The organism is Streptomyces paludis (genome assembly GCF_003344965.1).
Classification (GTDB): domain Bacteria; phylum Actinomycetota; class Actinomycetes; order Streptomycetales; family Streptomycetaceae; genus Streptomyces; species Streptomyces paludis.
Genome location: NZ_CP031194.1, coordinates 6,707,564 through 6,822,906 on the forward strand (window position 1 = coordinate 6,707,564; position 115,343 = coordinate 6,822,906).

The 115,343-nt window shown below is 72.5% G+C and carries 96 protein-coding genes and 1 tRNA gene (2 of these 97 running past the window's edge); 59 read left to right on the top strand and 38 right to left on the bottom strand.

The features are described from left to right. The 5 genes from DVK44_RS29740 to DVK44_RS29760 all read right to left on the bottom strand — a co-directional run. On the bottom strand, positions 1-428 hold the start of the coding sequence (locus tag DVK44_RS29740) for an HpcH/HpaI aldolase/citrate lyase family protein (RefSeq protein WP_228447420.1). It extends 583 nt beyond the left edge of the window; only the first 428 of its 1,011 coding nucleotides appear in the window; the start codon lies at positions 426-428; the stop codon falls past the left edge of the window. Next, on the bottom strand, positions 425-2,479 hold the full coding sequence (locus DVK44_RS29745; protein ID WP_408055369.1) for a protein meaA: 2,055 nt from the start codon (positions 2,477-2,479) through the stop codon (positions 425-427). The genes DVK44_RS29740 and DVK44_RS29745 overlap by 4 nt, the downstream gene beginning before the upstream one ends. Position 2,480: 1 nt before the next feature. Further along, positions 2,481-3,818, bottom strand: coding sequence for a crotonyl-CoA carboxylase/reductase (gene ccrA, locus DVK44_RS29750; RefSeq protein WP_114663725.1), 1,338 nt, complete (start codon positions 3,816-3,818; stop codon positions 2,481-2,483). 358 nt (positions 3,819-4,176) lie between these two features. Continuing rightward, complete coding sequence (locus tag DVK44_RS29755) at positions 4,177-4,992, bottom strand: TetR family transcriptional regulator (protein ID WP_181957559.1); 816 nt, start codon at positions 4,990-4,992, stop codon at positions 4,177-4,179. 166 nt (positions 4,993-5,158) lie between these two features. Continuing rightward, entirely contained in the window at positions 5,159-7,006 is a 1,848-nt protein-coding gene (locus DVK44_RS29760; protein WP_114663727.1) for a 3-hydroxyacyl-CoA dehydrogenase family protein, read from the bottom strand. Between the two features lie 366 nt (positions 7,007-7,372). Here DVK44_RS29760 and DVK44_RS29765 point away from each other — a divergent pair, with 366 nt between their 5' ends. Beyond that, positions 7,373-7,951, top strand: coding sequence for a HEAT repeat domain-containing protein (locus DVK44_RS29765; RefSeq protein ID WP_114665524.1), 579 nt, complete (start codon positions 7,373-7,375; stop codon positions 7,949-7,951). 17 nt (positions 7,952-7,968) lie between these two features. Here the strand turns inward: DVK44_RS29765 and DVK44_RS29770 are convergent, their stop codons facing one another. The 5 genes from DVK44_RS29770 to DVK44_RS29785 form a co-directional block, all read right to left on the bottom strand. After that, positions 7,969-8,841: an ABC transporter permease gene (locus DVK44_RS29770; protein ID WP_114663728.1), complete on the bottom strand. Its 873-nt coding sequence runs from the start codon at positions 8,839-8,841 to the stop codon at positions 7,969-7,971. Next, positions 8,838-9,938 carry an ABC transporter ATP-binding protein gene (locus DVK44_RS29775; protein ID WP_114665525.1) on the bottom strand — a complete coding sequence of 367 codons (1,101 nt, stop codon included), beginning with the start codon at positions 9,936-9,938 and terminating at the stop codon, positions 8,838-8,840. The genes DVK44_RS29770 and DVK44_RS29775 overlap by 4 nt, the downstream gene beginning before the upstream one ends. A gap of 284 nt (positions 9,939-10,222) precedes the next feature. Further along, positions 10,223-10,375 carry a VenA family class IV lanthipeptide gene (locus DVK44_RS36850; RefSeq protein ID WP_181957560.1) on the bottom strand — a complete coding sequence of 51 codons (153 nt, stop codon included), beginning with the start codon at positions 10,373-10,375 and terminating at the stop codon, positions 10,223-10,225. Between the two features lie 46 nt (positions 10,376-10,421). Next, positions 10,422-13,130, bottom strand: coding sequence for a class IV lanthionine synthetase LanL (gene lanL, locus DVK44_RS29780; RefSeq protein ID WP_114663729.1), 2,709 nt, complete (start codon positions 13,128-13,130; stop codon positions 10,422-10,424). Between the two features lie 222 nt (positions 13,131-13,352). After that, positions 13,353-14,405 carry an Rv2578c family radical SAM protein gene (locus DVK44_RS29785; RefSeq protein ID WP_114663730.1) on the bottom strand — a complete coding sequence of 351 codons (1,053 nt, stop codon included), beginning with the start codon at positions 14,403-14,405 and terminating at the stop codon, positions 13,353-13,355. Between the two features lie 140 nt (positions 14,406-14,545). Here DVK44_RS29785 and DVK44_RS29790 point away from each other — a divergent pair, with 140 nt between their 5' ends. The 9 genes from DVK44_RS29790 to DVK44_RS29830 all read left to right on the top strand — a co-directional run bounded on the left by DVK44_RS29790 (position 14,546) and on the right by DVK44_RS29830 (position 27,204). Further along, the gene (locus DVK44_RS29790) at positions 14,546-15,025 is read left to right on the top strand and encodes an SRPBCC family protein (protein ID WP_114663731.1); all 480 of its coding nucleotides are present in this window, start codon (positions 14,546-14,548) and stop codon (positions 15,023-15,025) included. 287 nt (positions 15,026-15,312) lie between these two features. Further along, positions 15,313-17,799 carry an MFS transporter gene (locus DVK44_RS29795; RefSeq protein ID WP_408055370.1) on the top strand — a complete coding sequence of 829 codons (2,487 nt, stop codon included), beginning with the start codon at positions 15,313-15,315 and terminating at the stop codon, positions 17,797-17,799. Positions 17,800-17,934: 135 nt separating this feature from the next. Further along, entirely contained in the window at positions 17,935-20,436 is a 2,502-nt protein-coding gene (locus tag DVK44_RS29800) for an ATP-binding SpoIIE family protein phosphatase (protein ID WP_114663732.1), read from the top strand. Positions 20,437-20,530: 94 nt separating this feature from the next. Then, positions 20,531-21,250: a class I SAM-dependent methyltransferase gene (locus tag DVK44_RS29805; RefSeq protein WP_114663733.1), complete on the top strand. Its 720-nt coding sequence runs from the start codon at positions 20,531-20,533 to the stop codon at positions 21,248-21,250. Between the two features lie 172 nt (positions 21,251-21,422). Further along, positions 21,423-22,256: a M55 family metallopeptidase gene (locus DVK44_RS29810; RefSeq protein WP_114663734.1), complete on the top strand. Its 834-nt coding sequence runs from the start codon at positions 21,423-21,425 to the stop codon at positions 22,254-22,256. Continuing rightward, a complete protein-coding gene (locus DVK44_RS29815; protein WP_114663735.1) occupies positions 22,249-23,625 on the top strand; it encodes a M20/M25/M40 family metallo-hydrolase in 1,377 nt (458 codons plus the stop codon). The genes DVK44_RS29810 and DVK44_RS29815 overlap by 8 nt, the downstream gene beginning before the upstream one ends. A gap of 19 nt (positions 23,626-23,644) precedes the next feature. Continuing rightward, positions 23,645-25,663: a S9 family peptidase gene (locus tag DVK44_RS29820; protein ID WP_114663736.1), complete on the top strand. Its 2,019-nt coding sequence runs from the start codon at positions 23,645-23,647 to the stop codon at positions 25,661-25,663. After that, complete coding sequence (locus DVK44_RS29825; RefSeq protein ID WP_114663737.1) at positions 25,660-26,610, top strand: S66 peptidase family protein; 951 nt, start codon at positions 25,660-25,662, stop codon at positions 26,608-26,610. Before DVK44_RS29820 ends, DVK44_RS29825 begins: the two co-directional genes overlap by 4 nt. Before the next feature lie 51 nt (positions 26,611-26,661). After that, a complete protein-coding gene (locus DVK44_RS29830) occupies positions 26,662-27,204 on the top strand; it encodes a GNAT family N-acetyltransferase (protein WP_114663738.1) in 543 nt (180 codons plus the stop codon). A gap of 50 nt (positions 27,205-27,254) precedes the next feature. Here DVK44_RS29830 and DVK44_RS29835 read toward each other — a convergent pair whose 3' ends face one another. Next, positions 27,255-27,590 carry a DUF6204 family protein gene (locus DVK44_RS29835; protein ID WP_114663739.1) on the bottom strand — a complete coding sequence of 112 codons (336 nt, stop codon included), beginning with the start codon at positions 27,588-27,590 and terminating at the stop codon, positions 27,255-27,257. Positions 27,591-27,657: 67 nt separating this feature from the next. On the opposite strand from DVK44_RS29835, the gene DVK44_RS29840 reads away from it, so the two are divergent. Beyond that, on the top strand, positions 27,658-28,551 hold the full coding sequence (locus DVK44_RS29840) for an arginase family protein (RefSeq protein ID WP_114663740.1): 894 nt from the start codon (positions 27,658-27,660) through the stop codon (positions 28,549-28,551). Between the two features lie 79 nt (positions 28,552-28,630). Here the strand turns inward: DVK44_RS29840 and DVK44_RS29845 are convergent, their stop codons facing one another. From DVK44_RS29845 to DVK44_RS29855, 3 genes are all read right to left on the bottom strand, one after another. Further along, positions 28,631-28,990 carry a VOC family protein gene (locus DVK44_RS29845; protein WP_114663741.1) on the bottom strand — a complete coding sequence of 120 codons (360 nt, stop codon included), beginning with the start codon at positions 28,988-28,990 and terminating at the stop codon, positions 28,631-28,633. 84 nt (positions 28,991-29,074) lie between these two features. Continuing rightward, positions 29,075-29,890, bottom strand: a complete 816-nt coding sequence (locus tag DVK44_RS29850) for a class I SAM-dependent methyltransferase (protein WP_114663742.1) — start codon at positions 29,888-29,890, stop codon at positions 29,075-29,077. A gap of 41 nt (positions 29,891-29,931) precedes the next feature. Beyond that, positions 29,932-30,798: an EamA family transporter gene (locus DVK44_RS29855; protein ID WP_114665527.1), complete on the bottom strand. Its 867-nt coding sequence runs from the start codon at positions 30,796-30,798 to the stop codon at positions 29,932-29,934. 164 nt (positions 30,799-30,962) lie between these two features. Here DVK44_RS29855 and DVK44_RS29860 point away from each other — a divergent pair, with 164 nt between their 5' ends. Continuing rightward, on the top strand, positions 30,963-31,871 hold the full coding sequence (locus DVK44_RS29860) for a LysR family transcriptional regulator (RefSeq protein ID WP_228447421.1): 909 nt from the start codon (positions 30,963-30,965) through the stop codon (positions 31,869-31,871). Between the two features lie 33 nt (positions 31,872-31,904). On the opposite strand, the gene DVK44_RS29865 is transcribed toward DVK44_RS29860, so the two are convergent. Continuing rightward, a complete protein-coding gene (locus tag DVK44_RS29865) occupies positions 31,905-33,368 on the bottom strand; it encodes a bifunctional phosphatase PAP2/diacylglycerol kinase family protein (RefSeq protein ID WP_114663744.1) in 1,464 nt (487 codons plus the stop codon). Between the two features lie 163 nt (positions 33,369-33,531). Here DVK44_RS29865 and DVK44_RS29870 point away from each other — a divergent pair, with 163 nt between their 5' ends. Then, positions 33,532-34,743 carry an aminotransferase class I/II-fold pyridoxal phosphate-dependent enzyme gene (locus DVK44_RS29870; RefSeq protein ID WP_114663745.1) on the top strand — a complete coding sequence of 404 codons (1,212 nt, stop codon included), beginning with the start codon at positions 33,532-33,534 and terminating at the stop codon, positions 34,741-34,743. A 562-nt stretch (positions 34,744-35,305) separates the two neighbouring features. On the opposite strand, the gene DVK44_RS29875 is transcribed toward DVK44_RS29870, so the two are convergent. Both DVK44_RS29875 and DVK44_RS29880 read right to left on the bottom strand, forming a co-directional pair. Further along, positions 35,306-35,965, bottom strand: a complete 660-nt coding sequence (locus tag DVK44_RS29875) for a DedA family protein (protein WP_228447422.1) — start codon at positions 35,963-35,965, stop codon at positions 35,306-35,308. After that, on the bottom strand, positions 35,962-36,759 hold the full coding sequence (locus DVK44_RS29880) for an MBL fold metallo-hydrolase (protein WP_114663746.1): 798 nt from the start codon (positions 36,757-36,759) through the stop codon (positions 35,962-35,964). Before DVK44_RS29880 ends, DVK44_RS29875 begins: the two co-directional genes overlap by 4 nt. 282 nt (positions 36,760-37,041) lie before the next feature. Between DVK44_RS29880 and DVK44_RS29885 the strand changes: the two genes are divergently transcribed. The 4 genes from DVK44_RS29885 to DVK44_RS29900 all read left to right on the top strand — a co-directional run bounded on the left by DVK44_RS29885 (position 37,042) and on the right by DVK44_RS29900 (position 40,744). Beyond that, positions 37,042-37,461, top strand: a complete 420-nt coding sequence (locus tag DVK44_RS29885) for a hypothetical protein (RefSeq protein WP_114663747.1) — start codon at positions 37,042-37,044, stop codon at positions 37,459-37,461. Positions 37,462-37,645: 184 nt separating this feature from the next. Next, complete coding sequence (locus DVK44_RS29890) at positions 37,646-39,874, top strand: phage holin family protein (protein WP_114665529.1); 2,229 nt, start codon at positions 37,646-37,648, stop codon at positions 39,872-39,874. 90 nt (positions 39,875-39,964) lie between these two features. Continuing rightward, positions 39,965-40,363 carry a hypothetical protein gene (locus DVK44_RS29895; protein ID WP_114663748.1) on the top strand — a complete coding sequence of 133 codons (399 nt, stop codon included), beginning with the start codon at positions 39,965-39,967 and terminating at the stop codon, positions 40,361-40,363. Positions 40,364-40,483: 120 nt separating this feature from the next. Continuing rightward, complete coding sequence (locus DVK44_RS29900; RefSeq protein WP_114663749.1) at positions 40,484-40,744, top strand: hypothetical protein; 261 nt, start codon at positions 40,484-40,486, stop codon at positions 40,742-40,744. 10 nt (positions 40,745-40,754) lie between these two features. Here the strand turns inward: DVK44_RS29900 and DVK44_RS29905 are convergent, their stop codons facing one another. Next, positions 40,755-41,774, bottom strand: a complete 1,020-nt coding sequence (locus DVK44_RS29905) for a LacI family DNA-binding transcriptional regulator (RefSeq protein ID WP_114665530.1) — start codon at positions 41,772-41,774, stop codon at positions 40,755-40,757. A gap of 330 nt (positions 41,775-42,104) precedes the next feature. Here DVK44_RS29905 and DVK44_RS29910 point away from each other — a divergent pair, with 330 nt between their 5' ends. From DVK44_RS29910 to DVK44_RS29930, 5 genes are all read left to right on the top strand, one after another. Further along, positions 42,105-43,397, top strand: a complete 1,293-nt coding sequence (locus tag DVK44_RS29910) for an ABC transporter substrate-binding protein (RefSeq protein WP_114663750.1) — start codon at positions 42,105-42,107, stop codon at positions 43,395-43,397. 18 nt (positions 43,398-43,415) lie between these two features. Next, positions 43,416-44,438, top strand: coding sequence for a carbohydrate ABC transporter permease (locus DVK44_RS29915; RefSeq protein WP_114663751.1), 1,023 nt, complete (start codon positions 43,416-43,418; stop codon positions 44,436-44,438). Continuing rightward, entirely contained in the window at positions 44,435-45,295 is an 861-nt protein-coding gene (locus DVK44_RS29920) for a carbohydrate ABC transporter permease (RefSeq protein WP_114663752.1), read from the top strand. The genes DVK44_RS29915 and DVK44_RS29920 overlap by 4 nt, the downstream gene beginning before the upstream one ends. 68 nt (positions 45,296-45,363) lie before the next feature. Next, the gene (locus DVK44_RS29925) at positions 45,364-46,641 is read left to right on the top strand and encodes a glycoside hydrolase 5 family protein (protein WP_114663753.1); all 1,278 of its coding nucleotides are present in this window, start codon (positions 45,364-45,366) and stop codon (positions 46,639-46,641) included. Positions 46,642-46,713: 72 nt separating this feature from the next. After that, positions 46,714-49,734: an alpha-mannosidase gene (locus DVK44_RS29930; protein ID WP_114663754.1), complete on the top strand. Its 3,021-nt coding sequence runs from the start codon at positions 46,714-46,716 to the stop codon at positions 49,732-49,734. A gap of 85 nt (positions 49,735-49,819) precedes the next feature. On the opposite strand, the gene DVK44_RS29935 is transcribed toward DVK44_RS29930, so the two are convergent. Continuing rightward, positions 49,820-50,710: an RNA polymerase sigma factor SigF gene (locus DVK44_RS29935; RefSeq protein ID WP_114663755.1), complete on the bottom strand. Its 891-nt coding sequence runs from the start codon at positions 50,708-50,710 to the stop codon at positions 49,820-49,822. 147 nt (positions 50,711-50,857) lie between these two features. Here DVK44_RS29935 and DVK44_RS29940 point away from each other — a divergent pair, with 147 nt between their 5' ends. Beyond that, entirely contained in the window at positions 50,858-51,166 is a 309-nt protein-coding gene (locus DVK44_RS29940) for a 4a-hydroxytetrahydrobiopterin dehydratase (RefSeq protein WP_114665531.1), read from the top strand. A gap of 92 nt (positions 51,167-51,258) precedes the next feature. Here DVK44_RS29940 and DVK44_RS29945 read toward each other — a convergent pair whose 3' ends face one another. The 5 genes from DVK44_RS29945 to DVK44_RS29965 all read right to left on the bottom strand — a co-directional run bounded on the left by DVK44_RS29945 (position 51,259) and on the right by DVK44_RS29965 (position 58,184). Then, positions 51,259-52,089, bottom strand: coding sequence for an aldo/keto reductase (locus DVK44_RS29945; RefSeq protein WP_114663756.1), 831 nt, complete (start codon positions 52,087-52,089; stop codon positions 51,259-51,261). A gap of 108 nt (positions 52,090-52,197) precedes the next feature. After that, on the bottom strand, positions 52,198-53,997 hold the full coding sequence (locus DVK44_RS29950; protein WP_408055417.1) for an AMP-dependent synthetase/ligase: 1,800 nt from the start codon (positions 53,995-53,997) through the stop codon (positions 52,198-52,200). 157 nt (positions 53,998-54,154) lie between these two features. Beyond that, entirely contained in the window at positions 54,155-55,885 is a 1,731-nt protein-coding gene (locus tag DVK44_RS29955) for an NRAMP family divalent metal transporter (RefSeq protein ID WP_114663758.1), read from the bottom strand. After that, positions 55,882-57,174: a magnesium transporter MgtE N-terminal domain-containing protein gene (locus DVK44_RS29960; RefSeq protein WP_114665532.1), complete on the bottom strand. Its 1,293-nt coding sequence runs from the start codon at positions 57,172-57,174 to the stop codon at positions 55,882-55,884. Before DVK44_RS29960 ends, DVK44_RS29955 begins: the two co-directional genes overlap by 4 nt. 104 nt (positions 57,175-57,278) lie before the next feature. Beyond that, complete coding sequence (locus DVK44_RS29965) at positions 57,279-58,184, bottom strand: LysR substrate-binding domain-containing protein (protein WP_114663759.1); 906 nt, start codon at positions 58,182-58,184, stop codon at positions 57,279-57,281. Positions 58,185-58,354: 170 nt separating this feature from the next. On the opposite strand from DVK44_RS29965, the gene DVK44_RS29970 reads away from it, so the two are divergent. Further along, positions 58,355-59,452 (top strand): bile acid:sodium symporter family protein, encoded by a 1,098-nt coding sequence (locus tag DVK44_RS29970; protein ID WP_114663760.1) that lies wholly within the window; start codon positions 58,355-58,357, stop codon positions 59,450-59,452. Positions 59,453-59,484: 32 nt separating this feature from the next. Here DVK44_RS29970 and fdhD read toward each other — a convergent pair whose 3' ends face one another. Further along, a complete protein-coding gene (gene fdhD, locus DVK44_RS29975; RefSeq protein ID WP_114663761.1) occupies positions 59,485-60,324 on the bottom strand; it encodes a formate dehydrogenase accessory sulfurtransferase FdhD in 840 nt (279 codons plus the stop codon). Between the two features lie 474 nt (positions 60,325-60,798). Between fdhD and DVK44_RS29980 the strand changes: the two genes are divergently transcribed. From DVK44_RS29980 to DVK44_RS30080, 22 genes are all read left to right on the top strand, one after another. Beyond that, positions 60,799-61,491, top strand: coding sequence for an ATP-binding cassette domain-containing protein (locus DVK44_RS29980; RefSeq protein WP_228447424.1), 693 nt, complete (start codon positions 60,799-60,801; stop codon positions 61,489-61,491). Then, a complete protein-coding gene (locus tag DVK44_RS29985) occupies positions 61,491-62,783 on the top strand; it encodes an ABC transporter permease (RefSeq protein WP_114663763.1) in 1,293 nt (430 codons plus the stop codon). The genes DVK44_RS29980 and DVK44_RS29985 overlap by 1 nt, the downstream gene beginning before the upstream one ends. Positions 62,784-62,901: 118 nt before the next feature. After that, entirely contained in the window at positions 62,902-63,528 is a 627-nt protein-coding gene (locus DVK44_RS29990; RefSeq protein WP_114663764.1) for a hypothetical protein, read from the top strand. 153 nt (positions 63,529-63,681) lie between these two features. Then, positions 63,682-65,052, top strand: a complete 1,371-nt coding sequence (locus tag DVK44_RS29995; RefSeq protein ID WP_114663765.1) for an OFA family MFS transporter — start codon at positions 63,682-63,684, stop codon at positions 65,050-65,052. Beyond that, a complete protein-coding gene (locus DVK44_RS38040) occupies positions 65,015-65,161 on the top strand; it encodes an MFS transporter small subunit (RefSeq protein ID WP_456243362.1) in 147 nt (48 codons plus the stop codon). The genes DVK44_RS29995 and DVK44_RS38040 overlap by 38 nt, the downstream gene beginning before the upstream one ends. A 112-nt stretch (positions 65,162-65,273) precedes the next feature. Further along, on the top strand, positions 65,274-66,221 hold the full coding sequence (locus DVK44_RS30000) for a beta-ketoacyl-ACP synthase III (protein WP_114663766.1): 948 nt from the start codon (positions 65,274-65,276) through the stop codon (positions 66,219-66,221). A 260-nt stretch (positions 66,222-66,481) separates the two neighbouring features. Then, positions 66,482-67,663 carry an ROK family transcriptional regulator gene (locus tag DVK44_RS30005; protein ID WP_114663767.1) on the top strand — a complete coding sequence of 394 codons (1,182 nt, stop codon included), beginning with the start codon at positions 66,482-66,484 and terminating at the stop codon, positions 67,661-67,663. 401 nt (positions 67,664-68,064) lie between these two features. After that, on the top strand, positions 68,065-69,621 hold the full coding sequence (locus DVK44_RS30010; RefSeq protein ID WP_114663768.1) for a sugar ABC transporter ATP-binding protein: 1,557 nt from the start codon (positions 68,065-68,067) through the stop codon (positions 69,619-69,621). After that, positions 69,618-70,727 carry an ABC transporter permease gene (locus DVK44_RS30015; RefSeq protein WP_228447425.1) on the top strand — a complete coding sequence of 370 codons (1,110 nt, stop codon included), beginning with the start codon at positions 69,618-69,620 and terminating at the stop codon, positions 70,725-70,727. The genes DVK44_RS30010 and DVK44_RS30015 overlap by 4 nt, the downstream gene beginning before the upstream one ends. Before the next feature lie 56 nt (positions 70,728-70,783). Continuing rightward, positions 70,784-71,824 carry a substrate-binding domain-containing protein gene (locus tag DVK44_RS30020; protein ID WP_114663769.1) on the top strand — a complete coding sequence of 347 codons (1,041 nt, stop codon included), beginning with the start codon at positions 70,784-70,786 and terminating at the stop codon, positions 71,822-71,824. A gap of 130 nt (positions 71,825-71,954) precedes the next feature. Continuing rightward, a complete protein-coding gene (locus DVK44_RS30025; protein WP_114665534.1) occupies positions 71,955-73,121 on the top strand; it encodes a Gfo/Idh/MocA family protein in 1,167 nt (388 codons plus the stop codon). A gap of 32 nt (positions 73,122-73,153) precedes the next feature. Continuing rightward, positions 73,154-74,158: a sugar phosphate isomerase/epimerase family protein gene (locus DVK44_RS30030; RefSeq protein ID WP_114663770.1), complete on the top strand. Its 1,005-nt coding sequence runs from the start codon at positions 73,154-73,156 to the stop codon at positions 74,156-74,158. 239 nt (positions 74,159-74,397) lie between these two features. Further along, entirely contained in the window at positions 74,398-78,093 is a 3,696-nt protein-coding gene (locus tag DVK44_RS30035; RefSeq protein WP_114663771.1) for a ThuA domain-containing protein, read from the top strand. Between the two features lie 223 nt (positions 78,094-78,316). Beyond that, positions 78,317-79,459, top strand: coding sequence for an inositol-3-phosphate synthase (locus tag DVK44_RS30040; RefSeq protein WP_228447427.1), 1,143 nt, complete (start codon positions 78,317-78,319; stop codon positions 79,457-79,459). Continuing rightward, positions 79,456-80,463, top strand: coding sequence for an SCO3242 family prenyltransferase (locus tag DVK44_RS30045; RefSeq protein WP_114663773.1), 1,008 nt, complete (start codon positions 79,456-79,458; stop codon positions 80,461-80,463). The genes DVK44_RS30040 and DVK44_RS30045 overlap by 4 nt, the downstream gene beginning before the upstream one ends. Next, a complete protein-coding gene (locus DVK44_RS30050; protein ID WP_114663774.1) occupies positions 80,460-81,305 on the top strand; it encodes a sugar phosphate isomerase/epimerase family protein in 846 nt (281 codons plus the stop codon). The genes DVK44_RS30045 and DVK44_RS30050 overlap by 4 nt, the downstream gene beginning before the upstream one ends. Further along, positions 81,302-81,928 carry an EboA domain-containing protein gene (locus DVK44_RS30055; RefSeq protein ID WP_114663775.1) on the top strand — a complete coding sequence of 209 codons (627 nt, stop codon included), beginning with the start codon at positions 81,302-81,304 and terminating at the stop codon, positions 81,926-81,928. The genes DVK44_RS30050 and DVK44_RS30055 overlap by 4 nt, the downstream gene beginning before the upstream one ends. Then, positions 81,928-82,776: a TatD family hydrolase gene (locus DVK44_RS30060; RefSeq protein WP_114663776.1), complete on the top strand. Its 849-nt coding sequence runs from the start codon at positions 81,928-81,930 to the stop codon at positions 82,774-82,776. The genes DVK44_RS30055 and DVK44_RS30060 overlap by 1 nt, the downstream gene beginning before the upstream one ends. Positions 82,777-82,780: 4 nt before the next feature. Further along, on the top strand, positions 82,781-83,950 hold the full coding sequence (eboE, locus tag DVK44_RS30065; RefSeq protein WP_114663777.1) for a metabolite traffic protein EboE: 1,170 nt from the start codon (positions 82,781-82,783) through the stop codon (positions 83,948-83,950). Then, a complete protein-coding gene (locus DVK44_RS30070) occupies positions 83,947-85,365 on the top strand; it encodes a nucleotide pyrophosphatase/phosphodiesterase family protein (RefSeq protein WP_114663778.1) in 1,419 nt (472 codons plus the stop codon). The genes eboE and DVK44_RS30070 overlap by 4 nt, the downstream gene beginning before the upstream one ends. A gap of 13 nt (positions 85,366-85,378) precedes the next feature. Next, positions 85,379-86,440 carry a sugar phosphate isomerase/epimerase family protein gene (locus DVK44_RS30075; protein ID WP_114663779.1) on the top strand — a complete coding sequence of 354 codons (1,062 nt, stop codon included), beginning with the start codon at positions 85,379-85,381 and terminating at the stop codon, positions 86,438-86,440. Between the two features lie 222 nt (positions 86,441-86,662). Then, positions 86,663-86,750 (top strand) — tRNA-Leu (locus DVK44_RS30080). Between the two features lie 118 nt (positions 86,751-86,868). On the opposite strand, the gene DVK44_RS30085 is transcribed toward DVK44_RS30080, so the two are convergent. Continuing rightward, a complete protein-coding gene (locus tag DVK44_RS30085) occupies positions 86,869-87,696 on the bottom strand; it encodes an SDR family oxidoreductase (protein ID WP_114663780.1) in 828 nt (275 codons plus the stop codon). A 78-nt stretch (positions 87,697-87,774) separates the two neighbouring features. On the opposite strand from DVK44_RS30085, the gene DVK44_RS30090 reads away from it, so the two are divergent. Continuing rightward, a complete protein-coding gene (locus DVK44_RS30090; RefSeq protein ID WP_114663781.1) occupies positions 87,775-88,392 on the top strand; it encodes a TetR/AcrR family transcriptional regulator in 618 nt (205 codons plus the stop codon). A gap of 107 nt (positions 88,393-88,499) precedes the next feature. Here the strand turns inward: DVK44_RS30090 and DVK44_RS30095 are convergent, their stop codons facing one another. The 3 genes from DVK44_RS30095 to DVK44_RS30105 all read right to left on the bottom strand — a co-directional run bounded on the left by DVK44_RS30095 (position 88,500) and on the right by DVK44_RS30105 (position 90,669). Then, positions 88,500-89,318 (bottom strand): SDR family NAD(P)-dependent oxidoreductase, encoded by an 819-nt coding sequence (locus DVK44_RS30095; RefSeq protein WP_114663782.1) that lies wholly within the window; start codon positions 89,316-89,318, stop codon positions 88,500-88,502. 86 nt (positions 89,319-89,404) lie between these two features. After that, the gene (locus DVK44_RS30100) at positions 89,405-90,070 is read right to left on the bottom strand and encodes an SDR family NAD(P)-dependent oxidoreductase (protein ID WP_114663783.1); all 666 of its coding nucleotides are present in this window, start codon (positions 90,068-90,070) and stop codon (positions 89,405-89,407) included. A gap of 47 nt (positions 90,071-90,117) precedes the next feature. Beyond that, positions 90,118-90,669 (bottom strand): MarR family winged helix-turn-helix transcriptional regulator, encoded by a 552-nt coding sequence (locus DVK44_RS30105; RefSeq protein WP_114663784.1) that lies wholly within the window; start codon positions 90,667-90,669, stop codon positions 90,118-90,120. Positions 90,670-90,880: 211 nt separating this feature from the next. On the opposite strand from DVK44_RS30105, the gene DVK44_RS30110 reads away from it, so the two are divergent. The 5 genes from DVK44_RS30110 (at position 90,881) to DVK44_RS30130 (ending at position 97,204) form a co-directional block, all read left to right on the top strand. Further along, on the top strand, positions 90,881-92,287 hold the full coding sequence (locus tag DVK44_RS30110) for a ferredoxin reductase family protein (protein WP_114663785.1): 1,407 nt from the start codon (positions 90,881-90,883) through the stop codon (positions 92,285-92,287). Between the two features lie 11 nt (positions 92,288-92,298). After that, positions 92,299-92,748 carry an FMN-binding protein gene (locus tag DVK44_RS30115; protein ID WP_114663786.1) on the top strand — a complete coding sequence of 150 codons (450 nt, stop codon included), beginning with the start codon at positions 92,299-92,301 and terminating at the stop codon, positions 92,746-92,748. A gap of 112 nt (positions 92,749-92,860) precedes the next feature. Next, positions 92,861-93,613, top strand: a complete 753-nt coding sequence (locus DVK44_RS30120; protein ID WP_114663787.1) for an FAD:protein FMN transferase — start codon at positions 92,861-92,863, stop codon at positions 93,611-93,613. 86 nt (positions 93,614-93,699) lie between these two features. Further along, positions 93,700-95,856 carry an ATP-binding protein gene (locus DVK44_RS30125; RefSeq protein WP_114663788.1) on the top strand — a complete coding sequence of 719 codons (2,157 nt, stop codon included), beginning with the start codon at positions 93,700-93,702 and terminating at the stop codon, positions 95,854-95,856. A gap of 145 nt (positions 95,857-96,001) precedes the next feature. Then, positions 96,002-97,204, top strand: a complete 1,203-nt coding sequence (locus tag DVK44_RS30130; protein ID WP_114663789.1) for a cytochrome P450 — start codon at positions 96,002-96,004, stop codon at positions 97,202-97,204. A gap of 39 nt (positions 97,205-97,243) precedes the next feature. Here the strand turns inward: DVK44_RS30130 and DVK44_RS30135 are convergent, their stop codons facing one another. From DVK44_RS30135 to DVK44_RS30145, 3 genes are all read right to left on the bottom strand, one after another. After that, entirely contained in the window at positions 97,244-98,059 is an 816-nt protein-coding gene (locus tag DVK44_RS30135) for an MIP/aquaporin family protein (protein ID WP_114663790.1), read from the bottom strand. A 169-nt stretch (positions 98,060-98,228) separates the two neighbouring features. Further along, positions 98,229-98,474 (bottom strand): hypothetical protein, encoded by a 246-nt coding sequence (locus DVK44_RS30140; RefSeq protein ID WP_114663791.1) that lies wholly within the window; start codon positions 98,472-98,474, stop codon positions 98,229-98,231. Positions 98,475-98,484: 10 nt separating this feature from the next. Further along, on the bottom strand, positions 98,485-99,687 hold the full coding sequence (locus DVK44_RS30145) for an FAD-dependent monooxygenase (RefSeq protein WP_181957562.1): 1,203 nt from the start codon (positions 99,685-99,687) through the stop codon (positions 98,485-98,487). Positions 99,688-99,889: 202 nt separating this feature from the next. On the opposite strand from DVK44_RS30145, the gene DVK44_RS30150 reads away from it, so the two are divergent. Further along, a complete protein-coding gene (locus DVK44_RS30150; RefSeq protein ID WP_228447428.1) occupies positions 99,890-101,329 on the top strand; it encodes a hypothetical protein in 1,440 nt (479 codons plus the stop codon). Positions 101,330-101,442: 113 nt separating this feature from the next. Here DVK44_RS30150 and DVK44_RS30155 read toward each other — a convergent pair whose 3' ends face one another. Next, complete coding sequence (locus tag DVK44_RS30155) at positions 101,443-101,985, bottom strand: PH domain-containing protein (protein ID WP_114663793.1); 543 nt, start codon at positions 101,983-101,985, stop codon at positions 101,443-101,445. Between the two features lie 157 nt (positions 101,986-102,142). Between DVK44_RS30155 and DVK44_RS30160 the strand changes: the two genes are divergently transcribed. The 3 genes from DVK44_RS30160 to DVK44_RS30170 all read left to right on the top strand — a co-directional run bounded on the left by DVK44_RS30160 (position 102,143) and on the right by DVK44_RS30170 (position 105,076). Further along, the gene (locus DVK44_RS30160) at positions 102,143-103,678 is read left to right on the top strand and encodes an alkaline phosphatase (RefSeq protein ID WP_114663794.1); all 1,536 of its coding nucleotides are present in this window, start codon (positions 102,143-102,145) and stop codon (positions 103,676-103,678) included. 103 nt (positions 103,679-103,781) lie between these two features. Next, positions 103,782-104,351: a hypothetical protein gene (locus DVK44_RS30165; protein ID WP_114663795.1), complete on the top strand. Its 570-nt coding sequence runs from the start codon at positions 103,782-103,784 to the stop codon at positions 104,349-104,351. 95 nt (positions 104,352-104,446) lie between these two features. Beyond that, a complete protein-coding gene (locus DVK44_RS30170; protein WP_114663796.1) occupies positions 104,447-105,076 on the top strand; it encodes a superoxide dismutase family protein in 630 nt (209 codons plus the stop codon). A 31-nt stretch (positions 105,077-105,107) separates the two neighbouring features. Here the strand turns inward: DVK44_RS30170 and ligD are convergent, their stop codons facing one another. The 3 genes from ligD to DVK44_RS30185 all read right to left on the bottom strand — a co-directional run bounded on the left by ligD (position 105,108) and on the right by DVK44_RS30185 (position 106,724). Then, the gene (gene ligD, locus DVK44_RS30175; protein ID WP_114665536.1) at positions 105,108-106,061 is read right to left on the bottom strand and encodes a non-homologous end-joining DNA ligase; all 954 of its coding nucleotides are present in this window, start codon (positions 106,059-106,061) and stop codon (positions 105,108-105,110) included. 35 nt (positions 106,062-106,096) lie between these two features. Next, positions 106,097-106,360: a DUF6296 family protein gene (locus DVK44_RS30180; RefSeq protein ID WP_114663797.1), complete on the bottom strand. Its 264-nt coding sequence runs from the start codon at positions 106,358-106,360 to the stop codon at positions 106,097-106,099. A gap of 148 nt (positions 106,361-106,508) precedes the next feature. Next, on the bottom strand, positions 106,509-106,724 hold the full coding sequence (locus DVK44_RS30185; RefSeq protein ID WP_114663798.1) for an antitoxin: 216 nt from the start codon (positions 106,722-106,724) through the stop codon (positions 106,509-106,511). A gap of 126 nt (positions 106,725-106,850) precedes the next feature. Here DVK44_RS30185 and DVK44_RS30190 point away from each other — a divergent pair, with 126 nt between their 5' ends. The 3 genes from DVK44_RS30190 (at position 106,851) to DVK44_RS37415 (ending at position 112,157) form a co-directional block, all read left to right on the top strand. Next, positions 106,851-107,423: a DinB family protein gene (locus tag DVK44_RS30190; RefSeq protein WP_408055371.1), complete on the top strand. Its 573-nt coding sequence runs from the start codon at positions 106,851-106,853 to the stop codon at positions 107,421-107,423. A 35-nt stretch (positions 107,424-107,458) separates the two neighbouring features. After that, a complete protein-coding gene (locus tag DVK44_RS30195; protein WP_114663800.1) occupies positions 107,459-107,821 on the top strand; it encodes a hypothetical protein in 363 nt (120 codons plus the stop codon). A gap of 82 nt (positions 107,822-107,903) precedes the next feature. Beyond that, positions 107,904-112,157 carry a hypothetical protein gene (locus DVK44_RS37415; RefSeq protein WP_228447429.1) on the top strand — a complete coding sequence of 1,418 codons (4,254 nt, stop codon included), beginning with the start codon at positions 107,904-107,906 and terminating at the stop codon, positions 112,155-112,157. Positions 112,158-112,170: 13 nt separating this feature from the next. On the opposite strand, the gene DVK44_RS30205 is transcribed toward DVK44_RS37415, so the two are convergent. Together DVK44_RS30205 and DVK44_RS30210 are read right to left on the bottom strand one after the other, a co-directional pair. Further along, on the bottom strand, positions 112,171-114,594 hold the full coding sequence (locus tag DVK44_RS30205) for a beta-galactosidase (RefSeq protein WP_114663801.1): 2,424 nt from the start codon (positions 114,592-114,594) through the stop codon (positions 112,171-112,173). A 97-nt stretch (positions 114,595-114,691) separates the two neighbouring features. After that, positions 114,692-115,343, bottom strand: the 3' portion of a protein-coding gene (locus DVK44_RS30210) for a class II fructose-bisphosphate aldolase (RefSeq protein ID WP_114663802.1). Its footprint extends 212 nt past the window's final position; the window shows 652 of its 864 coding nt (coding positions 213-864); the start codon falls outside the window, past its right edge; it ends in the stop codon at positions 114,692-114,694.

The following is a 115,343-nucleotide window of genomic DNA, read 5'->3' on the forward strand; positions in this document are numbered from 1 at the left end:
TCGAAGCCCATCGTCTTCTCGATCTGGGTGAGCAGCAGATCGAGGGCGACGATCTGCTGGGCGTCCTGGACCTTCGGCAGCATCACACAGTCCAGGTTCTGCCCCGCGCCCTCCACGACCGTGATCACATCGCGGTACGTCCAGTGCGTCGTCCAGTCGTTGACCCGGACGACCCGGATCTTCCCCGTCCAGTCGCCCTTGTTGAGCGCGTCCACGATGCTGTGCCGGGCCCCCTCCTTGGCCAGCGGCGCGCACGCGTCCTCCAGATCGAGGAAGACCTGATCGGCCGGCAGCCCCTGGGCCTTCTCCAGGAAGCGCGGGTTCGAGCCCGGCACGGCGAGGCAGGAGCGGCGCGGACGGGACCGGCGGTCGCGGGTCCCGGGGGCGGTCCCGGGTGCGGGCGTGCCTGCGGGTGTGGGGGCAGTCATACGGAGACCTCCAGAGGTTCGAGTCTGTTCGCGGTACGGATCTCGTCGACGATACGGCCGATGATCGTCGTGATCCCGAAGTCCTTCGGGGTGAAGACGGCGGCCACGCCGGCCGCCCGCAGCGCCCGCGCGTCGGCGTTCGGGATGATCCCGCCGACGATCACCGGCAGATCGCCCGCGCCGGCCTCGCGCAGCCGGCCGAGCACATCGGGCACCAGCGCGGCGTGCGAGCCCGACAGGATCGACAGCCCCACACAGTGCACGTCCTCGGCGACCGCGGCGGCCACGATCTGCTCCGGGGTGAGCCTGATGCCCTGGTAGACCACCTCGAAACCGGCGTCCCTCGCCCGTACGGCGATCTGCTCGGCGCCGTTGGAGTGGCCGTCCAGGCCCGGCTTGCCGACCAGCAGCCGCAGCCGTCCCACCCGCAGCTCCTCGGCGGTACGGGCGGCCTTCGCCCGCACGGCGGCCAGCGGTGTACCGGCCTCGGCCGTCACGGCGAGCGGCGCGCCGCCGACCCCGGTGGGCGCGCGGAACTCGCCGAACACCTCGCGCAGCGCCGAGGACCACTCGCCCGTCGTCACCCCGGCCCGCGCGCACTCCACCGTGGCGGCCATCAGATTGTCGGTGCTCGCCGCGGCCGTCCGCAGCGCGGCCAGCGCGGCGGCGGCGCGGGCCCCGTCGCGCGCCTCCCGCCAGGCCACCAGGGCGGCCACCACCCGGGCCTCGTTCGCCGGGTCGACCGTCATGACCGCGCCGTCGAGATCGGCGGTCAGCGGACTGGGCTCGGTCGACTCGTAACAGTTGACGCCGACGATCCGCTCCTCGCCCGACTCGATCCGCGCCCGCCGCTCGGCGTGCGCGGCCACCAGCCGCGACTTGAGATAGCCGGATTCGACGGCGGCCAGCGCGCCGCCCATCTCCTCGATCCGGCCGATCTCCTCGAACGCCTCGCCGACCAGGCCGGCCACCTTCTCCTCCACGACCCGCGAGCCGTCGAAGAGATCGCCGTACTCCAGCAGATCGCTCTCGTCCGCCAGCACCTGCTGGATCCGCAGCGACCACTGCTGGTCCCACGGCCGCGGCAGCCCCAGCGCCTCGTTCCACGCGGGCAGCTGTACGGCGCGGGCGCGGGCGTCCCGGGAGAGCGTCACGGCGAGCATCTCCAGCACGATCCGCTGGACGTTGTTCTCCGGCTGCGCCTCGGTCAGACCCAGCGAGTTGACCTGGACCCCGTAGCGGAAGCGGCGGTGCCCGGCGTCCTCGATCCCGTACCGCTCCCGGGTGATCCGGTCCCAGACCCGGGAGAAGGCCCGCATCTTGCACATCTCCTCGACGAACCGCACCCCGGCGTTGACGAAGAACGAGATCCGCCCGACCACCTCGCCCCGGCGCTCGACGGGGATCCGCCCGGACGCGAACACCGCGTCCAGCACGGCGATCGCCGTGGACATCGCGTACGCGATCTCCTGGACCGGCGTCGCGCCGGCCTCCTGGAGGTGGTAGCTACAGATGTTGATCGGGTTCCACTTGGGCAGGTGGTGCACGGTGTAGGTGATCATGTCGGTGGTCAGCCGCAGGCTCGGCACGGGCGGGAAGACATGGGTCCCGCGCGACAGGTACTCCTTGACGATGTCGTTCTGTGTCGTCCCCCGCAGCAGCGCGGGATCGGCGCCCTGCTCCTCCGCGACCACCTGATAGAGCGCCAGCAGCCACATCGCGGTGGCGTTGATGGTCATCGAGGTGTTGGTGCGCTCCAGCGGGATGTCCCGGAAGAGCCGGCGCATGTCGCCGAGATGGGACACCGGCACCCCGACCCGGCCGACCTCGCCGCGGGCCAGGACGTGGTCCGGGTCGTAACCGGTCTGGGTCGGCAGGTCGAAGGCGACGGAGAGACCGGTCTGCCCCTTCGCGAGATTGCGCCGGTACAGCGCGTTGGACGCCTCGGCGGTCGAGTGGCCCGCGTAGGTCCGCATGAGCCAGGGCCGGTCCTTGGCACGCGGTGCCTGACGGTCCGTCAAATCGGGCCGTGTGGTGTCGGGCTGCGTCATGTCAGGCGTCCCGGAAGAGGTTGATGGCGTCCAGATGCCGGGCCCGCAGCGCCTCGTCCCGTACGCCCAGACCCTCGCGCGGGGCCAGGGCCAGCACCCCGACCTTGCCCTGGTGCAGATTGCGGTGGACGTCGTACGCCGCCCGGCCGGTCTCCTCCAGCGGGTACACCTTCGACAGGGTCGGGTGGATCTTCCCCTTGGCGACCAGCCGGTTGGCCTCCCACGCCTCGCGGTAGTTGGCGAAGTGGGAGCCGACGATTCGCTTGAGCGACATCCACAGATAGCGGTTGTCGTACTCGTGGGTGTAGCCGGAGGTGGAGGCGCAGGTGACGACCGTGCCGCCCTTGCGGGTGACATAGACGGAGGCGCCGAAGGTCTCGCGGCCCGGGTGCTCGAAGACGATGTCCACGTCCTCGCCGCCGGTCAGCTCCCGGATCCGCTTGCCGAAGCGCTTCCACTCGCGCGGGTCCTGATTCCGCTCGTCCCGCCAGAAGCGGTACTCCTCGGCGGTCCGGTCGATGATCGCCTCGGCGCCCATCCGCCGGCAGATCTCCGCCTTCCGCTCGCTGGAGACCACACAGACCGGGTTGGCGCCGCCGGCCAGCGCGTACTGGGTGGCGTACGAACCGAGTCCGCCGCTGGCGCCCCAGATCAGCACGTTGTCGCCCTGCTTTAGGCACGCGCCGTTGCGGGACACCAGCTGGCGGTAGGCCGTCGAGTTGACCAGCCCGGGCGCCGCGGCCTCCTCCCAGCTCAAGTGCTTGGGCTTGGGCATCAGTTGATTGGACTTCACCAGCGCGAGTTCCGCGAGGCCGCCGAAGTTGGTCTCGAAGCCCCAGATCCGCTGCTCGGGGTCGAGCATGGTGTCGTTGTGACCGTCGGACGACTCCAGTTCGACGGAGAGGCAGTGCGCCACGACCTCGTCCCCCGGCCGCCAGGCGTTGACCCCCGGCCCGGTGCGCAGCACGACCCCGGAGAGGTCGGAGCCGATCACGTGGTACGGCAGATCATGACGCCGGGCCAGCTCGCTGAGCCTGCCGTAGCGCTCCAGGAACCCGAAGGTCGGCACCGGTTCGAAGAGCGCGGTCCAGACGGAGTTGTAATTCACCGAGCTGGCCATGACGGCCACCAGGGCCTCGCCCGGACCGAGCGCCGGGACGGGCACCTCGTCGAGATGGAGCGAGGCGCGGGGATCCTTCTCCCGGGTGGGGAGGCCCGCGAACATCTCGGTCTCGTCCTTGTGCACGGTCACCGCGCGGTACGAACCGGGCAGCGGGAGTGCGGCGAAGTCGGCGGACGTGCTGTCCGGCGACTGGATCGCGTCCAGGATTTCCTTCACGGTGGGGCCTCCGGCCAAGCTGAGGGTACGTCGGGGAACCGGCGCGGAGCGGCGCCGGGCGGGGGTGGAGGTGTGCCGTCGGTTCGGCGGGTGGTGCGGGAGCAGCGGCGCGGGTGGCGCGGTGCGGTGCGAGGTGTGCGTGGTGCGCTGTGCTGCGCGAGAGCCTGTGACGCAGGCGTCCGGGGCACGAGCGGGACGGCTCGGGGAGCGGCCGGACAACATCAACGTATGGCACGCCGTGACAGGTGGCAAGGCACCCGGTGCCAAAATTTTCTCTCAGTTGTCACCACCGGGGCACGCATGAGCGCGCCCCGGCATGGTGAGGGGAGGTGCGTGGAGGCGGAGGAACGCGGAGGTGCTACGCGTTGTTCTTGAGCGCCTGCTTGATCGTGCGCATGACCTCGTCCAGCGGGGCGTCCGTGTGCGCCACCGCCACCAGGACGTCCCCGCTGGTACGCGCCGTGGCCGCCGGCCTGGCCGGCGCCCCGCCCGCGGTCCGGCCCGCGCCGATACCGCTGCCGAAGGTCTCGCGGACGATCGCGAAGGCGTGGTCGAGCTGCGCCTCCACATCGCCCTGGCCGCCGGCGCGCAGCCAGCGGCGCAGGACATGGTTGTGCGCGGTGACGACGGCGGACGCGGCCACCTCCGCCATCAGCGGGTCGTCATTGCCGTCGGTGTGGTCGCGCTCGTCGAAGTGGCCCAGCAGATAGCGCGTGAACAGCCGCTCGTAGCGGGCCACGGAGGCGATCTCGGCCTGGCGCAGGGTGGGCACCTCGCGGGTCAGCTTGTAGCGCGCGACCGAGACGGCGGGGGAGGCCGCGTACATCCGCATGACCTCCTTGATGCCCCGGCAGACCGTGTCCAGCGGCTGTTCGTGCGCGGGGGCCGCGTTGAGCACGTCCTCCGCCCGGACGAGTGTGTCGTCGTGGTCCGGGAAGATCGCCTCTTCCTTGGAGCGGAAGTGCCGGAAGAAGGTCCGGCGCGCGACCCCGGCCGCGGCGGCGATCTCGTCTACGGTCGTCGCCTCGTACCCCTTGGTCGCGAATAGCTCCATGGCAGCGGCCGCCAGCTCGCGGCGCATCTTGAGGCGCTGGGCGGCGGCACGGGTGCCGGCGGCGCTCTCGGGCACGTCGGACTTGCTGCTGGTACGGGCGGACCTGGCGGGCTGGGACATGAGGTGAACGTACTGCATCGGCGCAGGAGAGCGCGCCCGCGGGGGAGACCGGCGGGGCCGGTGACGGGGGTCGGCGCCGGACACCGCGCCGGGCCCGGCGCCGGGCCCCGTGTCAGGTCCGGCGCCGGGTCCGGCACTTGGTTCCGCGTCCGGTTCCGCGCCGGGCTCAGGAGCGGCGGGCGTGGGCACGGAAGCCGCGGCCCGTCTTGCGGCCGAGGCAGCCCGCCGCGACCAGATGCTCCAGCAGCGGCGCGGGCGCCAGCCCCGGATCGCGGAACTCGCGGTGCAGCGCGCGCTCGATGGCCAGCGAGACATCGAGGCCGACCGCGTCGAGCAGCTCGAAGGGGCCCATCGGATAGCCGCCGCCCAGCTTCATCGCGGCGTCGATGTCGTCCGGGGTCGCGTAGTGCTCACCGACCATCTTGATCGCGTTGTTGAGGTACGGGAAGAGCAGCGCGTTGACGATGAACCCGGCGCGGTCGCCGCAGTCCACGGCGTGCTTGCCCAGGGTCGCGGTCACCCCGCGGACCGTGGCATGGACATCGTCCGAGGTCAGGACCGTACGGACCACCTCCACCAGCCGCATCGCCGGCGCCGGGTTGAAGAAGTGCATCCCGATCACGTCCTGCGGGCGGGTGGTCGCGCGGGCGCAGGCGATCACCGGGAGCGAGGAGGTCGTGGTGGCCAGCACCGCGCCCGGCGGGCAGACCTTGTCGAGCGCGCCGAACACCTCCCGCTTGACCTCCAGATCCTCGGCCACCGCCTCGACGGCGAGATCGACCCCGCCGAACGCGTCGAGCGACCCCGCCGGGGCGATCCGCGCCAGCGCGCCGTCCCGTACCCCGGCGGACAGCCGCCCCTTCGTCACCGCGCGGGCCAGGGAGGCGGCGATCCGCTCCTTGGCCGCCGCGGCCTTCTCCGGCGTACGGGCGGCGAGCACCACGTCGTACCCGGCGCCCGCGAAGACCTCGGCGATCCCGCGCGCCATCGTCCCCGAGCCCACGACACCGACGGTGGTGACGGGCCGTCCGGGGACCGGCGGCCACGGTGCGGCGGCGGAGGTGAGCGACGGGGTGAGCGCGTCCGGCACGGGGACGCCGCCGCCGGGCTCCTCGTACGTGTAGAAGCCGCGCCCGGACTTCCGGCCGGTCAGCCCGGCGTCGCTGAGCTGCCCGAGGACCGGTGCGGGCGCGTGCAGCCGGTCGTGCGAGGCCGCGTACATGGCGTTCAGTACGGTACGGGCGGTGTCGATGCCGATCAGGTCGAGCAGCGCCAGCGGCCCCATCGGCAGCCCGCAGCCCAGCCGCATCGCCGCGTCGATGTCCTCGCGGGAGGCGTACTTGGCCTCGTACATCGCGGCGGCCTGGTTGAGATAGCCGAAGAGCAGCCCGTCCGCGACGAAGCCGGGCCGGTCGCCGACCGCCACCGGTTCCTTGCCGAGCGCGCGGGCGAGCGCGGTGACGGATTCGACGGCGCGCTCCGAGGTGAGCACGGACGACACCACCTCGACCAGCCGCATCGCGGGCGCGGGATGGAAGAAGTGCAGGCCGAGCACGCGTTCCGGATGGGCCGATTCGGCGGCCAGCCGGGTCACGGAGAGCGCGTTCGTGCCGGTCGCGAAGATGGCCGAGGGGCTGATGATGCCGTCGAGCGCGCCCAGGACCCGCTGCTTGGCCGCGAAGTCCTCCGGCACCACCTCGATCACCAGCCGGGCGGGGGCGGCGGCGTCGAGGTCGGTGTGGGCGCGGAAGCGGGCGAGGACCGCCCGCCGTTCTTCCGCACCGAGCCGCCCGCGCGCCACGGCCCGCGCGGTGGACTCTTCGAGCGCGCGCACGCAACGGCGGGCGGCGGCGCCGTCGATGTCGACGCCGATCACCTCGTGGCCCGCGCGGGTGAGGACTTCGGCGATGCCGGTGCCCATGGTGCCGAGGCCGATGACGGCGACGGGGGAGAGCGGGATGTCCGTCCCGGAAGAACGGGGAGAGCTGGGAGAGGCGTCCGTGCGGATGTCCATCGGGGGACTCCAGGGGATGAGTGACGGCTGAGGGCGCGCGCGAACGGCGGCGCGGAAGAAGGAAGTTGCCGAGCTGCGAGGCTGTGCGGCGACAGGCCGGCGGACCCTGTCCCGGGGTCGCGCCGTACAGATGCGTGCCGCTGAACCGACAGCGGCGGGGTGCTCGCGGCGGCTGCGTCACCAGGCCGTCGGAGCAGTGCGGTGCGTTGTGATGCGGGTGTGGTGCGGTGCGTTGTGGTGCCACGCGGAGGTTATCCGCTCATCTGAAGTTAACCGACGGGTAACGAGCGCACCAGAGGGCGGGCGGGACCAAATCGGTGTGCCGTGCGTCACGGCCGTCCGGACGGCGTCGGTACGCTGGCCCGTATGGATGAGGACTTACGCGCGCTCGCGGACCGGGTGCGGGGCGAGGCGCGGGGCCGGTCCGACGGCCCGGCGGTGTGCGAGGCACTGCTGGCCACGGAGGACGGCGAGGAGCTGGCCCGAGTCCTCACCGCGCCCCAACAGCCGCTGTGGGCACGGGAGATCGCCGCGTTCCGGCTCGGCTGCGCGGGAGACCGGCGGGCGTTCGAGGCGCTGGTCCTGCTCCTCAACCACCGCGACCCCGAACGCTGCGTCAGCGCCTCGTACGCCCTGGCCCGGCTGGGCGACCCGCGCACGCCCCGGGCCGCCGCCGCCCTCGCGACCAACGCCCTGCGCACGGCCTACGCGCTGCATCCCGTACGCCTCCTCGCCGAACTCCGCGCCCCCGAGTCCGTACCGGCGCTGACCGCGACGCTACGGCGCCTGCTGGCCCCCGGCGACCCGCACTGGCGGGTGGCGCTCGCCTGCGTCGAGGGCCTGGGCCGCCTGGCCGACCCCCGCGCCCGCGCCGCCCTGGAAGCGGCCCGCGCGCACCCACGGCTGAACGCCGCAGCCGAAGCGGCCCTCGCCCGTCTCCCGTAGGGCGACGAACAGGGCCGTTACTCCAGGCGTTTGAAGCGGTGGCCGGCCCACAGCACGGCGAGCGCGCCGGTGATCAGGAGCAGCGCGGCTTCGAGGAGGAGGGGTGGCTGCCGGCCCGCCCACTCGATCCCGCCGACGGCGGCCTGGTCCGGTGCCCGCAGGGCGATCCCGCGACGGAGCAGGTCCACCCCGTACGCCAGCGGATTGACATCGGCCAGGATCCGGGCCCAGCCGGGAAGCGCCTGGAGCGGGAAGAAGCCGCCGGAGAGGAACAGGACGGGCATCATCACCACACCGAGCAGGGTGTGGAACGTCTCGGCCCTGCGGAGGCTCACGGCCAGGGCCAGGGCGAGCGCGGTGACGGTGAAGGAGACGAGGAGTACGCCGGCGAGGAGCAGGCCCAGGAGGAGTGGGTCGTAGGGCAGACCGACCAGCCCGGCCAGGCTGATCATGACGGCGCCCTGGACCGCGGCGACCAGGGTGCCTCCGGCGCAGCTGCCCAGCAGCAGGGCGGCGCGGCTGACCGGTGCCATCAGGAGTTCGCGCAGATAGCCGCTCTGCCGGTCGGTGATCAGCCGGATGCCGGCCAGGGTGCCCGGTGTCTGCACCGTCATCATCAGCATGCCGGGGAAGAGGAAGGTCTGGTAGCCGACGCCCAGGGAGGCTTGGGGGATGAGGGCGGCGAGGCCGCCGCCGAGGATGAGGAGATACAGCACGGGGTGCAGCAGCATCAGCGCGGTGTGGGAGCGCTGGCCGGCCAGCCGGAGCAGATCGCGGTGGACCAGGGCGCGCACCGCCCGCAGTTCGTGGCGCAGCCGGGTCGGCCGTTCCGTCCCGGTGGGACCGGAGGGGCCGGTGGCGGTGGGGGCGTGGTCCCGGAGTGTGGTCATGGGCCGTCGCCCGATTCGGCCGTGGTGCCGGGTGGGGTGGGAGCGGTGGGTCTCCGGTCGGTGTGCGGGGTGTGGATGCTGCGTCCGGTGTGGTGGAAGAAGACGTCGTCGAGGGTGGGCGGGGTCGCGGAGGCGGCGTGCACGGCGATGCCGTGGCCTTCCAGGGCCGCGCACAGGCGGGGAATCCAGGAGCTGCCGTCGGGCAGCCGCAGGCTGATGCCGTCGACGGTGGCGGTGACGGGGCAGTCCGGCGGCACAGCGCGGCCGACGATCCGCCGGGCCGCCGTGTCGTCACTGGTGCGCAGCACGACCCGGTCGTCCCCGATCGCGGCCTTCAGCGCGTGGGGGGAGCCCTGCGCGACCAGACGGCCGTGGTCGATGATGCCGATGCGGCCGCAGTTCTCCGCCTCGTCCAGGTAGTGGGTGGTGACGAAGAGGGTGCTGCCGTGCCGGGCGCGCTGGTCGTGCAGGTGTTCCCAGATCTGGGCGCGGGCGTGCGGGTCCAGGCCGGTGGTGGGCTCGTCGAGGAACAGGACGCCGGGGGAGTGCAGGAGCTGGCGGGCGATCTCCAGGCGGCGGCGCATGCCGCCCGACAGGGTGCGTACGGGGGAGCGCCGCCGGTCGGTCAGCCCGGCCGTCTCCAGGACGGACATGGCCCGTTGACGGGCGTACCGGCCGCTCATCCCGTAGAGACGGGCGTGGATGTGGAGATTCTGCGCGACCGTCAGATCGGGGTCGAGAGCGCTGTGCTGGAACAGGATGCCGACCTGTCGCCGTACCTGATGGGGCTGGGTGAGCACATCGGCTCCCGCCACCGTGGCGCGGCCGGCGGTGGGGCGGGCCAGGGCGCACAGCAGGGCGATGGTGGTGGACTTCCCGGCGCCGTTGGGGCCGAGGAAGGCGAAGGTCTCGCCCCGTCGCACGTCGAGGTCCAGCCCGTGGACGGCGTGGATGACGGTGCCGTCCGGGCCGGGATAGCTCTTGACCAGCCCGCGCGTGCTGATGGCGTACCCGGGGCCGGGCGGAGGGTGCGCGGCGGGCGGACCGGTGGGGGCGGTGGCTGTGCGGGCGAGGTTGTCGGCACGTCTGGTCGGCACGTCGGGCAGCCTCACTGATCGGGGACGGGAGCGGGGTGGGGTTTGGCGCTCTGGTTGGTGGCCGTCCCGGGACGGCCACCAACCAGAGGCTGGTATCGGTCCGCTGGTGCCGCGAGGGCACTAGTGCCCCTCCCGGCAAGCTTTGCCCCGTCGCGCCGCCCAGCACGCACGCTCGCCGCGTTGGCCAAAAGCCCAGGTAGCTCCGCTACCAGAACTTCCGGCCGCCTTACGATCGCACGCACCGGACGACGCTCCTTTCGGGGCAAACATTGCCGGTCGCGGCACTAGCAGCTGATGCCGATACAGATGGTGTTGAGCAGGGTCAGCAGCCCGGTGCACTGGCACGTGGCGGCGAACGGCGCTCCGTCGAAGCCGACCGGGTCGGTCTCCGGCAGGGCGTGGAGCTGGGCGAGCAGTTCGAGATCCTGGTTCTCCATGGTCTTCCTTCCTTCTCTGAAGGTGCGGCGGCAGGCTTTCTGCCGCTCAGCCCGGCAGCCGGATCATCCAGTGCCGGGAGTCGGTGTGGCGCAGCCGCAGGAGGAACGCCAGGATTCCGGCGGATCCGTCGCTCCAGCTGGTCGAGAGGTCCCCGTACTCGTTGGGGAAGAGCGTGTGGCCGTTGCGGTGCGTCGCTTCGGCGAGGACGAGACGGGCCAGCTCGTCGGCCTGCGCCCGGTACAGCGGATCGTCCGTGATGTCGGCCATGTCGAGCAGGAAGTCACCGTTGCCCGCCAGCCCGTGACACTGGGAGAGCGGGGCGCGGGAGGCCCGTTCCATGACGGACCGGGTGCTGAGCCGGGCGAGGTCACCGAACCTGCGGTCACCGGTGATCTGCCACAGCCGGGCCAGGAAGGTGCCGATGCCCGCCGCGCCGTGGCACCAGTACGGGGCCGTGGGCGTGTCCGTGGCGTGGGCGGGCCACTGGGCCGCCCCGCCCACGAGGACCGCGTCCGCGACCAGTTGCTCGCCGATCTCCACGGCCAGCGCCATGTGCTCGGCGCGGTGCGAGACGAGCGCGGCGGAGAGCAGGAAGCAGCCGATGCCGGACGTCCCGTGGGCGAAGCCGAGGTAGCGCTTGCCGGGCTCTCCGGACAGGGCGTCCGCGGGCACGGGCCAGCCCGCTCCGGACACCTCGCGCTGTACGGCGGCGGTCAGCCGGTCGGCCGCGTCGGTGGCCAGCCCGGCGAAGCGCGGGTCGCCCGTACGGTGCCACAGGTGGAGGGCGGCCGTGCCGCTGCCCGCAGTGCCGTGGGTGATGTCGTGGTGGAGCGTGGACTCCTGCGGAGCCAGGGCCAGGGCCAGCGCGTGGTCGACGAGTGTCCGGTCGCCGATGGCGTGCCCGGCGTCGTACAGCGCCCATGCGGTGCCCCGGCCGCCGAAGTGCAGCCCGGGGCGGGTGGCACGGATGGCGGAGCGGTGCGTGGTCCAGTGGCCCGCGCGGGAGATGACCTCGGGCAGCCGGGGATCCTCGGTGAGCCGGTAGTACCGCGTCAGTACGGCCAGGACACCGGCCGATCCCTGCTGCACGGTGCACGGGCCGGTCTCCCCGGCGGTGGTCGACACCGGCCACAGCCGCCGGTCGTCCTCCGGGGTCATCGACTCGATGAGGTGGTCCACAACCCCGGCGATCGCGTCGGTGAGTCCGGCCACCTCCTCGCGGGTCCCGGGGGTCCGCGCGACCTGGGGGCGGGAGCCGGGCCGTGCCCGGTCGGCCGTACGGAGGGTCTCCCGCGCCCGGTCCGGGGTCCAGCGCTCGGCGGGATCGTCCCTCATCAGTCCGAGGATCATGTCCGCCACGCCGTCGGGCAGACGGAGAAGCCCGGCACCGGCGGCGAGCCAGGCCGCGAGCCGTTGCTCGGTGGCGGTGGCGCCGGCGGCGGTGCCGGTGGCGGTCTCCTCGGGCAGCAGGTTCGGTACCTTCCCGGCCAGGACGAAGCACGCCGTCGCGCCGAGGCTGTAGTAGTCGGCCGTCACCGAGACGGGTGCGTCGGCCATCCGTTCGGGGGCGCTGAAGCCCGGCGTTCCCACCCGGGTCGGCGGGGCGGCGCCGTCGTCGGTGACGGCGAGTTCCAGGTCGATGAGGCGTAGTTCACCGTCCGGGCGGACCATGACATTGCCGGGGGTGAAGTCCCGCAGGACACAGCCGTGGGAGTGGGCCGCCGCGACCAGGTCCACCAGACGCCCGACCTGGGCCAGGGCGTCGGCGCGGTAGCACTCGGCCCCGACGTCGCGGAAGTGCTCGGCGACCCAGGTGCGCAGGGTGATGCCCGGGACCTCGCTCTGGGCCAGGAACAGATGGCGGCCGTGCTCGAAGAGCGCGAGCGCCTCGGGAGCCAGTCCCGTGCCCTGGAGCCGCCCCAGTGTCCGGGCCTCGGCACGCAGCCAGTCGCGCACATCGCGGCCGGTGGCGTCGCCCTCCACGTGCGGCCGGGTCTCCTTGATCACCACGGGGTCGCCCGTGCGCAGGTCGGTCCCCCGGTAGACGCCGCCCTTGTTGGTGTGCCGGATCGCCTCCCGTACCGCGAAACGGCCGCCGATCACCACCGGGCCGCCCGCCGTGTCCGCCGGGCGCGGCGGGAGGGGCACCGCGGCGGGGAACGGGCTGACCGCCCACGCGGGCGGGGAGTAGCGGCCGGTGCGCTCGTCCTCCACGGGATTGCCGTCGGGGTCCGCCATGTACCAGACCAGCAGGCCGTCGTCCGACAGCCGCTGTCTGCCGACGAAGGCGCCGTAGCGGTAGTGGACCAGGCTGTGCGCGGCGTAGGGCTGGTCGGACAGGATCCGCGGGCCGGCCAGCCCGGCCGTGGCGCGGTGCAGCTCTTGGGCGAGCCGGGCGGCGTCGGCGTCGGAACGCGGGTATACGGTGAGGAACTTGCCCGAGCTTCCCCGGGGCGTGGCACGGGAGTTGAGCGCGCTCACCTGGTCGAGGGAGCGGGCGAACTTGAACGCCGACCCGTCCCGCAGCAGGACCTCCAGCGCCTTCGTGAGGACCGCCGGGGCGGAGGCGGTCGTCGCCGACAGATGCAGTTTCCAGCCCTGTTCGCGGCGGGTCCCCGAGCGCGGTGCGACCCGGCACCACGTGTCGTCCGCGTCGGCCGTCCAGAGCCCGTCCGTGCCCGTGGCGCGCAGGGCCAGGCGGAGAATGCCCTCCAGCCCGGCTTCGGTCTCGACCTCGGTCGCCTCGTTCGTCATGGTGTCCTCCCAGCAGTGGGAACCGCTGGTCGGGATGTGCCCATGTCACGTGAGCGGCCACCGTGGATCCGCCGGAATCACTGGAACCAGCGAGCGCACGGTGGTGCGCCGCCCCGTACAGCGGCGCCCGGCGCGTGGACGGCGCACGAGGTGGCTTACCGCGGCGGCCGGTGCTCGTCGGTGCTCGGGCGGCGGGCGCGGCGGGATGCGCGGCGGGATGCGTCACAGCAGCGTGAGCTGGGTGGCCTCCGGTGGCGGCTCCGGGGCCGGGGGCACCACCGGAGGTGGTGCGATGTGGCGCGCCTCGCCCCGGCGGCCCGGGCCGATGCCGTACTCGGTGGCCAGTTCGTGCACCTGGCGCGTGATGCGGCGCTGGTAGGACGTCGGCGCGTACGACCCGTCCGCGTACAGCCGCTCGTAACGGTTAACCAGCCCGGGGTGGTGGCGCCCCAGCCACGCCATGAACCACTCGCGCGCCCCGGGCCGCAGATGCAGTGCCAGCGGGGTCACGGAGGTGGCGCCGGCGGCGGCTATCGACCGTACCGTCGAGCGCAGTTGCGCCGGGTCGTCGCTCAGGAAGGGGATGACCGGAGCCATCAGCACCGCGCATCCGATCCCGGCGGCGGTCAGGGCGCGTACGACATCGAGACGGCGCTCCGGGGAGGGCGTGCCCGGTTCGACCGTGCGCCACAGCTCCTGGTCGGTGAAGCCGACCGAGACCGAGATGCCCACGTCCGTGACGGCGGCGGCCTCGCGCAGGGCCGGCAGATCGCGCAGGATCAGCGTGCCCTTGGTGAGGATGGAGAACGGGTTGGCCCGCTCGCGCAGGGCCTCGATGATCCCCGGCATCAGCCGGTAGCGCCCCTCCGCCCGCTGGTAGCAGTCGACGTTCGTGCCCATGGCGATGTGCGCGCCGTGCCACCGGGGCGAGGCCAGGTGCCGCCGTACCAGCTCCGGGGCGTTGATCTTCACCACGATCTGCGAGTCGAAGCCGAGACCGGTGTCGAGATCCAGATAGCCGTGGGTGCTGCGGGCGAAACAGTAGACACACGCGTGTGTGCAGCCCCGGTACGGGTTCACCGTCCATTCGAACGGCATCCGTGAGGCGCCCGGGACCCGGTTCACGATCGAACGGGCGCGCACCTCGTGGAACGTGATGCCGCGGAATTCGGGCGTGTCAAAGGTGCGGGTGGTGACCGCGTCCGTACGGAAGAGCGCGATGTCCCCGGGCGGACCGTTCGTCGAGGCGTTCTCGACCAGATTGTCCCAGCGCATGGGGCACCTCCTCGGTGGCAGTGACCAAAGAATAGAACATTTGTTCCCATGATCGCCGGGGCCCGGATTTGGGCGGGCGGACCGGAGGGTGGTTGGGTGACCGCGAGCCCACCGAAACACCGAGTGCTGGAGGAAGAGCCATGGCGCAGGTCGAGGCCACGACGGAGCGAGTCATCGCGGCGGACGCGGAGACGGTGTTCGACGCTCTGGCGGACTACGAGAACACCCGCGCGAAGCTTCTGCCGGGGCAGTTCAGCGAGTACGAGGTGCGCGAGGGCGGCGACGGTGAGGGCACCCTCGTCCACTGGAGGCTCCAGGCCACCAGCAAGCGCGTCCGTGACTGCCTGCTGGAGGTGTCCGAGCCGACCGAGGGGCAGCTGGTCGAGAAGGACCGCAATTCCTCAATGGTGACCACCTGGACCGTCACCCCGGCCGGTGAGGGGCGTTCGAAGGCCGTCGTCACGACGGTCTGGGACGGCGCGAGCGGCGTCGGCGGCTTCTTCGAACGGACCTTCGCGCCCAAGGGGCTCGGCCGGATCTACGACGAGGTGCTGGCGAAGCTCGCCGCTCAGGCCGAGGCGGGCGCCGGGGCCGGCTCCGGCGCGGGATCTCAGGCGTAACGCACGCTCGTTGGAGCCCGCTGGGCACCCGCGTGGTGCCTGCGTGGCACGGCTCCTCGTACAGATCGTTGCCGGAGTCACCGATTCGGGTGGTCTTCCCCGCGGTGCGGTAGTGCGCCCCCCGCGCGACCCGCCGCGGGAAAGCCCCTGATGAGCGCCTCGGCGCGCTCTTTCCCGCTCAACTTCCCCCCGTCACACTCCCCTTAGGGGGAGGGATTCCCGCTTGCTCCCGCTTGGCGCGCGATGCGAACAATGACGCCGCGCAGGTGCGACGAGGGGAGCAGTACGTGGGCGGGACCACTCTGGTGAAGGGCGTCGGGGGCGCCGAGGGGGGCGTCGAAGCGGATGCCGGTGACGGCTCCGGGGCGGTCGCGGCGCCGCTGATCCCCGCCTCCGTCCACGACGGAACACCGCCCCCGGCCGCGCCGCCGGGCGTTCCCGCGCCGCTCGGTCCCCGGCAGGTACGGCTGGTCTTCGTCGGGCTGATGCTCGCCCTGCTGCTCGCCGCGCTGGAACAGATGATCGTGGCGACGGCCCTGCCGAAGATCGTCGGCGAACTCCACGGCCTGGACCGGATGTCCTGGGCGATCACCGCGTATCTGCTCACCGCCACCGTCGGGCTGCCGCTCTACGGCAAGCTCGGTGACCTCTTCGGCCGCAAGGGCGTCTTCCAGTTCGCCATCGTCGTCTTCGTCCTCGGCTCCGCGCTGGCCGGCTGGTCGCGCACGATGGACCAGCTGATCGCCTTCCGCGCCCTCCAGGGCGTCGGCGCGGGCGGCCTCATGATCGGTGTGCAGGCGATCATCGCGGACATCGTGCCGCCCCGGGAGCGCGGTCGCTACATGGGGCTCATCGGCGGGGCGTTCGGTGTCGCCTCGGTGGCCGGGCCGCTGCTCGGCGGGTTCTTCACCGACCATGTCTCCTGGCGCTGGTGCTTCTACTTCAACGTGCCCTTCGGGCTGCTCACGCTCGCCGTCGTCAGCGTCGTGCTCAAGATCCCCAAGCCCGCGGTCCGCGCGCGGTTCGATGTCCTCGGCGCGCTGCTGCTGGCCGCCGCGTCGACCTGTCTGGTCCTGCTGACCAGCTGGGGCGGTACGGAGTACGCCTGGGGCTCCCGCGTCATCCTGGGGCTCGCGGCGGGCGCGGCCGGCAGCGCGCTGCTCTTCCTGGCCGTCGAGCGCCGCGCCGCCGAACCGATCATTCCGCTCCGGCTCTTCCGCGACCGGGTCTTCGTCGTGTGCGGGCTGACCGGCGCGGTCGTCGGGGTGGCGCTCTTCGGCGCGGCCAGCTATCTGCCGACCTTCCTCCAGATGGTCGACGGGGCCGGCGCCACCGAGTCAGGGCTGCTGATGCTCCCGATGATGGGCGGCATCGTGATCGCTTCCGTCGCCTCCGGCCGGCTGATCACCCGTACCGGCCGCTACAAGATCTACCCGGTGGCCGGCAGCGCCTTCTCGGTGCTCGGCATGTGGCTGCTGTCCCGGCTGGACGCCGGCACCTCCCGGCTCGAATGCGGGATCGCGCAGGCGGTCCTCGGCTTCGGGATGGGGCTGGTGATGCCGGTGATCGTCCTCGCCGTGCAGAACGCCGTACCGCCGTCCGACCTCGGCGCGGCCACCAGCGCCAACAACTACTTCCGGCAGATCGGCGGCAGCGTCGGCGCCGCCGTCTTCGGCACGCTCTTCGCCAACCGGCTCGCCGACGCGCTGGCCGACCGTATCCCCGCCGGCGGCGGTCTCCCCGGCGCCGGGTCCCTCACCCCGCAGGCGGTCCACGCGCTGCCGCCCGCCGTCCGCGAGGGCTACGTACAGGCGTACGCGGACGCCATGCCGCGGATCTTCCTCTATCTCGTGCCGGTGCTCGTGCTCGGCCTGTTGATCACCTTCTTCCTCAAGGAGCTACCGCTGGTGTCCCAGAACGCCCCCGCCGCCGAGTCCGGCGCGCTCCCCGCCCCGCGCGGCGCCGTCCCCGAGCCCCGGCCGGTGCCCGTCGCCCTGCCGCCCGGTCCGCCCGCGCCGGGGGTGGCCGTCTGCGGCACCGTCCAGCACCACGACGGCACGGTCGTGCCGCGGGCCGCGCTCACCCTCATCGATGTCCAGGGCCGGCAGATCGGGCGCGGTGCGAGCGGCGGCGACGGGCGGTACGCGCTGAGCGTCCCGGGCGCCGGGTCGTATGTGATGATCGCGGCGGCCGGCGGGCACCAGCCACAGGCCGTCACCGTGACCGTCGGTGAACGGCCCGTCGAACTGGATGTCGTACTGGGCGGCGCGGGGCGCCTCGCCGGGTCCGTACGCACCGCCGACGGCGCGCCCGTACGGGACGCGGCCGTGACGCTCACCGATGTACGCGGGGACGTCGTGGCGTCCACCCGCAGCGGCCGGGAGGGCGGTTACGTGATCTCCGAGCTGGTGGCCGGGGAGTACACCCTCGCGGCCAGCGCGCCCGCCTACCGGCCCGCCGCGCTGCCCGTCAGCGTGCAGGCGTCGCGCGAGACCCGGCAGGACATCGAACTGGCCGGCGGCGCCGTGCTGCGCGGCACCGTACGCGCAGGTGGGGACCGTCCCGTCGAGGACGCGCGGGTCACTCTGCTCGACGCGGCGGGCAATGTGGTGGACACCCTCACCACCGGTCCCGACGGCACCTTCCGCTTTGTCGATCTCTCCTCCGGCGAGTACACGGTGATCGCCGCGGGATACCCGCCGGTCGCCACCGTGCTCCGGATGGCGGGCGGCGGACGCACCGAGCGCGATCTCCAGCTGGGACATGAGGACTGACTGGATTTCAGTCAATTATGGGGTTGTGCGCGGGCGCACAACCTATTGGTTCAATGCCCGGCGGATCGCGTCCCGGGGGCCGTACCGTGGAGGCGGAGCCGCTGGTACCGGCGGCAGGGAAGGAGCCTTCCACCCATGGACAGTGGCACTCCGTCAGGGCCGCAGGAACCGCGGGAGCGGTTCGCCGCGGCCGGACGGATCCCGCTCGCCGTGGTCGTCGTGGACGGTGACGGCCTGGTGTCGCACTGGTCGTCCGGCGCGCGACGGCTCTTCGGGCCCGCCCGGGAGGACGCGGTCGGCCGGTACGCCGGCGATCTGATGCCGGTCGCCGGCGCCCTCGCCGACGAGGAGCGCGGCGTGGCCCACGGGATGTACGACCCGGACGACGAGCTGGGGCCCGGGCTGCACGCCCGCGGCTCGTACCCGACCGCCGGGGTGGCGAAGGTCTCGGACCCCGGCCGCGAGCGGCTCGAAGTGCTCTGGTGGGCCTACCCGCTGGTCGGCCCGGGGCCCGGCCGCCATCTCGTACTGGCGGCGGACGCCGCGCAGTTCAGGCCCGGCAGTGATCCGGACGGCCCGGACGGTACGGGGGCCGCTCATGGCGACCGTACGGAGGACGGCTCCGAGGCCGGGCGGGTCCTGCGGATCACCCCGGGCTTCGCCCTGCACACCGAGTTCCCGGACGCCGATGTGCTCGCCGGGCGGCTGCCGGACATCCTGCCGAACATGGGCCCCGCCGAGTCCACCCGTATCATCGCGCAGGTCCTCGAACTGGGCTATCCCGTCCTGGAGTTCAGCCACCACGACCGGGTCCCCGTCACCCCCGACTGGGGCGTGCCGCGCCGCTCGCCGGGAGCGTACGGCACCACCGGCGCCCCGGCCGGCGACGGCACACCGCGGCGCCGGACCGCCCCCAGGCCGCAGCTCGACCTCGAATACGGCGCGGTGCGCGAGCGGCTGGAGTTCCTCAACGAGGTCAGCGGCCGGATCGGCTCCTCCCTCGATCTGGCCCGCACGATCCGCGAGGTCACCAGCGCCGCCGTGCCGCGCTTCACCGACTTCGCCGGCACCCATCTGCGCGCCGCCGTCCTCGCCGGCGAGGGGTTCCCGGACGGTCCGCCGGACGTGACGACCATCTGGCACCGGGTCTGGGTCGAGCACAACGACGAGCCGGGCCGCTGGGACGACACGGTCCCGGTCGGCGAGGCCATCGCCTTCCCCGAACACACCCCGTTCTTCCAGTGCATGGTGACCGGCGAGCCCGTGCTGATCCCCCGGATCAGCGAGGAGGCGGGCAACCGGATCTCGGGACAGTTCGAGAAGCGCGATCTGCGCCCCCTCATCAACCACCGCTCCATGCTGCTCGTCCCGCTCAAGGCGCGCGATGTGGTGCTCGGCTTCATGGTGCTGATGCGGCGGCCGGAGCGCGAGCCGTTCGACGACATGGACCGTACGACCGGCGCCGAACTCGCCGCCCGCGCCGGGCTCGTGCTCGACAACGCCCGCATGTACACGTATCAGGAGAATGTCGCCGAGACCCTCCAGGACAGCATGCTGCCGCAGGTCCCGGCGCGTATGGCGGGCTGTGACATCGCCACCCGCTATCTGCCGGGCACCCGGCTCGGCCGGATCGGCGGCGACTGGTTCGACGCGGTGAAGCTGCCCGGCTCGCGCACCGCGCTGGTCGTCGGGGACGTGATGGGCCACGGCCTCAACTCGGCCGCGATGATGGGCCAGCTGCGCACCGCCGTCCAGACCATGGCGACCATGGAGATGCCGCCCGCGCAGCTTCTGCGCAACCTCGACGACCTGGCGCAGCGGCTCGGTGAGCAGTACCTCGCCACCTGCCTCTACGCGGTGTACGACCCGATCAGGTCCCAGGTCCAGATCGCCAACGCCGGGCATATCCCGCCCGTGCTCGTCCGCGCCGAGGACGGGCGCGCCGAGGTCCTCGATGTGCCGACCGGCGCCCCGATCGGCGTCGGCGGGGTGGCTTTCGAGACCGCGACCGTACGGGTGCGGCCCGGCGACCGGCTCGTGCTGTGCACCGACGGCCTGGTCGAGGTGCGCGGCGCGGACATCGGCGACGGACTCGCCGCCCTCTGCGAGTCCGCCGCGCACCCGGCCGCCTCCATGGACCACGCCTGCGACACCATCATCCGCGCGCTCAACACCCGCGACGGGCGCAAGGACGATGTGGCGCTGCTGATGGCCCGCCTCGGCGGTATCCCCGACGACGACATCGCCGTGTACGAACTCGCCACCGACCCGCGCGAGGTCGGCAGGGCCCGCCGGCTGGTGCGCGAGCGGCTGCTCGACTGGGGGCTGCCGGACGCGGTGGACACCGCCGAACTGCTGGTCAGCGAGCTGGTCACCAATGCCGTACGGCATGCGCGGGCCGACCGGGTCGGGCTGCGGCTGGTCCGTACGGACGCCCTGGTGTGCGAGGTCACCGACGACGAACCGGCCCCCGCGACGCTGCTCGCCGCGGGCCGTTACGACGAGTCCGGGCGCGGTCTGCGCGTGGTGAGCGGTCTCGCCAAGGAGTGGGGCAGCAGCAGTTCGGCGCACGGAAAGACGGTCTGGTTCGAGCAGGCGCTCACCCACAAGGCCGCCAACCCGCCGCGCGGAAGGTGACGGACGGCCCCGACCCCTTGCCTCCCCGCCACCCGGACGGTAGTCCGGTCGGCAGTGCCCCGCCGACGGCGGGCCGGACCCGGGGAGTGTCCAGATGGATGTGTCACAGCGTTACCGCGCGTCGTGGGAAGGCTACTGGCGGGAGACCTCCGACGCCCCCGGAGAGGCCATATGGGACGCCGATCCGTCGCTCTGCGCCGTACCCCACAGCGAACTAATGCTCCCGTACGCCGATGCCACCCTCCCGGTCGCCGATCTCGGCTGCGGCAACGGCACCCAGACCCGCTATCTCGCCACCCGCTTCGCCCGCGCGGTCGGGGTGGACCTCTCGCACGCGGCGATCGGCCACGCGCGCCGCGCGGACCCGGCGGGGGCGGCGGAGTTCGAGCAGCTCGACCTGGTCGACGGCGTGGCGGTCCGGGCGCTGCGCGACCGGCTCGGCGACACCAACGTCTATATGCGGGCGGTCATCCACCAGAGCGAACCGCAGGACCGGGCCGCCGTCGCCGAGGCCGTCGCCACCCTCCTCGGCGCGCGCGGCCGGGCCTTCGTCGCGGAGCTGACCAGCGCGTCGAAGGCCGTGCTCCAGCAGGCGGTGACGGGTCCGGGCGGACCGCCGGAGAAGCTGAGACGGGTCTTCGCCCACGGCCTCAAGCCGGCCGGGGCCACGGACGAGGAGGTGCCGGAGCTGCTGCGGGCGGCGGGGCTGACGATCCTGGCGAGCGGGGACACGGCGCTGCCCCAGACGGAACATCTGCCGGACGGCACACGGATCGATCTGCCGGCGCGGTGGTTCGTGCTCGCGCGGGCGTAGCGAGGCCGTTTCGGTTGCGGTATGTAAATCACCCCGGGCGGGTCGTGCGGAAGGCGTGCGCTCGGGGGAAACCCCTGGTCATGGGCCGTCCGGGGTGACTTCGGCGGTCCGGGCCTCCGGTGGTTGTCCACAGGGCTGGCCCGGTCCTGCCGGGGCGCGTACGTTTCTCGCCATGAAGATCCTTATCAGCGCCGACATGGAGGGCGCCACGGGGGTGACCTGGCCGGCCGACGTCCTGCCGGGCACACCCCAGTGGGAGCGCTGCCGCCCGCTGTTCACCTCCGACGTCAACGCCGCCGTCCTGGGCTTCCTCGACGGCGGCGCCGACGAGGTGCTCGTCAACGAGGCACACTCGACCATGCGGAATCTGCTGCTGGAGCGGCTGGACGAGCGCGCCGAGCTGCTCACCGGCCGCCACAAGGCGCTCACCATGGTCGAGGGGGTGCAGCGCGGCGATGTCGACGCCATCGCGTTCGTCGGATATCACACCGGCGCCGGTGACGAGGGGGTCCTCGCGCACACCTATCTCGCCAACTCGCTGACGGGGGTCTGGCTCAACGGGGTGCGGGCGAGCGAGGGCCTGCTGAACGCGCGGGTCGTCGCGGAGTACGGAGTGCCGGTCGTGCTTGTCACCGGCGACGACCTGACCTGCGAGGACGCGCTCGGGTACGCGCCGGAGGCGCACAAGGTCGCGGTCAAGGACCATGTCTCGCGGTACGCGGCGGTGTGCCGCACCCCGGCCCGTACCGCCGCCGACATCCGGGCCGCCGCGAAGGAGGCCACCGCGCTCGCCGGGCGGTACGAACCGGTCCCGGGCGGCCCGTACACCCTGGAGCTGGAGTGCGACGCCGCGCATCTGTCCGCCGCGGCCACGGTCGTCCCGGGGGTGGCGCTCAGCGGCGAGCGGCGTGTGTCGTTCACCAGCGACACGATGTACGAGGGAATCCGTACCTTCAAGGCGGTCACGACGATCGTCTCGGCGGCGGTGGAGGAGCAGTATGGCTGACGCGACCACACCCGACGCCACCACATCCAGCGCGACCACGCGGTCCGCGGCGGTACCGGACGAGGCCGCGATGGCGGAGGTGGTCGCCTTCACCTCCGAACTCATCCGTATCGACACCACGAACCGGGGCGGCGGTGACTGCCGCGAGCGCCCGGCCGCGGAGTACGTCGCCGAGCGGCTCGCCGACGCCGGGATCGAGCCGGTGCTGCTGGAGCGGACCCCCGGCCGGACCAATGTGGTCGCCAGGATCGAGGGCACCGACCCGTCCGCCGACGCCCTCCTCGTCCACGGCCATCTCGACGTGGTGCCCGCCGAGCCCGCCGACTGGACCGTCCACCCGTTCTCCGGGGAGGTCCGGGACGGGGTGGTGTGGGGGCGCGGCGCCATCGACATGAAGAACATGGACGCGATGGTCCTGTCGGTCGTCCGGGCCTGGGCCAGGACCGGCGTCCGGCCGCGCCGGGACATCGTCCTCGCCTACACCGCCGACGAGGAGGCCAGCGCCGAGGACGGCGCCGGTTTCCTCGCCGACCGGCACCCCGGCCTCTTCGAGGGGTGTACGGAGGGCATCAGCGAGTCCGGGGCCTTCACCTTCCACGCCGGACCCGGCATGGCGCTCTACCCGATCGCCGCCGGCGAGCGCGGCACCGGCTGGGTCAAGCTCACCGCCCACGGCAAGGCCGGCCACGGCTCGAAGGTGAACCGCGCCAACGCGGTCAGCCGGCTCGCCGCCGCCGTCGCCAGGATCGGTGACCACCCCTGGCCGGTCCGGCTCACCCCGACCGTACGGGCCGCCCTCGCCGAACTCGCCGCGCTGCACGGCATCGACACCGATGTCCACGCACCGGACTTTGACCCGGACGGGCTGCTGGGCAAGCTCGGTCCGGCGGCGGCGCTCGTCGAGCCGACGGTGCGCAACAGCGCCAACCCGACCGTCCTGGAAGCCGGTTACAAGGTCAATGTGATCCCCGGCCGGGCCACGGCCTTCATCGACGGGCGCATGGTGCCCGGCGGCGAGGAGGAGTTCCGCACCACCCTGGACCAGCTCACCGGGCCCGATGTCGAATGGGAGTTCCACCACCGGGAAGTCGCCCTCCAGGCGCCCGTCGACTCGCCGACCTTCGCCAAACTGCGCGCCGCCGTCGAGCACTTCGACCCGGCCGGACACGCCGTGCCGTACTGCATGTCGGGCGGCACGGACGCCAAGCAGTTCTCCCGGCTCGGCATCACCGGCTACGGCTTCTCGCCCCTGAAGCTGCCCCCCGGCTTCGACTACCAGGCTCTCTTCCACGGCGTCGACGAACGGGTGCCCGTCGAGGCGCTGCACTTCGGCGTCCGGGTCCTCGACCACTATCTCAAGTCCGCCTAGAGCGGGAGGAGTTCCCCTGATGGAAACCGCGCGGAGCGCCATCCCGTACGGAACGTGGCCGTCCCCGGTCGACGCCGCCCTCGCCGCCTCGCGCGGCGGCCGCCCCGAGTACGTGGGGACGGTGGGCGACGAGGTGTGGTGGACGGCGCCGCGCCCCGCCGAGAGCGGCCGGCGCGCGCTCGTACGGCTGACGGCCGATGGCCGCGAGCAGTCGGTCCTGCCCGCGCCGTGGAACGCCGGCAGCCGGGTCATCGAGTACGGCGGCGTGCCCTGGGCCGGCGCCGCCCGCCCCGACGGCGGCCCGCTCGTCGTCTTCGTCCACTTCCCCGACCAGCGGCTGTACGCGTACGAGCCGGACGGCGCGGGCGAGCCGAGACCCCTCACCCCTGTGTCCGCGATCGGCGGCGGGCTGCGCTGGGCCGACCCGGTGCTCCAACTCGACCGGGGCGAAGTCTGGTGCGTACTGGAGGAGTTCACGGGCAAGGGCCCCACCGACGTCCGCCGGGTCATCGCCGCCGTACCGCTGGACGGCTCGGCCGCCGACGACCGTACGGCCGTCCGTGAGCTGTCCGACGACCGGCACCGCTTCGTCACCGGGCCCCGGCTCTCCCCGGACGGCCGCCACGCCGCGTGGATCGCCTGGGACCATCCTCAGATGCCCTGGGACGGCACGGTGGTGATGCTCGGGGAAGTGGCCGACGGCGGGCCCTTCCGAGGGATCAGGCCGGTCGTCGGGGACACCGACGAGTCCGTCGCCCAGGTCGACTGGGCGCCTGACGGCTCGCTGCTCCTCGTCTCCGACCTCTCCGGCTGGTGGGAGGTGCGGCGCCTGCGGGTGGACGGGGACGCGGCGGCCGGACCGGGCGTGATCGCGAGCACCAGCCTCTGCCCCGGCCGCCGGGAGGAGTTCGGCGGGCCGCTCTGGAAGATCGGCTCCCAGTGGTTCCATCCGCTGGACGACGGCCGGATCGCCGTCATCCACGGCCGGGGCACCACCGCGCTCGGCGTGCTCGACCCGGCCGACGGCACCCTCGTGGACGCCGAGGGGCCCTGGACCGAGTGGGCGCCCACCCTCGCCGTCACCGGCGGCCGGGTGATCGGCGTCGCGGCGGGACCGCGCCACGGGTACGAGATCGTGGAGCTGGACACCGCCACCGGCCGGACCCGGGTGATCGGCGCCGCCCACCAGGACCCCGTGGACCCCGCGTACTACCCCGACTCCCGGCCGCGCACCTTCACCGGACCCGGCGGCCGGGAGATCCACGCCCAGATCCATCCGCCGCACCACCCCGCGCACACCGGCCCCGAGGGCGGACTCCCGCCGTACGTGGTGTGGGCGCACGGCGGGCCCACCGGGCGCGCGCCGCTCGTCCTGGACCTGGAGATCGCCTACTTCACCTCCCGGGGCATCGGGGTCGCCGAGGTCAACTACGGCGGCTCCACCGGCTACGGACGGGAGTACCGGAACCGGCTGCGCGAGCAGTGGGGCGTGGTCGACGTCGAGGACTGCGCGGCGGTCGCCGAGGAGCTGGCCGCCGAGGGCACCGCCGACCGCGCGCGGCTCGCCGTACGCGGCGGCAGCGCGGGCGGCTGGACGGCGGCGGTCTCGCTGACCGACACCGACGTGTACGCCTGCGGCACGATCAGCTATCCGATCCTCGATCTGCTCGGCTGGGCCACCGACGAGACCCACGACTTCGAGTCCCGCTACCTCGAATCGCTCGTCGGACCGCTCGCCGAGGTCCCCGAGCGCTACCACGCGCGCTCGCCGCTGCACCACGTCGAGCGGATCACCGCGCCGTTCCTGCTGCTCCAGGGGCTCGACGACGTGATCTGCCCGCCCGCCCAGTGCGAGCGCTTCCTCGACCGGATGGCCGGGCGCGGTGTCCCGCACGCGTATCTCGCCTTCGAGGGCGAGGGCCACGGGTTCCGCCGCGCGGACACCATGATCCGGGCGCTGGAGGCCGAACTCGCCCTGTACGCAAGGACCTTCGGGTTCGCCCGTCCCGATGTCCCGCCGCTGGAGATGGTCCGATGAAGGTACCTGTGACGCCCCTGACCCGGCCCGCGCGGCTGCGGCCGGGGGCCAGGGTCGCCGTCGTGGCGCCGAGCGGGCCCGTACCGGGGGAGCGGCTCGACGCGGGGCTCGACATCCTGCGCGGCTGGGACCTCGACCCGGTGGCGGGCCCGCATGTGCGCGACCGCCACCCCCGGTTCCCGTATCTGGCGGGCACGGACGAGAACCGCGCCCGCGATCTCCAGGACGCCTGGTGCGACCCGTCCGTGAGCGCCGTGCTGTGCGCCCGGGGCGGTTACGGGGCGCAGCGGATGGTGGAGCTGCTCGACTGGGACGCGATGCGGGCGGCGGGCCCCAAGGTCTTCGTCGGCTTCAGCGACATCACCGCGCTGCACGAGGCGTTCGCCGTCCGGCTGGGACTGGTCACCCTGCACGGCCCGATGACCGCCGCCCTCGCCTTCCTCAAGGACGCCGGGGTCCAGGAGTCGCTGCGCGCCACGCTGCTGGACCCCGGGTCCGTCCGTACCCTCGCCCCGGACACGGCCCGCACCCTGGTGCCCGGCCGGGCGCGCGGGGTCACCCTCGGCGGCTGTGTCAGCCTGCTCGCGGCGGAGCTGGGCACCCCGCACGCGCGGCCCTCGGCGGCGGGCGGGCTGCTGCTGATCGAGGACATCGGCGAGGAGCCGTACCGCCTCGACCGCATCCTCACCCAACTGCTGCGCGCCGGATGGCTGGACGGCGTCGCGGGGATCGGCCTCGGCTCCTGGAAGGAGTGCGGACCGTACGACGACGTGCGCGCGGTGCTGCTCGACCGGCTGGGCCCGCTGGGCGTACCGGTCGTGGAGGAGCTGGGCTTCGGACACGCGGACACGGCGCCGACCGTGCCGCTGGGTGTCGCGGCGGTGCTGGACGCGCCGGCGGGCGGAGGACGGCCGTCCCTGACAATGGAGGTGCCCGCGCTGACCTGACGCCACGGTGCCCGCGCTGAGCTGACCTTGTCGCCCGTTTAGGGTGGCCGGATGTCCGACCAGCACCCCGCCCGCCCGCTCGCCGAGGGGCCCCGCACCCGGCTGCACCCCTACCGCCCCGACGACGCCGAGGAGTTCGCGGCCCTCGCGCGCGCGAGCAGGCGGCTGCACCGGCCCTGGCTGTTCCCGCCCGAGGACACCGGGGCGTACGCGGTGTACGCGGGCCGGATCGTCGAGGACCCGGCCAAGGAGGGGTATCTCGTCCGCGCCCGCGACGACGGGCGCCTGGCCGGGTTCATCAACATCAACAACATCGTCCGGGGCGGCTTCCAGTGCGGTGCGCTCGGATACGGCGCGTTCGCGCACGCGGCCGGGCGCGGGCTGATGACCGAGGCGCTCGGCCTGGTCCTGCGCCACGCGTTCGGCCCGCTCGGGCTGCACCGGCTGGAGGCCAACATCCAGCCCGCCAACGCCGCGTCGCTCGCGCTCGTACGGCGGGCTGGCTTCCGGTCGGAGGGCTTCTCACCGGACTTCCTGTTCATCGACGGCGCGTGGCGCGACCACGAGCGCTGGGCGATCACCGCCGGACGCTGAGGTCCGGCGGCGTCCGGTACGGCGGCGGGGTACGGAGGCGGGCCGGGCGGTCAGCGGCCCTTGCGGTTGATCTTCATGGTGTCCATGTCGGTCACGGTCGCGCGCAGTTCGCCCCACGCGCCGCCCAGCGCGCGCAGCGCCGTCTCCGCGCGGTCCTCCGCGAGCGCGCCCGCCATCTCCGGGCCGTCGGCCGCGTCGGACAGCAGCTCGTAGCGGTAGCTGAAGTGCTTCAGCGTGCGGTCGTACGTCAGCGACCCGTCCGGGGTGAACCGCATCTGGCTGAGCCCGTGGTCCGCCACCTCCGCGAGCAGCCGCGCGCGTACGTCGTCCGGCAGCCCGTTCCAGGTCCCCCGGACGATCACCCGGTAGGTGTGCTGCGTGGTCATCGCGCCGCTCGCTCTCTCTTCGTCAACAGGATGAAGGCGCCAGCGTACGTAAGAGAGGATGGTTCGCATGCGGAATTTCGTGGTCGTCGACGCCCCCTCCAACCTGGGCCTGCGCCCGCCCGCCCCGGGCACGGTCCCCGGCTGTTACAAACTGGCGGGCGCCCTGCGCGAGCAGGGCATCGTGCGGCGCCTCGGCGCGCGCGAGGGCGGGGTTGTCGTGCCGCCGCGCTACGACAGGGGCGACTGGCAGGAGGGCGACGGCGTCTTCAACGCCGCCGCGATCGCCGCGTACACCCCCAGGCTCGCCGACCGCATCGAACAGCACGTAGCGGCCGGGGACTTCCCGGTCGTGCTCGGCGGCGACTGCTCCATCCAGCTCGGCGCGTCGCTCGCGCTGCGCCGGAGGGGCCGGTACGGGCTGGTCGCCATCGACGGCTCCGCCGACTTCCGCCACCCCGGCAACTCCACCGCCATCGGCGCGGCGGGCGGCGAGGAGCTGGCCCTCGGCACCGGGCGCGGGCAGCGGGAGCTGACCGATCTGGAGGGGCTGCGCCCGTATCTGCGGGACGAGGACATCCGGCTCTTCGGGATGCGGGACGGCGACGAGGACCGCGCGGAACTCACCCGGCTGAAGATCTCCCACACCACGGTCGGGGAGCTGCGGGAGCGGGGCGTGGCCGAGGTGGCCGCCGCGGCGGCGCTGTCGCTGGAGACACCGGCGCTGGACGGGTTCTGGGTGCATCTGGACGCCGACGTACTCGACCCGGAGATCATGCCGGCCGTGGACAGCCCGGACCCCGGCGGTCTGCTCCCGCACGAACTCGCCACGCTGCTGCGGACCTTGGCCGGCTCGGCGCGGTGCGTCGGGCTGAACGTGACGATCTACGACCCGGATCTGGACCCGGACGGCACGGGCGCGGCGCTGCTGACGGACCTGGTGGTGGGGGCGCTCGTACCGTAAGCCGGTTCCGAAATCCGCTGCCCGCGTGAACCCGCTTCCCGCGTGAACCCGGTCCCGCGTGAATCCGGTCCCGCGTGCGTCAGCGGCCCTCGGCGGCCTTGCGGTCGACGTACTCGAAGACCGAGCCGTCGGGGTGCACGGCGATCAGGTTCCGGCCCACCGGGGTGGCGACCGGCCCCACGATGACCTTCGCCCCGATGCCGGTGAGGACCGTACGGGCCTCCTCGACGTCCTTGACGGCGATGGTCGCCGTCACCTTGCGCAGGACGTCGATCTCCGACGCGGGACCGCTCATCAGCAGAAAGCAGCCGACGGCGGCGACCGAGACCCCGCCGCGCTCGAAACGGAGCGCGGGACTGCCGGTGAGCCGTTCGTAGAACGCCACCGAGGTCTCCAGGTCGTCGACGCAGACGCGCAGCGTGGTTCCCAGGATTTCCATGCCCGACAGGGTAGTTGGTGGGGGCGCCTCCGCGGGAGCCCGCGGCGGACCGAGGAGGCGCGGCCCCTCGCCGATGCCCTGCCCTCAGACCCGGCAGAGGATTTCGCCGTGCGGCACCATGAACCACGCGTCCTCGGCGGCGCCCCACGCGCGCCACGCCCCGGCGAACTCCGCCAGCCGCCCGGCCGTCGCGTGGCCGCCGTCGACCGCCAGCCCCGCGTAGCCGGACGCGGTCGTCCGGTCCGCCCACAGCCCGCTCCACCAGGCGCGCTCCTCCGGAGTGGCGAAGCACCAGGTGGTAGCCGTCGCGGTGATCGCGGCATCGGTGAAACCGGCCCCCCGGGCCCAGGAGAGCAGCCGGCGCCCGGCGTCGGGCTCACCGCCGTTGGCACGGGCCACCCGGCGGTACACCTCCCGCCAGTCGTCCAGCACGGGTACGGCCGGGAACCAGGCGAAGGCCCCGAAGTCCGCGTCGCGCGCCGCGATCACCCCGCCCGGCCGGCACACCCGGCGCAGCTCGCGCAGCGCCCGTACCGGATCACCGACGTGCTGGAGGACCTGATGGGCGTGGACGACATCGAACGAGTCGTCGGGGAAGTCCAGATCATGGACATCGGCGACCGCGAAGCGGACACTGTCCACCCCGGCCGCCTCCGCCGCCCCGCGCGCCTTGTCCAGCACGTCCTCGGCGGTGTCCACGGCCGTCACCGTCCCGGGGGCGACGAGCGCCGCCAGGTCGGCCGTGATGGTCCCCGGCCCGCACCCCACGTCCAGCACGTCCTGGCCGGACCGCAGCTCGGGGAGGAGGTACGCGGCTGAGTTGGCGGCGGTGCGCCAGGTGTGCGAGCGGAGCACCGACTCGTGGTGCCCGTGGGTGTAGACGGCGGTCTCTTTCGGCATGGCCGGACTCCCTCTCCCGTGCGTGAAGTGGTCCTGCCACGCTACGCCCGAATGTCGGATGGTGAGATGGGTGTCTCGTTATGTGGGATATCGGAAGGGTGGTCCTGGGGGGAGGCCGCCGTGACGGCGACCGCGTTGGCGCCGACGATGACGCAGATGGCCGCCCACGCGGCCATATCGAGGTGCTCGTGGAGCACGATGAGGCCGACCAGGGCGGCGAAGACCGGGTTGACGCTCATGAACACGCCGAAGAACCGCGCCGGGACGCGTCGCAGCGCGAGCAGGTCGGCGAGGAACGGCACCGCCGAGGAGAGGACCCCGGCCGCCAGCGCGCAGGCGAGGACGGCCGGGGTCGGAGGGTGCCGCCAGAGCACTAGGGCGCCGACGGGGAGGTAGAGGACGCCGGAGACGGCCGCGGCGGCGGCCGAGCCCTCCAGGCCGGGCAGCCGGCGGCCGACGGCGCGGTTCAGCAGGATGTAGCAGCCCCAGCACGCCGCGGCCAGCAGGGCCATACCGACGCCCAGGTAGTCGGTGGAAGGAGAGGGACGGGTGAGGACGACGACGGCCGCCGCTGCCGCCAGCGCGCACAGGGCGTCGATCCGGCGGCGGGAGCCGGCCAGCGCCACCGTCAGCGGGCCGAGGAACTCCAGCGTGACGGCCAGCCCCAGCCCGATGCGGTCGATGGCCGCGTACAGGGACAGGTTCATCACGGCGAACACCAGCGCCAGCCCCAGCACCGGCCGCCACTGCGCCGCCGTGAACGAGCGCACGCGCGGCCGGCCGGCCGCCCACAGCACCCCGGCGGCCACCCACTGACGGATCGCGACCACCCCCGCCGGGCCGATCACCGGGAAGGCCAGCGCCGCCACCGACGCCCCGACCTGGTTCGACAGCCCGCTGCCCAGCATCAGCGCCACCCCGGCCCGGCGGCTCCCGCCCGGGCCGGATGCACCGCCGTCGGCGGCGGGGGACTGTCCGGCGTCCTGCGAGGTCTTCAGCACCATGGCCTCACGGTGCGCTCTCCCCGGGGATACGCAAAATGCATGCACCGCACTATCGATACGCTGGGCGTATGGATCGTATGGAGGGTACGGACGGACGCCGGGGGACCGCCACCGGACTGGAGCTGAAGCACCTGCGCTGCCTGGTCGCCATCGTCGACACCGGCAGCTTCACCGACGCGGCCCTCGAACTGGGCGTCTCCCAGGCCGCCGTCTCCCGGAACCTGCTCGCCCTGGAGAAGACCCTCGGCGTGCGGCTGCTGCACCGCACCAGCCGTACGGTGGCCCCCACCACGGCCGGTGTGCAGGTGCTCGCCCGCGCCCGCCCGCTGCTCTCCGGCGCCGACGAACTCGTCGCCGAGGCCGCCGCCGGCCACAGCCGACTGCACCTCGGCCACGCCTGGTCGGCCTTCGGCCGGCACACCACCGAGTTCCAGCGCCGATGGCACCACGACCACCCCGGGACCGAACTCCGGCTCATCCGCCACAACTCGTCCACCGGCGGGCTCGCCGAAGGACTGTGCGACCTCGCCGTCATCCGCGCCCCGCTCGACCTCAAACCCTGGTCACACGCCCTCGTCGGCGAGGAACAGCGCTACCTCGCCCTCGCCTCCGACGACCCGTGGGCCCGCCGGCGCGCCATCCGCCTGGACGAGGCCGCCACACGCACCCTCGCCCTCGACCGCCGTACCGGCACCACCACCGTGCGGCTGTGGCCCGAAGGCGAACGCCCCGCCGTCGAGTACATCCACGACATCGACGACTGGCTCGCCGCCATCGCCTCCGGCCGCTGTATCGGCGTCACGCCCCAGGCCACCGCCGCGCAGTACCGCCGCGACGGCATCATCTACCGCCCCCTGCGCAACGCCGAGCCCGTCCCCGTCCACCTCATCTGGCGCCGGCAGGACCCCCACCCCGCCACCCACGCCGCCGTCGCCCTCGCCATCGACCTCTACCGCGAGCACCGGCAAACCCGGTAGCCCCGGTAACCGTTCCGGGGACTCCTCAACGCCCTACAGGGCCTTCGGCCGGTAGACCCGCAGCGCCTCCGCCGCCTTGTCGAGCGTCAACTCGCCCGGCGCCTCGGTCACTTCGCCGTCGAAGGCCAGCGGAGTGCCCGGCGCGATGCCCGCGACGCGGACCCGGCGCCTCCGCTCGGCCGCGTGGAACGGTGAGCGGCTGAGCGGGCCCGCCAGCGCGGCGCCGAGAAGGCGCAGGCCCGGGGTCCGGCCGCCGTGGACGATCCGTACGTCCAGCAGCCCGTCGGCGAGATCGCGGCGGTGGCCCGGGGTGGGGCCCATCTGCTCGTACATCCCGTTCCCGGCGAACAGCAGCCACAGCGAGCGCCGCCGGCCCTCGAACTCGGCGTCCAGCTGGTGCCGGCCGCGCAGCACCTTCAGCGCCGCCAGCACCCCGGCCGGCCAGCCGCCGATCCGCGGCGACCAGTGCTCGCGCTCCCGCACCAGCTCCGGATAGACGCCCAGGCTGAAGGTGTTGAGGAAGTGGCCCGGCGTCTTCCCGTCCGGGCCGGGGGTGAAGCGCCCCAGGTCGACGCGGACGGCGTCCCCCTCGGTCACGGCCCTCGCCGTGTCGTGGACGTGCTCTATGCCCAGGTCGTACGCGAAGTGATTCAGCGTGCCGCCGGGGAAGACGGCCAGCGGCAGCCCGTGGTGCACGGCGATCGCGGCGGCCCGGTTGACCGTACCGTCGCCGCCGAGGACCCCGAGGGCGCGGCAGCGGCCCGCGGCCTTCTCCAGCTCGCCCTCGACCTCCTCCGGGTCGCACTCCACGACCGCCGCCTCCGGCAGCGCGTCGCGCACCAGGCTCGCCGTGTCCGCCGAACCGGAGGCGCGGTTGACCACCACGACCAGCTCCTGGCCGTCGGGCAGCGCGGGCGCCTCGGCGTACGGGCGGCCGGGCGAGGGCAGTTGGGCGCGCGTCGGCACCAGCCCGCGCACCGCGAAGGCCGCGCCCACGCCCAGTGCCGCGCCCACCACCACATCGCTCGGATAGTGCGCGCCGGTGTAGACGCGCGAGAGCGCCACGGCGGCGGCCACCGGGGCCACGGCCGCGCCCCAGCCCTTCGACTCCAGCGCGACCCCGGTCGCGAAGGCGGCGGCCGAGGCCGCGTGCCCGGACGGGAAGGACGTGGTGAACGGCTGCCGCTTCAGCCGCCGTACGACCGGGACGGAGTCGAGCCCCGGCCGCTGCCGCCGTACGGCGTGCTTGCCCACCGTGTTGACGGCCGCCGAGGCGAGCCCCAGCGACACCGTGCCCCGCAGGGCCGCCCGGCGCGACTTCGCGCCCCGGCCGAGCAGGGCGATGCCCGCGGCGGCGCCGAGCCACAGCAGCCCGTGGTTGGCGCCGCGGCTCAGCCGGGGCAGCACCGGGTCGGCGCCGGGCCAGTGCCGGCCGGCGACGGAGCGGAAGACCCGCCGGTCCAAGGAGTCGAGCCGTGCGGCGAAGGTATCGGTCATGGCACCCGGCTACCCCGTGGCCGCGGGGTCAAGCGGTCCGGTTCGCTCCAGGGCTGGTCCAGGGCTGGTCCAGGGCCGGTCCGGGGGCACGGAGCGGCAAACCTCCGTAACCTCCGTATAAACGGCACAAAGGGTAGGAACGGTCCCGACGGGAGGTGTCGCCGTGCGGCTCACGGCAGCCGAGGACCGAGGTCCCGTACGGTACGGTCCCGCCGCGCCCGGCACCGGCCTGCCCGTCCTCCCCGAGCTGGTCGCGGCATGCGCGGCGGCGGCCCCGCACCCCGTGGCCCAGCCGCCCGGCGGCGGCGCGGCCCTGCGGGAGGCGGCCCGCGGCTACTGGTGGCGGCGCGGACTGCACGGCGGGCCCGACGACATGGCCGCCGCACCCGGCGTCCGGCCCCTGCTGCTCGCGCTGCTCGCCGCGGCCGGCGGGGACGTGCTGATGCCCCGGCCCTGCCCCGCCTGGTGGGCCCCGCAGGCCCGGCTCCTGGGGCGCGCGGCCTACCACGTGCCCGTCTCGGCGGAGGCGGGCGGCGTACCCGATCCGTTCGCCCTGCTGGAGACGGTCCGGCGGGTACGGGCCGAGGGCGGCGCGCCGCGCGTACTGCTGCTCTGCCCCGCCGACGACCCGACCGCCACCGTCGCCCCGCCCGAACTCGTCCGTGAGACCTGCGAGGCGGCCCTCGGGGCGGGGCTGCGCGTCGTCAGCGACGAGACCTGGCGCGACACGCTGCACCGCCCGCACGAGACGGTGCTGCTGAGCCCTGCGGAGATGTGGCCCGACGAGGTCGTGGTCCTCGCCGACGCGGTGGGCTCGCTGCTCCCGGCGGCCTGGCCGCTGGCCGTCGCCCGTTTCCCCGCGACCCCGGACGGCGCCGCGCTGCGGGCCAGGACGCTGGACATCCTCACGGCGCTCGGCGCGACGGTCGCGGGCCCCGTCGCCGCGGCTGCCGTCCACGCGCTCGGCGAGCCCGCCGCCGTCACGGCCCGGGCACGGGCCGCCGCCACGCTCCACGGCCGCGTGGCCGCCGCCGCCCACCGCGCCGTGCTCACCGCGGGCGCCCTGGCCAGGACCCCGCTCGCGGGCCGCTTCCTCTACGCCGACCTGGGCCCGCTGCGCCCGCGCCTGGCCGGGCTGGGCGTCACCGACTCGATGGAGTTGGAGAACCACCTGAGCACCCGCCTCGGCACCGCCACCCCCGGCGGCCACCGCTTCGGCGACGACCCGGCCGCCCTACGCGTACGCCTGCCGACCACCCCCCTGCTCGGCACGGACACGACACAACGCCTGACGGCACTGACGGCCCCGGATCCGCTGCGCCTGCCGCATGTGGCGCTGGCACTGGCGGACCTGGCGGAGGCGCTGGAGCGGTAGCGGGTGGCTCGCTTGGCCCGAGGCCCGGCGGCCCGGCGGCCCGGCCGCCACCGCTCCCGTACGGCGTGCTGCGGCCTCGGGCCGGACCGGCGGCGCAGTTCCTGGCGGCGCTGACGGCTCCCGATCCGCTGCTGCTGCCGCATGTCGCGCTGGCACTGGCGGATCTGGCGGCGAGCGCTGGAGCGGTAGCGGGCGGCCTGGCGGCCCGGCCGCGCGCTGGTCCCGTACGGCCCGTGCGGTGCGGTCCGGCACGCTGCGGCCTGCGGGCCGAACCGCTAGGTGGGCGCTGGCCGCCGCTGTTCGGCCCTGCCGGCAGGGCCGTACCGGCCGTCCGGCCGCGTGGCCGGTACGGTGCGCTGTGCCGGCACGCTTCCGCCGTTGCCCTGCCCTCCGGCCTCGGCCGGAACCCGCGCCCGGCCGCTCGGCCGTTGCCCCGGCTCTGCTGGGCCCGCGGTGCCCGCTGCCTGGCGGTGCCGCCGGGCCCGCCACGGCCGCCGCAGCCTTCCGGCCACGTCGCAGGGCCCGCGTGCGCGGTCCCAGCCCGGTCATCCGACCCACCCCCCTACGTCGGCTGTCCCTCCGACCCCGCTCCCGGGCCCGAGCCCGGGCGTCGTAGGCGGCGCCAGATGGTCGGGGCCGTGCTCAGGAGTACCGTCAGGACCACTGCCGCGAGCACCCCCTCCCACGGCTCGGGGAAGAGTGAGCCGCCCAGTATCCCGATCAGCATGTACGTCGCCGACCAGGCCAGGCAGGCCGGGACATCGCCCCGGGCGAACCGGCGCAGGGGCCAGTCACCCAGCAGGCAGGCCAGCATCACCGGAATCCGCCCGGCCGGTACCAGCCGGGAGAGGACCAGGACCGTCACCCCGTTCTCCCGCAGTCTCAGCTGCGCCTGCTCCAGTCGGTCCGGGGGCGCGTGGCGGCGCAGTGCCGCCAGCCAGCGGGAGCCGTTGCGGGAGCCGAAGCCGCGCCGGCCGAGCCAGTAGAGCGCGACATCGCCGAGGAAGGCCGCGAACGACGCGACCAGGAAGACGAAGAGCATCGAGAGCGGATGGGTCTGGTGGAAGGCGACCACCGCCGCCGAACTCACCACCGCTCCCGTGGGCACCACCGGCACCAGCGCGCCCAGCATCACCAGCAGGAACACCGACGGATAGCCGACGGCCTGCTGGGTCGACTCGGTCGGCAGCGCCGACAGCTGGGAGACGAACCGCTCGATCACGCCGCCGCCTCCGGCGCCACGCTCTCGCCGTGCCGCAGCAGATGGACCGCCACCTTGGGCGCCAGCTCGGCCGCGTGCCGTACGAACTCGTCCCCCGGCGCGTAGAACTCGTGCGGCCGTACGGAGTCCAGCCCGATCGGCCAGTACGTACCGAAGTGCACCGGCACCGCCGCGGCCGGCGCCAGCCGGGCCAGCGCCTGGGCCGCGCGCCCCGCGTCCAGATGCTCGGGCCCCAGCCGCGGGCCCCAGCCGCCGACCGGCAGCAGCGCCACGTCCACCGGCCCCACCGCGTCCGCCATCGCGTCGAAGAGCCCCGTGTCGCCCGCGAAATACGTCCGCGACTCGCCGCTGACCACATAACCGAGCGCCGGGGAGCGGTACGGGCCCACCGGCAGCCGGCGGCCGTCGTGCCGGGCCGGCACCGCCCGTACCCGCAGCGGTCCGACCGCCACCTCGTCACCCGCCTCGACCTCGGTGATCCGCAGTCCGGCCCCGGCCCGGCCACCGCGGGCGTCCAGCCGGCGCAGCCCCGGCACGGACCGCGCCGCGTCGCGCGGCACGATCAGCCGGGTGCCGGGCGCGAGCGCCGCCAGCGACGGCAGATGCAGATGGTCGGAGTGCAGATGCGAGACGAGCACGACATCCGCGACGGCGGCCTCCGGCGGCGGTACGGCACCCAGCCTGCGCCGCAGATGCGCCAGCCGGCGTGTGAAGAGCGGGTCGGTCAGCACCCGGACGCCGGAGTCCTCGACCGTACAGGTGGCATGACCCCACCACGTGATGACTGCACCCAACCCGCTCTCAGCTCCCGTCCCCGCCCGGGGCGCGCCGCGCACACCCCGGGTCCGATTTCCCCACTCAGCGTACGGGGGTCCTCACGGGGGCGTGCGGCCTGTGGCGCGTGCGGTCCCGGTGCGCCCGGTCGCGCCCCTGTGCCCACCCGCCGCGCGCCTGCCCGGCGCCCCGCGCGCCGGTTAGGGTCGGCGGGAGGACAAGGAGGGCGTGGGGTGCGCGCGGTGTGGGGACGGGAACGGGGACGGGTCCGGGGGCGGAGCGGGGGGAACGTGAGGACCGGCATGGGCTGTACGACGGCCGCGGAGGTACGGGTGGCCGTGATCGCCAGCCACACCCCGCTGGAGGAACTCGACAGCGACCCCTTCCTCGTCGACACCCGCGGCCAGCACGCCATGTGCGCCCGCTGGGCCGAGGACCGGGGCTACGCCGTCACCCGGCAGCTGCTCCTCTACCGGCTGCGCCCCGACCACCGCGGGCTCTGGCTCGATGTCGAGGCCGGACTGGTCGACGTGTTCGTCGCGGCGGGGGACCGGGTGCTGGAGCGGGCGTTCACCTCGGCCGACGACTTCGCGGCGGAGTGCGCGCGCCGGGGGGTACGGCTGGAGACCGTCGGCCTGGACGAACCGCGCTACGACGCGGCGATGAAGGCCGAGGTGCACCGCAGGCTCTCGATGCCGACGGCCGGGTACCGGGGCCGCTGACCCGGCGGGGCGGGGCGGGGCGGCTCGGCTCCGGACCGGGGCCGCCGACTCGGGCGCGCGCCCAGCAGCGTCACCCCTGCCACCGCGCACCCCGGCCCGTACCCGGGAGCTTCCGGCGCGCTGTGCGAGGCTGGGGCGGAGCCCGTGACAGCCGTACGGGTCCTGACGTGAGGTGACGGGGAACGTGTTCGAGGGGCGATGGCGGACGACGGGCAGCGCCCTGCTGCGCGTGATCACCGTGTGGGCGGCGTCCACGCTCACCATGCTGCTGCTCGCCGCGGTGCTGCCGGACTTCCACCTCCAGTCCGACGACGGCGACAGCCTCACCCGGACCGCGCTGACCGCCGCCTGGGGCGCGGGCGCGTTCGGGCTGCTGAGCGCACTGGTCTGGCCCGTACTCGTCCGGGCGCTGCTGCTGGTGCCCGCGCTCGTCCTCGGGCTGCTGGTCTTCTTCCTCAACGGCTCGCTGCTGCTGATCGCGCTCCGGCTGATCCCCGACGGCCGGGGCGCGGCCGACCCGCGGACGGCGGTGGTGGTCGCCGCCGTGATGTCCGCCGTCGCCTCGGCGACCTCCACCGCGCTCGCGGTCGGTGACGACAACGCGTACCGGCGCCGGCTCTCACGCCTGGCCGACCGGCGGCGGCGCAGGAGCGGCGAGGACGGCCGCCACGGCGGGCCGCCCGGCACGGTCTTCCTCCAGCTCGACGGGGTCGGCCACCAGGTGCTGCTGGACGCCGTCGCCGACGGCGTGGTGCCGCACATCGCGGGCTGGCTCGGCGAGAGCCCCGAGGGGGCGCCCCCCGCCCGGCCGGCCACCCACCGGCTCACGCCCTGGCACACCGACTGGTCCAGCCAGACCGGCGCCAGCCAGCTCGGCATCCTGCACGGTTCCAACCACGACGTCCCCGCGTTCCGCTGGTACGAGAAGGACACCGGCCGGATCATGGTCAGCAACCGCCCGGCGAGCGCGGCCGAACTCCAGCGCCGGGCCATCGAACGCACCGGTGACGGCGGGCTCCTCACCCTCGACGGCGCCAGCCGCGGCAATCTCTTCAGCGGCGGCGCCGACCAGCTCGCGCTGGTGCTGTCGATCGCCGCCCGGCGCGGCCGGGCCAACCGCTCGCGCGCCGGGTACTTCGCGTACTTCTCCGACCCGGCCAACGCCGTCCGTACGGTCGTCTCCTTCGCCGCCGACGTCGGCCGCGAGATCGGCCAGTCCACCCGGGCGCGGCTGCGCGGCGACCGGCCCCGGGTGGGGCGCGGCGGGCTCTATCCGTTCATCCGGGCCTTCGCGACCGTCGTCGAGCGGGACGTGGTGGTCACGGCGGTCATCGGCGACATGCTGGCCGGCCGTACCGCCGTCTACGCCGATCTCGTCGCCTACGACGAGGTGGCCCACCACTCGGGGCCGCACAGCCGCGACGCCTTCCAGGTCCTGGCCCGGCTCGACCGCTCGGTCGGCCTGATCGCCAAGGCCGCCGAGCACGCCCCCCGGCCCTACCGGATCGTGCTCCTCTCCGACCACGGGCAGAGCCCCGGCGAGACCTTCGAGGCCGCCTACGGGCTCACCCTGCGCGATCTGGTCCGCGCGGGCTGCGGACTGCCCGTACCGCGCCGGGTCCGGCGGACGAAGAGCGGCGCCGAGGCCCGGGACGCCGCCCGTCACGCGGTCCTCGGCGCGCTGCACCGGCCCGACCCGGAGGGCGCGGGCGAGGAGGAGCCCGCGCGGGGCTCGGACCCGGTGGTGCTCGCCTCCGGGAACCTCGCGCTGATCTCCTTCCCCGATGTGCCCGAGCGGATGAGCCGCGAGCAGATCGACCGCCGCCACCCCGCGCTGCTGCGCACCCTGGCCAACCACCCGGGCATCGGCTTCCTGCTCGTACGGAGCGAGGAGCACGGTTCGGTGGTGCTCGGCCCGGACGGCGCCGAGGTGCCGGTGGCCGCGCTGACGGACGACGGACCGCTCGCCGCCATGGGGCCCGGCGCGGCCGAGGCCGTCCGGCGCACCGACGGCTTCCCGCATGTCGCGGACATCATGGTCAACTCGATGTACGAACCGGCGACGGGCCGGGTGCACGCCTTCGAGGAGCAGATCGGCTCGCACGGCGGTCTCGGCGGCGAGCAGTCGCGGCCCTTCCTGCTGTCACCGCTGACGCTCTCCGCGCCGCTGCCGGACGGCGGCCGGCTCACCGGCGCGGAACAGGTGCACGAGGTGCTCAGACGCTGGCTGCGCGAGGTGAACGGGCCCCAGGTGCCGCTGGGCGCGGCGGGCACGGGCCGTACGGAGAGCACGGAGACCTGGGCCGGGCTGCCGGAGGTGGGGCCGGAGGTGCCCGTACCGGCTCCCGGGGCCGGGTCGCATACGCGGTCTACGGTGGCACGAACCGCCGAGGACGAGCCGGGCCCGGCGTAACCGGCGTCCCCCGTGCGGGCTGTTTCCGCCGGTAGCAGGACGGGGGACGGGTGGGACTGGGCAGGTCAGGCATGTCCAGGAGGTCGTGCCATGCACCGCACCGCACCCGCTGTCCCCCGTACCGCCGCCCAGGCGGCGGCGCGGGCGCGCGCGCTGCGCCGGGGTGCGCTGATCCTCCTGCTGGCGCTCGCCGCGCTGGTGGGCGCGGGGCTCGAACCGGGCGCGGTGGCGCGGGGGAGCGCGGAGCCGCCGCCGGTGTCGGGGTCCCGGGATCCCTCGGGCGACGGCCAGGGCGAGGTGCAGCAGGACACCACCGAGCCCGAGCATGTCACCCCCGCCACGGTGCAGCGGGCGGCCCGGGCCCGGGTGGAGCCGCCGGCCCCGCTCGGCGCGTACGACGTGCCGGCCGTCCCGTACACCGAGCGGTGCGGCCGGGCGGGTGCCCCGCGGCTGCCGGATTCCTCGCGCCGTGTGGTGCTGCGCTGCTGACAGGTCCTCAGGACCAAACGTCCCTCCCGGCGACGGCAACGGCAGCGGCAGCGGCAGGCCGCCGCGCCGGCCGGCCAGTCGTCAGCACCACTCCCGCCCGCTCGAAGTGAGGACACCGCCATGCCCATCGACCTGTTCGCCGCGCTCAACGCCATGATCCGGGCCGAGGCCGCCCGTGCCGACGAGTCGGCCTCCCGGCTCCGCGCCGCCGGTCCCTCGGGGCCGTCCCCCGACCGTGACCCGGATCCCGACCCCGTGGCCGCCGTGCCCGCTGCGGCGGCTGCGACGGCTTCAGCGGCCACGACGACCGCTACGGCCACCGCGGCCGAACCCGTGGCACCGGCGCGCGGCAGGCGCCTCGGTCTACGGTTCCGGAGGTAGCCGCCGGGAGTCAGTCCCGGGCCGCCGCCGTGCTCTGACGTTCGATCAGGCTCGGCAGCGGTACGTGTACGGTGCGGGCCGCGCCGCCGTCGAGCAGCGCGGCCAGCTCCCCGGCGGCGATCCGGCCGAACGAGACCGTGTCCCGGGAGAGCGCCGTCAGCCAGGGGTGGACCAGCCCGCAGAGCGCCGAGTCCTCCCACGAGACGATCGAGACATCGTCCGGCACGGTGAGCCCGAGCCCGGTCGTCACCGCGGCCCCGGCGGCGGCCATCACGTCGTTGTCGTAGATCAGCGCCGTCGGCGGCCGGGGCTCCGCCAGCACCCGGCGGGTCACCTCGGCGCCCTGGGTGTCGGAGTAGTCGGTCGGCAGCGAGCGCACCTCGGCGAGTCCGTACCGCTCGGCCTCGATCCGCAGCGACCGGATGCGCCGCTCGGTGTGCGCGAGCGAGGGCAGTCCCGCGATATGCGCGATCCTGCGGTGGCCGAGACCGTGCAGCCGGCCGACGATCGCGGCCATCGCGCCGGCGTCGTCGGCCCGTACCTGCGACAGTCCGGGGTGGGTCGCCGGGCCGTCGTCACCGGGCAGCGCGCCGATGACGACAGCGGGAAGTCCCAGCTCATCGAGGAGAACGGGGCGTGGATCGGCCGTTCTGGGGTCCACCACGAGCACCCCGTCGACCCGGTTCTCCGCCCACCACCGGCGGTAGACCGCGCACTCGGCGGGCACGTCCTCCACCACCTGGAAGAGCAGACCGAGTTGACGTTCTGACAGGATCTCCTGGATGCCGGAGATCAGCTGGAGAAAAAACGAGTCCACGCCGAGGGTCGCCGCGGGTCTGGCGAGCACCAGACCCACCGTGGCGGAGCCCTCGCCCGAGAGCGCGCGGGCCGCCGTGCTGGGCCGCCAGCCCAGCTGTTCGGCGACCCTGCGGACCCGGTCCCGGGTCACCTCGGAGACTCCGGGGCGGTCGTTGAGCGCGAAGGACACCGCGCTCTCCGAGACCCCGGCCCGCTGGGCGATGTCCTTCATCGTCGGGCGGCGCGCGCGGGTGCGTCCGGTCTTCGTCGGCCGGTCGCGGTCGGCTGTCATCCGAGTCCCTCTCGTACGTACCGGACGAGTCGTCTGGACTCCGGACTAATGCGCTTGAGCACCACCATCCTAAAGCGCATTAGTCGGCATTGCAAAAAAACAGAGAACAAGGCCTGACCTGGGGTTAAACCCAGCCTCCAGAATCCGGGCCGCCAAATCTGTTGACTTTCATCCCACCACATTGCAAGGTCTGCTGGGCATCAGCGGCCGGAGGCGCGCGCTCCGGCCAGTCCGCCCGCACGCCTGATAGAGCACAAGGAGCCGTTCACCGTGCGTATCTCCCGAAGAGCAGTCGCCGCAGCCACTGTGCTGGCCACCGTCCTGCCGCTCAGCGCCTGCGGCGGCGGATCGGACAGTGACTCGTCCGACGCCTCCGGCGACATCAAGGGCAAGATCACCTTCCAGACCTGGAACCTCCAGGCCAACTTCAAGGACTACTTCAACGGAGTCATCAAGGACTTCGAGAAGGAGCACCCCGGCACGACGGTGAAGTGGGTGGACCGGCCCGCCGAGGGGTACTCCGAGTCCCTCAGCGCCGACGCGGCCGGCGGCACCCTGCCCGACGTCGTCAACATCGCCCCCGACCTGGTGGCGCCGCTCGCCAAGGCCGGGCTCGCGCTGGACCTCGACAAGGACACCACGGCCGCCTCGTACCGCAAGGAGTACCTGGACGGCGCGTGGAAGAGCCACCAGATACCCGGTCTCGAAGGCACCTACGGCTTCCCCTGGTACCTGAACACCGGCCCGATGTTCTACAACAAGCGCCTCCTCAAGGACGCCGGTCTCGACCCCGAGAACCCCCCGAAGACCTACGACGAACTCTTCGACCAGGGCCTCAAGATCGCCGAGCAGACCGGCGGCAAGGTCGCCACGCTCGGCCAGGTCCCCACCATCGAGGACTTCGGCCGCTACGGCGCCGAGCTGATGAACAAGGAAGGCGACGCCTTCACGTTCAACGACGCCAAGGGCGTGGCCATGCTCGCCCGCTACAAGGAGCTGTTCGACAAGAAGGCGCTCGACCCTCAGGTCCTCACCGCGACCCCCGAGACCACGGGGACGAAGTTCCTCACCGAGGCCATCGCGATGAACCCGGGCAACGCCCACGACCTGGAGACCTTCAAGAAGGACGCCCCGTCCCTCTACAAGAACATCGGGATCACCGACCAGATCACCAGCACCGGCAAGGTGAACATGTACGTCATGGGCGTCATGGTCAACTCCAAGACCAAGGAGAAGCCCGCCGCGGTGGCCTTCGCCCACTACGTCACCGACCCGACGCGCCAGATGTCCTTCGCCAAGAAGGTCGCGATCTTCCCGAGCACCGCGGGCTCCCTCGAAGACCCGTACTTCAACAAGGAGGACGGGACCGACGAGACCCGCGTCCGTATCGCCGCCGCCAAGTCCCTCAAGAAGGCGGTCAACTACACCCCCGTCCTGTTCAGCGAGCAGATGAAGACCGAGCTGCGCAACAACGTCGCCAAGGCGCTCCAGGGCAAGCAGTCCCCCCAGGCAGCGCTCGACCAGGCCGTTGAAGCCTGCAACAAGCTGCTCAAGCAGAGCTGAGAGCCGAGCCCCCGCACCATGACGAGTTCCACCGCCCCCAGGGCGTTCCCCCCGGATCCCGCGGTGGCGGGGCCCACGCGCCAGGGCTCAGGCCCTGGCGGCCGTGGGCCCCGCGGCGGGTCCACCACCCCCACACCCACCCCCACCGCCCGAACCGGGGAGACCGGCCGGATCAGGCGTCAGCTCCCCAGCAGTCCCTGGCTGTTCGTGGCCCCCGGACTGCTGGTGGTCGGCACCTTCAGCCTCTATCCCTTCCTCACCACGCTCTACCACTCCTTCACCAGCAAGCAGGCGCTGCGCCCGGGCAGTTACGTCGGCCTCGCGAACTACCGCGAGCTGCTCCACGACGACATGTTCTGGATCGCGCTGCGCAACAGCACGCTCTACATGGTGGGTGTGGTGCCCGCCCTCGTGCTGCTGCCGCTGCTGCTCGCCCTGCTCGTCGAGCGCCAGCTGCCCGGGATGACGTTCTTCCGGTCCGCCTTCTACACCCCGGTCGTCGCCTCGGTCGTGGTGGTCGGGCTGATCTGGGTCTGGATGCTCGACGACCGCGGTCTGATCAACTCCCTGCTGGAGACGGTGGGAATCGGCAAGATCGGCTTCCTCAGCGACCAGTGGCTCCTGCTGCTGAGCGCGATGGCCGTCACGGTCTGGAAGGGCCTCGGCTACTACATGGTCATCTATCTGGCCGCGCTCGCCAACGTCCCGCGCGAACTGCACGAGGCGGCGGCCGTGGACGGCGCGGGCGCGATACGGCGCTTCGTCACCGTGACCGTCCCCGCGGTCCGTACGACGATGGTCCTCGTCGGGGCGCTCTCCTCGGTCTTCGCCTTCAAGGTGTTCTCCGAGGTCTATCTGATCGCCGGACCCGGCGGCGGCCCCGCCGGTGAGGACACCACGCTCGTCATGCTCATCCAGCGGGTCGGCGGCGGACTGACCGGCCGGGTCGGCTATGCCTCGGCCATCTCGGTCGTGGTCTTCGTCGTCACCGTCGCGCTGATGCTGCTCGTCCTCCGGTTCGACCGCAAGGAGGACGCGTGAGCTTCCCCAGGATCACCGACGCCGACGGCCGGCGGGTGCCGCCCGCGCAGCTCTTCCTCCGCTACGGCCTGCTGCTCCTCGCGCTCGCCGTACTGGTCGGGCCGTTCCTCTGGCAGCTCTCCACCTCGCTGAAGGGCCCGCACGAGGACATCTACAGCTCCCCGCCGAGCTTCTTCCCGAGCGAGCCGACGCTGCACAACTACACCCGGGTCGCCGACACCATCCCGGTCTGGGAGTACGCGTTCAACTCGATCAAGGTGGCCTCGGCCAATGTGATCACCAACTGCGTCGGCGCGGCCCTGGCCGGCTACGCGCTCGCCCGGCTGCGCTACCGCGGCAAGCGGGCCGCCACCCTCGCGTTCATCCTCGCGATGCTGGTGCCGGTCGAGACGATCTTCATCGCGCAGTTCATCACCATGCGTCAGCTCGGCCTGAACAACACACTGGTCGGTGTGCTGCTGCCCGCGTCCATCGGCGCGATGAACGTCCTGCTGATGCGCAACGCGTTCATGAACCTCCCCAACGAGGTGGAGGAGGCGGCGTTCGTCGACGGCGCCAATGTCTGGCAGCGGTTCCTGCGTATCTCCCTGCCCGCCGTCAAGGGGACCGTCGCGGTGGTCGCGATCTTCTCCTTCATGGGCGCCTGGGACGACTTCCTGTGGCCGCTGATCGTCCTCAGCGACCCGGAGAACTTCACGCTGACCATCGGCCTGAACTATCTGCACGGCACGTTCTCCAACGACTCGCGCCTCGTCGCCGCCGGCACGATGATCGCCGTACTGCCGCTCATCGCGCTCTTCGCCTGCCTCCAGCGCTACTTCTTCCGGGGCGTCGGCGAGGGTGCCGTCAAGGGCTGAGCGCCGCACCGGGGGCCGGCCCCCGTTCACCACCGCACGCGAGAATGAATCAGGACACCGCTGACCGTATGAGCCCCTCCACCCCGCGCTTCGGCGTCAACTACACGCCCAGCCAGGGCTGGTTCCACCACTGGCTGGACTTCGACCTGGACGCCGTCCGCGCCGACCTGGACTCCATCGCGGCGCTCGGCCTCGACCACATCCGGGTCTTCCCGCTCTGGCCGCTCTTCCAGCCCAACCGCACCCTGATCCGGCCCCGCGCCGTCGAGCAGCTCGTCCAGCTCGCGGACGCCGCCGCCGAACGCGGGCTCGACGTCAATGTCGACGGGCTCCAGGGCCATCTGTCCAGCTTCGACTTCCTGCCCGCCTGGACCCGGACCTGGCACCGGCGGAACCTGTTCACTGACAACGATGTCGTCTCCGGGCAGGCCGAGTACCTCCGTACGCTCGCCGCCGCGCTCGCCGACCGGCCGAACTTCCTCGGCATGACCATCGGCAACGAGATCAACCAGTTCTCCGGACCGCCGCACCCCGACCCCGACCCGATCACCCCCGCGCAGGCCGGTGAGTGGCTCCGCCGGCTCCTCGACGCCTGCGAGCAGGGTGCCCCCGGCAAGCTCCATCTGCACGCCGAGTACGACGCCGCCTGGTACCAGGACGACCATCCCTTCACCCCCGCCCACTCCGCGACGCTCGGCGCCCTGACCGCCGTGCACTCCTGGGTGTTCAACGGCACCGCCCAGCGCCACGGCCGTACCGGCACGGCCACCGAGCACCACGCCGCGTATCTCATCGAGCTGTCCAAGGCGTGGGCGCGCGATCCGCACCGCCCGGTCTGGCTCCAGGAGGTCGGCGCGCCCGCGCCGCTGATCCCGGCCGAGCACGCCGCCGGCTTCACCACCGCGACGGTCGCGAACGCGCTGGACTGCGCCGATGTCTGGGGCGTCACCTGGTGGTGCTCGCACGACGTGTCGCGCTCCCTCGCGGACTTCCCCGAGCTGGAGTACGGCCTCGGACTGCTCACCAATGACCGCAAGGTCAAACCGGCCGGCGAGGCCATCGCCCGGACCGTCGAGGAGTGGCGCGGCAGGACCTACGCGCCCGCGCCCCGCACCACCGCCCTCACCGTCGACATCGGTGACGGCGACGGTACGGGCGGGGGCGGTCACGGCACCGGGCCCGCCCGGTCCACCTGCGCGCCCGGCGGCGCGTTCTTCGAGGCGTTCGCCCGGCTGACCGAGGCCGGCGTCCGCCCCACCGCGGTCCTCGCGAGCAGGGCCGGGGACCGGGACCACCTGGCGGCCCGTGGTATCACCGAAGTCGTCCACCCGGACGAGGTCCGGTAGTACCGAGACCGCGCGGCAGCGCACCAGACCGTACCCATACGCACGCACCACCGCACCTCAGGAGCACCCCGCATGCACGATGACCGCAGCCTGGTCGAAGGCCGTCTCAAGCGTGTCCTCGACGAGCGCGTCCGGCCCGCCGTCTACCCCGAATCCGTGCCGCTGGACATCGCCGTCTGGACCGCGCCCGGCGAACCCGTCCCCGTCGAGGAGGGCCTCGCCGGTCCCGTGGCACCGGTCGCGGTCGGCGACCGGTGGGGCGCGCCCTGGGGCACCAGCTGGTTCCGGGTCTCCGGCACTGTCCCGGCGCACTGGGCGGGCCGTACCGTCGAGGCGATCCTCGACCTGGGCTTCGACGAGAACATGCCCGGCTTCCAGTGCGAGGGCCTGGTCTACCGGCCCGACGGCACCCCGGTGAAGGGCCTCAACCCGCGCAACCAGTGGGTACGGATCGGCGCGCCCGTCGCCGGCGGCGAAGAGGTGCTGCTGCACATCGAGGCCGCGTCCAACCCCGTGATCCTCGACTACCACCCCTTCCTGCCCACCCAGCTCGGGGACAAGGAGACGGCCGGCAGCGAGCCCCAGTACAGGCTGGCCCGGATGGACCTCGCGGTCTTCGACGAGACGGTCTGGGAGCTGATCCAGGACTTCGAGGTGCTCGGCGAGCTGATGGCCGAACTGCCCCTGGAGGGCGCCCGCCGCTGGGACATCCTGCGCGCGATCGGCCACGCGCTCGACGCGATCGACCTCCAGGACGTGAACGGCACGGCCGCGGCGGCCCGCGAGCGGCTCGCCGGGGTGCTCGCGACGCCCGCGCCCGCCACCGCCCACCGCCTCAGCGCCGTCGGACACGCCCACATCGACTCCGCCTGGCTCTGGCCGCTGCGCGAGACGGTCCGCAAGGTCGCCCGTACGACGGCGAACATGACGGCGCTGCTGGACGACGAGCCCGAGTTCGTCTTCGCGATGTCCCAGGCGCAGCAGTTCGCCTGGATCAAGGAGCACCGCCCCGAGGTCTACGCCAAGGTCAAGAAGGCCGTCGCGGACGGCCGGTTCGTCCCGGCCGGCGGTATGTGGGTCGAGTCCGACACCAACATGCCCGGCTCCGAGGCGATGGCCCGCCAGTTCGTCCACGGCAAGCGCTTCTTCCTCGAAGAGTTCGGCATCGAGAACGACGAGGCATGGCTGCCCGACACCTTCGGCTTCGCCGCCGGGCTGCCGCAGATCATCAAGGCCGCCGGCTCCAAGTGGCTGCTCACCCAGAAGATCTCCTGGTCCACGATCAACAAGTTCCCGCACCACACCTTCAACTGGGAAGGCATCGACGGCACCCGGATCTTCACGCACTTCCCGCCCGTCGACACCTACAACTGCTCCATGACCGGCGAGCAGATCGCGCACGCCGCCAAGAACTTCAAGGAGAAGGGCGTCGCCCGCCACTCCCTCGCCCCGACCGGCTGGGGCGACGGCGGCGGCGGTACGACCCGCGAGATGATCGCCAAGGCGGCCCGGCTCAAGAGCCTCGAAGGCTCCGCCACCGTCGAGTGGGAGGCGCCCGCGGAGTTCTTCGCCAAGGCCGAGGCGGAGTACGCCAACCCGCCGGTCTGGGTCGGTGAGCTGTATCTGGAGCTGCACCGCGCCACCCTCACCAGCCAGGCCAAGACCAAGCAGGGCAACCGGCGCAGCGAGCATCTGCTGCGCGAGGCCGAGCTGTGGGCCGCCACCGCCGCCGTACGGGCCGGTGCGCCGTATCCGTACGAGGAGCTGGACCGGATCTGGAAGACGGTGCTGCTGCACCAGTTCCACGACATCCTGCCCGGCTCGTCCATCGCCTGGGTGCACCGCGAGGCCGCGAAGACCTACGAGCGGGTCGCCGCCGAGCTGAACACCGTCATCGGTGACGCGCAGCGCGCCCTGGCCGGGGACCCGGCCGGCGGCACCGAGCTGCTCTTCAACTCCGCCCCGCACCCGCGCGGCGGGGTCGCGGCGGGCGCCGCCGGACCGGCCACCGCGGGCGCCGGGGTGGAGCTGTCCCCGCGCGAGGGCGGCGGGTACGTGCTCGGCAACGGCCTGCTGGAGGTCGGCATCGACGAGCGCGGGCTGATCGTCTCCGCGTACGACATCAGCGCCGAGCGCGAGACCGTCGCCCCCGGCGCCGCCGCCAACCTGCTCCAGATCCACCCCGACTTCCCCAACCAGTGGGACGCCTGGGACGTGGACGAGTTCTACCGCAACACCGTCACCGACCTGACCGGTCTGGACGAACTCACCCCCGTCGAGGGCGGTGTCCGGATCGTGCGCACCTTCGGCGCGTCGAAGGTCACCCAGCTGCTGACGCTGGCGCCGGGCGTCAAGCGGCTCGACATCGACACCGAGGTCGACTGGCACGAGACCGAGAAGTTCCTCAAGGCGGCCTTCCCGCTGGACATCCACGCCGAGCGGTACGCCTCCGAGACCCAGTTCGGCCATGTCTTCCGCGCCACGCACACCAACACCAGCTGGGAGGCGGCCAAGTTCGAGGCGTGCAACCACCGCTTCGTGCACCTGGAGGAGCCCGGCTGGGGCGTCGCCCTGGTCAACGACTCGACGTACGGCCACGATGTCACCCGGACCGTCCGCGCCGCGGACGCCGGTACGACCACCACCGTCCGGGTCTCCCTGCTGCGCGCCCCGCGCTTCCCCGACCCGGAGACCGACCAGGGCGTCCACCGCTTCCGGCACTCCCTGGTGCCGGGCGCGGGCATCGGTGACGCGGTCCGCGAGGGCTACCGCGTCAATCTGCCCGAGCGCCGGATCACCGGCACGGACGCCGAGGTGGCCCCGCTGGTGACCGTCGACAACGATGCCGTCGTGGTCAGCGCGGTGAAGCTCGCCGACGACGGCAGCGGCGATGTGGTCGTACGCCTCTACGAGTCGGCCGGCGGCCGGGCCAGGGCCCGGGTCGGCCTCGGCTTCACCGCCGGGGCGCTCGCCGTCACCGACCTGCTGGAGCGGCCCCTCGCGGACACCGAGCCGCCCGCGCTGGAGGAGGGCGCGGTCCGTCTTTCGCTGCGCCCGTTCGAGCTGATCACCCTGCGGCTGACGCGCGGCTGATCCTCGGCCGGCCGACAGTACGGAGGCGGGCGCCCGGTCCACGGGCGCCCGCCTTCCGCCGTACCGCCGCGTGCCTGCCGCCGCGTCACTCCTCCACGAGCATCCCCGACCGCAGCCGGGCGAGAATGCGGCTCAGCAGCCGGGAGACATGCATCTGCGAGACGCCCAGCTCCGCGCCGATCTGCGACTGGGTCATCTCCCGGCCGAAGCGCATCTCCACGATGCCGCGCTCGCGCGGGTCGAGCCGCTCCAGCAGCGGCGCCAGGGCGTGCAGATTCTCCACCTTCTCCATGGCCGGGTCCGGCTCGCCCAGCACATCGGCGAAGGTCCGTCCGCCGCCGCTGCCGTGCTCGTCGCCGGCGGGCAGGTCCAGGGAGCCGGCCGTATAGCCGTTGGTGGCCACCAGCCCCTCGACGATCTCCTCCTCCGGGAGGTCCAGCAGCGCGGCCAGCTCCCGTACGGTCGGCTCCCGGTCCAGCGTGCCGGCCAGCTGGTCCCGGGCCTTGGCCAGCTCGACGCGCAGCTCCTGGAGGCGGCGCGGCACATGGACGGCCCAGCTGGTGTCGCGGAAGAAGCGCTTGATCTCGCCGACGATGTAGGGGATGGCGAAGGTGGTGAACTCGACCTCGCGGGAGAGGTCGAAGCGGTCGATGGCCTTGATCAGACCGATCGTGCCGACCTGGAGGATGTCCTCCATGTCGCCGGCGCCCCGGTTGCGGAAGCGGCCGGCGGCGTACCGTACGAGCGACTGGTTCATCTCGATCAGCGTGTTACGGGCGTAACTGTGCTCGGGGGTGCCCTCTTCGAGGAGCTGGAGCCGGTCGAAGAAGAGCTTCGACAGCGCCCGCGCGTCCTTCGGCGCGATCGCGCCCGGGTCCTCGATCCGTGGCAGTCCGTCAGAGGGCGCTGTCGATCCCCAGGTCAGGACGCCCGCCGCCCGCTCCGCCTCGGCAGCTCGCACAGTTGTGGTCGTCATGACGTCACTCCTCCGTCGCGGTGGTCCGTTCGAGGGGAGCGCCTGCCCCGTTTTCCCGCGGGCATGCGTCCGTCGGCCGGATTCCTCTCCGGACGCCGTATGGTCGGCCGGGTCGCCGCCCGTATCCCGGAAGGAGCCGTCACGGCCATGCCCCCCGCCGAACCGCTGTCGCCGAGCGAGATCGAGGACCGGCTGCGGTCCCTGCCCGGCTGGTCCGTGGCCGACGGACGCCTCACCCGTACGTACCGGCTGTCCTCGCACATCGCGGCGGCCGCGATGGTGGTCCATATCGCCGGAATCCAGGAGCAGTTGATCCACCACTCCGATCTGACGCTGGGCTACAACACGCTCGTGCTGGCCGTCGCCACCCATGACGCGGGCGGCGCCCTCACCGATCTGGACTTCACGCTGGCCGAGCGCGTCGAGGCGATCGCCCCGGCGCACGGCGCCCGCTGACACACCGGAACGTACCGCCGCGGAACGCACCACGGCGCCGTCGGTCCCGGAGGCCGACGGCGCCGTGCCGTACGCGCGTCATCGCGCCCGGATCAGTCGTTGAACCCGGCCGGGTCGGGGCCGATGCGCCGGCCCTCGTCGAGCGCGGCGAACGCCGCCAGGTCGTCCGCGTCCAGCTCGAAGCCGAAGACGTCGATGTTCTCCTGGATCCGCGAGGGCGTCACAGACTTGGGAATCACCACGTTCCCCAGCTGGAGGTGCCAGCGCAGCACCACCTGGGCCGGGGTCCGCTCGTGCTTGCGCGCGATCGCCAGCACGGTCGGCACCTCCAGGAGGCCCTTGCCCTGGCCCAGCGGCGACCACGCCTCCGTGAGGACGCCGTGCTTCTGGTGGACGGCGCGCGACTCGGCCTGCTGGAGCTGCGGGTGCAGCTCGATCTGGTTGACGGCCGGGACCACGGAGGTCTCGCCCAGCAGCCGCTCCAGATGCGCGGGCAGGAAGTTCGAGACCCCGATGGCCTTGGCGCGGCCGTCGGCGAGGATCTTCTCGAACGCCTTGTACGTGTCGACGTACTTGCCGGCGGACGGCACCGGCCAGTGGATCAGATAGAGGTCGACGTACTCCAGGCCGAGCTTGGCCAGCGAGACGTCGAAGGCGCGCAGGGTCGAGTCGTACCCCTGCTCGCTGTTCCACAGCTTCGTCGTGACGAAGAGGTCCGCGCGGTCGAGTCCGGAGGCGGCGATGGCCTTGCCGGTACCCTCCTCGTTGCCGTAGACGGCGGCGGTGTCGATGCTGCGGTACCCGGCCTCCAGCGCGGTGCCGACGGCCTGCGCCGCCTCGTCGTCCGGAACCTGCCAGACACCGAAGCCGAGCTGGGGCATCGCGATGCCGTTGTTGAGAGTGAGGGTGGGGACCTTGCTCACGGGCGGTCGATCCTAACGTCGTCGGATGATGCGTCGATAGTCCAACGATCTCAGGCCCGGACGGATTCCCGCGCCCGTTTTCCGCCGGACGACCGCGACAGGTGTGGCTCAGCGGTAGAGCGCGTCGACCTCGGCGGCGTAGGCGGCCGTGATCGCCCGGCGCTTGAGCTTCAGCGACGGCGTCAGCAGTCCGTCCGCCTCGCTGAACGGCCGGGCCAGGATCCGGAACGTACGGATCGACTCGGCCTGCGAGACCGAGGTGTTCGCCGCGATCACCGCCCGCCGGATCTCCGCCTCCAGATCCCGGTCCCGGACCAGCTCGGCGGGGGAGAGCGGCGCTCTGCCCCGGACCGTGAGCCAGTGCTCGACGGCCTCCGGGTCGACCGTGACCAGCGCCGCGACATACGGCCGGTTGTCGCCGACGACCAGACACTGCGCCACCAGCGGATGCGTCCGTACCCGTGCCTCCAGCGGGGCCGGCGGCACACTCTTGCCGCCCGACGTGATCAGGATCTCCTTCTTCCGGCCGGTGATGGTGAGATAGCCGTCGTCGTCGAGCACGCCCAGATCCCCGGTGGCCAGCCAGCCGTCGCGCAGAACGGCGCCGGTGGCCTTCGCGTCGCCCAGATAGCCGGCGAAGACATGCCCGCCGCGCAGCCAGATTTCGCCGTCCGCCGCTATCCGCACGGCGGTGCCGGGGATCGGCTGCCCGACCGTGCCGTACCGGGTGCGTTCGGGCGGATTGGCCGTCGCCGCCGCGCACGACTCGGTGAGCCCGTACCCCTCGTAGACGGTGATGCCCGCGCCCGCCAGGAAGAGCCCGAGCCGCCGGTCCATCGCCGAACCGCCGGACATCGCGTGCCGTACGCGCCCGCCCAGCGCGTCGCGGACCTTGCCGTACACGGCCTTCTCGAAGAACTGGTGCTGTATCCGCAGCGCGGCGGACGGACCGGGGCCGACCCCGAACGCCCGCTCCTCCAGCGCCTCCGCGTAGCGCACCGCGACCTCCTCCGCCCGGTCGAAGACGGCGGCCCTGCCGTCGCTCTCCGCCCGGCGCCGGGCCGCGCGGTGGAGCTTCTCGAAGACGTACGGCACGGCCAGCACGAACGTCGGCCGGAACGCGGCGAGCGCGGGCAGCAGCGCGTCCGCCCCCAGCTCGGGCTGGTGCCCCAGCTTCACCCGGCCGCGGACCGCCGCGACCTCGATCATCCGCCCGAAGACATGCGAGAGCGGCAGGAAGAGCAGCGTCGACGCCCGGCCGCCGGAGGCGCTGGCGAAGACCGGCTCCCAGCGCCCCAGCAGGGTGTCGGTCTCGAACATGAAGTGGGCGTGGGTGAGCACACAGCCCCTCGGCCGGCCGGTGGTGCCGGAGGTGTAGATCACCGTCGCGACGGAGTCCGGGGTGACCGCCCTGCGGTGGCGGTGCACCACGTCCTCGGCGACCCGGGCACCCGCCGCGAGCAGGTCGTCCAGCGCGCCCGCGTCCAGCTGCCACAGCCGCTGGAGCCGGGGCAGCCGGTCGATCACCGAGCCGACGGTCATGGCGTGGTCCCCGTGCTCGACCAGACAGGCCGAGACCTCGGCGTCGTACAGGATCCAGTGGACCTGCTCGGCCGAGGACGTCGGATACACCGGTACGGGCTGGGCGCCGACCGTCCAGAGCGCGAAGTCGAAGAGCGTCCACTCGTACCGCGTACGGGACATGATCGCGACCCGGTCACCGAATCGCACGCCCTGTGCCAGCAGCCCCCGGGCCAGCGCGAGCACCTCGTCACGGAAGGCGGCCGCGGTCACGTCCCGCCAGCGGCCGGCCCCGTCCTCGCGGCCGAGCGCGACCCGGTCCGGATCGGTCAGCGCATGGTCGAAGACCGCGTCCGCGAGCCCACCGACATGGGGGGCGGCCGGCAGCGCAGGGGTGGTGAACTCGCGCAAAACTCGCTCCTTGTGGCATTCCGCACAGCGCCAGGTGACCGTACCCGACCGGGCCATCCGGCGGGAGACCGCCCGCGCGACTGCCGCGAAGCGGTATCGCCACAGGTCAGGACGGGACAGGGCACACGGCGGGTCAGGCGCCGCCGAGCCGGATCACCTTCACGAGCAGCAGCAGCGCGCCGAGGATCAGATACGCGCGCAGCGCCGTCATCCCCAGCCGGGTGCCGGGCGACCACCGCACCGGCCTGAGCAGCGCCAGCGGCGGCATGCGCCAGGCGAGCTTCTCGGCGCGCGGAAGGACCGGCACCGGCCGCGGCGGGGCACGACGGCGGGCGATCCGCAGGGCGGCGGCGGCGGTCAGACAGCCGGCCAGCGCGATCGAGAACCAGAGCGTGAGCGCGGTGACATCGACGGCGGGGAAGAGGGTGGTGACCATCAGCATGCCGGAGAGCATGAGCAGGACGGCGATGATGAGGGCGGCCAGCGCGTTCAGCCGGCGCCGGTTGACCCAGGGCCCCAGCACCTCGGGGTCGTTGCAGAGCAGAAGCAGGAACACACTCGCCGACGGCAGCAGCAGCCCGGCCAGCGCCTGCACGCCCTCGGTGATCAGCCCCAGCGGCGCGCCCGGGATCAGCACGATGGCGGCGGCCACCAGGACCAGCAGACTGTACGAGGCGTAGAACTTCCTGGCCTCGCGGAAGCGCCGGTGCAGCGAGTGCCGGAGGTTGAACACATCACCGAAGGCGTAACTGGTGGCCAGGGTCACCGCGGCGGCGCCGATGATGCTCGCGTCCAGCAGGACGACCGCGAAGAGCACCCCCAGTACGGGATCGTGCCGGCCGAGCGCCTCGGCCACCCCGGCGGCGTCGGTGAAGTGGCCGTGCGCGCCGGTGCCCCGGGCCGCGTAGTCCGCGATCATGATCAGCGCCGCGCCGCCCGCGACGACCACCAGCGAGCCGATGACGGTGTCGGCGCGCTCGTACCCGATGAAGCGGGGGGTGATGCGCTTGTCGATCACGTTGGACTGCTGGAAGAACAGCTGCCAGGGCGCGACCGTGGTGCCGACCATCGCGATGATCAGCAGCACCGCCTCGCCGCTCGCGCCGCCCTGGATACCGGGCACCACGAAGTCGTGCGCGGCCCGGCCCCATTGGGGGTGGGACATCAGGGTCAGCGGCACGAGCAGCAGACTGGCGGCGATGAAGACGAACATCGCGCGCTCCCAGCGGCGGAAGGAGCCGCTGGCGGCCACGCCGATCAGCACGAGGGCGGCCACGGGGACGACGACATAGCGGGAGACCCCGAGATAGCCGGCGGCCAGCGAGATACCGATGAACTCGGTGACGAGGGTCAGGAAGTTCAGCAGGAACAGGTCCCCGACGCTGAACCACCCCCAGAACCGGCCGAACCGCTCGATGATCAGCCGCGCGTGGCCGACGCCGGTGACCGCGCCGAGCCGTACGACCATCTCCTGGTTGACGATCAGCACGGGGATGAGCAGCAGCAGGACCCACAGCAGCGAGTAGCCGTGGTTCTGGCCGGCCTGGGCGTAAGTGGCCACGCCTCCCGCGTCGTTGTCGCCGACCATGACGATGATGCCGGGGCCGACGATCGCCAGCAGGGTGAGCAGCCGCGCCTTGAGCCCCGGCCGGGCGGTCTCGACGCGGTCGCGGGGGATACGGCCGAACGCGCCCTGGATGTCGCCGAGATGGGCTTCGTCGAGTACGGCGCTGGGGCGTGCGGGGCGTGCGGGGCGCGTGGGTTTCTGTGGTGCTGGTGGTGGCTTGGGCGGTTGAGGCGGTTGAGGTGGTTGCGCGGGTCGCTGAACGGGTCGCTCCGGGGGCTCCCGGTCCTGCTCGCTCATGGGCCGGGAGGCGTCTCGTACGGCTCCCGCACCCGGCGGACCGGACGCGGAGCGGGCTCACGCCGCCGCCAGTCCTCGGGGATGACCGATTCGAGGACGTCGTCGACCGTGATCACACCGACGACGCGGTCCGAGGCGTCGACCACCGGCACGGTGAGGAGGTGGTAGTCGGTCATCAGCAGGGCGACATCCGCGATGTCGGTGTCGGGCCCCACCCGTACGGGGTCGAGGTCCGCCACCTCCTCCAGCGGCGCGGCCGGGTCGGCCTGGAGCAGCTCGACGAGGGTGACGACGCCGAGCAGCCGCTGCCCCTCGCCGGTGAGATAGACGCTGGTCAGAGCCTCGGGCTGGAGAGCGAGCGCGTCGCCCGCGCCCCGGAGGGCCGCGGCGGCTGCGCTGTCCGCCGTCGCGGTGAGGACGTCGAGGGACATCAGCCCGCCGGCGCTGGCCGGGTTGAAGCCCATCAGGGTGAGCACTTTGGCGCGCTGCCCGGCCGGGAGGGCGTCCAGGACGGGCCGGCGGCGGTGCTGCGGCAGTTCGTTGAGCGCGTCGGCGGCGTCGTCGGCCCGCATCCGGGCGATCACCTCGGCGATCTCGGCATCGCTCCGCTCCCGCAGCAGCCGTGTCTGCGAGTCCGGCTCCAGCTCCTCGAAGACATCCGCTTCCAGCTCCGGGTCGGTGTGGACCGTACGGAGGATCTCGTGGGACTCGGTGCGGTCGGCCTCCTCCAGCAGATCGGCGATGTCCGCGGGCCTCAGCCGGCCCAGCCGGGCGAACGGCCCCCGCACCCGGGCGGACCCGGCGTGCCCGATCAGCGGCTCGAAGGACTTCCAGTCCCGCCACCGCGGCTGCCGCGCCCGGCCGCCTCCCAGGGTGTTCCACCAGCGGGGCGGCCGGTGGGTGTCCAGGCCCGTCAGCACCCATCCGCCGGACCGCCGCCGCAGCTCGATGTCGTACGCCCGTACCAGCTCGACATCCGCCACATCGATCACCCGGTGCCCCAGGACATCGGCGCGCAGCAGCACCTCGCCCTCGCGGCGCTCGAAGTGGCGCAGATCCACCCGGGGGCTGGCCAGCGCGGTCCACGCGCCGTCCGCGTCGAGGTCGGCCACCTGCTCGGCGGGCAGGAAGACCTCGCGCCCGCCGACCTCCGCGACCACCCCGGTGACCAGCGGGTAGTCCCGGCCGCGCAGCCGGACGATGACATCGGAGAGACGGCCCACCCGCTCGCCGTCACTGCCCACGAGGGGACGGCGGAGAAGCTCGGTCAGACACACGACATTCGCCACACCCACAAAATAGACATAACGGTCTTCATTGGGGCAAGGGGGGTGGTGTGTTCGGCCGTCGGTCGTCGGTCGTGTCCGGCTTGTGCGGTGTCAGCTGTCAGCCGTCAGCCGTCGGCTCCGGCCGGGCGGTGCAGCCGGTCGCCGCTCGCCAGGATCGCCGCGGCCAGCGCGTCCGCGGCCTCCCTGGCCGCCGTACCGCTGTGCTCCCGGCCGTGCTCCGGGCCGTGGTCGCGGGCGTGCAGCAGGACGAAGTCCACCCCGCCCAGCTCGGGCAGGAGCTTCGTCCGTACCGGCACCAGGCCCGGCGGGATCAGCCCCCGGGTGTGCGCCATCACGCCGAGCCCGGCGCGGGCCGCCGCGATCAGCGCGCTCAGGCTGGCGCTCGTACAGGCCAGGCGCCAGGGCCGGCCGTGCGCCTCCAGCACCTCCAGCGCGCGGGCGCGGGTGAGCGCGGGCGGCGGGAAGGCGATCAGCGGCACCGGCCGGTCGGGATCGAGCCGCAGCCGGGGCGCGCCGATCCAGGCCAGGGACGACCGCCAGACCAGCCGGCCGTGGGTGTCGCCCGGGCGGCGCTTGGCCAGTACGAGATCGAGCCGGCCCGCCGCCAGCTGCTCGTGCAGGGTGCCCGACAGCTCCACGGTCAGCTCGATGTCGACCTCCGGGTGGTCGCGGCGGAAGGTCTCCAGGATCTCCGGCAGCCGGGTGAGCACGAAGTCCTCGGAGGCGCCGAAGCGCAGCCGGCCGCGCAGCCGGGTGCCGCCGAAGAAGGCCGCCGCGCGGTCGTGGGCCGCCAGGATCGACCGGGCGAAGCCGAGCATGGCCTCGCCGTCCTCGGTCAGCTCCACGCTGTGGGTGTCACGGGTGAACAGCGGGCGCCCCGTGGCGTCCTCCAGCCGCCGGACGTGCTGGCTCACGGTGGACTGGCGCACGCCCAGGCGGCGGGCCGCCCCGGTGAAGCTGAGCGTCTGCGAGACGGCGAGGAAGGTGCGCAGTTGTCCGGGGTCGTACATGCGTCCAGCGTACGGGGTTATCGCGGAACGTGATGACAGTCAGAGCGGTATACGGGATTCCCGATCAAGTCGAACGGATGGACCATGGGAAGGCGCGAGCCGGGCGCCCCCGACCCGCCTCGTATCACCCGTATCGCCCGTATCGCCGCGAGAGACCAGTTGTGGAGCACATGAACCGCCGTACGTCCCGAACGTCCCGCAGCCTCCTCCCGTCCTTCCGCCCGCGCCTGCCGTCCTGGCTCCCCGTCGACCCGTACGTCCTGGCGCTGCTGGCGACGGTCGGGCTCGCCGCCCTCCTGCCCGCCTCGGGCGCGGCGGCGCAGGTCGCGGGCGGGGCGTCGACCGGGGCGGTGGCGCTGCTCTTCTTCCTCTACGGCGCGCGGCTGTCCACCGCCGAGGTGGTCGAGGGGCTCACCCACTGGCGGCTCCATCTCACCGTTCTCGCCGCCACGTTCGTCCTCTTCCCGCTGCTCGGACTGGCCGCGCGGGGGCTGGTGCCGTACGTCCTGACCCCGCAGCTCTACAGCGGGCTCCTCTTCCTCTGCCTGGTGCCCTCGACCGTCCAGTCGTCCATCGCCTTCACCTCCATCGCGCGCGGCAACGTGCCCGCCGCGATCTGCGCGGGCTCCTTCTCCAGCCTGATCGGTATCGTGCTCACCCCGCTGCTCGCGGCGCTGCTCATCGGCGGGCAGACGGCGGGTGTCTCGGCGGACTCGCTGCTCAGGATCGTGGCCCAGCTGCTGCTGCCGTTCGTCGCGGGACAGCTGCTGCGCCGCTGGATATCCGGCTTTCTCACCCGGCACAAGAAGGTGCTCGGCCTGGTCGACCGGGGCTCGGTGCTGCTGGTCGTCTACACCGCCTTCAGCGAGGGCGTGGTCTCCGGGAGCTGGCACCAGCTGACCCCGGCCCGGCTCGGCGCGCTGCTCGCCGTGGAGGCGGTCCTGCTCGCGGTGATGCTCGCGGCCACCTGGTACGGCGGCGCGCGGCTCGGGTTCGGCCGGGCCGACCGGATCGCGATCCAGTTCGCCGGGTCGAAGAAGAGCCTGGCGGCGGGGCTGCCGATGGCGACCGTACTGTTCGGCGCGCACGCGAGCCTGGCGGTGCTGCCGCTGATGCTCTTCCACCAGATGCAGCTGATGGTCTGCGCGGTGATCGCGAAGCGCAGGGCGCGCGACGAGAAAGCAGAGCCGGCGGAGGAGCCGGCACCCGGGGCCACCGGAGTGGCGGTCGGCGCGGGCGCGGCTCCGGCGCCCGGTCCGTCAGCCTGACGGTACGGGGGCGCCGGGGCCCGTGGGGAGGCTCACACGGCGCTGTGCAGGGCGATCCGCTCGTCGCCCGCGTACACGTTCATGGAGGGCCCGCGCAGGAACCCGACCAGGGTGAGCCCGCACTCCGCGGCCAGATCGACGGCGAGCGACGACGGCGCCGAGACCGCCGCCAGCACCGGGATGCCCGCCATCACGGCCTTCTGCGCCAGCTCGAACGAGGCGCGGCCCGAGACCAGCAGGATCGCCCGGGACAGCGGCAGCAGATCCTCCCGCAGCGCCCGGCCGACCAGCTTGTCGACCGCGTTGTGCCGCCCGACGTCCTCACGGATGTCCAGCAGCTCGCCGTCCTCACTGAACAGCGCCGCCGCGTGCAGCCCCCCGGTCCGGTCGAAGACACGCTGCGCCGCGCGGAGCTGATCGGGGAGGCCGGCGAGCAGGGCGGGTTCGACACGGACCGGGGGAGTGTCGGCGATCGGGAAGCGGGCGGTCGTCCGTACGGCGTCCAGGCTGGCCTTGCCGCACAGCCCGCACGACGAGGTCGTGTAGACATTGCGCTCCAGGGTGATGTCGGGGACCGGCACACCGGGCGCGAGCTGGACATCGACCACGTTGTACGTGTTCGTGCCGTCGTCCTTGGCACCCGCGCAGTAGACGATGGACCGCACATCCGCACTCGCCGCGAGCACGCCCTCGCTCACCAGAAACCCCGCCGCCAGCGCGAAGTCGTCACCGGGAGTACGCATCGTGATGGCGAGCGGCTTCCCGTTCAGCCGGATCTCCAGTGGCTCCTCGGCCACCAGGGTGTCGGGGCGGGTGGAGACGACCCCGTCCCGGATCCGGATGGTGCGGCGGCGCTCGGTGACCCGTCCCATGGTGATCAGTCCTACTCGTCGGCGCCCGCTGGCGCGATGCTTGCATACAGTATTCCGGCACCCAGCCCGCAGGAACCCCCACGCACCGGGTTCCCCCCCGCCCCTCCCCAGGCTGCCGTACTCGGGCTGGGGTCGCCGCCGGCGTCTGCTGGATATCGGACCTGCTGCCCGAAAACAGAGGAAATTACGGGTGAAACGGGCCAATCGGTAATCGCTTCCAATCGGTGGATCGAGGCTTATGCGAAGGGGGCGGGGCAGTCGGCGAGGGCAGTATGCTCCTGCATGGTTCTTGCAGTGCACGTCAATGCAGCCGCATTTCGCTTGATCCGTGAGGGTTTGAACGGCAACCCGGTATGTGCCTCTGAGTGTCAGGGGCGCATTTCCTTCTTATTCGGAAGAAAGTGAGCGATGGAGCCACTTGTTCAAGTGACGGGTCTGGTTCAGGGGTACGGGAACCGGCAGGTCATACGTGGGATGGATCTGGTACTGGGTGTTGGCGTATTCGGGCTGCTCGGCCCCAATGGGGCGGGGAAAACAACGCTGTTTCGCACGCTGGCCACCGTGACACCTCCGCGCGGCGGAAGCCTCGAGATCTGCGGGGAAGAGGTCCTCTCCGAGGCGTCCGTCCGGCGTGCGCGCAGGAATATCGGATATCTTCCCCAGGACTTCACGTTCTTCCCGTCCTACTCGGTTTACGATTTCGTCCGCTACTGCGCCTGGCTGCGTGATGTCCCTGAACGCGAGGCGGACGGGGCGACCCGGCTGGCCCTGGAGAAAGTGGACCTGGCCGACCGGGCCAAGGCCAGAATGAAGTCGCTGTCCGGCGGGATGGTCCGCCGGGCCGGGATCGCCTCCGCGATCGTCGGCGCTCCCAGGCTGCTTCTGCTCGATGAGCCCACTGTGGGGCTCGACCCGGCTCAGCGACTCGAATTCCGTTCACTCATAAGGTCGTTGCGGGATGTGGCCGTAGTGCTGAGTACCCATCTCGTCGAGGATGTCGCCGCGCTGTGCGACGACGTGGCCGTGCTGACAGATGGCGGCTTCGTTTTCCGTGGTACGCCCGCCGACCTCGCTGGACGGGCGGCCGCCGACAGCTTTGGTGACAGCCCTCTCGAACGGGGCTATATGGCGGTGCTCGGTCAAGCCGGGCGGGCGGCGGCCGTCTGATGTGGTGGATCTACCGCACCGAAGTACGTCGCTCGCCCTTGCGATGGGCTCTGCCCGCGTTCGTCGCCGTCGATCTGCTCGTCCTGTTCGGTCGCAGTCGCCATTGGATCGGTGTCTGGCCCGAGGCGAGCGCCGCCGCCCAGATTCCGGCCTTCTATCTGGGGCCCGCTCTCGCGGGAGCGGCGGCCTGGTCAGCCGCGTCACGTTGGCGCAGCGGCGTCGCGGAACAGCTGGCCGCTGCCGCGAAGTCGTCGTGGCAGATCGAGCTCGCCCCGTTGTTGGCGACGCTCACCTACGGCGTGCTCGCCTACGCGCTCGGGGTCCTGACTGCGGCAGGTGTAACCGTTCCGGAGGGTGGGCCGGAATTCTGGTGGCCCGGCTACATTCTGCTGGGGCTGGCGCTGATCACCATGTGTGCCGGTATGGGTCACCTTCTGGGGCGTACGACCAAGTCGTTGTTCGCCGCACCGGTGATCTGTGCCCTCGGGTGCCTGGTGTTTCTCGGGGCCTTCGGGTTCGCGCCGGGCACAGGGGCATCCGGCATCGGACTCGCCGTATTGTCCGGATATCCGCACACCGTGGTCTCCGCTCTGCCCCTGACGGCGCGGCTCCTGCTCGGCATCGGTCTTGTCGCGCTCGCGGCCGGCATCGGTTCACACCTGCGCTCGGCGTCGGGCCGTCCCGGATGGCCAGGGCTACCGCCGGCCGGGCTTTCCGGGGTCGGGCTCGTGGCCATCGCCGTCGTTCTGTTCGTCACGGCCGGCCCTGTGAGGGCACAGCGCGAGGTGCCCGCCGATCCGCTCTGCACCCAAGGCGAGCCGCGGATCTGCGTCTGGCCGGAACACCAGAAGTACGCACCCGAGCTTGAGGCGATGTCGGCACGGATCGCCGCACTGCCGCCCGGGCTGATCAAGTCCCCTGCCGTGTTCTACGAGGACGGAGTGCGGGGCGGTCCGCTCGACAGGGGCCACGGTTTCTCCATCTTCGAGGGCCAGACCTGGGACGCGGCGACTTCCATGGCGATTCACATCAACGAAGCGTCTTCTCCGCCCTACTGCGATCCGGTCGATGAAGCGGCCAACGACCGCCGGTTGAAGGCTCAGTTTGAACTGGTCTCGTGGCTCACCGTGCGGATCGCCGGCGGCGGGCAACCCGCAGGCATCCACGGAGGCCCTCCGGGTGTCGACCAGAACGCCATCCGCGTGCTGGTCACCCGGCCCGAGGCCGAGCAGGTGGCGTGGGCGGCCGCCCGGTACAAGGTAGTCAGGGAGACGCGTTGTGTCTCGGAGTGAAGATCCCGGAGCAGGCAAGGGTTCCGTCGCGGAGGCGACGAACCTGCCCCGGCCCCAGGAGCCGTCCCGTGGTCGCCGTCCGCGAGTCGTCCATGGGCGTGACCCAGCAGGTCCGGTCGTGAGATATCTGCGGCTGCACCGCCCGTACATCCTGATGGGCGGACTGGCGGCGCTGGCGGCCTGCCAGGCGGTCTTCGGTTCGCAGGCGGTCGCTGTGCCCGTCGCGGCCGCCGCGGCGGACTCCACCGTCCATCTGCGGATGCTCCTCGCCGTGGCTTCCGCGGCCCTGGCTGTCGGCAGTCTCCACAGCGGGATGCAATCCCTTGAAGCGGCGGCGACCGACCGGTTGAGACGGTTCAGGGCCAGACATCTCATGGCGGTCACCGCACTCGCCGTCCTGCTGTCCGGCGGTATCGAGCTGGTCTCCGGCACGGCGGAGAGCGCGACGACACTGGTCCGGGCCCAGCTCGTCTGGACCGGTCTCGCCATACTCTCCGGGCGGCTCTTCGGCTGGCTGCTCGCCTGGATTCTTCCCCTGGCCACCGTCTTTCCGCTGACCTATCTCGGCTGGGACACGATGAACCAGCCACGCTGGTGGAATCTGCTGTGGCAGGACGCGGCCAGCCCCGCCTGCTGGGTGCTGGCGATCAGCTCCCTCATCCTCGGGGCAGGGAGTTTCCTCTGTACGCCCTGGCGGCGGTACGCGTACGGGAAGCGGCTCACGCGGAGCGCACGGAACGGCTGATCCTCTGTCCGGTGGATTTCGCTCACGCGTCGTGGGCGCCGACCCCTTCGGCGCCCACGACGCGATATATCGATTTCTGTCGGACAGGGTCCCGGTACTGATCCACGTCGGAGATCTTCCCAACGGGGAAACCGGTTCCTAGAGTTCGCGACCATGACCCCACCTCTCGCCCCCGCCGGCTGGAGCCGCTGGCTGGTGCCGCCGGCCGCGTTGTCGGTGCACCTCTCGATCGGCCAGGCTTATGCCTGGAGCGTCTTCAAACCCCCACTCGAATCCGCGCTCGGCCTCTCCGGGACCCAGAGCGCGCTCCCCTTCCAGCTCGGCATCGTCATGCTCGGGCTGTCGGCCGCGTTCGGCGGCACCCTCGTGGAGCGGAACGGGCCGCGCTGGGCGATGACCGTCGCGCTGTGCTGCTTCTCGTCCGGCTTCCTGATAGCCGCGCTCGGTGCCGCCACCGAGCAGTACTGGCTGATCGTCCTCGGCTACGGCTTCGTCGGCGGGATCGGGCTGGGCATCGGCTATATCTCGCCCGTGTCCACGCTGATCAAGTGGTTCCCCGACCGGCCGGGGATGGCCACCGGGATCGCGATCATGGGCTTCGGCGGCGGTGCGCTCATCGCCTCGCCGTGGTCCGCGCAGATGCTGGAGTCGTACGGCTCGGACAGCCGGGGCATCGCGCTCGCGTTCCTGACGCACGGGCTGGTGTACGCGGTGTTCATGGGCCTCGGTGTGTTCCTGGTCCGGGTTCCGCCGCCCGGCTACCGGCAGCCCGTGGCGCCCGTCGAGGCCGAGCCCGCCGCCGCACCCGTCGCGGCGGAGGTCCGTACCCCGCAGGTCTCCGCCAGGTCGGCCGTGCGTACCCCGCAGTTCTGGTGCCTGTGGGTCGTGCTGTGCATGAACGTCTCCGCGGGCATCGGCATCCTGGAGAAGGCCGCCCCGATGATCACGGACTTCTTCGCCCGGACCTCCACGCCCGTCTCCGTCTCGGCCGCCGCCGGGTTCGTCGCGCTGCTCTCCGCCGCCAATATGGCCGGCCGGATCGGCTGGTCCTCCACCTCGGACCTGATCGGCCGCAAGAACATCTACCGGGTCTATCTGGGCGTCGGCGCCGTGATGTATCTGCTGATCGCGCAGTTCGGCGACGCCTCGAAGCCGCTCTTCGTCTGCTGCGCGCTGGTGATCCTCTCCTTCTACGGCGGCGGCTTCGCCACCATCCCCGCGTATCTCAAGGATCTCTTCGGCACCTACCAGGTCGGAGCGATCCACGGCCGGCTGCTCACGGCCTGGTCGACCGCCGGGGTGCTCGGTCCGCTCATCGTCAACAAGGTCGCCGACAGCCAGGAGGCGGCGGGAAAGAGCGGCGCGGGGCTGTACGGTCTCTCGTTCACCATCATGATCGGACTGCTCGTTGTCGGCTTTGTCGCCAATGAGCTGGTACGCCCTGTCCATCCTCGTCACCATGTCCCGGAACCGAAGGAGACCCCCGATGACCAGCTCCTCAGCGACACCGGCCGCCCCGCCTGAGCCCCGGCGGACCGGTCTGATCGCCTTCGCCTGGCTTTGGGTGGGCGTTCCGCTCGCGTACGGTGTCTATGAGTTGGTCCTCAAGGCGGCTCAGCTTTTCACCCGATGATGTGGAGTCTCCAAACGGAGCGGGTGAATCCTGTTGGTTCACCCGCACCCCTACCGGTGAGTCGCTGACGAGACTGGAGCATTCCTGACGTCGAACAGAGGGGGTCCCGGGCATGACCGGCACTCGTATCGCCGCGCTCGGGCACTATCAGCCCGCCAAGGTGCTCACGAACCATGAGCTGGCCACGATGGTGGACACCAGCGACGAATGGATCAGCAGCCGGGTGGGTATCAAGACCCGGCATGTCGCGGGCCCGGACGAGCCGGTGGACGAGCTGGCGGCGCACGCCGGGGCCAAGGCGATCGCCGCGGCCGGTCTGACGCCCGGCGAGATCGATATGGTGCTGGTCGCCACCTCCACCGCGATCAACCGCTCGCCCAACATGGCGGCCCGGGTCGCGGCCCGGCTCGGTATGGGCGCGCCCGCGGTGATGGACCTCAACGTCGTGTGCGCGGGCTTCACCCACGCCCTCGCCACCGCGGACCACGCCGTACGGGCCGGATCCGCCTCCCGGGTCCTGGTCATCGGCGCCGACAAGATGACGGAGATCGCCGACTGGACGGACCGTACGACCTGCGTGCTGCTCGGTGACGGCGCGGGCGCGGCGGTCGTCGTGGCGACGGGACCGGGCGAGGAGCCGGGCATCGGCCCGGTGCTCTGGGGCTCGGTGCCCGAGATGGGGCACGCGGTACGGATCGAGGGCACCCCGCCGCTGTTCGCGCAGGAGGGGCAGTCGGTCTACCGCTGGGCCACCACTCAGCTGCCGCCCATCGCCCGCAAGGTCTGCGAGCGGGCCGGGGTCACCCCCGAGGAGCTGGGCGGGGTGGTGCTGCACCAGGCCAATCTGCGGATCATCGAGCCCGTCGCGCAGAAGATCGGCGCGGTCAACGCCGTGATCGCCCGCGATGTGGTGGACTCCGGCAACACCTCCGCCGCGTCCATCCCGATGGCGCTGTCCAAACTCGTCGAGCGCCGGGAGATCCCGGCCGGCGCCCCGGTGCTCCTCTTCGGCTTCGGCGGCAACCTCTCGTACGGCGGCCAGGTCATCCGCTGCCCCTGAGGGTCCCGCGCTGTCCCTGAGGGCCAGGTCATCCGCTGTCCCTGAGGGCCGGCGGGCCCGCCGCCCGAACCGTTTTTCCGCCCGGCCGTCACGCGTGCGACGCGTGACGGCCTTTTCTTTGTCCTCGGTGTGGAGAAAGTTATGACAGATTCCTGCGCAACTTCTTCCCACTGCGGGCAAGCGCTGCTACGTTCCCTCAAAAGCACCACGGAAGAGCGACGGCGAAGCGGCCGAGAAGGCGGGAGGGGCGCGTGAGACGTATGACGGCACGACCCGCGAACGCGCACCAGGCGCGACTGCTCCGGCTGTTGCGCGACGGAGGTCCCAACTCCCGTGCGCAGCTGGGCGATCAGGTGGATCTCTCGCGCTCGAAGCTGGCCGTCGAGGTGGACCGGCTGCTGGAGACCGGCCTGGTGGTCGCCGACGGACTCGCCGCCTCGCGCGGCGGCCGGCGCTCCCACAACATCCGGCTCGCACCGGCCATGCGCTTCCTCGGGGTGGACATCGGCGCCACCTCCATCGATGTGGCCGTCACCAACGCGGAGCTGGAGGTGCTCGGTCACCTCAACCACCCGATGGATGTCCGGGAAGGCCCCGTCGCCGTCTTCGAGCAGGTGCTCGCACTGGCGGCGAAGCTCAAAGTCTCCGGTCTCGCCGAGGAGTTCGACGGAGCGGGCATCGGTGTCCCCGGCCCGGTCCGCTTCCCCGAGGGAGTCCCGGTCGCCCCGCCGATCATGCCCGGCTGGGACGGCTTCCCCGTACGGGAGGCCCTCAGCCAGGAGCTGGGCTGCCCGGTCATGGTCGACAACGACGTGAACCTGATGGCGATGGGGGAGCAGCACGCGGGCGTCGCCCGCTCCGTGGGCGACTTCATCTGCGTCAAGATCGGTACGGGTATCGGCTGCGGCATCGTCGTCGGCGGCGATGTGTACCGGGGCACCACCGGCAGCGCGGGCGACATCGGCCATATCCAGGTCGAGTCGGACGGCCGGCCCTGCGCCTGCGGCAACAAGGGCTGCCTGGAGGCGTACTTCAGCGGCGCCGCGCTCGCCCGGGACGCCGAGGACGCGGCCCGCGACGGCCGCTCGCCCGAACTGGCCGCGCTGCTGGCGGCCTCGGGGCGGCTGACCGCCGTGGATGTCGCCGCCGCCGCGGCGGCCGGCGACCCCGCCGCGCTCGAACTCATCCGGGCGGGCGGGAACCGGGTCGGCCAGGTCATCGCCGGACTCGTCAGCTTCTTCAATCCCGGGCTCGTCGTGATCGGCGGCGGGGTGACCGGCCTCGGCCACACCCTGCTGGCCAGCGTACGGACCCAGGTCTACCGGCAGTCCCTGCCGCTGGCCACCGGCAATCTGCCCATCGTCCTGGGCGAGTTGGGGCAGACCGCCGGAGTCACTGGCGCGGCCCGGCTCATCAGCGACCACCTGTTCTCGCCGGCCTGAGGGCCGACGGCGTACCACCCGCACCAACACAGCGATACACAGCGATACACAGCAACACCGCGCCACGGAAACACCGCACCACTGAAACACCGCGCCACAGCAGCACAGTGACACCGCGACACACTCAGTACCCGCACACCTGAACCGTCTGAACCAACGTCACACCGAAACACCGGCACACCAGCACCTCCGCACGAGCCGCAGTACCCGCACGCGCCGCACCACAAGTGCCGCGCCCCGGACCCGTACGAGCCGCACGAGCCGCCATCCGCACCGAGCCGCCCCCGTACGACAGCTCTGTCCTGCCTCTGCCCGCCCTGCCTCCTGTCCGCCTGCCCTGCCTCCATTTCGCCCTGTTCGCCCTGCTCGCTCACCGGCCGCGTCCGCCGAGGGGATACGCCATGGCACCCGCACCACCCGCTCCACCCGTACCACCCCGCACCCCACTGCTCACCATGTCCGGCATCACCAAGACCTTCCCCGGAGTCCGCGCCCTCGACGGTGTGGACCTGGAGGTCGAGGCGGGCGAGGTCCACTGTCTGCTCGGCCAGAACGGCGCCGGGAAGTCCACACTCATCAAGGTTCTCGCCGGGGCACACCAGCCCGACGACGGTGTGATCACCTGGCAGGGCGAGCACGTCACACTGAAATCGCCCATCGCCGCCATGCGGCTCGGCATCGCCACCATCTACCAGGAACTCGACCTGGTCGAGGGGCTGTCGGTGGCGGAGAACGTCTTCCTCGGCCATGAACCGACCACCGCCGGATTCGTCGTCAGGGGCCGGGAGGCCAGAACCGCGGCCACCGCGCTGCTGGCCCGGCTCGGCCACTCCGAGATCCTGGCCCATCAGCTCGTCGGCTCGCTCTCCGCGGCCCAGCAGCAGATCGTCTCCATGGCCCGCGCGCTCTCCCACGACGTACGGCTCATCGTGATGGACGAGCCGTCCGCGGCCCTCGACCCCGACGAGGTCGACAACCTCTTCCGTACGGTCGCCACCCTCACCGCCGACGGGGTGGCCGTCATCTACATCTCGCACCGGCTGGAGGAGATCCGGCGCATCGGCGACCGGGTCACCGTCATCAAGGACGGCCGCACCGTGGCCGTCGCGCTGCCCGCGAAGGAGACCCCGACCCGCGAGGTCGTCGCGCTGATGACCGGCCGGAACGTCGAGTACGTCTTCCCCGAGCGGCCCGCCCCGCCGGCCCCCGGCGACGCGCGCCCCGAACCCGTCCTGCGGGTCGAAGGGCTCGCCAGGGAAGGGGAGTTCGCCCCTGTCGACCTCGAACTGCGGCCCGGCGAGATCGTCGGTCTGGCCGGGCTCGTGGGCTCCGGCCGCTCCGAGATCCTGGAGACGGTGTACGGCGCGCGCAAAGCCACCGCGGGCCGGGTCCTCGTCGACGGTGTCCCGCTGCGGCCCGGCAGTGTGCGCGCCGCCGTGCGCGCCGGCCTCGGGCTCGCCCCCGAGGAGCGCAAGGCCCAGGGGCTGCTGATGCTCGAATCGGTCACCCGCAATGTGTCCGTGTCGTCGCTGCCGCGCTTCGCCCGCGCGGGCTGGCTCGACCGTACGGCCGAACGGACCGCCGCCCAGGCCGCGACCAGGGAACTCTCGCTGCGCCCGGACAACCCGGACGCCCGGATCCGTACCCTCTCCGGCGGCAATCAGCAGAAGGCCGTACTCGCCCGCTGGCTGCTGCGCGGCTGCCGGGTGCTGCTGCTCGACGAACCGACGCGCGGGGTCGATGTGGGCGCCCGCGCCGAGCTGTACGCCGTCATCCGACGGCTGGCCGACGAGGGGCTCGCCGTTCTGCTCGTCTCCAGCGAGGTCCCCGAAGTGCTGGGCCTCGCCGACCGGGTGCTGGTTCTGCGCGAGGGCCGGGTGGTCCACCGGGCGCCCGCCCACGAGCTGGACGAGCACCGCGTACTCGATCTTGTGATGGAAGGGAGCCCGACGCCATGAAACCGCCTGCCTCCGAGGAGCGGCGGGGCGGGCCCGGCTCGGCCGCCTCGTCCGAACCGGCCGCACCGCCCGCCGAGTCCGTGTCCACCGCACCCGCGGCCCCCGCCGCGGCCGGCCCGTCCGGTACGTCCGGCCGGCCGAGCGGCGGCCCGCGCGCCCTCGGGCTGCGGCTCGACGTCCGCAACCTCTCCCTGCTGGGGGTGCTCGCCGCGCTGATCGTGGTCGGCGGCATCACCAAGCCGGATCAGTTCCTCGACACCAACAACCTCCAGCTCGTGCTGACCCAGGCGTCGGTCATCGGTGTGGTCACGGTCGGTATGACCTTCGTCATCACCAGCGGTGGCATCGACCTCTCGGTCGGCGCGATCGTGGCCCTCTCCTCGGTGTGGGCGACCACACTGGCCACCCAGGAGTTCGGCTTCGCCGGCATTCTCTTCACCGCCGTCCTGGTGGGGCTCGGCTGCGGGCTGGTGAACGGGACGCTCATCGCGTACGGCGGGATGGTGCCGTTCATCGCGACCCTCGCCATGCTCGCCTCGGCCCGCGGTCTCGCGCTCATGATCACCGACGGCAAGACCCAGATCGTCGAGGTCCAGTCGGTGCTCGACCTCGGGGTCCCCGACTCGTACGTGCTCGGGATCCCGCCGCTCGTACTGGTCTTCGCGGCCGTCACGGTCATCGGCTGGCTGATCCTGAACCGTACGACCTTCGGCCGCCGCACCGTCGCCGTCGGCGGCAACCCGGAGGCCGCCCGGCTCGCCGGTATCGATGTCCGCCGGCAGCGGCTCTACCTCTACCTGTTCTCCGGGCTCTGCTGCGGTATCGCGGCCTTCCTGCTGATCATCCTGGCGGGCTCCGGCCAGAACACCAACGGCAACCTGTACGAACTGGACGCCATCGCGGCGGCGATCATCGGCGGCACCCTGCTCAGCGGTGGCCGCGGCACGATCGTCGGCTCCGTCCTCGGCGTCCTCGTCTTCACCACCATCACCAACATCTTCGCTCTGAACAACCTCCAGAGCGATGTCCAGCAGATCGCCAAGGGCGCCATCATCGTCGCCGCCGTACTGGTCCAGCGCCGCACGCTGCGCAACGGCGAGGTCTGACACTCCGTCCGGCCCCGCACCCGCACCCCCCGCCCTACTTGAAGGGTTGACCCGTCATGCCTGAAACCAGCCGCAGAAGACTCCTCTTCGGCACCGCCGCCCTCTCGGCCGGAGCCTTCCTCACCGCCTGCACCAGCAACGAACCCGCCGCCGCGGAGACCTCCGCCAACAACGAGCCGGCCACCGACGGCGACAAGCCGGGCAAGGCCATCACCATCGGCTTCGCCGGCCCCCAGGCCGACCACGGCTGGCTGAACGCGATCAACGAGCAGGCGAAGGCACGGGCGAAGAAGTACTCCGAGGTGACGCTGGACATCACCGAGGGCTCCAACGACATCGCCGCGCAGATCGGCCAGGTCGAGACGCTGATCAACAAGAAGGTCGACGTCCTGGTGATCCTGCCGGCCGACGGCAAGGCGCTCACCCAGGTCGGCCTCAAGGCCATGCGCGCCGGTATCCCGGTCATCAACCTCGACCGGATCTTCTCCAACCCGCAGGCGTACCGCGCCTACATCGGCGGCGACAACTACGGCATGGGCGTCAGCGCCGGCAACTACATCGGCCAGCGGCTCAAGGACAAGAAGGACGCCAAGGTCATCGAGCTGGCCGGGATCGACGGCCTGGAGCTGACCCAGCAGCGCACCAAGGGCTTCGACGACGCCCTGAAGAACTACCCGAACATCAAGAAGGTCGCCCGTCAGGCCGCCGACTTCACCGTCGAGTCAGGCCAGGCCAAGATGGCCCAGCTGCTCCAGGCGCAGTCCTCCTTCGACGCGCTCTGGAACCACGACGACGACCAGGGCGTCGGCGCGCTGCGCGCCATCCAGCAGGCCGGCCGCGACGACTTCCTGATGGTCGGCGGCGCGGGTGCCAAGTCCGCGATGGACGCCATCAAGGCCGACAACAGCGTGCTCAAGGCGACCGTCCTGTACCCGCCGACGATGGCCGCCTCCGCCATCGACCTGGCGCGCTTCCTCGGCCAGACCAAGGGTGTCAGCGGACTGGCCGAGCTGGAGATCCCGGCCTCGGTGACGCTCTACTCCGCCGTCGTCGACAAGGACAACGTCGACCAGTACCTCCCGACCGGTTTCCGCTGACCGGCACCGACCGGCCCCACGGCCGGGCCGTCCCCACTGTGCGAGATGACGAGGAGTTATCCGGATGACCCCCAGTCCCACGGAAGCGCCGGACCGGAAGGCCGCCCCACCGCCGGCTCTCGGTATCGGCATGGTCGGATACGCGTTCATGGGCGCCGCCCACTCCCAGGGGTGGCGTACCGCCGGACATGTCTTCGACCTGCCGATGCGGCCCGTACTCGCCGCGGTCTGCGGCCGTGACCGGTCGGCGGTGGAGGCGGCGGCGGCGAAACACGGCTGGGCCGCCGCCGAGACCGACTGGCGGCGCCTGATCGAGCGGGACGATGTACAGGTGGTCGACGTCTGCACACCGGGGGACAGCCACGCGGAGATCGCCATCGCCGCCCTGGAGGCGGGCAAGCACGTGCTGTGCGAGAAGCCGCTCGCCAACTCGGTGGCCGAGGCGGAGGCGATGGTACGGGCCGCGGAGGCGGCCCGTACCCGGGGCCAGCTGGCGATGGTGGGCTTCAACTACCGTCGCGTACCGGCCGTCTCGTACGCGCGCAAGCTCATCGAGGCGGGCCGGCTGGGCGCCCTGCGCCATGTCCGGGTCACCTATCTCCAGGACTGGCTGGCCGACCCGGAGGCCCCGCTGACCTGGCGGCTCGACCGCGAGCGCGCCGGATCGGGGGCGCTGGGGGATCTGGGGGCGCATATCGTCGACCTCGCGCAGTTCCTGGCGGGGGAGCCGATCGCCGGGGTCTCCGCGCTCTCGGAGACCTTCGTACGGGAGCGGCCGGTCCTCAGCGGCGCGCGCGCCGGTCTGTCGGGGGCGGCGGGCAGCGCGTACGGGCCGGTGACCGTGGACGACGCGGCGGTGTTCACCGGGCGGCTCGCCTCGGGCGCGCTCGCCTCCTTCGAGGCGACACGGATGGCGGCCGGCCGCAAGAACGCGCTGCGGCTGGAGATCAACGGCGAGCGCGGTTCGCTCGCCTTCGATCTGGAGCGGCTCAACGAGCTGTCGTTCCACGACCACTCCGAGCCCGCGGCCACGGCCGGTTTCCGCCGGATCCTGGTCACCGAGCCCGAGCATCCCTATCTGGAGGCGTGGTGGCCGCCGGGCCACGGGCTCGGTTACGAGCACACCTTCGTCCACCAGGCGCGCGATCTGGTGCTGGCGGTCGCGGCCGGGGCCGATCCGGCGCCGTCCTTCGCCGACGGGCTCCAGGTCCAGCGGGTGCTGGCCGCCGTGGAGGAGAGTGCCGCGAAGAACGCCGTGTACACGCCCGTACCGCCGCCGGACGCGCCCCGCGCGTAGCGTCCGCACACCACGAGCAGGAGGAGAACCGTATGCCACGCCCGTTCACCCTCTTCACCGGCCAGTGGGCCGATCTGCCCCTGGAGGAGGTGTGCCGGCTCGCCCGTGACTTCGGTTACGACGGGCTGGAACTCGCCTGCTGGGGCGACCACTTCGAGGTCGACAAGGCGCTCGCCGACCCGGCGTATCTGGAGGGGCGCCACCAGCTGCTCGACAAGTACGGCCTCAAGTGCTGGGCGATCTCGAACCACTTGGTGGGCCAGGCGGTCTGCGACAACCCCATCGACGAGCGCCACCGGGGCATCCTGCCCGGCAGGATCTGGGGCGACGGGGAGGCGGAGGGCGTCAGACAGCGCGCCGCCGCCGAGATCAAGGACACCGCGCGGGCCGCCGCCGCCTTCGGGGTGGACACCGTCGTCGGTTTCACCGGCTCGTCCATCTGGCATCTGGTCGCGATGTTCCCGCCGGTGCCGCCGGGCATGATCGACCGGGGGTACGAGGACTTCGCGGAGCGCTGGAACCCGATCCTCGACGTCTTCGACGCCGAGGGTGTGCGCTTCGCCCACGAGGTGCACCCGAGCGAGATCGCGTACGACTACTGGACCACCCAGCGCGCACTGGAGGCGCTGGACCACCGGCCCGCGTTCGGGCTGAACTTCGACCCGAGCCACTTCGTGTGGCAGGACCTCGATCCGGTGGGCTTCCTCTACGACTTCCGGGACCGGATCTACCACGTCGACTGCAAGGAGGCCCGCAAGCGCCTCGACGGCCGCAACGGCCGCCTCGGCAGCCATCTGCCGTGGGGCGACCCGCGGCGCGGCTGGGACTTCGTCTCGGGCGGGCACGGCGAGGTGCCGTGGGAGGACGTGTTCCGGATGCTGCGGTCGATCGCGTACGAGGGGCCGATCTCGGTCGAGTGGGAGGACGCCGGCATGGACCGGCTGACCGGTGCCCCGGAGGCGCTGGCCCATCTGAAGCGCTTCGACTTCGACCCGCCGGCGGCGTCCTTCGACGCGGCTTTCGGGGGCGGGGAGTAACGCCTTCTTTGTCCTGGGCCGGGAGAAAGCACAACTTAACCGGTGCGCAAGGGCTTTCGGCCCGGGACAAACGCGGCTACCGTCCATGGGGAAGCGTTGATCTGTACAGGACAAACGTGTACGCGCAGGAACGATCGGTACCAGTGACCACGGCGTGACGGCGCACGTCGGTGGTGTGAGCGCGTCGGACCGCGCTCGGCAACCCGTACGTACGAACAGCCCATCCGTGGAGGACTTTCGTGCACAAGAAACGCCCAAGAGCCGCAACTCTCCTCGCCCTTCTGACGAGCGCCCTGCTCGCCGGATCGAGCCTCGCCGCCGTCCCCGCCACCGCCGCCGACCCCGGACCCACCGCCGCGGACAGCGCCTCGGCGGAGAGCTTCCAGCAGGTGACCCTCGCCAAGGGCGCCGACGAGGTCGGCGAGCCCATGTCGCTCGCCGTCCTGCCGGACCGGCGGGTGCTGCACACCTCGCGGGACGGCACACTGCGGATCACCGACGCAGGCGGTGACACCACGGTCGCGGGCCGGCTGGATGTCTACAGCCACGACGAGGAGGGCCTCCAGGGCGTCGGTGTGGACCCCGGCTTCGCCGAGAACCGGGCCATCTACCTCTACTACGCGCCCAAGCTCAACACCCCGGCGGGCGACGCCCCCGACAACGGCACCGCCGCCGACTTCGCCCCGTTCGACGGATACAACCGGCTCTCCCGCTTCACCCTGAACGCGGACGGCACCCTGAACACCGCCAGCGAGAAGAAGGTGCTCGACGTCGCGGCCACCCGCGGCACCTGCTGCCACGTCGGCGGCGACATCGCCTTCGACGCGGACGGCAACCTCTACCTCTCGACCGGCGACGACACCAACCCGTTCGCCTCCGACGGCTACACACCGATCGACGTACGGCCCGACCGCAACCCCGCCTTCGACGCCCAGCGCAGCTCCGGCAACACCAACGACCTGCGCGGCAAGGTCCTGCGCATCAAGGTCGCCGACGACGGCTCGTACACCGTCCCGGAGGGCAACCTCTTCGCCCCCGGCACCGCGAAGACCCGGCCCGAGATCTACGCGATGGGGTTCCGCAACCCGTTCCGGATCTCCGTCGACCAGAAGACCGGTGTGGTGTACGTCGGTGACTACGGCCCCGACGCGGGCGCCGCCTCCCCGACCAGGGGCCCGTCCGGCATGGTCGAGTTCGCCCGGATCACCGAGGCCGGCAACTTCGGCTGGCCGTACTGCGTCGGCAAGAACGAGCCGTACATCGCCTACGACTTCGCCACCAAGGCGTCCGGCGCCGCCTTCGACTGCGCGGCCCCCAAGAACAACTCGCCGCACAACACCGGACTCGTCGACCTGCCGCCCGCCCAGCCGGCCTGGATCGACTACGACGGCGGCAGTGTGCCCGAGTTCGGCAACGGCTCCGAGTCGCCCATGGCGGGCCCGGTCTACCGCTACGACGCCGACCTCGACTCCCCGGTGAAGTTCCCCGAGGCGTACGACGGCGACTTCTTCGCGGGCGAGTTCGGCCGCCAGTGGATCAAGCGCATCGAGCACGACGACGACGGCACGGTGAACGGGATCAACCCGTTCCCCTGGAGCGGCACCCAGGTCATGGACATGGAGTTCGGCCCCGACGGCGCGCTCTACGTCCTCGACTACGGTCTGTCCTGGTTCGGCGGCGACGAACACTCCGCGCTCTACCGCATCGAGAACGTGACCGGCGGCAGATCACCCATCGCCGCCGTCACCGCCGACAAGACCTCCGGCAAGGCGCCCCTCAAGGTGACCTTCTCCTCGGCCGGCACCCACGACCCCGACGGCGACCCGCTCACCTACGCCTGGGACTTCGGCGACGGCGGCACCTCCACCGAGGCCAACCCCACGTACAAGTACCGCACCAACGGCACCTACACCGCCCGCCTCACGGTGACCGACCCCGGCGGCCGGACCGGTACGGCGTCGGCGCGCGTGGTCGTCGGCAACACCGCGCCCACCGTGAAACTCGAACTCCCCGCCGACGGGACGCTGTTCAACTTCGGTGACACCATCCCCTTCAAGGTGAAGGTCACCGACCCGGAGGACGGCCGGATCGACTGCGCCAAGGTGATCGTCCGCTACATCCTCGGCCACGACAACCACGGCCACCCCATCACCTCCACCAACGGCTGCGAAGGCACGATCACCGCGCCCGCCGACACCGAACACGACCCCAACGCCAATATCTTCGGGGTGATCGACGCCGAGTACACCGACGGCGGAGGCGGCGGCCAGGCCCCGCTCACCGGCCGCGCGCAGATCCAGCTCCAGCCGCGCCACCGGCAGGCCGAGCACTTCAACAACTCCCACGGCATCACGGTCTACGAGAAGGCCGCGGCCAACGGCGGCAAGACCGTCGGCGACATCGACAACGGCGACTGGATCTCCTTCAAGCCGTACAACCTCACCGGCTCGAAGACACTCACCGCCCGGATCTCCTCCGGCGGCGCCGGCGGCTTCCTCGAAGTACGCACCGGCTCGGCGAGCGGCCCCCTGCTCGGCTCCTCGCCCGTGCCCGTCACCGGCGGCTGGGAGACCTTCCAGGACATCGACGTACCGCTGAGGTCCGTACCGAAGAAGACCACCGAACTCTTCCTGGTCTTCAAGGGCGGCTCCGGAGCGCTCTTCGACATCGACGACTTCGAGATCACCACGAAGGCCCCCGGCAAGAACGACAAGCGCGTCCTCGTCTTCTCGAAGACCGCCGGCTTCCGCCACGACGCCATCCCCGAGGGCATCGCGGCGCTCAAGGAGGTCGGCAAGACCACCGGCATCACCGTCGACGCCACCGAGACGGCCGCCCAGTTCACCACCAGCAACCTGGCCCGGTACGACGCGGTGGTCTTCCTCTCCACCACCGGAGACGTCCTCGACGCGACCCAGCAGAAGGCGTTCGAGGGCTATATCGCCTCCGGCGGCGGCTACATGGGCGTGCACGCGGCGGCCGACACCGAGTACGACTGGCCGTTCTACGGCGGCCTGGTCGGCGCCTACTTCCAGTCCCACCCGGCGAACCAGAGCGCCACGATCCGTGTCGAGGACAAGACCCACCCCGCCACCGCGCACCTCTCCGACGAGTGGCAGCGCGTCGACGAGTGGTACAACTACCGCACCAACCCCCGCGACCGGGTACGGGTTCTCGCCACCCTCGACGAGACCAGCTACCGGGGCGGCACGATGAAGGGCGACCACCCGATCGCCTGGTGCCAGACCTACCAGGGCGGGCGCTCCTTCTACACCGGCCTCGGCCACACCAAGGAGTCCTACACCGAACCCGCCTTCCGGCAGCATCTGCTCGGCGGACTGCGGTACGCGGCCGGCCAGGTGAAGGCCGACTGCAAGCCGAAGACCGACTACCGGCCGCTGTTCAACGGGAAGACGCTGGAGGGCTGGAAGCAGGCGGGCCCCGGCAAGTTCAACATCGTCGACGGTGAACTGCGCACCGAGGGCGGCATGGGGCTGCTCTGGTACCAGGCCAAGGAGTTCGGTTCGTACTCCCTCAAGCTGGACTGGAAGATGGAGGGCGACGACAACTCCGGTGTGTTCGTGGGCTTCCCGCCCTCCGACGACCCCTGGTCCGCGGTGAACAACGGGTACGAGGTGCAGATCGACGCCACCGACACACCCGACCGCACCACCGGCGCCGTCTACGGCTTCAAGTCGGCCGACATCAAGGCCCGGGACCGGGCGCTGCGCCCGCCCGGCCAGTGGAACAGCTATGAGATCAAGGTCCAGGGCGAACGGCTGCGGATCTTCCTCAACGGTGTGAAGATCAACGACTTCACCAACACCGATCCGGCGCGCAGCCTGACCAGCGGACACATCGGCCTCCAGAACCACGGAGCCGGCGACCGCGTGTCGTTCCGCGACATCCAGATCAAGGAACTGCCCTCCTCCTAGGCCGGCGGCGGGCGGGGAGGCGCCGTACTCCCCGCCCGCCGTCACCACCCACCCGTACGTATCCGCCCCCACGCGTACGTTTCCGCCCCCACGCGTACGCACCCGCACCCACCCGTGCGCCATCCGCACCACCCGTAGGCCATCCGCACCCGCACCGGACCCCGCATCCGGACCGCACCCGAACCCGCACTCGCACCCGCACGTACCGCCAGGGAGGCCCCCCGTGCCCACCACCCCGACGCCGAGAGGCGAACAGCCCACCCACCGCACCGGAGTCTGGTTCGTCGGGGCGCGCGGCTCCGTCGCCACCACCGCCGTCGCGGGATGCGCGGCGGTGACCGCCGGACTCCATCCCCCGACGGGCATGGTCACCGAGACCCCGCCCTTCGCGGAGTCGGGACTGCCCGCACTCTCCTCCCTCGTCTTCGGCGGCCACGACACCGCGAGCTGCCCGCTGCCCAAGCGCGCCGAGGAGCTGACCGCGGCCGGAGTGCTGCCCCACGGGCTGCCCGCCGCGCTGCACGCCGAACTCGACGCCGCCGACCGGGAGATCCGGCCCGGCGGACCGCAGCCGGGCGACACCCGGAGCGACGAGGAGATCATCGCCTCCTTCGCCGACGACCTCACCGACTTCACCCGCCGCACCGGGGTCGCGCGCACCGTGGTGGTCAACGTCTCCTCCACCGAACCGGCCCCCGGCCCCGACGCGCTTCGGCTGCCCGCCAGTTCGCTGTACGCGGCCGCCGCCGTCCGGGCAGGCTGCCCGTACGTCAACTTCACCCCCTCCACCGGGCTGCGCACCGGCCCGCTCACCGCCGCCGCCGAGGCCCGCGGACTTCCCCACGCGGGCCGGGACGGCAAGACGGGCCAGACGCTGCTCCGTTCCGTACTCGCCCCCATGTTCGTCCAGCGGGCCCTGGCCGTCCGGGCCTGGTCGGGCACGAACCTGCTGGGCGGCGGGGACGGAGCGGCGCTGGCCGACCCGGCCGCGGCGGCGGCCAAGAACGCGGGCAAGGAGCGCGTCCTCACCGACACCCTGGGCACGGCGCCCGAGGGCGAGGTCCATATCGACGACGTCCCGGCGCTCGGTGACTGGAAGACCGCCTGGGACCACATCGCCTTCGACGGCTTCCTCGGCTCGCGGATGATCCTCCAGACCATCTGGCAGGGCTGCGACTCGGCCCTCGCCGCGCCCCTCGTACTGGATCTGGCCCGGCTGCTGGCCCGCGCCCACGAGGCCGGGCTGAGCGGCCCCCTGCCCGAACTCGGCTTCTACTTCAAGGACCCGGACGGCGGACCCGCCGCGCTCGCCGAACAGTACGGAGAACTGCTGGCCTTCGCGGAGCGGCTGCGGGAGACCGGATGAGCCCGCGCCGCGGCGCCTGGGCCGAACTCCTGCGAATATCGGCCCTGTTCACCGTCCCGGGCGACGCGCTGGCCGGCGCGGCCGGCGCGGGGCTGCGCCCCAACCGGTCCACCGCGCTGGCCGTGGGCGCGTCGCTGTGCCTGTACGAGGCGGGGATGGCGCTCAACGACTGGGCGGACCGCGACGAGGACGCCCGCGACCGGCCGCACCGGCCGATCCCCTCGGGGCGCGTCTCCCCGCGCGCCGCGCTGACGGCGGCGGCCGCCCTGACCGGGGCCGGGCTGGCCCTGGCCGCCCGCGCCGGCCGGCCGTCCCTGGCCGTGGGCTCCGCGCTCGCCGCCACCGTCTGGTCCTACGACCTCTGGCTCAAGCACACCCCGGCGGGCCCGGCGGCCATGGGCGCGGCACGGGCCCTGGATCTCCTCCTGGGCGCGACGGCCACGGCGGCGGCAGCGGCGCCGGGCGGGACGGGCACGGCGAGCGGGCCGGGCACAGCGGGCGCTCCCCGGGCCGCCGCCCGCGCGGCGCTGCCGTCGGCCGCGCTGCTCGGCGCGCACACCGTCGCCGTCACCGCCGTCTCGCGCCGCGAGGCCCAGGGCGGCTCGTCGGCCGTGCCGCTGGCCGGACTGCTCGCCACCGGTGTACTGGGCGCGATGGCGAGCCGGCGCTCCCCGGCCGATCGCACCGCCGCGCCCGCGCCCGCCCACGGCGCCGCACCCGCCACCCCCGTACCCGCTTCGCGGGGGAGCCTCGCCGCCGTCGGACGGCTGGCGGCCCCGGTCCTCGCCGCCGGTTACGCCGGCACCGCGGGCCGGCCGCTGCTGCACGCCGCGCTCAACCCGTCCCCGCCCCTCACCCAGCGCGCCGTCGGCGGCGGCATCCGGGCGATGATCCCGCTCCAGGCCGCACTGGCGGCGCGCGGCGGGGCGGTCGGCGTCGCGCTCGGCGTCATCGGGCTCATACCGGCGGCGCGCACCCTCGCACGGAAAGTGAGCCCCACATGAGCCTGCGACTCGGATACGGCACCAACGGGCTCACCGACCTCCGGCTGGACGACGCCCTCGGGCTCCTCGCCGGTCTCGGCTACGACGGGGTCGGGCTCACCCTCGACCATATGCACCTCGACCCGCTCGCCCCCGAACTGGCCGCCCGCACCCAGCGCGTCGCCCGGCGGCTGGCGGAGCTGGGCCTCGGCGTCACCGTGGAGACCGGCGCCCGCTATGTGCTCGACCCGCGCCGCAAACACGGCCCCTCCCTCCTCGACCCGGACCCCGACGGGCGGGCCGCCCGGACCGCGCTGCTCGTGACGGCCGTACAGGTCGCCGCCGACCTCGGCGCGCACGCCGTGCACTGCTTCAGCGGTATCGTCCCGGCCGGCACCGACACCGACACCGCGTGGAAACGGCTCGAAGAGGCCCTCACCCCCGTACTCGACGCGGCCGACGCCGCCGACATCCCGCTCGCCTTCGAGCCGGAACCAGGCCAGCTCGTCTCCCGTCTCGACGACTTCCACCGGCTCAGACACCTCCTCGGCGACCCCGACCCGCTCGGACTCACCCTCGACATCGGACACTGCCAGTGCCTGGAGACCGCGCCGCCCGCCGACTGCGTACGGGACGCCGCCCCCTGGCTGCGGCACGTACAGATCGAGGACATGCGGCGCGGCGTCCACGAACACCTCCCCTTCGGCGACGGCGAGATCGACTTCCCGCCCGTCCTCGACGCGCTGGCCGCCACCGGCTACCAGGGCCTGACCGTCGTCGAGCTGCCCCGGCACTCGCACGCCGGCCCCGAACTCGCCCGCACCTCCCTGGACTTCCTCCGCACGGCGGGAGCGACACCATGACCCAGGACACCACCACCGCGCCCACCCGCGACACCCTGCGCGGCCTGCTCGACCCCGCCGCCGCGACCTGGCTGGACGCCGCCCTCACCGAGGCCCACGCGCACGCGCGCACCCCGGACCCGGCCGGCGGCGCCGTCCCGCCCTGGGAGCTGCGCTTCGCCGCCGCCGGCCGGCACTGCGGCCAGGACCACGCCGACACCGTCCGCACCCTGCTCCTCGACGCGGCGGACGCCGACACCGGCACCCTCACCCGGCTCTACCAGCGGGGCAGCGCCGCCGAGCGCCGCGCCGTCCTGCTCGCGCTGCCCCACCGGGTCACCGGACCGGACGCCCTGCCACTGATCGAGGACGCCCTGCGCACCCACGACAGCCGGCTGATCGCCGCCGCCGTCGGCCCCTACGCCGCCACCCATCTCGGCGCCCACGCCTGGCGGCACGCCGTCCTGAAGTGCCTCTTCACCGGGGTGCCCCTCGACACCGTCGCCGGCCTGGCACGCCGCGCCCGCGGCGACGGCGAACTGGCCCGGATGCTCGCCGACTTCGCGGCCGAACGCACCGCCGCCGGCCGTCCCGTACCCGCCGACCTGCACCACGCGTCACACCTGACCGGCGAGGAGTTCTGATGCGCATCTTCGACCCCCATATCCATATGACCTCCCGCACCACCGACGACTACCGGGCGATGTACGCCGCCGGAGTCCGCGCCCTCGTCGAACCCGCCTTCTGGCTCGGCCAGCCCCGCACCTCGCCGGCCAGCTTCTACGACTACTTCGACGCCCTCCTCGGCTGGGAGCCGTTCCGCGCCGCCCAGTACGGCATCGCCCACCACTGCACCCTCGCTCTCAACCCGAAAGAGGCCAACGACCCCCGCTGTCTGCCCGTCCTCGACGAACTTCCCCGCTATCTCGTCAAGGACGGTGTCGTCGCCGTCGGCGAGATCGGCTACGACTCGATGACCCCCGCCGAGGACACCGCGCTGGCCACCCAGCTCCAGCTCGCCGCCGACCACGGACTCCCCGCACTCGTCCACACCCCGCACCGCGACAAGCTGTCCGGGCTGCGCCGCACCATCGACGCCGTACGGGAATCGGCCCTCGCCCCGGACCGCGTCCTGCTCGACCACCTCAACGAGACCACCGTGAAGGAGGCGGCCGACAGCGGCAGCTGGCTCGGCTTCTCCATCTACCCGGACACCAAGATGGACGAGGACCGCATGGTCGCCGTCCTCAAGGAGCACGGCACCGAGAAAGTGCTCGTCAACTCGGCGGCCGACTGGGGCAACAGCGACCCCCTCAAGACCCGCAAGGTCGCCGACGCCATGCTCGCGGCCGGATTCGACGAGGACGACGTCGACACCGTCCTGTGGCGCAACCCCGTCGCCTTCTACGGGCTCAGCGGCCGTCTCCAGCTCGACGTCCCCGCCCCGGAGGCCCTGCACGAGGGCAACTCCGTCCTGCGCGGCGGGGAGTGACCGGATGCGCTTCCGCCACCCCGACGGCTCCACCGTCCATCTCGCGTACTGCACCAATGTCCACCCCGCCGAGACCCTCGACGGAGTCCTCGCCCAGCTGCGCGACCACTGCGAGCCGGTCCGCCGCCGCCTCGGCCGGGACCGCCTCGGCATCGGCCTCTGGCTCGCCAAGGACGCGGCCCGGTCCCTGATCAACGACCCGGTGACCCTGCGCGGACTCCGCGCCGAACTCGACCGCCGCGGACTGGAGGTCGTCACCCTCAACGGCTTCCCGTACGAGGGCTTCGGCGCCGAAGAGGTCAAGTACCGCGTGTACAAGCCGGACTGGGCCGACCCCGAACGCCTCGCCCACACCGGGGACCTCGCCCGGCTGCTGGCCGCCCTGCTGCCCGACGACATCACCGAGGGCTCCGTCTCCACCCTCCCGCTCGGCTGGCGCACCCACTGGACCGAGGACCGCGACCGCACCGCCCGCACCGCGCTCGGCGCGCTCGCCGACCGGCTCGACGCGCTGGAGGAGCTGACCGGGAAATCCATCCGGATCGCCCTCGAACCTGAGCCCGGCTGCACCGTCGAGACCACCGCCGACGCCATCGGCCCCCTCACCGCACTCGCCTCCCACCGTATCGGCGTCTGTGTCGACACCTGCCATCTCGCCACCTCCTTCGAAGACCCGGCCACCGCCCTGGACGCGCTCACCGCCGCCGGACTGACCATTCCCAAGGCCCAGCTCTCCGCCGCCCTGCACGCCGAACAGCCACGGCTGCCGGAAGTACGCGAAGCCCTCGCCGCGTTCGCCGAACCCCGCTTCCTCCACCAGACCCGCGCCCGCACCGCCGCCGGACTCCTCGGCACCGACGACCTCGACGAGGCCCTCGCCGGCGCCGCACTGCCCGACGACACACCCTGGCGCGCCCACTTCCACGTACCCCTGCACGCCCCGCCCGCCCCGCCGCTCACCTCCACCCTTCCCGTGCTCCAGGAGGCCCTGGCCCGGCTCGTCGGCGGCCCCGTGCCGCTCACCCGCCATCTGGAGGTCGAGACCTACACCTGGCAGGCCCTCCCGCCGTGGCTGCGCCCGCGCTCGCGCGGCCAGCTCGCCGACGGCATCGCCGCCGAACTCACCCTGGCCCGCGATCTGCTGGTCGACCTCGGTCTCAAGGAACTGCCATGACGCCCACTCCGCTGCTCGTTCTCGATGTCGTCGGCCTCACCCCCCAACTGCTCCGCCATATGCCCCGGCTGACCGCGCTGGCCGCCACCGGCTCCCGGGCGCCGCTGACCACCGTCCTGCCCGCCGTCACCTGTAGCGCCCAGTCCACCTTTCTCACCGGCACACTCCCCGCCGAGCACGGCATCGTCGGCAACGGCTGGTACTTCCGGGAGCTGGGTGACGTACTGCTCTGGCGCCAGCACAACGGACTCGTCGCCGGGGACAAGCTCTGGGACGCCGCCCGCCGCGCCCACCCCGGCTACACCGTCGCCAATGTCTGCTGGTGGTACGCCATGGGCGCGGACACCGACTACACCGTCACCCCGCGTCCGGTGTACTACGCCGACGGGCGCAAGGAACCCGACTGCTACACCCGGCCCCCCGAGCTGCACGACGAGCTGACCGAGCTGTTCGGCACATTCCCCCTCTTCCACTTCTGGGGGCCCGGGGCCGATCTCGTCTCCTCCCAGTGGATCGTGGACGCCACCCGCCATCTCCTGCGCACGCGCCGGCCCGATCTGGCGCTCTGCTACCTCCCTCATCTCGACTACGACCTCCAGCGCTTCGGCCCCGACGACCCGCGCTCCCACCGCGCCGCCGCCGACCTCGACACCGCCCTGGCCCCGCTCCTCGACGACGCCGCCGAGCAGGGCCGTACCGTCGTCGCGCTCTCCGAGTACGGCATCACGCAGGTCTCCCGGCCGGTCGACATCAACCGGGCGCTGCGCAGGGCCGGACTGCTGGAGGTGCACACGCAGGACGGCATGGAGTATCTCGACCCCATGGCCTCCCGCGCCTTCGCCGTCGCGGACCACCAGCTGGCCCATGTCTATGTCCGCCGGCCGGAGGATCTCGACGCGACCCGCGAGGCGCTCGCGGACCTCCCCGGGATCGACGAGATCCTCGACGACGAGGGCAAGAAGGCCCAGGGGCTCGACCATCCCCGCTCGGGCGAGCTGGTGGCCGTCGCCGAACCCGATGCCTGGTTCACGTACTACTACTGGCTGGACGACGACCGGGCGCCCGACTTCGCCCAACTGGTCGAGATCCACCGCAAACCCGGCTACGACCCCGTCGAGCTGTTCATGGACCCGCTCGATCCCTACGTACGCCTCAAGGCGGCCAAGGCGATCGCCCGCAAGAAGCTCGGCATGCGCTACCGGCTCGCGGTGGTCCCCCTGGACCCGTCACCTATTCGCGGCAGCCACGGCCGCCTGCCGAGGAGCGACGAAGAAGGTCCGCTCATCATCTGTTCCACCCCCCGCGCCGTCGGCGACCGCGTGGCGGCCACCGATGTGAAGTCCCTGCTCCTCCAGCTTGCCGGACTGCAAGGCCCGACGGAAGACAGTGGCGAAGACACGCCAGAAGCGACATAAGGAGTTCCGTTTCATGAGCCGCAAGAAGTCAGCCGACCCCGAACTCGCGCACCGGCTCAGCAGGCGCGGCATGCTCGGCGTCGCCGCCGGGGCCTCCGCCGCCGCGGTCTTAGGCGCCTCGGCCGTGCCCGCCGCCGCCCACGGCCACGGCCACGCGCCGGTTCCGGGCAAGGGCCCCGGCCCGGCCAAGGGACAGCCCGTCCTCACCCCCGGACGGCTCGGTGTCCAGCTCTACTCCCTGCGCGACAAGGTCTCCACCCTCGGCTTCGCCAAGGTCTTCGACGAGCTGGAGCGCTTCGGCTACGACGAGATCGAGTTCGCGGGCTACACCCAGGGCACCGCCGGAGCGATCACCCTGCCCCAGCTCAAGCGGCTCGCCAAGGACCACGGCCTCAAGGCCATCGGCAGCCACGTCAACTACTACGACGACAACAACCCGAACGCCTACAGCTTCGCGCAGAACCTCACCAAGGTCCTGGACGACGCCCAGGCCCTCGGCCTCGAACACATCGGCACCGCCTCGGGCCCCTTCCGGTACGGATCGACCGTCGACGCCTGGAAGCGCGCCGCCGCCGACTTCAACGCGTACGGCGCGGCGGCCCGGCGGCGCGGCCTGAAGTTCTACCAGCACAACCACGCCGAGGAGTTCTCCTTCGCCACCGACAAGCCGAACGTCCGTCTCTACGACGTACTGCTCGCCGAGACCGACCCGAACCTCGTGTATCTGGAGATGGACATCTACTGGGCGTTCGCCGGCCAGTTCCGCTTCAGCCGGACCCCCGAGGGCCGCCCTGCCCCCTTCGACCCGCTGCGCTACGTACTGAAGCAGCCCCACCGCTACCCGCTCTTCCACGTCAAGGACGGCATAGCGGACATCGAGGCCCGCGACGGCTACCGGATGGTGGACGTCGGGGACGGCGACATCGACTACAAGAGCTTCATCTCGGCGGTGAACAAGACCCGCGACGGGCGCCGCGCCCACCACTGGCAGGTGGAGCACGACCAGCCGGTGGACTCCCTCGCCTTCGCCCGCAAGGCGGCGGCGCATCTGCACTCCCTGCGCGAGAAGTGCTGACCCGTACCCGCACCCGATGACGTACGACGGCGGCCCGCCGCGCGATTCACACCGCACGGCGGGCCGCCCTGCGACCCGATGCCCCGGCCCCGCCCTGGCGGACCGCCCCGTACCGCCCCCTCCGCCCCGCTCTGACCACCGGATATAGGGGTGAGACCCCCGGCGAACCCCTGGTATTGTTGACCTCGTCGCCGCAGCCACGAGGCAGCGGTTCGACCACTCGTCCGGGTGGCGGAATGGCAGACGCGCTAGCTTGAGGTGCTAGTGCCCTTTATCGGGCGTGGGGGTTCAAGTCCCCCCTCGGACACCAAGGTCATCCGACCAAATGAAGCCGGTCAAATCGACGCTATGTCGCTTTGACCGGCTTTGTTGTTGTGGTGGACGTGATCCGGCCCTCTGGGGGTTACGGGAGGGCCGGACGTCGGGGGTCAGCCGGCCGTCATGGGTGCGCGTGAGGCGGCGACGACGCCGCCGTCGGCTAGCAGGTCGGTGCCGGTGATGAAGCCGGCCTGCGGGTCGAGGAGGAAGGCGGCGGCGGACGCGATGTCGTCCGGTGTGCCCTGGCGCTTGGCCGCGGACATGGCGATCATGGCCCGTATCCTTTCGCCGCTCTCTCCGTCCAGTTCCTGCTGTCCCATCGGGGTGGAAATGGCGCCCGGGCTGATCGAGTTGATCCGCGCCTGCCGCTTGCCCCAGGCGGCGGCCGCCGCTTGGACGCGCAGCACGTTGGCCCGCTTGGCCAGGGTGTAGGCCGCGCCGGGGCCGCCGACCACGGCGGGGGCGAGGAACGGCAGGCCGAGCAGCTCTTGTGCCTCGGCGTGGGCCAGTGCCCGCTCCTGTTCGGCCGGAAGCGGGGACTGGAAGTGGCCGGCCATGCTGGCGATGACAACACCGGCGCCCCCGGGGGCGATGACCCGGCCGAATTCGTCGAGCACCAGAGCCACACCGAGCAGGTCCACCCGCAGAATCGCGTCCGTCGGCGCCTGCGCCGGGGACAGCCCGGCGGTGTGGGCGACGTGGGTGACCCGGCCGAGTGCGTCGGCCGTGTCGGCGAGCGCCCGCACCGAACCGTGGTCGGAGACGTCGACCCGCTCGGTGCTGACCTCGTGCCCCTCGCCGCGCAGCAGGTCGGCGGCGGCGCGGAGCGTGGTCTCGTTGAAGTCGGCGAGCAGGACCTTCCGGCCGCTGCCCACCCTGCGGGCGATCGCCTGCCCCATGCCGCCCACGCCGATGATGACCGCAATGTCCTTCTGCATCCGAAGCTCCTCGTGCCACATTTACGAGACGTTTCGTATTGTATTCATGGTGTGTCCGCCGTTGTCTATGCTCGGCGCATGTCCGGACTCCAGCGGGGGCGCCCTCGCAGTGCCCACGCGCATCAGGCGGTGCTGGCCGCGGCCGTGGAGCTGCTCACCTCCGGCGGCTATCAGCGGCTCACCATGGAGGCCATCGCGGCGAAAGCGGGGGTGGGCAAGCAGACCGTCTACCGGTGGTGGCCGTCGAAGGCCGCCATCGTCGCCGAGGCCGTCCTCTCCGGACACCTGGCCGCCGCCGCGAGCCCACTGGCGGAGACCGGGGATGTCGTGACCGACCTGCGCGACTGGCTGAGCGGACAGCTCGCGCGGCTGACCGACCCGAGCAGCACGGCCCTCCTGCGCGGGCTGACCGCGGCCGCCGCGGAGAGCGACGACGATGCGGCGAAGCTGTACGAGCGGTTCACCGGCCCGTTCCGGCAGTACGTGGTGCGGCGGCTGGCGATCGGTGTCCAGCAAGGCCAACTGCGGCCCGACGCCCGGCTGGACGCCGCGGCCGATTTTGTCATCGGAGCCCTGATCTACCGGACACTCACCCACGGCAACCTCTCGGGACAGGGCGGCGTGGACGACCTCATCGAGGTTCTCCTCGCCGGCCTGGGGCCGCGGCCGGGAACCACCGCGACGTCTCCGGGATGAGACACCGCAAGCCCACCCGTACCGAGCGGACAGGCCGTCCGGGCCGTGGGGCACGGTGCAGCACCAGCAGGGACAACTGGCCAAGCTCGTGGCCGAGTTGCCCGGTGTCAGGCGCCGGTGAGGGTGTGGGAGGTGTCCATGAGGCGCTGGGTGGTCGTGGGGTTGAGGGCGATCGGGGTGCGTTGTTCGAACCGGCCGGGCTTGCCCCAGTAGTGGGGTGACTGCCAGTCGTCGCGCCGGGTGGCTTCCACGACGTTGTGTGCGGAGGTTTCGGCGGAGTCGAAGAGGACCGGTCCGAGGACTCTGGCGCCGGCCCGCATGTACCAGGGGGCGATACGCAGGATGTCGGTCCTGACGGCGCCGGCGTTCACCACACCGGCGGCGAGGCCGGATTCGGTACGGGTGAGGTGGGCGGCGTAGTGGTGGTTGGCGAGCTGGATCGGCTTGCGGTCGTGGCCGAAGTCGAACGGGGCGAACTCGGGAAACCTGGCGAAGTCGGCGTCATCGGCCGGTGGGACCGCGGCGGTCATCATGACCACGACCGGCCGCCCGGCCCGGCGCAGGGCGGGCAGCAGGAGCTGGGTGAGGTGATAGCGGCTGAGGTAGTTGACCGCGAAGAACGGATGGAGCCCGTCGGCGGTGCGGCTCTCCTGGGCGGTGAACACCCCGGTGGAGTGCACGAGGGCGTCGATACGGTCGTACTGGTCCAGGACACGCTGGGCGGCGCCGCGGACGCCGTCGTGCGTGGACAGGTCGGCGGCAAGGAAGGCGGCCCGTTCGCGGGAGGTGCCGAACGAGGCGAGCGCGGCCTGCCCCTTGCGCGGGTCACGGCCCATCAGGACGAGCCGGTTGCCGTCGGCGAGGAGGTCTCGGGCGGCCTGGAGGCCGATGCCGCTGTTGCCGCCTGCGATGAGGATGGTCTTCATGGTGCTCCGGGGGAGAGGGCGGGCGGTCACCGGCCGGTGCGTGTGCGTGCGTGGACCGGTGGCCGCCTGTCGTCGGTGTGCTGGGGTCAGGCGCCGATGCAGTGCTCGGCCTGGTCGCGCTCGGTGTGGAGGGTCCAGTAGTCGAGGGCGATCTCGTCCGGCGCCCGATGGGGGACGCCTTCGGGGGCCTGGGTGCCGATCATGAGGTTGATGGCCACGTTGGACACGTGGATGCCTTCGTCGGCGAGGGTGTTGTGGAGGTTGACCGCCCAGTTCCGCTGTCCCGCCTGGGCGATGTTGGCGGTGGCGAGCATCGGGTACGGGTTGATGGCGCCGCCGCCGGTGGTGAACAGCAAGGTGCCCGAGCCGGCCTGGAGCATGCCGGGCAGTACGGTCTGTACGGCGGCGACCGCGCCGTAGAGGAGGCTGTCGATCTGCGGCCGCAGTGTGTCGAGGGTGACCTCCTTGGGCGAGGTCATGGACAGGCCCGCGTGCGGGGAGAACTCCAGGACGTCGATCCGGCCGAACCGCGCGATCGCGGCGTCGAGCGCGCCGGTGATCTGGACGGGGTCCGCGACATCGGCGGGGAAGCCTTTCGCGGTGATCCCCGCCACGGCGAGTTCGGTGACCAGGGTGTCGAGTGTGTCCTTGGTACGGGAGATCAGGGCGACGTCGAAGCCGTGGCCGCCGAAGACCTTGGCGATGGACAGGCCCAGGCCCGGACCGGCTCCGACGATGGCGATGGTGGGCATACGTACTCCTCGTGCGGGGGTGTGCAGGGGTGGCTGGAGGGCTCGGGTCAGTCCCGGTCGGCCGGATCCGGATCCGGATCCGGATCCGGTGAGGTGGAGCCGGGTGACGGCCAGTCGGTGGGGTGCGGCGCCTGGAGGGCGCCGAGGATGCGCCGGGAGGCCGCGCCGAGCTGACGCTGTTGTGCTTTGGTCAGCGGGTCGAAGATCAGGCGGCGTACCGCGTCGACATGGCCGGGAGCGGCGGCGACGACCTTGTCCATGCCGTCGTCGGTGAGGGTGGCCAGGGTGGAGCGGCCGTCGGAGGGGTCGGGGTGACGGCGTACCCAGCCGCGCTTCTCCAGGCGGATGACCACGTTGGACAGCCTGGAGAGTGTGGATCCGGCGTACTGGGCCAGCTCGCTCATCCGCAGGGTGCGCTCCGGCGCCATCGACAGCGCCGACATCACCACGTAGTCGAAGTGCGCGATGCCCGCGTCCCGCTGCATCCGCGCCTCCAGCGCGGCCGGCAGCTGGGTCAGGACATAGGCGAACGCGTACCAGTGCTGCTGTTCGTCGGCGTCGAGCCAGCGGGGCTCAGTGGGTTCCCGTGCGTCTTCCATGGAGCCAACATACTCCAAGCTTGGAGTGAAAAGCCAAGATGGTCACTCCAAGCTTGAAGTGAACTGGTGGTGGAAGTCGATTCAAGCCCGGAATATCGGCAAGAGCGGGCCGCGTTCCCGGGGGATCTCCCTCATGCCGGTCACAAGATCTTCAAAAGGTTCTCTCAGAGTGCGCTGCGACGCTGGCGGCCCACCGGCGAAGAGAGGCCCCATGAGCACCGCGACCCATGCGCGCAACGGTACGGACGGATCCGCGCGGCCGGGGCGGCGGCGTGTGCCGCTGCCGTCCTCCCGGCCGCGTTCACTCGTACCCATGGCGGCGCACGGTCTCATCTGGGGCGGGGCCGCCGGGGTGCTCGCTCTCTGGTGGGCGGACACGGAGGCGGTGGTGGGCGCGGCCGGGTGGCTGACGGACGCGGGGCGGATCACCGGGCTGCTGGCGGGGTACGCGTGTGCCGTGCTGGTGGCGCTGATGGCGCGTGTCCCGCTCCTCGACCACAGCATCGGCAGCGACCGGCTGGCGCGCTGGCACGCGATGGGCGGCCGGTACACGATCTCGCTGGTCGTCGCCCATGTCGTACTGATCATCTGGGGCTACTCGCTCACCACACACACCGGTGTGGTGGAGCAGACCACCACCTTCGTGCTCGACTATCCCGACATGCTCAAGGCCACCGCCGCCTTTCTGCTACTGCTCGGGACGGCCTTCGTGTCGGCGCGGGCCGCGCGCCGCAGACTGCGCTACGAGACCTGGCACTACCTGCACTTCGCCACGTATCTCGCGGTGTTCCTCGCCTTCTTCCACCAACTCAGCAACGGCGCCGACTTCGTGGGCAACGAAGCCGCCCAACTCGCTTGGTACGGGCTCTATCTGGGCGTCGCCGCGCTCATCATCTGGTACCGCTTCCTGGCGCCCGTACGGTACAACCTGCGCCACCGGCTGCGCGTCGCCGAGGTCGTGCCGGAGGCGCCGGGTGTCGTCTCCGTCCATCTGGCCGGCGAGCGTCTCGGTGAACTGGGCGCGCTGCCGGGGCAGTTCTTCCGCTGGCGGTTCCTCGCCCCCGGGCTCTGGGCGAGCGCCAACCCGTACTCGCTGTCCGCGCCGCCGCGGGACGGTCTGCTGCGTATCACCGTGAAGGACTCGGGCGACCACAGCGGCGCGCTCGCCCGGCTGAGGCCCGGCACCCGGGTCTGGGCGGAGGGGCCGTACGGCGCGTTCACCGGCGCCCGGCGCCGCTCCCCGAAGGTGCTGCTGCTGGCGGGCGGTGTCGGGATCACCCCGCTGCGGGCGCTGTTCGAGACACTGCCGGGCGAGGTGACCCTGATCCACCGGGCCCGGCGCGCCGAGGACCTGGCGCTGCGCGGGGAGCTGGACGCGATCGCCGCCGCGCGCGGCGCCACCGTCCACTACTTCCTCAGCGAATCCGCGGGCCGAGCCGCAGGCCAGGACGCGTTCGAGCCCCTGACCGCCGACGGGCTGAGCCGCCTCGTCCCCGGTCTCGCCGCCCACGAGGTCTATCTCTGCGGCCCGCGCGGGATGACGGACGCCGCGAAGCGGGCCCTGGCCGAGGCCGGGGTGCCGCGCCACCACATCCACCACGAGTCGTTCGAGTTCTGAGGAGAAGTCCCGTGCGCAGAGCCGTTCTCGCCGCCGCGTCGACCGCCACCCTGGTCGTCCTGCTGCTCGCCCTCAAGCCCCACGAGGCCACTCAACTGGCCGTCGGCGCACCGGCGTCGACACCGACACCGACATCGACACCGACCTCATCCTCGACGCCGAGCACCACCGCGTCCCCGGCCGCCTCCAGCGGTACGTACACCGGCGACGCCATCAGCACCCGGTACGGTACGGTCCAGCTCGCCATCACCGTCACCGACGGAGAGCTGACCGCCGTCAACGTCCTCCAAGTGCCCTCGGAAGGCCGTAGTCAGCAGATCGCCGCCGACGCGGTGCCCCGGCTGACCGCGGAGGCGCTGACCGCCCAGAGCGCCCGGATCGACGCGATCTCCGGCGCCAGCTACACCAGCCAGGGCTATATCGACTCCCTCCAGAGCGCATTGGACAAGACCGATGTCTGAGACCATGCACCGCCTCGCCCCCGCCCCCGCACGCACCCCCGGCCCCGCACACGCGCCCGCTCCCGCACACACGCCCGACCGTCCGCGCGGTCTGCGTCACGTCGAGCATGTGATGGGCACCGTCTTCTCCTTCGACATCCGTGACCAGCGCACCCCGGTCCTCCACGCGGCGCTGCGCGAGGCGGTCGTCCGGCTGCACCACGTCGACGAGGTGTTCTCCACGTACCGCCCCGACAGCGTCATCAGCCGCCTCGGGCGCGGCGAGCTGCGCCTTCAGCAGTGCCCCCAGGAGGTACGGGACGTCCTCGCCCTGTGCGCGAGCGCCGAGCGGACCACCGGCGGCTGGTTCAGCGACCGCGCGGGCGGCACCCTCGATCCGTCCGGGCTGGTCAAGGGGTGGGCCGTGGAACACGCCTCGCGGATCCTGGCCGAGGCCGGCGCCCGCAACACCTGCGTCAACGGCGGCGGCGACCTCCGGCTGACCGGCGAGCCGGCCCCCGGCACCCCCTGGCACATCGGTGTCGCCCACCCGCTGCGCCCCGGCGAGCTGTGCACGCTCGTCACCGGCCGCGACCTCGCGATCGCCACCTCCGGCACGGCCGAGCGCGGCGCCCACATCCTGGACCCGCGCCGCGGCACCCCCGCCGCCGGACCGGCGTCCGTCACCGTCGTCGGCCCCGGGCTCACCCTGACCGACGCCTACGCGACCGCCGCCTTCGCGATGGGGGAGCGGGCCCGGGACTGGCTGGAATCCCTGGACGGTTACGAGGGGTTCGCGGTCACCCGGGACGGCGGATCGTGGCGTACGAGCGGATTCCCCGAGGCGGCGGTGACCGCTCCGACCGCTCAGCGCGGCGGAACGTGACACTCCTTGACCGACTGCGACTAATACCAGCCGTTTCTCACCGTTTTCCGCTACAGGTATCGGCCAGGGTTCCCAACAGGGCCAGGATGTACCCCGTGGTGGGCTACCTTCCCGTCGTCACGACCAGTTTCGTCGGCCGAGAGACCGAACTGGACGCTGTCGAGCGGGCATTACAAGAGCACCGGCTGGTCACTCTCACGGGCGGCGGCGGCATCGGCAAGAGCCGTCTCGCGCTGCGCGCCGCCGACCGGGCGCGGGCCCGTTATCCGGACGGGGTCTGGTGGGCCGACCTGTCGCCCCTCCATGACGACCGGCTGCTCATCGCCACCGTCTGCGACGCCGTGGGCCTCCTGGACCACAGCGCGCGCCGGCCCGTGGAGGCGCTGGGCGAATGGCTGGCCGGGCGGCGCGCGCTGCTCGTCCTCGACTGCTGCGAACGGGTGATCGCCTCCTGCGCCGGCGTCGTGGCCGACCTCCTTGTCGCCGCGCCCGCCCTGACCGTCCTCGCCACCAGCAGACAGCCGCTCGGCATCGGCGGCGAACACCTCCTCGACGTGGGGCCGCTGCCCGCCGGCGGGGCCGGGCAGGAGGCCGTCCGGCTCTTCCGCGACCGGGCCGCCGCCGCCGCGCCCCACCTCGCCCTCGACACCCCGGCCGCCGCCGCGGCGGTCGCCGAGATCTGCCACCGCCTCGAAGGGATCCCGCTCGCCGTCGAACTGGCCTGCGCCCGGCTCCGCGAGAACGGCGTGGAGGAGATCGCCACCCGGCTGCGGGCCCCCGCCCCCGGATCAGCTCCCGGGTCCGCGCCCGGATCCGCCCCCACGCCCGCGCCAAGCTCGCCCGCCGCACCCCCGTCCCCGCTGCCCTCCCTCTCCCGCTCCACCGCCCGGCTCGACGTCCTCGCCGACGACTCCGTATGGCCCCAGCGCCACCGCGCCCTGCGTACCGCCATCGGCTGGAGCCACGAACTCTGCGCGCCCCTCGAACGGCTTCTGTGGGCACGCCTCTCGGTCTTCCCGGGCGCCGTGGACGTGGCCGACGCCCGGGCCGTCTGCGCCGGCGGCCCGCTCACCGGCCACGATGTCCCCGTACTCCTGGAGCGGCTCGCCGCGCAGTCCGTCCTCCAGCGCGACGGCGACCGCTACCGGATGCTCGACACCCTCCGCGAGTACGGCACGATGTGGCTCGGGGAACTCGGCGAGCGCGGCCTCCTCGCCGACCGCCACGCCGGCCACTTCGCCGAGACCGCCGCCCAGGCGCACACCGGCTGGCTCGGACCGCGCCAGGTCGACTGGTACCGCAGGATCGCCGACTGCCACGCCGACCTCTGCGCCGCCCTCGACCATCTGCTCGTCCGCGAACCCGAACGGGCCGTACGGATGGCCGGCCACACCGGGCTCTTCTGGAGCTGCTGCGGCCATCTGCACGAGGCCCGCACCTATCTGGAACGCGCGCTGAGCCGCACCTCCGCGCACGGCCCGGACCGTATCCGCGCGCTCTGGGCGCTCAGCATTACCCGTACCCTCCAGGGCGACCACGAGGACGCCCGAAGACTCGGCGAGGAGTGCAGCCTCGCCGCCTGGCGCGACCAGGACCCGGAGTCCGTGCTGTCCGCCGCCCACTCCGTCAGCTTCACCTATCTGATGATGGGCCGCCCCAAGTCCGCCCTCACGGTCGCGGACCGCGCCCTGCGCCATGTGACCGGCGACCCCGCCGACGCCCCGTCGCAGCTGCGGTGCCGGGTGATACGGCTCTTCGCGCTCTCCGCGCTCGGCCGGCTCGACGAGGCGTACGAGGACGCCGCCGCCCTCCAGCGGCTCAGCCTGGGCTACGGCGAGCACTGGGCCCGCGCCTACGCCGACCACCAACTCGCCCTGATAGAGCTGATGCGGGGCCGGCCGCGCGACGCCGAGAGGCATGCGCGCGCCATGCTCGCGGGCAAGTACCGGCTGCGCGACAGCCTCGGCATCGCGCTCGGCCTCGATCTGCTCGCCGGGGCCATCGCGGCCCGGGGCGACGGCGTGGCGGCCGCCCGTACCTCCGGTACGGGACACACGTACTGGCGCATGATCGGCCACCCGCACCGGGGCACCCCCGAACTGGGCGCCATCCGCGACGAGTGGGAGCGGCGGGCGCGCGAGGCGGCGGGTGATCCGGCGTACGAGAGCGCCTACCAGCTCGGTCTGGTGACGGACGCCGAGAGCGGCCTCGCCCTCGCGCTCCAGGGACACCTTCCGTCGTGACAGCGCCCGTTGTGACAGCGCCCGTCGCGGCACCCTCACCCGTACCACTCCCGCCGTACCGCTGACGCCACGCTCCCGGCCGCCGCCACCACCCCTCTGGCACCCCCTCTGGCCGCCGGGACGCGCCGCCGGATACGGTCCTGGCATGCCAGCTTTCGACCCCCGGTCGCCCGATTTCCTCGCCGACCCCTACCCCGCCTACGCCGAACTGCGGGCGCGGGGCCGGGCGCACTACTACGCGCCGAGCGACCAGTGGCTCGTCCCGCACCACGCGGATGTCTCCGCGCTGCTGCGCGACCGGCGCCTCGGCCGCTCGTACGGGCACCGGTTCACGCACGAGGAGTTCGGCAGGACCGCGCCGCCCGCCGGGCACGAGCCCTTCCACGAGCTGAACGACCACGGGATGCTGGAGCTGGAGCCGCCGGACCACACCCGGATCCGCCGGCTGGTCTCGAAGGCGTTCACACCGCGTACGGTCGAGCAGCTCCAGCCGTACGTACGGAAGCTCGCGGCCGAACTGGTGGGCCGGCTCGTCGACGAGGGCGGGGGCGATCTGCTGACCGCCGTCGCCGAACCGCTGCCCGTCGCCGTCATCGCCGAGATGCTCGGCGTCCCCGAGGAGGACCGCCCGCTGCTGCGGCCCTGGTCGGCGGCCATCTGCGCGATGTACGAGCTGAACCCGCCGGAGGAGACGGCCCGGCAGGCGGTCACCGCCTCGCTGGAGTTCTCCACGTATCTGCGCGGACTCATCACCGCCCGGCGCGAGAAACCCGGCACGGACCTGATCTCCGGACTGATCGCCGCCCACGACGAGGGCGGCCGGCTGACCGAGGCCGAGATGGTCGCCACCTGCGCCCTGCTGCTGAACGCCGGGCACGAGGCCACCGTCAACTCCACGGTCAACGGCTGGCACGCCCTCTTCCGGCACCCGGAGCAGCTCGCCGCCCTGCGCGCGGACCGGTCCCTGCTGCCCACGGCCGTCGAGGAGCTGATGCGCTACGACACACCGCTCCAGCTCTTCGAACGGTGGGTGCTCGATCCGGTGGAGATCGGCGGGACCACCATCCCGCGCGGCGCCGAGGTCGCGCTGCTCTTCGGCTCCGCCAACCACGATCCGGCGGTCTTCGCCGCGCCGGACACCCTGGACCTCGGCCGCCGCGACAATCCGCACATCTCCTTCAGCGCGGGGATCCACTACTGCATAGGCGCTCCGCTGGCCCGGATCGAACTCGCCGCGTCGATGGCCGCACTGCTCGACCAGGCCCCCGGTCTCGGCCCGGCCGCGGAACCGGTCCGCAAGCCGAACTTCGTGATCCGGGGGCTGGAGGAACTGCCTGTGGTGGTGTGAGTGCCTGTGGTGGTGTGAGCGAGGTGTGTGCCCCGCTCGCTACTTCACCGGCTCGGGGATCCGGCCGATCTCCTGCTCCCCGGCCGGCAGGTACTTGCCGATGAAGAACTTGTACAGCGCCGCGCCGAGCGGCCCGCCGATCAGCGGGCCCACGATCGGCACCCAGAAGTAGAGGTTGCCGTACTGGTCCCGCCATGCCCCGTGGTACCCGGTGATAAAGCTGGCCAGCCGGGGGCCGAAGTCGCGCGCCGGGTTGATGGCGTATCCGGCGTCGGTGCCCCACGCCATGCCGATCGCCACGATCAGCAGACCGATGAGCAGCGGCCCGAGGTTGGCTCCGGGCGGGCTGTTGAGCAGATCGGTGAGCGCGAAGAGGACCAGGACCAGGATGGCCGTACCGATGATCTGGTCCCGCAGCGCGCCCCACTCGCTCACCGGGAGTGTGCCGTTGCCGGGCAGTGTGGAGAACACGATCTGGGTCTTGTAGGTGTGTCCGGGGTCGGCCTTGGCCAGCACCTCCGTGTAGTTCCAGCGCACCAGCAGCGCCGCCACGAACGCGCCCGCCGTCTGCGCCAGTACGTACGGCAGCACCTTGCGCCACTCGAAACCGCGGAAGAGCGCGAACGACAGGGTCACCGCCGGGTTGATGTGGGCGCCGCTGAGCCGGGCGGCCACATACACACCGAGGGTGACCCCGAGCCCCCACGCCCAGGCGATGCTGTCGTGGTCGCCGAGCCCGCCGGCCACCACCTGGGCCACCACTCCGCAGCCGAAGAGGATGAGGATCATGGTCCCGGCGAACTCCGCGGACAGTTCGCCGATGAGACCGCCCCGTTTTCCTACGTGTTCTTTCATGGGTTCTCTGCCTTCCGCGATCCACGGGTCGAGTACGCCGAGTACGCCGGACGCGCCGCAACGCTGTGCGCCGTACTACCTCGGGATTCTGTTCCGGGTGGGGGGCTTCCGCGACGCGAAGGGGCCATAGGAGTGGTGGTACGGAGGGAATCCGGCCCGTCCGGGCGTGTCAGAGCCAGTGCCTGACGTGCCAGGTGTATTTGCCGCCGCCGACCCAGCGGACGGTGTCGAGATCGTCCAGATCGATATGGGTGAGCCCCGCGTGGAAGGCGATTCTCACCACGTCGTCCATCCCGTACGCCTTGCCGGCCGGCACACCGTGGATCTCCACGATCCGGTACGGCGGATCGTCCTCGATGACCCCCAGCACCAGCACCGGAACGCCCCGGAAGTGTGTGCTCTCGCTCTCTGTCATGCGTTCAGCCTTACCTCAGCCGGGAGTGCGCTGTCCTGGCGACCTTCGGGCCCAGCCAGCGCTTGAGCCGGCGCAGCGCGTCGAGCCGCTCGGCCGTCCGGTCCAGCCGGTAGTACAGCGCGGGCGGCAGATGCGGCAGCAGGGGGGAGTGGCGCTGGCCGAGCAGCGCGAACATCTGCTCGGGCGGCAGCTGGGTGTAGCGGGGCAGGTTCTCGTACCACTGGGCGCTGTAGCGGGCCGCGCTCTGCGTGGAGAGCAGCGCCGAGCGGCGCTCGCGCTCGTAGTGGGTGAGCGCGGTGCGCAGGGCCGGCTGCCCGCGCAGCGCGCCCGCCAGGGAGACGGCGTCCTCCAGGGCTAGGGTGGTGCCCGCGCCGATGGAGTAGTGCGTGGTGTGCGCGGCGTCGCCGAGCAGGACGAGATTGCCGTGCGACCAGGTCCGGTTGGTGACGGTACGGAAGGTCAGCCAGCGCGCGCTGCCGCCGGAGTCCGCCCGGCCGATCAGCGGGTGCCCGTCCAGCGGTTCGGCGAAGAGCTTCTCCAGCAGGGCCAGCCCGTCCGCCTCGTTGGCCTCGTCGAGCCCCAGCCCCGTCCAGGTCGCCGCGGAGCACTCGACGACACAGGTGCTGTGGTCGGGGCCGAACGGGTAGCCGTACGCCCAGATCCAGCCGTGCTCGGTCTCCACGAAGGCGAAGGTGAAGGCGGAGAAGACCTTGGTCGTGCCGAGCCAGATGTAGACATTGCGCCCGGTCACCGACTCCGTACCGAAGTGGCCGGCGTGGCGCTCGCGCAGCGCGCTGCCCGCCCCGTCGCAGGCGACGAGCAGATCGGCGTCCGGCGGCGCGTCGTCCGGGGCCAGCTCGCGCCCGAACTCCACGTGGACGCCGAGGGACTGGGCCCGTTCGGCGAGGATGTCCAGCAGTACGCGCCGGCCGATGCCGAACCCCTCGTCGCCGCGGTGTGTGGTCCGGTGGTCGCGGATGTGGGCGACCCCGTCGCTCCAGGAGACGGAGTTCTCCCGGACGGCGCGGGCGGACTCGGGATCGTGCTGGTGGAGCTTCTGGATCAGACCGCCCCAGTACGTCACACCCCAGCCGTAGGTCGAACCGGCCGGGTTGCGCTCATGGACGGTGATGTCGTGGGACGGGTTCTGCCGCTTCATCAGGATGGAGAAATACAGTCCGGCGGGCCCGCCGCCGACACAGGCGACCTTCACACGCACTCCCTGGAGTCACGAGTCACGCAAAGCGATGGTGGAGTGACCCAAGGTAGCGGAGGGGTGGGTGGCCGGATGTGACCCACGCGCGGGGGCGCGTAGAGGTGTTCGGCCGCCGGGGCCGGGTAAAGACTTGCTATATTGCGCAACTGTGCAATTGATTCGACACAAGCAACTCTCGTACGCCCCAAGGAGATTCCCGATGCCCGTCACCGCGGGGTCCCGGCCGCTGCCGGGGCCGAGGCTCAGGCCCAGGTCAAGGCCCAGTCCGGGGCCGGGAGCACGGCCGGTCCTGGCCCTGGCCGTCCTGCTGCTGGCCGTGGCCGCCGCGCTGCTGGCCCCCGCGTCCGCGTACGCGGCGAGCGGCACGGCGGAGGTGGCCGCGGCCCTCAAGAAGGGCCCCGTCTATGTCGATCCGCGGGTCGCGAGCGCGCTCCCGAAGGCCGACGCGGAGGCGCTCGCGAAGAGGATCGTGGACGCGGACAGGCCCGTGTTCGTCGCGGTGCTGCCGGAGGACGACGCGTTCCCCCGCGCCACCGTGATCGCGGACGTACGGTCGCTCACCGGTATCACCGGGGTGTACGCGGTCCGGCTCGGTGACGCCTTCAGCGCCGGGGCCGACCCGCGCGTGATGTCCCGCAACGCCGTCGACAACCTCCGGGGCGCGGCCCGGCGCGCCGCGCCCGACGACGCCACCGCCCAGCTGAACAGCTTTGTCGACCAGGCGCTCCAGCAGGCCACGGGCACCGCCCCCGCCTCCTGGTCCGGGGACGGCGCCGACGGCGACGGCGAGGGCTCCGGATCCACCGGACTGATCGTCCTGGGCGGTGTGGCGGTCGCGGGCGGAGCCGGCGCGTACGCCCTCCACCGCAAGCGGAAGCGGGAGCGCGAGGAGCGCGAGCGGGCCGAACTGGCCGCTCTGCGCGTGGTGGTGGACGAGGACATCACCTCCTTCGGCGAGGAGCTGGACCGCCTCGGCTTCACCCCGTCGGAGCGCGGCGCCACCGAAGAGATGCGCCAGGACTACGGGCAGGCGCTCGACGCGTACGAGAAGGCCAGGACGCAGGCCGAGGCCGCCGCCCGGCCCGACGACATCCGGCCGGCCGTCGAGACCCTGGAACAGGGCCGGTTCGCGCTGGCGACCCTGGCCGCCCGCCGGGCCGGCGAGGCGCTCCCGGAGCGCCGCGTCCCCTGCTTCTTCGACCCCCGGCACGGCCCCTCGGTCTCCGATGTGCCGTGGGCCCCGCCGGGCGGCGCCGAGCGGCCCGTGCCCGCCTGCGCCACGGACGCGGAGCTGGCCGCGCGGGGCGGGACGCCGCAGTCCCGGATGGTCGACACCCCGCAGGGCGCCCAGCCGTACTGGAACGCCGGTCCCGCCTACTCGCCCTGGGCGGGCGGCTACTTCGGGCTCGCCGCCGGTGCGGTGGGCGGTCTGCTCGTGGGCACGATGATCGGCTCCATGCTCAGCGCGCCGGCGGCCTTCGCGGACTCCGGCGCGGGCCTCGGCGAGAGCCTCCCCGAGGGCGGTGATGTCTCGGGCGCCGACTTCAACGCGGCCGACTTCGGTGGAGGGTTCGGCGGGTCCGGCGGCTTCGGCGGATCGGGCGACTCGGGCGGTGACTTCGGGGGCGGCGACTGGTGAGGTACGGACCGGGCGGCGCGTACGGCTGTGGCCGCGGCGCCGCCCGGTCGGGAGGCTGACGTCACGTCACTTCCGTACGGCCTGAACGGACTTCCGTCCTCCGCCGTCGCCGGTCAGTGCTGCGGCGGCGGCACCGGGCCGTCGAAACCGCCCCGCTGCTGGGCGTTCTGCTCGTCGCTCACGGCCCGGTAGATCAGATCCTTCAGGCCCTCCGGGTCCGGCACGTGCTTGAGGGTGAGCATCCCCTGCTCGGACGCGGACTGGATGAACAGCGTGCCCTCCCGCATGATCCGCTCCCACAGCGTGGCGCGGAACGAGACATCGTTGACCCGGATCAGCGGAATGCTGTGTCCGGTCTTCGTCAGAAACCCACTGCGCTTGTAGATGCGCTTCGTGGTCACGATGTACAGCGTGCCGCGCCACTTGAGCAGCGGTATCAGCCACAACCAGACGGAAGCGATCAAAGCCAGACCGAGGATGACATAGTCGGTATTGGTGGCCCAGTCCTCACCCGAAGGGGTGAGCCAGATGAGCACCGTCGCCACCACCCAGATCAGTGCCAGCAGCAGGAATTCGGTGACGATCTCGGTCCAGTGCTGGCGCGTGGCGTGCACCAGTTGTTCATCGGGCGCCAAATGGCGGTCTACGGAAACCATGCGGGAATCCTGGCACAGTGCGCGACCGGCCGAAACGGGTCGCCCGCCGGAGTGGTGTTCCCCCCGGGGCCACCGTGTGCTCGTGGGCCGTTCATTTACCGCTCCTAGGGTCGGGTGCCTGATCGAATACTCGATCCGGACGAGGAGACATACCGCTATGCGAGGCAGACCCGCTAAGGTCCTGACCGTTCTGGCCGTGACCGGCACCCTGGCCGCCGGGACCGCGGTGGCGGCCAACTCGGCCCCCCAGACCAGCGGTCGGGGCACCGAGATCCGCAATGTCATCTACCTGCTCGGCGACGGCATGGGCCGTACGCATGTCACGGCGGGCCGGGACCGTTTCTACGGCGCCGCCGGCAAGCTGAACATGGAGCGCCTGCCCTACACCGGCGCCGTCGCGACGTACGCGGTCGAGAAGGACAGCGACCAGCCCGCGCTGGTGACCGACTCGGCCAGCTCCGCCACCGCCTGGGCGTCCGGCGTCAAGACGTACAACGCGGCGATCGGCGTGGACTCGTACGAGAAGCGCGTCGTCACGATGATGGAGCAGGCGAAGGCGGCCGGCTTTGCCACCGGCAACGTCTCCACCGCCGAGATCACGGACGCCACCCCGGCGGCGCAGTTCAGCCACGCGCTGCTGCGCGGCTGCCAGGGCCCCGTCTACTCGGACGCGGCCTGCCTGCCGAAGAAGGCCGACGGCTCCTACGAGACGCCGCCCAAGGACAAGACGCTGATCACCCCGATCGCGCAGCAGATCGCCCGCAACGGCACGGCCGATGTCATCCTCGGCGGCGGCCTCGCCCGCTTCCAGCCGGACGACCAGAAGGCGCTGAAGGCCCAGGGCTACGAGGTGCTCGGCAGCTTCGGCGACCCGAAGCTCCCCACGCAGACGGCCGACAGCCAGCGCGTCGCGACCAAGGCCGAGCTGGACAAGACCCGCGGAAGGAAGGTCATCGGCCTCTTCAACCGCGGCAACCTGACGGTCGAGCGGGCGAAGGCGGGCCTGCCGGCCGGCGCCCCGCAGAAGCAGGAGCCCACGCTCGCGGAGATGACCCGCAAGTCGATCTCCCTGCTCGGTGACGCGCAGAAGAGCGCCGGCAAGAAGGCCAAGGGCTTCTTCCTCCAGGTCGAGGGCGCCCAGATCGACAAGCGCTCGCACGCCAACGACGCGGCGCAGACGCTCGACGAGATCAAGGCGTTCGACGACGCCGTGAAGGCCGCGTACGACTTCGCGAAGAAGGACGGCCACACCCTGGTCGTCGTCACGGCGGACCACGAGTGCGCCGGATTCAACATCATCGAGAAGGGCAGCTACGTCAACGCGGAGGCGGCGACGCCGCCCGGCAACGTCGACTCCGGCAACACGGCGAACAACAGCACCCCGTCCCGCACCGCCTCGGGCGCCAAGGACCCGGCCCGCTCCAGCGGCATCGTCAACGGCTCCGGCGCGGACGACGCGAAGAACTTCGGCCCGGCCACCTTCCGCACCCCGGACGACCCGAAGAGCGTCAAGGACGGCAGCGCGGACGCCAGCCTCTGGCTGACGTACCTCTCCGGCAACCACACCGGCGCCGACGTCCCGATCTACGCGTACGGCCCGAACGGCAGCGCCTTCGCGGCCAGCCAGAACAACACCGAGCTGTACGGCAAGCTGTACCGCTCGCTCTTCGGCAAGGCGCCGGCGAAGCACTGACGACACCGCCGGATCCCGGCAGGGAGTCCGGCACACGGAATCCGGAGGGAGGGCGGGGGCGAATACCCCGTCCTCCCTCCGCCACACCGGGAGTGATCCACCGATGAGACACCTCACCCGCGTCACCCGCCGCGGTACGGCGGTCGCGCTGGCCGTGTCCGCGCTCGTCGTCCTGGCCGCCGGCTGCGACAGCGGCGGCGAACCGGCCGCGGCGAAGGCGGCGCCGGAACCGGCGGCGTCCGCGTCCGCGGTGGCGCTGCCCGCGCCGCGCTCCGCGCCCGGGCCCGCCGCCACCCTGACCCCGGCCGCCCGCGCGGGCGAGGTCCGCGTCGAGCCGGGGCCCTTCACCGACCGGGTGACGATCACCGGACTCAAGCTGACGGGCGCCTCCTCGGCCGCTCCCGCCGTCACCGGCAGGCTGAGGATCACCACCGATGTCAGCCATGTCCTCGCGCTGGAGCTGCGCGCGGCGTACTACGACGGTGCCGGACGGCTGCTGGGCACCGGGGAGTTCACGTACCAGGAGGAGGGCGAGGACGCCCACGGGCACGAGGTGCACGCGGAGGGCTCCGAGGCGGCCACCGGCGGTATCGCGTTCACCGTCCCCGCGAAGAAGCTCACGGGCACGCCGGCCGCCGCGGTGCTCTCCGTACCCGTGCTGGTGAACGAGTAGCACATCCTTTGGCGGCCCTTCTTCGTTGGTCCCGTGATCCCGGTGCCTGATCCCCGGCGCCGTCGGATCTCCGGATCTGTCGAAGGAGACCGCTCATGAGGACCTGTTCCAAGGCCGCCGCCGCCACGACGGCCGTCGCGGCCGTGACCGCTGCGCTGCTGGCGCTGCCGTCCGCGGGGGCGTCCGCGCACGGCGGCGCCGGCTGGGGAGGGGGCGGTGTACGGGCGGAGGGCCGCTTCGTAACGCCGTCCGGCACCCCCCTCGGCGACGCGCTCACGTACGAGACCGCGCTCGTGCCCGTGGGCGCCCGAATCTCCGTCGCCGAACATGTCACGGCGGGCGCGCGGGGCCCGGTCACCGCGGTCGTGCTGCGGGTGTCGGGGCTGCTCCCGGACCGGGTGTACGGCGCTCATGTGCACGCCGAGCCGTGCGGCGCGACCCCGGACGCGGCGGGCCCGCACTACCAGAACGTCCCGGACCCGCGTCAGCCGTCCACCGACCCCGCGTACGCGAACGCCGAGAACGAGGTCTGGCTGGATCTCACCACCGACGCGCGCGGCACCGGCCGCGCCGTCTCCCGCCACGACTGGCGCTTCCGGCCGGGCGCGGCGAACGCCGTCGTCCTCCATGAACACGGCACGGCGACGGACCCGGGCGACGCGGGCACGGCGGGGGGCCGGGCCGCCTGTCTGACCGTGCCCTTCGACGGCGGCACCGGCCGGTAGGCGGCGGGTACGGGAACGGCTGGGGCGGGGCTCAGATGGCCGACTCCCGTACCACGTCGGCCGGTTGCTTGTCGTCGCGCAGCCCGAGGAACCGGGGGTGGCGCAGCATCCCGTCCCGGGTCCACTCGGTGAACGCGACCGCGGCGACCAGCCGGGGGCGCGCCCAGCGCGGGGCCGGCTCGGTGACCGGATCGGCGAACGGCGAGCGGTCCAGCGCCAGTTCGTCGAGCCGGCGGCGCAGCCCGAGGAGCGTCTCGCGGTCGAAGCCGGTGCCGGCCTTGCCCGCGTACCGGAGCCGCTCGCCCTCGTAGTAGCCGAGCAGCAGCGAGCCGAAGCCGACGCGCGCGCCCGACGGTTCCGTACAGCCGCCGACCACGAACTCCTGGCTGCGCACGCACTTGAGCTTCCGCCAGTCGCGGGACCGCCCGGGGACATAGCGGCCCGCAGCCCGCTTGGCGATCAGTCCCTCCCAGCCGCGGGCGCACGCCTGCTCCAGCAGCTCCCGGCCACCGCCGGCGCTGTCGCTGTCGCTCTCGTGGTCGGGGAGGAAGGCCAGCAGGGGCGCGTGGTAGGTCAGCGCCCGGTGGAGCATCGCCTTGCGGGAGCGCAGCGGCAGCGCGGTGACCTCGGCGCCGTCGAGCCGCAGCAGATCGAAGAGACAGTAGGTGACGGCCACCTCGCTGGTGAGCACCTGGCGGGGGTCGGTGAGCCCCATCCGCCGCTGAAGCCGGCCGAAGTCCGTACGGCCGCGGTGGTCGTACGCGACGATCTCGCCGTCCACGGTGAAATCGGCGGACTCCTGCGCGGCGAGCGCCGCCACGATCTCGGGGTAGGTGGCATTGAGGCGCCGGCCGGTGCGCGACAGCAGGCGTACGCCGCGTTCGTCGCGTACCGCGAGCACCCGGATACCGTCGAGCTTCCGCTCGAAGATCCAGCCGTCGTCCGCCGTGCCGAACTCCCGCGGGTCGCTCAGCGTGGCCAGCATCGGCCGGGACGCCAGCTCCGCGCCGGAGCGCTCCGTCACGCGGGGCGCGCCTCGACCGACGCGGTGGGGTCCTGATGCCCGCCGCTGGCGATCATCCGCACCTCGTCCCGGTCGCTGATCTCCGCGAGCACGATGCCGGTGTCGTCCTCGTACAGTGGGTGGCCGCCGGGGCCCGTGCGGTCCGTGCGGTGCACGGCGACGACATCCACCCCGTCGTCCGGGGCGCCGGGGACGTCCGGGACGGCGGTCGGCGCGCCGCGGTGGGAGAAGACCAGCTCGTACCGGTCGGACCTGCCCATATCGCCTCCTGGCCCTGACGGGGACGCCGTACATGCCGGACATACATTCTAATGTCTCGGGCCGACGCGTGCCGCTTTCGCCGTTTCAGGGGGGAGGGGGCTGTCCAGGGCTGTGAGGACAGCCCTGGATCGAGGACCGCTGCGGCTGCTAGCTGTCCTTCGCGTCCTTCTCGTCCTTGTCGTCCAGGCCGCCGAGGAAGTCCTTCGCCTTCTCGACACCGGTGTCGAGCTTGTCGCTGTACTTGCCGTCGGTCTTGTCGTCGATCACCGAGGCGACCTTCTCCAGTCCCTGGCCGATCACCTCGCCGTGCTCGCTCGCAAGGTCGGTCGCCTTGTCCTTGAGGTCCTTCAGACGGTCAAACATGAATTGCCCACTCCTCCGCTGCGATCGGGGCCACCACCGACAGCGATCGTCGGCCCAGCCCCGAATGATACCGAGCTGCCGGGAAATTCGGTTTCCGGCCGGATGACGATCTGCCAGGGTCGGCCGGTGACCCCATCCACCGCATCCACCGCATCCACCGCATCCACCGCATCCACTTCATCCCGAAGAGATCTGCTGCGCGGCCAATTCGACCTGACCTGGGCGCTGTTCGAGTACCACCTGGAACGGCTGGAGCCCGCGGACGTCCTGTGGGAGCCCGCGCCCCACTGCTGGACGGTACGCCAGGACGCCACCGGCGCCTGGGCACCGGACTGGGCGGAGGAGGAGCCCGATCCCGTGCCGGTGCCGACCATCGCCTGGCTGACCTGGCACATCGGCTGGTGGTGGAGCACCGCCGCCGACCACGCGCGCGGGCGCGCGCCCCGGGACCGTACGGACATCACCTGGCCGGGGGACGGGGCGTCCGCCGTGGCGTGGCTGCGAGGGCTGCGCGACGACTGGACGGCCGTGCTGGACGGTCTCACCGACGCCGGTCTCGACGCCGTCGCCCCCTTCCCGTGGCCGCGCGAGGCGGGCCGTACGGTCGCCGACATGGCGGGCTGGGTGAACGCCGAGCTGATGAAGAACGTCGCCGAGATCGGCCAGCTCCGGCTGCTGCGCGCGGCCCGTCAGGAATGACCCGCCGATGACCCGCCGCGGATGACGGATCGGGGATGACTCACCGGGGGCGCCACCCGGTTTGCGCCGTCGCGGGTGTCGTCAGCGGCGCGGCGATGACGGCGCTGCCGGGTTCCGTGGCGCTCACCGTCGCCGGGCTGCTGCTGCTCGGGTTCGCGTCGGCGCCCCTGTTTCCGCTGCTCACCCACACCACCGCGGACCGCGTCGGCCCGGCGCGCGCGGACCGGGCCGTCGGGATCCAGGTCGCCGCGTCCAAGATCGGCGCCGCCGCGGTCCCGGCCGGGCTGGGACTTCTCGTCCAGCACTTCGGCACGGGCGCCTGGGGGCCCGGGCTCTGTGTGCCGGCCGTGCTGCTCGCCGTGGCGTACGGGCTGTTCGGGGGTGTTCGCCGGCCATGACGGCCGGGTCCTGGTGCGGGCGAGGGGGTGCGGGCTCCAGGATGGGACGACGTGTTCCGCGCGGCTCCCGGAAGGGTTCCCCATGCCCGACAGCAGTAGGCACGCACAGGAGTTGCTGACCCGGTTCACCGCGCCGGAGGCCCGGTTCGGGCCGCTGCCCCTCTGGTGGTGGAGCGGCGCGACCGTCACCCGGGAGGGGCTGCGCCGGCAGCTGGAACAGATGGTGGCGCAGGGCATCCGGCAGGCCGTGGTGATGTGTCTGGCGCCCACCGGGCCGATGTTCGGTTCGCTGGCCGACGACCCGCCGTTTCTGAGCCCCCGGTGGCTCGGACTGCTCGACACCGCCTGCGCCGACGCCGAGGAGCTGGGCTTCAGCCTGTGGATGTACGACCAGATCGGGTTCTCCGGCGCCAACTTCCAGGGCCGGCTGACGGCCGACCGCCCCGAGTTCGCCGGACTCGCGCTGCACCGCACCACCGTCAGGAGCACGGGCGAGGAGGCGACGGGTGAGGGGGTGACGGGTGAGGGGGTGACCGTCCTCGCGGCCCCCGCCGGACACACCGCGCTCGCCGCCCACGCGCGCGTGTTGCCGGGAGGCGGCGGCGCTCCCGCCACCGCGCCGCCGGTCGCCGTGCCCCTCGCCGCCGACGGGACGGCGCGCTGGAGCGGGCCCCCGGCCGACCTCACCCTCGTACACAGCGGGACCAGCGGCTTCGACTACTTCGGCGAGGAGGCGTGCGCCGCCCTGCTGGACCAGGTGCACGGCACACTGGAACGCCATGCCGGGCACTGGTTCGGCCGGAGCATCGGCGGCTTCTTCCAGGACGAGCTGCCCGCCCTGCCCACCTGGGGCCGCGACTTCGCCGAGACCTTCACCCAGCGGTTCGGATACGACCCCCTGCCGCTGCTCCGGTACCTGTGGTGCGATGACGACACCGCCGTGGACGGTCCGCCCGGTGAGGACGGCACCGGCGGCTCCCGGGCCGCGCGGTTCCGGCGCGACTATCACGCCCACCGCGCCCACCTCGGCCGCCGGGGCTTCTTCGACCGCCACGACGCCTGGTTCGCCCGCCACGGACTGATCTGCGGCTTCGACCAGCCGTCCCCGGCGCGCGAGGGCGACCCCAGCGGCGGCGTCCAGGTGTACGGCGACTACCTCAGCACCCACACCGGCTACGGCGCGCCCGGCAGCGACCACTGGGGCGATCCCAAGGTGCACAGCTCGCTCGCGCACGCGCGCGGGCACGAGCGCACCTGGATCGAGGCGTTCCACTCGACGGGCTGGGGCGGCACACTGGAGGAGACGTACGACTGGCTCGCGCCACTGCTGCGCCGGGGCGCCAACCTCTACAACCCGCACGCCGTTTACTACAGCACCGCGGGCGGCTGGTGGGAGTGGGCGCCGCCGTCCACCTGCTGGCGCCAGCCGTACTGGCCCTCGTACCACGTGTTCGCCGGGGCGGTGGCGCGGCTCTGCTCCGTACTGTCGGCCGGTACGCATGTGTGTGACACGGTGCTGCTCTCGCCCACGACCACCGCCCAGGCGTACCAGCGGCTCGACGGACCGCTCGGCCCGGCCCGGGAGGCCGCGGAGGTCTACCACCAGCTGAACGGGCGGAGTTCGTGGTACGCGGAGGAGCGCGGTGTGCTGGAGCGCGCCGGGCTGGACCACGATGTGCTGGACGAGGCGGCGCTCGCCACCGCGACCGTCATCGGCGCACGCGAGGGCGGATTACGCGTCGGGGACGAGACGTACCGTACCGTCGTCCTGCCCGCCGTACGGGCGCTGCGCGCCGACGCGGCCCGTACGCTCGTCCGCTTCGCGGCGGCCGGCGGCCGGGTGATCTGCGTGGGCCGGGCGCCCGAACTCTTCCTGGGCGAAGGGGAGATGGACGACGGCGCGGGCTCGCTGTTCGCGGCGGCTCTCGACCGGGGAGACATCCTCCTGGCCGAGCGTGCCGAGCGGGTGCCCGACCTGGTGGCGCGCGGTCCGGTGCGCGTCCGGGCGGACGCGCCGTATCTGCTGCGGCGGCACGGCGACTGCCATGTGCTGACCCTGGTCGCCCACGACGAGCGGTCCGGCACCGCCGCGCCCGTTGTGTCGCTCGACACCGTCGACTGGTGGACGGGCGGCTTCCCCTGGGAGAAGTACTGGGACCAACTGCGCACCACCGGCTACCGGTTCGGGCCGGCGGGCGAGCGCCGCGCGCGCGTACGGGTCGAGGGTGTGGGAGCGGGGACGGGTGCGGGTACGGTCCGGCCGCGCGCCCAGCGGTGGGATCCGCGCACGGGACACCGTACGGAGCTGACGGTGACCCTCGCGCCGGACGGGGCGTGGCTGCTGGACGTCGGCTTCGAGGACGGTCCGGTCGCGCTGGTCGTCCTCGGCGGCGCGCTGCCACCGGCGACACGCGCACCGCACGGCGAGCCGAGGGGCGCGCTCGCGCTCGACGGGCCGTGGACGGCGCTGGCCACCTCCACCCTGGACAACAGCCGGGGGGATCTGGCGGCGGCCGACCGTACGGGCGTGCTGCCGATCGAGGTCTGGCGCCTGGACCACTTGGTGGGGGACGGGGACGGCGCGGACGCTGTCCCCACAGTTCCCGCCGACTCCGAGGCGTGGCGGCCCGTGGTGGCGGGACACGGCCCGTTCGCGCTGGTACGCGGCCCCTGGACCGGCTCCGACTCCGGCCCTGGCTCCGGATCCGGCTCTGACCGCGACTGGCGGCCCGCCGAGTGGTCGCTGTCCCGGGGCATCCGCAACGACCCGGTCCACGAAGGGACGCTCGGCCCCAAGGGCTATGTCCCCGAGGAGTTCCTCGACTGGCGGCATGTCCCGGCGGGCGCCCGCGTCGCCGTCCGTACGTGGCTCACCCTGCCCGACCGCGACGGGCTGTATCTGGCCGTGGGCGCCAACGCGGTCCGCCGGATCACCGTCGACGGCGCCGTCCTCACCACCCGGGACACCGGCTATCAGTCGTTCAGCCTGCTGCCCGCGCGGGCGGCGGGCCGTTCCGTGGCCGTGGAGATCGAACTGACGGCTGTCGCGGACGGTCCGGTCCGGGCGTCCTTCGCCGTGGTGCGCGGACCGCAGGCGTACCGCCGCCCCCAGTGGCTGGAACCGGCGGCGCCCGACCACACTGATGGCGCTGACCGCACACCGGACAGCGCCGTCGGGCGCGCCACGGATCTGACGTTCCGGGCGCGGCTGCGCACACTGCCGACCGACTGCACCGTCCAGATCGCGTGCGACGGCCCGTGCGGTGTGTTCGTCAACGGTGTCGAGATCGGCAGACAGGGCGACTTCAACCCGTACCCCGGCCACCGCGAGATCCGGGTCCACCCCTACGACCTCCGGGACCGGCTCCGTACGGGCGAGAACACCGTCGTACTCCGGGTCGTCAACACCGGCGACGCCCCTGTCGCCGCCCCCACCGGCGCCGTCCTGGACTCCCTGCCCACGGCCCGCGGCGGCCTCGGCTGGAGCAGCGGACCCGGCTGGACGGCCCACCGCGACGGCGGCCAAGTGCCGCTGAATACACGCCTGTTGACCGCGCGCGATCCACGTTTCGTGTGTCTGTGGGCCCGTCCCCATCCGCTGCCCGGCGCCCACTGGCTGGAGCCCGCCGCCGCGCCCCGCGACACCGTCGAGCCGCTCGTCCCGGACCTCGCGCCGGACGGCGGTGAGCGGATCGAGTGGCTGCGGATGGCCGCGCCCCTCGGTACCACCGCGCTGAGTGTCCCCACCACGCTCGACACCACCGTCTTCGTCGGGGGCACGGCGTACCGGCCGGACGGGGGCGGACGGGTCGAGCCGGCGGGCCCGCTCGCCGCAGGGACGCCGGTGCATCTGCGGATCAGGGCCATCGACGGCCGGCGCGGCGGGGCGCTGCTCGATACGGCCGTCGAGGTCGAAGTCGCGGAAGCGCCCGCGCCGTTGGCGAGCTGGGAGGAGCTGGGACTGCGCTCCCTGGGCGGTCAGGTACGCCACCGGACGACGGTGTGTGTGCCCGAGGGACCGGGGGAGGGGACGGTGCTGCTGGACCTCGGCGAGGTGCGCGGGTGCGCCGATGTCACGGTCAACGGACGGCTGACCGACCGGCTTGTGTGGGGGCCCTGGACCAGCGATGTCACCGACGCCCTGAGGCCGGGCGAGAACAGCGTCGAGATCGTCGTACGCGGCACCCTCGCCGGCTGCCTCGACGATGCCTCACCGACCGGGGCGATCGCCGCCGGGCAGGTCCGTACGGGCCTCTTCGGCCCCGTACGGCTCCTGCGCCACGCGCCGTACGGGGCCGGGACGGCGGCCGGTCGCACAGCGGAGCGACACCTGTGATGTCCCCCGCTGGTCACCGTGCTTCTACGGTCCACACCCGGACGATGTCGGCGTCGACCCCGTGCAGCGCGACATGGTGCGGCGACCCGGCGGAGCCCGGGCGGGCGCCGGGCGGGAAGCGGACGGGGGAGCCGGCCGCCAGGGGGAGCAGCCGCAGCTCTACGGTCCGCTCCCCGTCGCCGGGTGTCAGCGGCCCGAGGGCGCTCAGGCCGAACTCCCAGGGGCGGCCGTGGTAGAAGTCGTCGGCGACGAGGGTGCCTTCGGCGTCGTGGGCGCGCGCGGTGTCACCGCTCCAGTGGACGCGCAGGACGACCTCGTCGGCGTCGGCGGGGATACCGGTCACCCGGACCCGGTGGATCTCCGCCCGCTCGTACGCCTCGGCGGGCGGGGCGCTCGCCCGGCCGGGTACGGAGACGACGGTGGCCGGGGGCGGGTCCGCCGCGCGGAGGCGGTCCGTGGTCACCCGTACCGTGTCGTCGTTCCGTATCCCACGGTCCGGTGTCAGTGTGTAGCGCGTGAACACACCGTCGGCCGCCGGGGTGAGTGTCGCGCCCGGTGTGCCGGGGAGGCGGTCCGGGGCGGGCAGCAGCGCGAAACCGGGCCGGTCGCGGGCGGTGTGCAGCCGGAGCACACCGTCGTCGGCGGTGACGGCGTCGGGACAGAGCACCAGCCGCTCCGTACCGAACACATCGAGGCGTACGGCCGTGCGCGCCGTGGCCGCGTCCAGCAGCAGGATGTCGGTCGCGCCCGTGTCGGTGGCGACGGTGATGAGACAGTCCGTACCCGGCCGGGCACCCTCGACCAGCAGTGTGTCGCCGGTGTCCGTGACGGTGGCGCCCTCGGGCAGGGCGAGCACGGCCGGCGCGGGACGGTCGAACGCCAGCTCGGCGGGGATCCCGGCGGTGGCGGCCAGCACCAGCAGCGGGCGCCCGCCGCGCTCCGCGACCGGGCCCAGCACACACACCGGCTGCGCGGTCGCCCACGCGAGGCGCACCCCGGCCGTCCGCAGCCCGACGGGCCAGCAGAAGTACGCGCCCGACGGTACGGTCACCGGCCGGTGCGGGAGCCGGACGCGGCGGCCGGCCGGCAGGGCGAGATCGAAGCGCACGTCGTGGTGGTCGGGGAGCCGGTCGTACGGCTGGTGGTTGGTGACGAAGAGCCAGCCGCTCTCGCCGTCGGACCGCAGGGCCCAGCGCAGGGTGGTGGTGTCCTCGGCCCCCGCCGGGGTCCGCTCGGGCAGCACACTGTCGCAGGGGGCCAGCTGCTCCCCGAAGCCGGCCAGCAGCTGGTGCTGTTGGCGCAGGGCGAAGTAGTGCGGCCGGGCCTGGCCGTACGCGCCCAGCGGCGCCTGGAAGTCGTAGCTCAGCTCCGGCACGTCGTTGGGGTATCCGGTCGCGTGGGACTCCTGGAGCCCGGGGGCCGGGTTGGTGCCGCCGTGGAAGACGTAGTAGCCCTGCCAGTTGGAGCCGCAGCCCAGTTTGGTCAGCGCCTGCGCGGCGATGTCGTCCGGCTCGGTCCGTACCCTGCGGTGGTACGCCTGGGTCATACCGCCGCCCAACTCGCAGGTGGCGAAGGGGAATCGGCCGGCGGGGACGGCGCCGTCCCCGGGCGCGTGCGGATCGGTGCGGAGGTCGGCGCCGATGCCCGGGTCGTCGCGCTCGTGCCGGTAGTGGAAGTTGGCGCGGCACCCGGCGTCCCAGGGCTCGTCGGCGTCGAACCAGAAGCCGTCGGTGTAACCGCCGTACAGCGGCAGGAGTTCGTCCCCGGGGAGCTGGGCGCCGCCCCACGCGGTCGCGGTCCACAGCGGCGCGTCGAGCCCGGCCCCGGCGGCGAGCTTCTTGAGCGTGGCGAGATGGCCGGCGTCCGCGAACAGCTCGTTCTCGATCTGGACGGCGAACACCGGCCCGCCCGACGCCCGTTCGAGGCCCCGGAGCTGGCCGGCGATCGCGCCGTACCAGCCGCGCACCAGCTCCAGATAGCCCGGATCGTCGGTGCGCGCCCGGATCTCCCCGGCCGCGTCCCGCGCCATGAGCCAGTCGGGCAGCCCGCCGTTGCGCGCCTCGGCGTGCACCCACGGGCCGATCCGGGGGACGAAGTCGAGCCCGAGACGCCCGCACAGCTCGGCGAAGTGCCGTACGTCGAACCGGCCGTCGAAGCGGAACCCGCCCTGGTCCGGGGCGTGGTGGAGCCAGAAGAGATAGCTCGCGACGGCCGTGGCACCACCGTCCCTGATCTTGCGCAGCGCCTGTTCCCAGCGGGCGCGGGGATGCCGGCTGTAGTGGTACTCGGCGGTCACTGGGATGAAGGGGACGCCGCCCCGGGTGAGCCAGCGGCCGGTCACCTCGACGGGACGGGGGACACCCGGGCGGTCGCCCATGTCCAGATGGCCGCGCAGGGGCGGCTCCGGCCGGTCCGGCATCCGCAGTGTGTACTCCATGGCACCGCTCCCTCTCCCGTACGGTCCGCCCGGTCGCGGCGCTCCGACTCCCCCCCATCATGGCGTGACGCCGGTCTCCCGCACCCGGTGGACTCCCTTACGTGGTGGGCTCCTTGACCCGGTGGGCCGCTTCACCGGCGACGGCCCGCAGACACTCCGCGACGGCGGTCGCGGTCGCCTCGCGCGCCGACGCGAGGTAGCGGCGCGGATCGACCAGCGCGGGATTCTCGCCCAGGACCCTCCGGACCGCGCCCGTGAAGGCGATATTGAGCAGCGTGCCGATATTGATCTTGGTCATGCCGTGGCCGACGGCGTCCCGCAGCGCCGTGTGCGGAATGCCGGACGACCCGTGCAGCACCAGCGGTACGGGGACGGCGTCCCGCAGCCGGGCGATGAGCCCGAGGTCGATCCTGGCCGTCCGGCTCAGCATCGCGTGGCTGCTGCCGACGGCCACGGCGAGCGCGTCCACCCCGGTCGCGGCGGCGAACGCGGCGGCCTGGGCGGGATCCGTCCGTACCCCCGGAGTGTGGGCGGAGCCCTTGCCGCCGATCTCGCCGAGTTCGGCCTCCACGAACAGCCCCCGGGCGTGCGCCCACGCGGCGGCGGCGCGGGTGGCGGCGAGGTTCTCGTCGTCCGGCAGCCGGGAGGCGTCGAACATCACCGAACTGGCCCCGCAGTCGGCGGTCCGGTGCAGCAGGGCGAGATCCTCGACATGGTCGAGATGGAGCGACAGCCGGGCGGTGCTGTCC

Coding starts and splice junctions, on each gene's coding strand:
- DVK44_RS29745 (WP_408055369.1), bottom strand. CDS start 2,479: ATGACGCAGCCCGACACCACACGGCCCGATTTGACGGACCGTCAGGCA.
- DVK44_RS29755 (WP_181957559.1), bottom strand. CDS start 4,992: ATGTCCCAGCCCGCCAGGTCCGCCCGTACCAGCAGCAAGTCCGACGTG.
- DVK44_RS29760 (WP_114663727.1), bottom strand. CDS start 7,006: ATGGACATCCGCACGGACGCCTCTCCCAGCTCTCCCCGTTCTTCCGGG.
- DVK44_RS29765 (WP_114665524.1), top strand. CDS start 7,373: ATGGATGAGGACTTACGCGCGCTCGCGGACCGGGTGCGGGGCGAGGCG.
- DVK44_RS29770 (WP_114663728.1), bottom strand. CDS start 8,841: ATGACCACACTCCGGGACCACGCCCCCACCGCCACCGGCCCCTCCGGT.
- DVK44_RS36850 (WP_181957560.1), bottom strand. CDS start 10,375: ATGGAGAACCAGGATCTCGAACTGCTCGCCCAGCTCCACGCCCTGCCG.
- lanL (WP_114663729.1), bottom strand. CDS start 13,130: ATGACGAACGAGGCGACCGAGGTCGAGACCGAAGCCGGGCTGGAGGGC.
- DVK44_RS29785 (WP_114663730.1), bottom strand. CDS start 14,405: ATGCGCTGGGACAATCTGGTCGAGAACGCCTCGACGAACGGTCCGCCC.
- DVK44_RS29790 (WP_114663731.1), top strand. CDS start 14,546: ATGGCGCAGGTCGAGGCCACGACGGAGCGAGTCATCGCGGCGGACGCG.
- DVK44_RS29800 (WP_114663732.1), top strand. CDS start 17,935: ATGGACAGTGGCACTCCGTCAGGGCCGCAGGAACCGCGGGAGCGGTTC.
- DVK44_RS29805 (WP_114663733.1), top strand. CDS start 20,531: ATGGATGTGTCACAGCGTTACCGCGCGTCGTGGGAAGGCTACTGGCGG.
- DVK44_RS29810 (WP_114663734.1), top strand. CDS start 21,423: ATGAAGATCCTTATCAGCGCCGACATGGAGGGCGCCACGGGGGTGACC.
- DVK44_RS29815 (WP_114663735.1), top strand. CDS start 22,249: ATGGCTGACGCGACCACACCCGACGCCACCACATCCAGCGCGACCACG.
- DVK44_RS29820 (WP_114663736.1), top strand. CDS start 23,645: ATGGAAACCGCGCGGAGCGCCATCCCGTACGGAACGTGGCCGTCCCCG.
- DVK44_RS29825 (WP_114663737.1), top strand. CDS start 25,660: ATGAAGGTACCTGTGACGCCCCTGACCCGGCCCGCGCGGCTGCGGCCG.
- DVK44_RS29830 (WP_114663738.1), top strand. CDS start 26,662: ATGTCCGACCAGCACCCCGCCCGCCCGCTCGCCGAGGGGCCCCGCACC.
- DVK44_RS29835 (WP_114663739.1), bottom strand. CDS start 27,590: ATGACCACGCAGCACACCTACCGGGTGATCGTCCGGGGGACCTGGAAC.
- DVK44_RS29840 (WP_114663740.1), top strand. CDS start 27,658: ATGCGGAATTTCGTGGTCGTCGACGCCCCCTCCAACCTGGGCCTGCGC.
- DVK44_RS29845 (WP_114663741.1), bottom strand. CDS start 28,990: ATGGAAATCCTGGGAACCACGCTGCGCGTCTGCGTCGACGACCTGGAG.
- DVK44_RS29850 (WP_114663742.1), bottom strand. CDS start 29,890: ATGCCGAAAGAGACCGCCGTCTACACCCACGGGCACCACGAGTCGGTG.
- DVK44_RS29855 (WP_114665527.1), bottom strand. CDS start 30,798: ATGCTGGGCAGCGGGCTGTCGAACCAGGTCGGGGCGTCGGTGGCGGCG.
- DVK44_RS29860 (WP_228447421.1), top strand. CDS start 30,963: ATGGATCGTATGGAGGGTACGGACGGACGCCGGGGGACCGCCACCGGA.
- DVK44_RS29865 (WP_114663744.1), bottom strand. CDS start 33,368: ATGACCGATACCTTCGCCGCACGGCTCGACTCCTTGGACCGGCGGGTC.
- DVK44_RS29885 (WP_114663747.1), top strand. CDS start 37,042: ATGGGCTGTACGACGGCCGCGGAGGTACGGGTGGCCGTGATCGCCAGC.
- DVK44_RS29895 (WP_114663748.1), top strand. CDS start 39,965: ATGCACCGCACCGCACCCGCTGTCCCCCGTACCGCCGCCCAGGCGGCG.
- DVK44_RS29900 (WP_114663749.1), top strand. CDS start 40,484: ATGCCCATCGACCTGTTCGCCGCGCTCAACGCCATGATCCGGGCCGAG.
- DVK44_RS29905 (WP_114665530.1), bottom strand. CDS start 41,774: ATGAAGGACATCGCCCAGCGGGCCGGGGTCTCGGAGAGCGCGGTGTCC.
- DVK44_RS29915 (WP_114663751.1), top strand. CDS start 43,416: ATGACGAGTTCCACCGCCCCCAGGGCGTTCCCCCCGGATCCCGCGGTG.
- DVK44_RS29925 (WP_114663753.1), top strand. CDS start 45,364: ATGAGCCCCTCCACCCCGCGCTTCGGCGTCAACTACACGCCCAGCCAG.
- DVK44_RS29930 (WP_114663754.1), top strand. CDS start 46,714: ATGCACGATGACCGCAGCCTGGTCGAAGGCCGTCTCAAGCGTGTCCTC.
- DVK44_RS29935 (WP_114663755.1), bottom strand. CDS start 50,710: ATGACGACCACAACTGTGCGAGCTGCCGAGGCGGAGCGGGCGGCGGGC.
- DVK44_RS29940 (WP_114665531.1), top strand. CDS start 50,858: ATGCCCCCCGCCGAACCGCTGTCGCCGAGCGAGATCGAGGACCGGCTG.
- DVK44_RS29955 (WP_114663758.1), bottom strand. CDS start 55,885: ATGAGCGAGCAGGACCGGGAGCCCCCGGAGCGACCCGTTCAGCGACCC.
- DVK44_RS29965 (WP_114663759.1), bottom strand. CDS start 58,184: ATGTACGACCCCGGACAACTGCGCACCTTCCTCGCCGTCTCGCAGACG.
- DVK44_RS29970 (WP_114663760.1), top strand. CDS start 58,355: ATGAACCGCCGTACGTCCCGAACGTCCCGCAGCCTCCTCCCGTCCTTC.
- fdhD (WP_114663761.1), bottom strand. CDS start 60,324: ATGGGACGGGTCACCGAGCGCCGCCGCACCATCCGGATCCGGGACGGG.
- DVK44_RS29980 (WP_228447424.1), top strand. CDS start 60,799: ATGGATCTGGTACTGGGTGTTGGCGTATTCGGGCTGCTCGGCCCCAAT.
- DVK44_RS29985 (WP_114663763.1), top strand. CDS start 61,491: ATGTGGTGGATCTACCGCACCGAAGTACGTCGCTCGCCCTTGCGATGG.
- DVK44_RS29995 (WP_114663765.1), top strand. CDS start 63,682: ATGACCCCACCTCTCGCCCCCGCCGGCTGGAGCCGCTGGCTGGTGCCG.
- DVK44_RS38040 (WP_456243362.1), top strand. CDS start 65,015: ATGACCAGCTCCTCAGCGACACCGGCCGCCCCGCCTGAGCCCCGGCGG.
- DVK44_RS30000 (WP_114663766.1), top strand. CDS start 65,274: ATGACCGGCACTCGTATCGCCGCGCTCGGGCACTATCAGCCCGCCAAG.
- DVK44_RS30005 (WP_114663767.1), top strand. CDS start 66,482: ATGACGGCACGACCCGCGAACGCGCACCAGGCGCGACTGCTCCGGCTG.
- DVK44_RS30010 (WP_114663768.1), top strand. CDS start 68,065: ATGGCACCCGCACCACCCGCTCCACCCGTACCACCCCGCACCCCACTG.
- DVK44_RS30015 (WP_228447425.1), top strand. CDS start 69,618: ATGAAACCGCCTGCCTCCGAGGAGCGGCGGGGCGGGCCCGGCTCGGCC.
- DVK44_RS30020 (WP_114663769.1), top strand. CDS start 70,784: ATGCCTGAAACCAGCCGCAGAAGACTCCTCTTCGGCACCGCCGCCCTC.
- DVK44_RS30025 (WP_114665534.1), top strand. CDS start 71,955: ATGGTCGGATACGCGTTCATGGGCGCCGCCCACTCCCAGGGGTGGCGT.
- DVK44_RS30030 (WP_114663770.1), top strand. CDS start 73,154: ATGCCACGCCCGTTCACCCTCTTCACCGGCCAGTGGGCCGATCTGCCC.
- DVK44_RS30045 (WP_114663773.1), top strand. CDS start 79,456: ATGAGCCCGCGCCGCGGCGCCTGGGCCGAACTCCTGCGAATATCGGCC.
- DVK44_RS30050 (WP_114663774.1), top strand. CDS start 80,460: ATGAGCCTGCGACTCGGATACGGCACCAACGGGCTCACCGACCTCCGG.
- DVK44_RS30055 (WP_114663775.1), top strand. CDS start 81,302: ATGACCCAGGACACCACCACCGCGCCCACCCGCGACACCCTGCGCGGC.
- DVK44_RS30060 (WP_114663776.1), top strand. CDS start 81,928: ATGCGCATCTTCGACCCCCATATCCATATGACCTCCCGCACCACCGAC.
- eboE (WP_114663777.1), top strand. CDS start 82,781: ATGCGCTTCCGCCACCCCGACGGCTCCACCGTCCATCTCGCGTACTGC.
- DVK44_RS30070 (WP_114663778.1), top strand. CDS start 83,947: ATGACGCCCACTCCGCTGCTCGTTCTCGATGTCGTCGGCCTCACCCCC.
- DVK44_RS30075 (WP_114663779.1), top strand. CDS start 85,379: ATGAGCCGCAAGAAGTCAGCCGACCCCGAACTCGCGCACCGGCTCAGC.
- DVK44_RS30085 (WP_114663780.1), bottom strand. CDS start 87,696: ATGCAGAAGGACATTGCGGTCATCATCGGCGTGGGCGGCATGGGGCAG.
- DVK44_RS30090 (WP_114663781.1), top strand. CDS start 87,775: ATGTCCGGACTCCAGCGGGGGCGCCCTCGCAGTGCCCACGCGCATCAG.
- DVK44_RS30095 (WP_114663782.1), bottom strand. CDS start 89,318: ATGAAGACCATCCTCATCGCAGGCGGCAACAGCGGCATCGGCCTCCAG.
- DVK44_RS30100 (WP_114663783.1), bottom strand. CDS start 90,070: ATGCCCACCATCGCCATCGTCGGAGCCGGTCCGGGCCTGGGCCTGTCC.
- DVK44_RS30105 (WP_114663784.1), bottom strand. CDS start 90,669: ATGGAAGACGCACGGGAACCCACTGAGCCCCGCTGGCTCGACGCCGAC.
- DVK44_RS30110 (WP_114663785.1), top strand. CDS start 90,881: ATGAGCACCGCGACCCATGCGCGCAACGGTACGGACGGATCCGCGCGG.
- DVK44_RS30120 (WP_114663787.1), top strand. CDS start 92,861: ATGGGCACCGTCTTCTCCTTCGACATCCGTGACCAGCGCACCCCGGTC.
- DVK44_RS30125 (WP_114663788.1), top strand. CDS start 93,700: ATGTACCCCGTGGTGGGCTACCTTCCCGTCGTCACGACCAGTTTCGTC.
- DVK44_RS30130 (WP_114663789.1), top strand. CDS start 96,002: ATGCCAGCTTTCGACCCCCGGTCGCCCGATTTCCTCGCCGACCCCTAC.
- DVK44_RS30135 (WP_114663790.1), bottom strand. CDS start 98,059: ATGAAAGAACACGTAGGAAAACGGGGCGGTCTCATCGGCGAACTGTCC.
- DVK44_RS30140 (WP_114663791.1), bottom strand. CDS start 98,474: ATGACAGAGAGCGAGAGCACACACTTCCGGGGCGTTCCGGTGCTGGTG.
- DVK44_RS30150 (WP_228447428.1), top strand. CDS start 99,890: ATGCCCGTCACCGCGGGGTCCCGGCCGCTGCCGGGGCCGAGGCTCAGG.
- DVK44_RS30155 (WP_114663793.1), bottom strand. CDS start 101,985: ATGGTTTCCGTAGACCGCCATTTGGCGCCCGATGAACAACTGGTGCAC.
- DVK44_RS30160 (WP_114663794.1), top strand. CDS start 102,143: ATGCGAGGCAGACCCGCTAAGGTCCTGACCGTTCTGGCCGTGACCGGC.
- DVK44_RS30165 (WP_114663795.1), top strand. CDS start 103,782: ATGAGACACCTCACCCGCGTCACCCGCCGCGGTACGGCGGTCGCGCTG.
- DVK44_RS30170 (WP_114663796.1), top strand. CDS start 104,447: ATGAGGACCTGTTCCAAGGCCGCCGCCGCCACGACGGCCGTCGCGGCC.
- ligD (WP_114665536.1), bottom strand. CDS start 106,061: ATGCTGGCCACGCTGAGCGACCCGCGGGAGTTCGGCACGGCGGACGAC.
- DVK44_RS30180 (WP_114663797.1), bottom strand. CDS start 106,360: ATGGGCAGGTCCGACCGGTACGAGCTGGTCTTCTCCCACCGCGGCGCG.
- DVK44_RS30185 (WP_114663798.1), bottom strand. CDS start 106,724: ATGTTTGACCGTCTGAAGGACCTCAAGGACAAGGCGACCGACCTTGCG.
- DVK44_RS30195 (WP_114663800.1), top strand. CDS start 107,459: ATGACTCACCGGGGGCGCCACCCGGTTTGCGCCGTCGCGGGTGTCGTC.
- DVK44_RS37415 (WP_228447429.1), top strand. CDS start 107,904: ATGCCCGACAGCAGTAGGCACGCACAGGAGTTGCTGACCCGGTTCACC.
- DVK44_RS30205 (WP_114663801.1), bottom strand. CDS start 114,594: ATGGAGTACACACTGCGGATGCCGGACCGGCCGGAGCCGCCCCTGCGC.